Annotated in this window: 122 protein-coding genes, 1 tRNA gene and 2 pseudogenes (1 of these 125 cut by a window edge); 47 read left to right on the top strand and 78 right to left on the bottom strand. The window is 70.7% G+C overall.

Annotated elements, in window-relative coordinates; all coding sequences use genetic code 11:
- Positions 1-914 (top strand): DUF222 domain-containing protein (locus ACGFNU_RS22685; protein ID WP_392596528.1); only part of this gene is annotated, 914 nt, incomplete at its 5' end.
- 533 nt (positions 915-1,447) lie between these two features.
- A complete protein-coding gene (locus ACGFNU_RS22690; protein ID WP_392596530.1) occupies positions 1,448-1,780 on the top strand; it encodes a hypothetical protein in 333 nt (110 codons plus the stop codon).
- Positions 1,781-1,871: 91 nt separating this feature from the next.
- On the opposite strand, the gene ACGFNU_RS22695 is transcribed toward ACGFNU_RS22690, so the two are convergent.
- Together ACGFNU_RS22695 and ACGFNU_RS22700 are read right to left on the bottom strand one after the other, a co-directional pair.
- Entirely contained in the window at positions 1,872-2,180 is a 309-nt protein-coding gene (locus ACGFNU_RS22695) for a WD40 repeat domain-containing protein (protein ID WP_392597725.1), read from the bottom strand.
- A 150-nt stretch (positions 2,181-2,330) separates the two neighbouring features.
- Positions 2,331-2,879, bottom strand: a pseudogene (locus ACGFNU_RS22700) (CHAT domain-containing protein); the annotation flags it as partial.
- Between ACGFNU_RS22700 and ACGFNU_RS22705 the strand changes: the two are divergent.
- Positions 2,878-3,138: a hypothetical protein gene (locus tag ACGFNU_RS22705; RefSeq protein ID WP_392596531.1), complete on the top strand. Its 261-nt coding sequence runs from the start codon at positions 2,878-2,880 to the stop codon at positions 3,136-3,138. The pseudogene ACGFNU_RS22700 and the gene ACGFNU_RS22705 overlap by 2 nt on opposite strands.
- Here ACGFNU_RS22705 and ACGFNU_RS22710 read toward each other — a convergent pair.
- The 3 genes from ACGFNU_RS22710 to ACGFNU_RS22720 form a co-directional block, all read right to left on the bottom strand.
- Positions 3,128-3,340, bottom strand: coding sequence for a CU044_2847 family protein (locus ACGFNU_RS22710; RefSeq protein ID WP_392596533.1), 213 nt, complete (start codon positions 3,338-3,340; stop codon positions 3,128-3,130). The two genes, ACGFNU_RS22705 and ACGFNU_RS22710, sit on opposite strands and share 11 nt — an antisense overlap.
- A 96-nt stretch (positions 3,341-3,436) precedes the next feature.
- On the bottom strand, positions 3,437-3,895 hold the full coding sequence (locus tag ACGFNU_RS22715) for a carboxymuconolactone decarboxylase family protein (RefSeq protein WP_392596535.1): 459 nt from the start codon (positions 3,893-3,895) through the stop codon (positions 3,437-3,439).
- Positions 3,896-3,985: 90 nt separating this feature from the next.
- Complete coding sequence (locus tag ACGFNU_RS22720; RefSeq protein WP_392596537.1) at positions 3,986-4,570, bottom strand: TetR/AcrR family transcriptional regulator; 585 nt, start codon at positions 4,568-4,570, stop codon at positions 3,986-3,988.
- Between the two features lie 104 nt (positions 4,571-4,674).
- Here ACGFNU_RS22720 and ACGFNU_RS22725 point away from each other — a divergent pair, with 104 nt between their 5' ends.
- Positions 4,675-5,454 carry an SDR family NAD(P)-dependent oxidoreductase gene (locus tag ACGFNU_RS22725; protein WP_392596539.1) on the top strand — a complete coding sequence of 260 codons (780 nt, stop codon included), beginning with the start codon at positions 4,675-4,677 and terminating at the stop codon, positions 5,452-5,454.
- 49 nt (positions 5,455-5,503) lie between these two features.
- Here the strand turns inward: ACGFNU_RS22725 and ACGFNU_RS22730 are convergent, their stop codons facing one another.
- Positions 5,504-6,652: an epoxide hydrolase family protein gene (locus ACGFNU_RS22730; RefSeq protein WP_392596541.1), complete on the bottom strand. Its 1,149-nt coding sequence runs from the start codon at positions 6,650-6,652 to the stop codon at positions 5,504-5,506.
- Positions 6,653-6,875: 223 nt separating this feature from the next.
- Positions 6,876-7,694, bottom strand: coding sequence for a helix-turn-helix domain-containing protein (locus ACGFNU_RS22735; RefSeq protein ID WP_392596543.1), 819 nt, complete (start codon positions 7,692-7,694; stop codon positions 6,876-6,878).
- An 89-nt stretch (positions 7,695-7,783) separates the two neighbouring features.
- On the opposite strand from ACGFNU_RS22735, the gene ACGFNU_RS22740 reads away from it, so the two are divergent.
- From ACGFNU_RS22740 to ACGFNU_RS22775, 8 genes and pseudogenes are all read left to right on the top strand, one after another.
- Complete coding sequence (locus ACGFNU_RS22740) at positions 7,784-9,160, top strand: MFS transporter (RefSeq protein ID WP_392596545.1); 1,377 nt, start codon at positions 7,784-7,786, stop codon at positions 9,158-9,160.
- A gap of 369 nt (positions 9,161-9,529) precedes the next feature.
- Positions 9,530-9,715: pseudogene (locus ACGFNU_RS22745) on the top strand (hypothetical protein); the annotation flags it as partial.
- A 7-nt stretch (positions 9,716-9,722) separates the two neighbouring features.
- Complete coding sequence (locus ACGFNU_RS22750) at positions 9,723-10,157, top strand: alpha/beta hydrolase family esterase (protein WP_392597775.1); 435 nt, start codon at positions 9,723-9,725, stop codon at positions 10,155-10,157.
- A gap of 60 nt (positions 10,158-10,217) precedes the next feature.
- A complete protein-coding gene (locus ACGFNU_RS22755) occupies positions 10,218-11,402 on the top strand; it encodes an amino acid deaminase/aldolase (protein ID WP_392596547.1) in 1,185 nt (394 codons plus the stop codon).
- A 70-nt stretch (positions 11,403-11,472) separates the two neighbouring features.
- Complete coding sequence (locus ACGFNU_RS22760; RefSeq protein WP_392596549.1) at positions 11,473-12,228, top strand: SIMPL domain-containing protein; 756 nt, start codon at positions 11,473-11,475, stop codon at positions 12,226-12,228.
- Entirely contained in the window at positions 12,225-13,391 is a 1,167-nt protein-coding gene (locus ACGFNU_RS22765; protein ID WP_392596551.1) for a carbohydrate kinase family protein, read from the top strand. Before ACGFNU_RS22760 ends, ACGFNU_RS22765 begins: the two co-directional genes overlap by 4 nt.
- Positions 13,392-13,405: 14 nt before the next feature.
- On the top strand, positions 13,406-14,677 hold the full coding sequence (locus tag ACGFNU_RS22770; RefSeq protein WP_392597726.1) for a glycoside hydrolase family 4: 1,272 nt from the start codon (positions 13,406-13,408) through the stop codon (positions 14,675-14,677).
- Positions 14,678-14,746: 69 nt separating this feature from the next.
- On the top strand, positions 14,747-14,968 hold the full coding sequence (locus tag ACGFNU_RS22775) for a zf-HC2 domain-containing protein (protein WP_392597728.1): 222 nt from the start codon (positions 14,747-14,749) through the stop codon (positions 14,966-14,968).
- Here ACGFNU_RS22775 and ACGFNU_RS22780 read toward each other — a convergent pair.
- On the bottom strand, positions 14,922-15,224 hold the full coding sequence (locus tag ACGFNU_RS22780; protein ID WP_392596553.1) for a DUF3618 domain-containing protein: 303 nt from the start codon (positions 15,222-15,224) through the stop codon (positions 14,922-14,924). The two genes, ACGFNU_RS22775 and ACGFNU_RS22780, sit on opposite strands and share 47 nt — an antisense overlap.
- Positions 15,225-15,343: 119 nt before the next feature.
- On the opposite strand from ACGFNU_RS22780, the gene bcp reads away from it, so the two are divergent.
- The 6 genes from bcp (at position 15,344) to ACGFNU_RS22810 (ending at position 20,051) form a co-directional block, all read left to right on the top strand.
- Positions 15,344-15,811 carry a thioredoxin-dependent thiol peroxidase gene (bcp, locus tag ACGFNU_RS22785; RefSeq protein ID WP_392596555.1) on the top strand — a complete coding sequence of 156 codons (468 nt, stop codon included), beginning with the start codon at positions 15,344-15,346 and terminating at the stop codon, positions 15,809-15,811.
- Positions 15,812-15,895: 84 nt separating this feature from the next.
- Positions 15,896-15,980 (top strand) — tRNA-Leu (locus ACGFNU_RS22790).
- Positions 15,981-16,145: 165 nt separating this feature from the next.
- Positions 16,146-17,108, top strand: a complete 963-nt coding sequence (locus ACGFNU_RS22795) for an anti-sigma factor RsbA family regulatory protein (RefSeq protein WP_392596557.1) — start codon at positions 16,146-16,148, stop codon at positions 17,106-17,108.
- 91 nt (positions 17,109-17,199) lie between these two features.
- Entirely contained in the window at positions 17,200-18,114 is a 915-nt protein-coding gene (locus ACGFNU_RS22800; protein WP_392596559.1) for an MEDS domain-containing protein, read from the top strand.
- The gene (locus ACGFNU_RS22805; RefSeq protein ID WP_392596560.1) at positions 18,111-19,028 is read left to right on the top strand and encodes an anti-sigma factor RsbA family regulatory protein; all 918 of its coding nucleotides are present in this window, start codon (positions 18,111-18,113) and stop codon (positions 19,026-19,028) included. The genes ACGFNU_RS22800 and ACGFNU_RS22805 overlap by 4 nt, the downstream gene beginning before the upstream one ends.
- Positions 19,029-19,196: 168 nt before the next feature.
- Positions 19,197-20,051, top strand: coding sequence for an MEDS domain-containing protein (locus ACGFNU_RS22810; protein WP_392596562.1), 855 nt, complete (start codon positions 19,197-19,199; stop codon positions 20,049-20,051).
- Between the two features lie 21 nt (positions 20,052-20,072).
- Here ACGFNU_RS22810 and ACGFNU_RS22815 read toward each other — a convergent pair whose 3' ends face one another.
- The 18 genes from ACGFNU_RS22815 to clpS all read right to left on the bottom strand — a co-directional run bounded on the left by ACGFNU_RS22815 (position 20,073) and on the right by clpS (position 32,440).
- Complete coding sequence (locus ACGFNU_RS22815) at positions 20,073-20,588, bottom strand: ribosomal protein L7/L12 (protein ID WP_392596564.1); 516 nt, start codon at positions 20,586-20,588, stop codon at positions 20,073-20,075.
- Between the two features lie 20 nt (positions 20,589-20,608).
- Positions 20,609-21,106: a hypothetical protein gene (locus ACGFNU_RS22820; protein WP_392596566.1), complete on the bottom strand. Its 498-nt coding sequence runs from the start codon at positions 21,104-21,106 to the stop codon at positions 20,609-20,611.
- A complete protein-coding gene (locus ACGFNU_RS22825) occupies positions 21,096-21,593 on the bottom strand; it encodes a SigE family RNA polymerase sigma factor (protein WP_392596568.1) in 498 nt (165 codons plus the stop codon). Before ACGFNU_RS22825 ends, ACGFNU_RS22820 begins: the two co-directional genes overlap by 11 nt.
- 40 nt (positions 21,594-21,633) lie before the next feature.
- Positions 21,634-22,239, bottom strand: a complete 606-nt coding sequence (locus ACGFNU_RS22830; protein ID WP_392596569.1) for a hypothetical protein — start codon at positions 22,237-22,239, stop codon at positions 21,634-21,636.
- Positions 22,240-22,301: 62 nt separating this feature from the next.
- Positions 22,302-22,976 carry an RdgB/HAM1 family non-canonical purine NTP pyrophosphatase gene (gene rdgB / locus ACGFNU_RS22835; protein ID WP_392596571.1) on the bottom strand — a complete coding sequence of 225 codons (675 nt, stop codon included), beginning with the start codon at positions 22,974-22,976 and terminating at the stop codon, positions 22,302-22,304.
- Entirely contained in the window at positions 22,973-23,692 is a 720-nt protein-coding gene (gene rph / locus ACGFNU_RS22840; protein ID WP_392596572.1) for a ribonuclease PH, read from the bottom strand. The genes rdgB and rph overlap by 4 nt, the downstream gene beginning before the upstream one ends.
- A 72-nt stretch (positions 23,693-23,764) precedes the next feature.
- Positions 23,765-24,514 carry an MBL fold metallo-hydrolase gene (locus ACGFNU_RS22845; RefSeq protein WP_392596574.1) on the bottom strand — a complete coding sequence of 250 codons (750 nt, stop codon included), beginning with the start codon at positions 24,512-24,514 and terminating at the stop codon, positions 23,765-23,767.
- A 29-nt stretch (positions 24,515-24,543) separates the two neighbouring features.
- Positions 24,544-25,440 carry a glutamate racemase gene (gene murI, locus ACGFNU_RS22850; RefSeq protein WP_392596576.1) on the bottom strand — a complete coding sequence of 299 codons (897 nt, stop codon included), beginning with the start codon at positions 25,438-25,440 and terminating at the stop codon, positions 24,544-24,546.
- Positions 25,441-25,590: 150 nt separating this feature from the next.
- A complete protein-coding gene (locus ACGFNU_RS22855; protein ID WP_392596578.1) occupies positions 25,591-26,382 on the bottom strand; it encodes a thioesterase family protein in 792 nt (263 codons plus the stop codon).
- Between the two features lie 65 nt (positions 26,383-26,447).
- Positions 26,448-27,395, bottom strand: a complete 948-nt coding sequence (locus ACGFNU_RS22860) for a PLP-dependent cysteine synthase family protein (RefSeq protein ID WP_392596579.1) — start codon at positions 27,393-27,395, stop codon at positions 26,448-26,450.
- A gap of 18 nt (positions 27,396-27,413) precedes the next feature.
- The gene (locus tag ACGFNU_RS22865; RefSeq protein ID WP_392596581.1) at positions 27,414-27,686 is read right to left on the bottom strand and encodes a MoaD/ThiS family protein; all 273 of its coding nucleotides are present in this window, start codon (positions 27,684-27,686) and stop codon (positions 27,414-27,416) included.
- A gap of 93 nt (positions 27,687-27,779) precedes the next feature.
- The gene (locus ACGFNU_RS22870; RefSeq protein ID WP_392596582.1) at positions 27,780-27,902 is read right to left on the bottom strand and encodes a hypothetical protein; all 123 of its coding nucleotides are present in this window, start codon (positions 27,900-27,902) and stop codon (positions 27,780-27,782) included.
- Between the two features lie 43 nt (positions 27,903-27,945).
- Positions 27,946-28,362 (bottom strand): Mov34/MPN/PAD-1 family protein, encoded by a 417-nt coding sequence (locus ACGFNU_RS22875; RefSeq protein ID WP_392596584.1) that lies wholly within the window; start codon positions 28,360-28,362, stop codon positions 27,946-27,948.
- A gap of 182 nt (positions 28,363-28,544) precedes the next feature.
- Positions 28,545-29,531 carry an anti-sigma factor RsbA family regulatory protein gene (locus ACGFNU_RS22880; RefSeq protein ID WP_392596586.1) on the bottom strand — a complete coding sequence of 329 codons (987 nt, stop codon included), beginning with the start codon at positions 29,529-29,531 and terminating at the stop codon, positions 28,545-28,547.
- Positions 29,528-30,430 (bottom strand): MEDS domain-containing protein, encoded by a 903-nt coding sequence (locus ACGFNU_RS22885; protein WP_392596588.1) that lies wholly within the window; start codon positions 30,428-30,430, stop codon positions 29,528-29,530. Before ACGFNU_RS22885 ends, ACGFNU_RS22880 begins: the two co-directional genes overlap by 4 nt.
- A gap of 54 nt (positions 30,431-30,484) precedes the next feature.
- Positions 30,485-31,384: an MEDS domain-containing protein gene (locus tag ACGFNU_RS22890; RefSeq protein ID WP_392596590.1), complete on the bottom strand. Its 900-nt coding sequence runs from the start codon at positions 31,382-31,384 to the stop codon at positions 30,485-30,487.
- A gap of 196 nt (positions 31,385-31,580) precedes the next feature.
- Positions 31,581-32,123 (bottom strand): DUF2017 domain-containing protein, encoded by a 543-nt coding sequence (locus ACGFNU_RS22895; RefSeq protein WP_392596592.1) that lies wholly within the window; start codon positions 32,121-32,123, stop codon positions 31,581-31,583.
- 23 nt (positions 32,124-32,146) lie between these two features.
- Positions 32,147-32,440 carry an ATP-dependent Clp protease adapter ClpS gene (gene clpS, locus ACGFNU_RS22900; RefSeq protein WP_151564032.1) on the bottom strand — a complete coding sequence of 98 codons (294 nt, stop codon included), beginning with the start codon at positions 32,438-32,440 and terminating at the stop codon, positions 32,147-32,149.
- A 116-nt stretch (positions 32,441-32,556) separates the two neighbouring features.
- On the opposite strand from clpS, the gene ACGFNU_RS22905 reads away from it, so the two are divergent.
- The 3 genes from ACGFNU_RS22905 (at position 32,557) to ACGFNU_RS22915 (ending at position 35,139) form a co-directional block, all read left to right on the top strand.
- Complete coding sequence (locus ACGFNU_RS22905; RefSeq protein ID WP_392597729.1) at positions 32,557-33,909, top strand: nicotinate phosphoribosyltransferase; 1,353 nt, start codon at positions 32,557-32,559, stop codon at positions 33,907-33,909.
- Positions 33,910-33,994: 85 nt separating this feature from the next.
- Positions 33,995-34,573 (top strand): isochorismatase family protein, encoded by a 579-nt coding sequence (locus tag ACGFNU_RS22910; protein WP_392596594.1) that lies wholly within the window; start codon positions 33,995-33,997, stop codon positions 34,571-34,573.
- Positions 34,574-34,611: 38 nt separating this feature from the next.
- Entirely contained in the window at positions 34,612-35,139 is a 528-nt protein-coding gene (locus ACGFNU_RS22915; protein ID WP_392596596.1) for a gluconokinase, read from the top strand.
- 21 nt (positions 35,140-35,160) lie between these two features.
- On the opposite strand, the gene ACGFNU_RS22920 is transcribed toward ACGFNU_RS22915, so the two are convergent.
- Both ACGFNU_RS22920 and ACGFNU_RS22925 read right to left on the bottom strand, forming a co-directional pair.
- Positions 35,161-36,936, bottom strand: a complete 1,776-nt coding sequence (locus tag ACGFNU_RS22920; RefSeq protein WP_392597730.1) for a DEAD/DEAH box helicase — start codon at positions 36,934-36,936, stop codon at positions 35,161-35,163.
- Positions 36,937-36,972: 36 nt separating this feature from the next.
- Positions 36,973-37,785, bottom strand: a complete 813-nt coding sequence (locus ACGFNU_RS22925) for a zinc metalloprotease (RefSeq protein WP_392596597.1) — start codon at positions 37,783-37,785, stop codon at positions 36,973-36,975.
- Between the two features lie 99 nt (positions 37,786-37,884).
- On the opposite strand from ACGFNU_RS22925, the gene ACGFNU_RS22930 reads away from it, so the two are divergent.
- A complete protein-coding gene (locus ACGFNU_RS22930; protein WP_392596599.1) occupies positions 37,885-38,049 on the top strand; it encodes a hypothetical protein in 165 nt (54 codons plus the stop codon).
- Positions 38,050-38,321: 272 nt separating this feature from the next.
- Here the strand turns inward: ACGFNU_RS22930 and ACGFNU_RS22935 are convergent, their stop codons facing one another.
- The 3 genes from ACGFNU_RS22935 to ACGFNU_RS22945 all read right to left on the bottom strand — a co-directional run bounded on the left by ACGFNU_RS22935 (position 38,322) and on the right by ACGFNU_RS22945 (position 39,608).
- Complete coding sequence (locus ACGFNU_RS22935; RefSeq protein ID WP_392596601.1) at positions 38,322-38,585, bottom strand: DUF3039 domain-containing protein; 264 nt, start codon at positions 38,583-38,585, stop codon at positions 38,322-38,324.
- Between the two features lie 9 nt (positions 38,586-38,594).
- Positions 38,595-39,170: a YqgE/AlgH family protein gene (locus ACGFNU_RS22940; protein ID WP_392596603.1), complete on the bottom strand. Its 576-nt coding sequence runs from the start codon at positions 39,168-39,170 to the stop codon at positions 38,595-38,597.
- 99 nt (positions 39,171-39,269) lie between these two features.
- Positions 39,270-39,608, bottom strand: coding sequence for a hypothetical protein (locus tag ACGFNU_RS22945; protein WP_392596605.1), 339 nt, complete (start codon positions 39,606-39,608; stop codon positions 39,270-39,272).
- Here ACGFNU_RS22945 and ACGFNU_RS22950 point away from each other — a divergent pair.
- Positions 39,607-40,002, top strand: a complete 396-nt coding sequence (locus tag ACGFNU_RS22950; RefSeq protein WP_392596607.1) for a hypothetical protein — start codon at positions 39,607-39,609, stop codon at positions 40,000-40,002. The two genes, ACGFNU_RS22945 and ACGFNU_RS22950, sit on opposite strands and share 2 nt — an antisense overlap.
- Before the next feature lie 60 nt (positions 40,003-40,062).
- Here ACGFNU_RS22950 and ACGFNU_RS22955 read toward each other — a convergent pair whose 3' ends face one another.
- The 3 genes from ACGFNU_RS22955 to ACGFNU_RS22965 form a co-directional block, all read right to left on the bottom strand.
- On the bottom strand, positions 40,063-41,466 hold the full coding sequence (locus ACGFNU_RS22955; protein ID WP_392596609.1) for an NAD-dependent malic enzyme: 1,404 nt from the start codon (positions 41,464-41,466) through the stop codon (positions 40,063-40,065).
- Positions 41,467-41,526: 60 nt separating this feature from the next.
- A complete protein-coding gene (locus tag ACGFNU_RS22960) occupies positions 41,527-42,192 on the bottom strand; it encodes an AAA family ATPase (protein ID WP_392596611.1) in 666 nt (221 codons plus the stop codon).
- Between the two features lie 309 nt (positions 42,193-42,501).
- Positions 42,502-43,449, bottom strand: coding sequence for a tetratricopeptide repeat protein (locus tag ACGFNU_RS22965; protein WP_392596612.1), 948 nt, complete (start codon positions 43,447-43,449; stop codon positions 42,502-42,504).
- A gap of 421 nt (positions 43,450-43,870) precedes the next feature.
- Here ACGFNU_RS22965 and ACGFNU_RS22970 point away from each other — a divergent pair, with 421 nt between their 5' ends.
- Both ACGFNU_RS22970 and ACGFNU_RS22975 read left to right on the top strand, forming a co-directional pair.
- Positions 43,871-44,683, top strand: a complete 813-nt coding sequence (locus tag ACGFNU_RS22970) for an ATP-binding cassette domain-containing protein (protein WP_392596614.1) — start codon at positions 43,871-43,873, stop codon at positions 44,681-44,683.
- Positions 44,676-45,920, top strand: coding sequence for a hypothetical protein (locus ACGFNU_RS22975; protein ID WP_392596616.1), 1,245 nt, complete (start codon positions 44,676-44,678; stop codon positions 45,918-45,920). Before ACGFNU_RS22970 ends, ACGFNU_RS22975 begins: the two co-directional genes overlap by 8 nt.
- Before the next feature lie 85 nt (positions 45,921-46,005).
- Here the strand turns inward: ACGFNU_RS22975 and ACGFNU_RS22980 are convergent, their stop codons facing one another.
- Positions 46,006-46,323, bottom strand: coding sequence for a DUF3817 domain-containing protein (locus ACGFNU_RS22980; protein WP_392596618.1), 318 nt, complete (start codon positions 46,321-46,323; stop codon positions 46,006-46,008).
- Between the two features lie 106 nt (positions 46,324-46,429).
- Here ACGFNU_RS22980 and ACGFNU_RS22985 point away from each other — a divergent pair, with 106 nt between their 5' ends.
- A complete protein-coding gene (locus tag ACGFNU_RS22985; protein ID WP_392596620.1) occupies positions 46,430-47,167 on the top strand; it encodes a DUF4230 domain-containing protein in 738 nt (245 codons plus the stop codon).
- Positions 47,168-47,175: 8 nt separating this feature from the next.
- Here the strand turns inward: ACGFNU_RS22985 and ACGFNU_RS22990 are convergent, their stop codons facing one another.
- The gene (locus ACGFNU_RS22990; protein ID WP_392596622.1) at positions 47,176-48,363 is read right to left on the bottom strand and encodes an acetyl-CoA C-acetyltransferase; all 1,188 of its coding nucleotides are present in this window, start codon (positions 48,361-48,363) and stop codon (positions 47,176-47,178) included.
- Positions 48,364-48,457: 94 nt separating this feature from the next.
- Between ACGFNU_RS22990 and mce the strand changes: the two genes are divergently transcribed.
- The 3 genes from mce (at position 48,458) to ACGFNU_RS23005 (ending at position 52,328) form a co-directional block, all read left to right on the top strand.
- On the top strand, positions 48,458-48,880 hold the full coding sequence (gene mce / locus ACGFNU_RS22995) for a methylmalonyl-CoA epimerase (RefSeq protein WP_392596624.1): 423 nt from the start codon (positions 48,458-48,460) through the stop codon (positions 48,878-48,880).
- A 374-nt stretch (positions 48,881-49,254) separates the two neighbouring features.
- Positions 49,255-50,607: a DivIVA domain-containing protein gene (locus ACGFNU_RS23000; protein ID WP_392596626.1), complete on the top strand. Its 1,353-nt coding sequence runs from the start codon at positions 49,255-49,257 to the stop codon at positions 50,605-50,607.
- 179 nt (positions 50,608-50,786) lie between these two features.
- Positions 50,787-52,328, top strand: a complete 1,542-nt coding sequence (locus tag ACGFNU_RS23005; RefSeq protein WP_392596628.1) for an AI-2E family transporter — start codon at positions 50,787-50,789, stop codon at positions 52,326-52,328.
- Positions 52,329-52,386: 58 nt separating this feature from the next.
- Here ACGFNU_RS23005 and ACGFNU_RS23010 read toward each other — a convergent pair whose 3' ends face one another.
- The 5 genes from ACGFNU_RS23010 to ACGFNU_RS23030 form a co-directional block, all read right to left on the bottom strand.
- Entirely contained in the window at positions 52,387-53,283 is an 897-nt protein-coding gene (locus ACGFNU_RS23010; RefSeq protein WP_392596630.1) for a hypothetical protein, read from the bottom strand.
- A 79-nt stretch (positions 53,284-53,362) separates the two neighbouring features.
- Positions 53,363-54,154, bottom strand: a complete 792-nt coding sequence (locus ACGFNU_RS23015) for an alpha/beta fold hydrolase (RefSeq protein ID WP_392596632.1) — start codon at positions 54,152-54,154, stop codon at positions 53,363-53,365.
- 119 nt (positions 54,155-54,273) lie between these two features.
- Positions 54,274-54,996, bottom strand: coding sequence for an alpha/beta hydrolase (locus ACGFNU_RS23020; protein WP_392596634.1), 723 nt, complete (start codon positions 54,994-54,996; stop codon positions 54,274-54,276).
- Between the two features lie 38 nt (positions 54,997-55,034).
- Complete coding sequence (locus ACGFNU_RS23025; RefSeq protein WP_392596635.1) at positions 55,035-55,355, bottom strand: ATP/GTP-binding protein; 321 nt, start codon at positions 55,353-55,355, stop codon at positions 55,035-55,037.
- A 35-nt stretch (positions 55,356-55,390) separates the two neighbouring features.
- On the bottom strand, positions 55,391-57,064 hold the full coding sequence (locus ACGFNU_RS23030) for a 3-hydroxyacyl-CoA dehydrogenase family protein (RefSeq protein WP_392596637.1): 1,674 nt from the start codon (positions 57,062-57,064) through the stop codon (positions 55,391-55,393).
- Positions 57,065-57,141: 77 nt separating this feature from the next.
- On the opposite strand from ACGFNU_RS23030, the gene ACGFNU_RS23035 reads away from it, so the two are divergent.
- Positions 57,142-58,134, top strand: coding sequence for an LLM class flavin-dependent oxidoreductase (locus tag ACGFNU_RS23035; RefSeq protein ID WP_392596639.1), 993 nt, complete (start codon positions 57,142-57,144; stop codon positions 58,132-58,134).
- A 67-nt stretch (positions 58,135-58,201) separates the two neighbouring features.
- Here ACGFNU_RS23035 and ACGFNU_RS23040 read toward each other — a convergent pair whose 3' ends face one another.
- The 3 genes from ACGFNU_RS23040 to ACGFNU_RS23050 form a co-directional block, all read right to left on the bottom strand.
- Positions 58,202-58,588, bottom strand: coding sequence for an SCO5389 family protein (locus ACGFNU_RS23040; protein ID WP_392596641.1), 387 nt, complete (start codon positions 58,586-58,588; stop codon positions 58,202-58,204).
- 91 nt (positions 58,589-58,679) lie between these two features.
- Entirely contained in the window at positions 58,680-59,600 is a 921-nt protein-coding gene (gene mmuM, locus ACGFNU_RS23045; protein ID WP_392596643.1) for a homocysteine S-methyltransferase, read from the bottom strand.
- A 91-nt stretch (positions 59,601-59,691) separates the two neighbouring features.
- Positions 59,692-60,192, bottom strand: coding sequence for a GNAT family N-acetyltransferase (locus ACGFNU_RS23050; RefSeq protein WP_392596645.1), 501 nt, complete (start codon positions 60,190-60,192; stop codon positions 59,692-59,694).
- Positions 60,193-60,261: 69 nt separating this feature from the next.
- Between ACGFNU_RS23050 and nucS the strand changes: the two genes are divergently transcribed.
- The 5 genes from nucS to ACGFNU_RS23075 all read left to right on the top strand — a co-directional run bounded on the left by nucS (position 60,262) and on the right by ACGFNU_RS23075 (position 64,119).
- Positions 60,262-60,942: an endonuclease NucS gene (gene nucS / locus ACGFNU_RS23055; RefSeq protein WP_392596647.1), complete on the top strand. Its 681-nt coding sequence runs from the start codon at positions 60,262-60,264 to the stop codon at positions 60,940-60,942.
- Positions 60,943-60,979: 37 nt separating this feature from the next.
- Positions 60,980-61,378, top strand: a complete 399-nt coding sequence (locus ACGFNU_RS23060) for a DUF3224 domain-containing protein (RefSeq protein ID WP_392596648.1) — start codon at positions 60,980-60,982, stop codon at positions 61,376-61,378.
- Between the two features lie 47 nt (positions 61,379-61,425).
- A complete protein-coding gene (locus ACGFNU_RS23065; protein WP_392596650.1) occupies positions 61,426-62,010 on the top strand; it encodes a TetR/AcrR family transcriptional regulator in 585 nt (194 codons plus the stop codon).
- 69 nt (positions 62,011-62,079) lie between these two features.
- The gene (locus ACGFNU_RS23070; protein WP_392596652.1) at positions 62,080-62,898 is read left to right on the top strand and encodes a site-2 protease family protein; all 819 of its coding nucleotides are present in this window, start codon (positions 62,080-62,082) and stop codon (positions 62,896-62,898) included.
- Between the two features lie 9 nt (positions 62,899-62,907).
- Positions 62,908-64,119, top strand: coding sequence for a sensor histidine kinase (locus ACGFNU_RS23075; RefSeq protein WP_392596654.1), 1,212 nt, complete (start codon positions 62,908-62,910; stop codon positions 64,117-64,119).
- On the opposite strand, the gene ACGFNU_RS23080 is transcribed toward ACGFNU_RS23075, so the two are convergent.
- Positions 64,116-64,742, bottom strand: a complete 627-nt coding sequence (locus tag ACGFNU_RS23080; RefSeq protein WP_392596656.1) for a TetR family transcriptional regulator — start codon at positions 64,740-64,742, stop codon at positions 64,116-64,118. The two genes, ACGFNU_RS23075 and ACGFNU_RS23080, sit on opposite strands and share 4 nt — an antisense overlap.
- Positions 64,743-64,845: 103 nt before the next feature.
- Between ACGFNU_RS23080 and ACGFNU_RS23085 the strand changes: the two genes are divergently transcribed.
- From ACGFNU_RS23085 to ACGFNU_RS23095, 3 genes are all read left to right on the top strand, one after another.
- The gene (locus ACGFNU_RS23085) at positions 64,846-65,667 is read left to right on the top strand and encodes an NAD(P)H-binding protein (protein ID WP_392596658.1); all 822 of its coding nucleotides are present in this window, start codon (positions 64,846-64,848) and stop codon (positions 65,665-65,667) included.
- Positions 65,668-65,809: 142 nt separating this feature from the next.
- The gene (locus ACGFNU_RS23090; protein WP_392596659.1) at positions 65,810-67,201 is read left to right on the top strand and encodes a carotenoid oxygenase family protein; all 1,392 of its coding nucleotides are present in this window, start codon (positions 65,810-65,812) and stop codon (positions 67,199-67,201) included.
- A gap of 104 nt (positions 67,202-67,305) precedes the next feature.
- Positions 67,306-68,808, top strand: coding sequence for an aldehyde dehydrogenase family protein (locus ACGFNU_RS23095; RefSeq protein ID WP_392596661.1), 1,503 nt, complete (start codon positions 67,306-67,308; stop codon positions 68,806-68,808).
- Between the two features lie 355 nt (positions 68,809-69,163).
- Here ACGFNU_RS23095 and ACGFNU_RS23100 read toward each other — a convergent pair whose 3' ends face one another.
- Entirely contained in the window at positions 69,164-70,738 is a 1,575-nt protein-coding gene (locus ACGFNU_RS23100; protein ID WP_392596663.1) for a GMC family oxidoreductase, read from the bottom strand.
- 87 nt (positions 70,739-70,825) lie between these two features.
- Between ACGFNU_RS23100 and ACGFNU_RS23105 the strand changes: the two genes are divergently transcribed.
- Positions 70,826-71,446: a cob(I)yrinic acid a,c-diamide adenosyltransferase gene (locus tag ACGFNU_RS23105; RefSeq protein ID WP_392596665.1), complete on the top strand. Its 621-nt coding sequence runs from the start codon at positions 70,826-70,828 to the stop codon at positions 71,444-71,446.
- Positions 71,447-71,593: 147 nt separating this feature from the next.
- Complete coding sequence (locus tag ACGFNU_RS23110; protein WP_392596667.1) at positions 71,594-72,535, top strand: DUF4097 family beta strand repeat-containing protein; 942 nt, start codon at positions 71,594-71,596, stop codon at positions 72,533-72,535.
- An 8-nt stretch (positions 72,536-72,543) separates the two neighbouring features.
- On the opposite strand, the gene ACGFNU_RS23115 is transcribed toward ACGFNU_RS23110, so the two are convergent.
- Both ACGFNU_RS23115 and ACGFNU_RS23120 read right to left on the bottom strand, forming a co-directional pair.
- Positions 72,544-73,233, bottom strand: a complete 690-nt coding sequence (locus tag ACGFNU_RS23115; protein ID WP_392596669.1) for a response regulator — start codon at positions 73,231-73,233, stop codon at positions 72,544-72,546.
- Positions 73,218-74,552, bottom strand: a complete 1,335-nt coding sequence (locus tag ACGFNU_RS23120) for a sensor histidine kinase (protein WP_392596670.1) — start codon at positions 74,550-74,552, stop codon at positions 73,218-73,220. Before ACGFNU_RS23120 ends, ACGFNU_RS23115 begins: the two co-directional genes overlap by 16 nt.
- Positions 74,553-74,686: 134 nt before the next feature.
- Here ACGFNU_RS23120 and ACGFNU_RS23125 point away from each other — a divergent pair, with 134 nt between their 5' ends.
- Positions 74,687-75,439: an ABC transporter ATP-binding protein gene (locus tag ACGFNU_RS23125; RefSeq protein ID WP_392596672.1), complete on the top strand. Its 753-nt coding sequence runs from the start codon at positions 74,687-74,689 to the stop codon at positions 75,437-75,439.
- 4 nt (positions 75,440-75,443) lie between these two features.
- Complete coding sequence (locus ACGFNU_RS23130; protein WP_392596674.1) at positions 75,444-77,375, top strand: FtsX-like permease family protein; 1,932 nt, start codon at positions 75,444-75,446, stop codon at positions 77,373-77,375.
- Between the two features lie 165 nt (positions 77,376-77,540).
- Here ACGFNU_RS23130 and ACGFNU_RS23135 read toward each other — a convergent pair whose 3' ends face one another.
- The 14 genes from ACGFNU_RS23135 to ACGFNU_RS23200 form a co-directional block, all read right to left on the bottom strand.
- Positions 77,541-79,064, bottom strand: coding sequence for a M28 family peptidase (locus ACGFNU_RS23135; protein WP_392596676.1), 1,524 nt, complete (start codon positions 79,062-79,064; stop codon positions 77,541-77,543).
- Between the two features lie 189 nt (positions 79,065-79,253).
- Positions 79,254-79,718, bottom strand: coding sequence for a DUF2550 domain-containing protein (locus ACGFNU_RS23140; protein WP_392596677.1), 465 nt, complete (start codon positions 79,716-79,718; stop codon positions 79,254-79,256).
- An 18-nt stretch (positions 79,719-79,736) separates the two neighbouring features.
- A complete protein-coding gene (locus tag ACGFNU_RS23145; RefSeq protein ID WP_392596678.1) occupies positions 79,737-80,123 on the bottom strand; it encodes a F0F1 ATP synthase subunit epsilon in 387 nt (128 codons plus the stop codon).
- A gap of 85 nt (positions 80,124-80,208) precedes the next feature.
- Positions 80,209-81,639 (bottom strand): F0F1 ATP synthase subunit beta, encoded by a 1,431-nt coding sequence (atpD, locus tag ACGFNU_RS23150; protein ID WP_392596679.1) that lies wholly within the window; start codon positions 81,637-81,639, stop codon positions 80,209-80,211.
- A gap of 2 nt (positions 81,640-81,641) precedes the next feature.
- A complete protein-coding gene (locus tag ACGFNU_RS23155; RefSeq protein ID WP_392596680.1) occupies positions 81,642-82,535 on the bottom strand; it encodes a F0F1 ATP synthase subunit gamma in 894 nt (297 codons plus the stop codon).
- Between the two features lie 6 nt (positions 82,536-82,541).
- Complete coding sequence (atpA, locus tag ACGFNU_RS23160; protein WP_392596681.1) at positions 82,542-84,185, bottom strand: F0F1 ATP synthase subunit alpha; 1,644 nt, start codon at positions 84,183-84,185, stop codon at positions 82,542-82,544.
- Between the two features lie 126 nt (positions 84,186-84,311).
- The gene (locus tag ACGFNU_RS23165; protein WP_392596683.1) at positions 84,312-85,130 is read right to left on the bottom strand and encodes a F0F1 ATP synthase subunit delta; all 819 of its coding nucleotides are present in this window, start codon (positions 85,128-85,130) and stop codon (positions 84,312-84,314) included.
- On the bottom strand, positions 85,127-85,687 hold the full coding sequence (locus tag ACGFNU_RS23170) for a F0F1 ATP synthase subunit B (RefSeq protein ID WP_392596685.1): 561 nt from the start codon (positions 85,685-85,687) through the stop codon (positions 85,127-85,129). Before ACGFNU_RS23170 ends, ACGFNU_RS23165 begins: the two co-directional genes overlap by 4 nt.
- A gap of 38 nt (positions 85,688-85,725) precedes the next feature.
- Positions 85,726-85,974: an ATP synthase F0 subunit C gene (atpE, locus tag ACGFNU_RS23175; RefSeq protein WP_392596687.1), complete on the bottom strand. Its 249-nt coding sequence runs from the start codon at positions 85,972-85,974 to the stop codon at positions 85,726-85,728.
- Between the two features lie 74 nt (positions 85,975-86,048).
- On the bottom strand, positions 86,049-86,849 hold the full coding sequence (atpB, locus tag ACGFNU_RS23180) for a F0F1 ATP synthase subunit A (RefSeq protein ID WP_392596688.1): 801 nt from the start codon (positions 86,847-86,849) through the stop codon (positions 86,049-86,051).
- A gap of 112 nt (positions 86,850-86,961) precedes the next feature.
- Positions 86,962-87,192 (bottom strand): AtpZ/AtpI family protein, encoded by a 231-nt coding sequence (locus ACGFNU_RS23185; RefSeq protein ID WP_392596690.1) that lies wholly within the window; start codon positions 87,190-87,192, stop codon positions 86,962-86,964.
- 81 nt (positions 87,193-87,273) lie between these two features.
- Positions 87,274-87,705, bottom strand: a complete 432-nt coding sequence (locus ACGFNU_RS23190; protein ID WP_392596691.1) for a hypothetical protein — start codon at positions 87,703-87,705, stop codon at positions 87,274-87,276.
- A gap of 187 nt (positions 87,706-87,892) precedes the next feature.
- Positions 87,893-89,050 carry a glycosyltransferase family 4 protein gene (locus ACGFNU_RS23195; protein ID WP_392596693.1) on the bottom strand — a complete coding sequence of 386 codons (1,158 nt, stop codon included), beginning with the start codon at positions 89,048-89,050 and terminating at the stop codon, positions 87,893-87,895.
- 87 nt (positions 89,051-89,137) lie between these two features.
- Positions 89,138-90,169 carry a DUF2207 domain-containing protein gene (locus ACGFNU_RS23200; RefSeq protein WP_392596694.1) on the bottom strand — a complete coding sequence of 344 codons (1,032 nt, stop codon included), beginning with the start codon at positions 90,167-90,169 and terminating at the stop codon, positions 89,138-89,140.
- Between the two features lie 100 nt (positions 90,170-90,269).
- Between ACGFNU_RS23200 and ACGFNU_RS23205 the strand changes: the two genes are divergently transcribed.
- The 3 genes from ACGFNU_RS23205 to ACGFNU_RS23215 all read left to right on the top strand — a co-directional run bounded on the left by ACGFNU_RS23205 (position 90,270) and on the right by ACGFNU_RS23215 (position 93,390).
- Positions 90,270-90,737, top strand: coding sequence for a hypothetical protein (locus ACGFNU_RS23205; protein WP_392596696.1), 468 nt, complete (start codon positions 90,270-90,272; stop codon positions 90,735-90,737).
- 86 nt (positions 90,738-90,823) lie between these two features.
- Entirely contained in the window at positions 90,824-92,737 is a 1,914-nt protein-coding gene (locus tag ACGFNU_RS23210) for a histidine kinase (protein WP_392596697.1), read from the top strand.
- Positions 92,734-93,390 carry a response regulator gene (locus tag ACGFNU_RS23215; RefSeq protein ID WP_392596698.1) on the top strand — a complete coding sequence of 219 codons (657 nt, stop codon included), beginning with the start codon at positions 92,734-92,736 and terminating at the stop codon, positions 93,388-93,390. Before ACGFNU_RS23210 ends, ACGFNU_RS23215 begins: the two co-directional genes overlap by 4 nt.
- Here ACGFNU_RS23215 and ACGFNU_RS23220 read toward each other — a convergent pair.
- A complete protein-coding gene (locus ACGFNU_RS23220; RefSeq protein WP_392596700.1) occupies positions 93,387-93,509 on the bottom strand; it encodes a hypothetical protein in 123 nt (40 codons plus the stop codon). The two genes, ACGFNU_RS23215 and ACGFNU_RS23220, sit on opposite strands and share 4 nt — an antisense overlap.
- 382 nt (positions 93,510-93,891) lie before the next feature.
- Between ACGFNU_RS23220 and ACGFNU_RS23225 the strand changes: the two genes are divergently transcribed.
- Together ACGFNU_RS23225 and ACGFNU_RS23230 are read left to right on the top strand one after the other, a co-directional pair.
- Complete coding sequence (locus ACGFNU_RS23225) at positions 93,892-94,398, top strand: hypothetical protein (RefSeq protein WP_392596702.1); 507 nt, start codon at positions 93,892-93,894, stop codon at positions 94,396-94,398.
- Positions 94,399-94,531: 133 nt separating this feature from the next.
- On the top strand, positions 94,532-94,996 hold the full coding sequence (locus ACGFNU_RS23230; RefSeq protein WP_392596704.1) for a hypothetical protein: 465 nt from the start codon (positions 94,532-94,534) through the stop codon (positions 94,994-94,996).
- A gap of 9 nt (positions 94,997-95,005) precedes the next feature.
- Here ACGFNU_RS23230 and ACGFNU_RS23235 read toward each other — a convergent pair whose 3' ends face one another.
- The 15 genes from ACGFNU_RS23235 to ACGFNU_RS23305 form a co-directional block, all read right to left on the bottom strand.
- Entirely contained in the window at positions 95,006-96,214 is a 1,209-nt protein-coding gene (locus ACGFNU_RS23235) for a hypothetical protein (protein WP_392596706.1), read from the bottom strand.
- Positions 96,211-96,720, bottom strand: coding sequence for an RNA polymerase sigma factor (locus ACGFNU_RS23240; protein ID WP_392596708.1), 510 nt, complete (start codon positions 96,718-96,720; stop codon positions 96,211-96,213). Before ACGFNU_RS23240 ends, ACGFNU_RS23235 begins: the two co-directional genes overlap by 4 nt.
- Positions 96,721-96,856: 136 nt before the next feature.
- A complete protein-coding gene (locus ACGFNU_RS23245; RefSeq protein WP_392596709.1) occupies positions 96,857-97,585 on the bottom strand; it encodes a BTAD domain-containing putative transcriptional regulator in 729 nt (242 codons plus the stop codon).
- Between the two features lie 174 nt (positions 97,586-97,759).
- Positions 97,760-98,170, bottom strand: a complete 411-nt coding sequence (locus tag ACGFNU_RS23250; RefSeq protein WP_392596710.1) for a hypothetical protein — start codon at positions 98,168-98,170, stop codon at positions 97,760-97,762.
- Between the two features lie 27 nt (positions 98,171-98,197).
- On the bottom strand, positions 98,198-98,659 hold the full coding sequence (locus tag ACGFNU_RS23255; RefSeq protein WP_392596712.1) for a hypothetical protein: 462 nt from the start codon (positions 98,657-98,659) through the stop codon (positions 98,198-98,200).
- A 188-nt stretch (positions 98,660-98,847) separates the two neighbouring features.
- Positions 98,848-99,666 carry an L-threonylcarbamoyladenylate synthase gene (locus tag ACGFNU_RS23260; protein ID WP_392596714.1) on the bottom strand — a complete coding sequence of 273 codons (819 nt, stop codon included), beginning with the start codon at positions 99,664-99,666 and terminating at the stop codon, positions 98,848-98,850.
- A 20-nt stretch (positions 99,667-99,686) separates the two neighbouring features.
- Complete coding sequence (gene prmC / locus ACGFNU_RS23265; RefSeq protein WP_392596715.1) at positions 99,687-100,547, bottom strand: peptide chain release factor N(5)-glutamine methyltransferase; 861 nt, start codon at positions 100,545-100,547, stop codon at positions 99,687-99,689.
- A complete protein-coding gene (gene prfA / locus ACGFNU_RS23270; RefSeq protein WP_392596716.1) occupies positions 100,544-101,611 on the bottom strand; it encodes a peptide chain release factor 1 in 1,068 nt (355 codons plus the stop codon). Before prfA ends, prmC begins: the two co-directional genes overlap by 4 nt.
- A 127-nt stretch (positions 101,612-101,738) precedes the next feature.
- Entirely contained in the window at positions 101,739-101,963 is a 225-nt protein-coding gene (rpmE, locus tag ACGFNU_RS23275) for a 50S ribosomal protein L31 (protein WP_392596717.1), read from the bottom strand.
- Between the two features lie 201 nt (positions 101,964-102,164).
- Positions 102,165-102,812: a response regulator gene (locus tag ACGFNU_RS23280; protein WP_392596719.1), complete on the bottom strand. Its 648-nt coding sequence runs from the start codon at positions 102,810-102,812 to the stop codon at positions 102,165-102,167.
- Positions 102,813-102,994: 182 nt separating this feature from the next.
- Positions 102,995-104,329 carry a sensor histidine kinase gene (locus ACGFNU_RS23285; protein ID WP_392596720.1) on the bottom strand — a complete coding sequence of 445 codons (1,335 nt, stop codon included), beginning with the start codon at positions 104,327-104,329 and terminating at the stop codon, positions 102,995-102,997.
- Between the two features lie 252 nt (positions 104,330-104,581).
- Positions 104,582-106,654 (bottom strand): transcription termination factor Rho, encoded by a 2,073-nt coding sequence (gene rho, locus ACGFNU_RS23290; protein WP_392596722.1) that lies wholly within the window; start codon positions 106,652-106,654, stop codon positions 104,582-104,584.
- Between the two features lie 459 nt (positions 106,655-107,113).
- The gene (gene thrB / locus ACGFNU_RS23295) at positions 107,114-108,160 is read right to left on the bottom strand and encodes a homoserine kinase (protein WP_392596723.1); all 1,047 of its coding nucleotides are present in this window, start codon (positions 108,158-108,160) and stop codon (positions 107,114-107,116) included.
- A complete protein-coding gene (thrC, locus tag ACGFNU_RS23300; RefSeq protein ID WP_392596725.1) occupies positions 108,157-109,227 on the bottom strand; it encodes a threonine synthase in 1,071 nt (356 codons plus the stop codon). Before thrC ends, thrB begins: the two co-directional genes overlap by 4 nt.
- Before the next feature lie 164 nt (positions 109,228-109,391).
- Positions 109,392-109,567 carry the 3' portion of a homoserine dehydrogenase gene (locus ACGFNU_RS23305; protein WP_392597731.1) on the bottom strand. The gene runs 1,111 nt beyond the window's last position, so 176 of the gene's 1,287 nt are visible here — the last part of the coding sequence; the start codon falls outside the window, past its right edge; the stop codon is at positions 109,392-109,394.

Below are 109,567 nucleotides of genomic sequence, written 5' to 3' on the forward strand. Positions count from 1 at the left end.
CCGGATACGCCGTCACCATCGCCAACACCGTCCACCGCCTACCCAGCGACGACGACTGCACCGCAGCCGAACAAATCCTGCTGGACGCCATCGACCGCGACGTGCCACCCAGCAAACTCGCCAAACTCGGCGAAAAGATCCACGACCTGGTCAACCAGGCCAACGGCACCGACACCCCGCCCGAAGACGTGCAGCGCGGTTACGCCCGGTCCTGGCTGACGGCCAACCGGTCCCTCGACGGCGGCTGCTACCTCAAAGGCTGGCTCAACCCCGAAGACACCGCCATCCTGGACGGCACACTCGCCCCACTGGCCAAACCCGCTGGGGGCGACGATCTGCGGGACCGGGCCGAACGCACCGCTGCGGCGTTGACCACCCTGCTGTCCCAAGGCCACAAAGACAGCCGCGTCACCGTCATCGCCCACCTCGACACCTTGACCGGCAGCGACGCCCCCGGACGGTTGCGCGACGGCACACCGATCCCCGCCGCGCAGGTTAGGCGGCTGGCGCTCAACGCCGGAATCTCCACCCTGATCCTGGGCGCCAAGGAGGTGCCGCTGTATCTGGGCCGCACCGCCCGCATCGCCAGCCCCGCCCAACGCCAGGTGCTGGAAACCCTCTACGACACCTGCGCGGTCCGCGGCTGTGAAGTACCCGGCCTCCTGTGCGAGATCGACCACGTCGACGGATGGGCACTGGGACACAGCCCCACCGACATCGACAAACTCGCACTGTGCTGCGGCTGGCACAACCGATGGAAACACGCCAACCCCGAACAAATACAGATCAGCCAGGGGCAGGACGGACGCTTCGTCTACCGGACCCTGCCACCCAAGGGGAAAGCAGCACGATCCAGACGAAGACTGGTCGATCAGGCCGACAACCCCTGGCGCAACGACCACCACGCGGCCTGACCCCACCCCCATCGATCCAGCCTGAAGCCCGGCGCCACCAACACACCGGGCCTACAGGCACGCCTACAACTGCTCCACCTGACCGCAGTCCGCCAGGCAGCCCTTGGCCGCAGACCCCATTCCGGTGACCGCCGCTTCCCAGCGCCGCTACCCCCGCTCCCAGACAGGCTCTGCCCTCGCACTCTTGAACCACTCCGCAAACATGAACGCAGTCGCCACAGCCACATCGGCTCCACCTCGCGCGCAGCGCAGCGAAGCCCGTTCCCCACCGCCAACGTGCCGTCACGTTGGCGCATTGCCCTGCCCTCGCTCACCTCGCTGCCAAGCTCGAACCTCAACCCCGCCCTGACCTGCAGACGGACAACCAGCCAGGGTGCGGCTCGTTCTCCGTGAGCCACTCGCTCAGCTCAGCGAGGCCCTTACGAAGAAGGCCACACCTTCCCGGCTGTTCACTCAAATGATCATCAACTGCTAGTGTCCGACGCTGAGGGCCGGACAGCAGTGGTGAGGCCCTTCTGGAAACGGAAGGATCCATGGTGAGAAGAGTTCTCGGTACCTCCGCGGCGCTGGCCGCCTTTGCCCTCGCAGGGGTGGGGCTGACAGGCCCGGCGTCTGCCGCCCAGGTCCAGTCGGCGGAGTCCTGCCCGATCTCAAGGGTCAAGGCGGCGGAGAACCTGAAGATCCGCGTCTCGCCGACCAACAGCACCACCTTGGGGCTGATGCTCAAGGGTGCCGTCTCCTGCAGTTACGACTTCAAGGCGGGCACCACCTACACCGCCTGCGGCGCACGCGACAACCACTACTCCAAGATCACTTCCAGAGGCATCACCGGCTGGGTCGTCGACACCTGTCTGCTTCCTGCCTGAGTTCCTGCCTTGATCTGAGCTCTGGCCTCTGCTCTCGCGGCGACTCAGACTGCCGCGCACACAGCCCTCTCTTAACCGCCTGTCGAGCTGCTCACCGGCTGGTCGTTCGGCCTGAGGCGCCGAACTCCCAGATGGTGGCGTGGTTGTCGTACGCGCCAGTGGCGAGGTCGTGAAACTCGACGGCTTTGTTCATCCCCGCCACGGCGAGCCATCTGCCGTCAGGGCTGAAGTGCAACGAGCGCACCGCGCCGTTGTGAGTGATGTTGTGAACGCGGTCCCAGCTGACGGCGTCCCAGACATTCACGGAATTGAACGCGTTGCCGATGGCCAGCAGCCGGCCGTCCGGGCTGAAGCAGAGAGCGCCGACGTCGAGATGATCGTCGGCAGGCGCTGGACGCATTCGGATCACTGTGTCGCGGACGACGGCACGGAGGCGACGGGGTGGGGCTGGTCCAGGTCGAAGACTCGGCCGTCGGGGGCGCGCAGGTAGCCGACGAGGGTCGCCCACTCGACCTGGTTGGCGTGGCCCAGATGGCCCGGCAGCGTCGACCGGGCTGCCCTCGGCGAGCATTTCGTAGAGGACGTGCGAGAACCTGATCGCGGTGCTGTCGCTGATCTCGAACTGCATCGCGACGACGGCGGGGATGCGCTGCCGGACTAGGGTCTGCGCCATCCCAGCGGACGGGTCGGCTGTGCCTGAACGGGCGCCCTCGCAGGCGTTCAGCACGGCTAGGCGCGGCGAACGGTGGTCGTAGGGCAATGCGCCCGGCTCGTGTCCGCCGGCTGGACGGCCTCGGCCGTGCGCGTCCTTCAGCAGGAGCCCGCCGTGGCCGACGCTGGGCAGGAAACGGCCGTGCCCTATGAAAGGCAGCGCGTGGTGCCTCGACGCGGATTCTCTTCTAGCCGGCTTCAGCGTTGGAGGGGTGATGCGGTCGAGCACCACCCTGCCCTGTTCGATCAGGCCGCTGAGAGCCTCGTTGATCGTGCGCCACTCGCGTTCGCCGGGAGGGCCCGGACCGGGTCCGGGAATTCTAGGAAGCGGACGAAAGGCGTGCTCGTCGACAGGCACACGAAGCGCGTGGTCTCGGCGTCCTCCCATGGCAAGTCCGCCAGTTCCCCAGCCGCAGGCCCGACTCGTCGCCCTCGACCCGTTCGGCGCTGGACAGGAACCGGTATCGCACGTCGCTCTGGAAGACCGCCTCGACCAGCTTGCCGCCGAAGTCCCTGATGAGCCGCAGGTGTCGGGGCTGCGCAGCAGGAAGATCTCGAGCTGCTCCCGCGTGAACGGCTCGGCTCTGTCCGCCTGGCGAGTCGAGGACGCGGGCGCGATATCCCTGGTCGGCTCGTTCAATGAGTAAGTCGAAGCTCTCGTAGCGGGTCATTGGTGATGAACGCGCCCGCCTTCGCGCTGAGCTGGAGACCGAACTCCTCCGGGGCGTCGGGCAGGTCCTTCAGCCGCCGGACCAGGGCTTCCGCGACCGGTCGGATCCGGTCGGTCGCGGCACGTTCGACGGTCTGCTCGCCTTCCCGGCGGCGTGTGGGCTCGACCAACTGGCCCACGACGTTCCTCCCAAGGGAAGGGTGGGGGGACGATCAGGACGAGTCTCGCCGACCGGTTGGCGTGGTCCGGCCGGTGGGCGGGGCCCGTTCGGCGGGTTACCACGTGGTGCCTGCGGGCTCCTTGATGGTGGCGTTCAGGCGGTTGAACAGGTTGGTCAGCGCCACCACGAGGATGACCGCGGAGAGCTCCTGCTCGTCGAAGTGGTCGGCGGCGGCGTCCCAGATGTCGTCCGGGACCGCGTCGCCCGAACGGTCGGCGAGGCGGGTGGCCGCTTCGGCCAGGGCGAGGGCGGCGCGCTCGGCGTCGTCGAAGAAGGGCGACTCGCGCCAGGCGGAGACCGTGGCCACCTTGTCCGTGCTCGCGCCGCCCTTCTCGAGGTTGCGCACGTGGCCGAGGACGCAGGCGCTGCAACCGTTGATCTGGCTGACCCGCAGGCCGACCAGTTCCTGCATCTCCTGCGGCAGGCCGCTGGAGTTGACCGCCTTGAAGATGTTCTGGATGCCCTTGAAGGCGTCGGGGAGGACGTAGGCGGGGTTCTTCATCCGAGCTTCCATCGTTGCTCTCCTTCGTTCGTTCTGGTCCGTCACTGCACTGACGGAGCCCGGCGGAACGATGTGACAGCCGGCGGGAGGAAACTTTGAAATTCAGCGGAGGCGCTGGTCAGCGCCCGGTTCGCCGATGCCGCGCAGGAGAGTGTCCACCAGGCGGGTGGCGAGCGCGTCGGCGTCTTCGCCGCGTTCCTGCGCCGCCTCGTGGATGAGCGCGTAGTAGACGCGGCGCGCCCAGACGAGGTCGACGTCCGGGCGGAGCAACCCGGCTTCCTGGGCTCGCCGGAACATCTCGTCGCACCGTTCGAGGACCTCGGCGTGAACGTGGGCGACCTCGGGATCGGCGTCCTGGGCACGGCTCATGGCGAAGCCCCAGTCGATCTTGACGCGCAGCACGTTGGCCGTGACCTGGTAGAGCCCGACGAGGGGCGGGGTGGTCGCCGGATTCGCCGCGGCCACGGCCGCCGCGAACTGTTCGGTGGCCCACGCCGTCATCGCGTCCACCAGCGCCTCCCGCGACGCGAACCGGCGGTGGACGGTGGTCCGGGCGACGCCCGCGGCGGCGGCGATCTGCTCCATGCTGGCCGCCGGATTCCTGCTCAGCACCCGTTCTGCCGCTTCCAGAATCGTCCGAACGGTGCGTTCCGCATCGGAACGCAGTGCGCGCCCACCGAGGTTCATGGTCAAAACCTACAGCAGCGTCACATCTTCGCGGCGACTTGCGTCATTTGTGTTGCAAGTATTACGTTCGAAGCATCTACTCCGACGCATCTAAGGGATCGATCATGGACATGGGACTCACGGGCAAGACCGCCGTCGTCACCGGCGCCGGCCGCGGCATCGGGCTGGCGATCGTGACGGCGCTGATCGGCGAGGGCATGCGCGTCGTCGCCGGCGCCCGCACGATCACCGCCGAACTGACCGCCACCGGGGCGATCTGCGTGCCGGTCGACCTCTCCACAGCGCACGGGCCGGCGGAGCTCGTCGCCCGCGCGGACGGCGACGTCGACCTGCTCGTCAACAATGTCGGCGGCGGGGACGGCGGCGAGGGCCAGGTCGGCGGCTTCCTCGGCTTCGGCGACGAGCAGTGGACGCAGTCGTTCGAGCTCAACTTCCTCAGCGCGGTCCGCACCACCCGGGCGGCCCTGCCGAGCCTGCTCGAACGCGGCGGGACGATCGTGAACGTGTCGTCCAACGGCGCCCGGATGCCGCACGCGGGGCCCGTCCCGTACACGACCGCCAAGGCCGCGCTCACCGCGTTCGGCAAGGCCCTCGACGAGGAGTTCGGGCCGCGGGGCGTGCGGGTCAACACCGTCTCGCCCGGCCCGGTCCGCACCTCGATGTGGGAGGACCCGGCGGGCTACGGAGCCGAGCTCGCCAAGTCGATGGGGCTGACACAGGAGCAGTTGCTCGCGGCATTGCCCGGGTCCATGGGCATGACGACGGGCCGGTTCGTCGAGCCCGCCGAGGTGGCCTCGCTCGTCACGTACCTGGCCTCACCGCGTGCCGCGAGCGTGAGCGGCACCGACGTGCTCATCGACGGCGGTTCCATCAAGACCGCCTGAGCACCGCGAAGGCCCTCTGCCCGAGGGGCAGAGGGCCTTCATCACGTGCTCAGCCGAGCTTCCTGAAGAACTCCCGGATGTCCCCGACGAGCAGGTCGGGAGCGTCGTGCGCGGCCCAGTGGCTGCCGCGGTCGTACTCGTTCCAGTGCACGATGTTGGAGTGGTCGCGCTCAGCGAACTTGCGCGGCGCCTTGAAGTCGTAGGCGAAGGCCGCCAACCCCATCGGCACGGTCGTCTGCTCTGACGACTGCTCAGAGTGGTGGTTCTCGTAGTAGAACCGTGCCGACGACGCCGAAGTGTTGGTGAACCAGTAGATGGATGCGTTCGTCAGGACGTCGTCGGGCTCAACCGCGTCGCCGAGCAGCTGTCCCATCCAGGCGAGCTGCCCCGCTGGCGAGTCGGACAGGGCGTGCGCGAGGGTCTGCGGCTGGGCCTGCTGCGACCGGTCGTGGATCGCGTGCTCGACGAACGCCTGCCCGAACTGCAACGCCTGGTAGTCCTCGGGCGCGAGGCCCTCGAACTCGCCCTCGTCGCCCCGGGGGAACGAGAAGATCTGGTTGACGTGCACGCCGACGACATGCCCCTTGTCGGCCTCGCCCAGCAGCGGCCCGACGATGGCGCCCGCGTCGTTGCCGTGCACGCCGTACCGCTCGTAGCCCAGCCGGCTCATCAGCTCGGCCCACGCCTTCGCCGTCCGCGTCGCGTTCCAGCCGCGGGTCTTCGTCGGCCCGGAGAACCCGAAGCCCGGGATCGAAGGGATCACGACATGGAAGGCATCGCCCGGGTCGCCGCCGTGGGCGCGCGGGTCGGTCAGCTCGCCGACCAGGCCCAGGTACTCCACGAAGGTGTTGGGCCAGCCATGCGTGAGGATCAGCGGGGTCGCGTCCGGTTCGGGCGACCGCACGTGCACGAAATGGATGTTCTGCCCGTCGATCTCGGTGGTGAACTGCGGGTACTCGTTGAGCCTGGCCTCCTGCTCCCGCCAGTCGAACTCGTCCCGCCAGCGCGCGACCAGCCGCTGGACGTACGAGAGCGGCACCCCGTACTCCCAGCCCGGCGGCGCGGGCACCCCCTCGACCTTGCCCGCGACCTCGTCGGCGGGCAGTTCGTCGGCCCACCGAGTGCGCGTGAGCCGCCCCTTCAGGTCGTCCACGTCGGCCTGCGTGATCTCAATACGGAACGGCTTGATCTCGGACATCTGCGACCTCCTTGAGCGGAACGTTCTGCCTCGATTCTAGCAGAACAAACTATTCCGTTCCACTCTCTCCGTGGTCGGGCCCGAGCTGCTCGCGGACGCACATAGTTGCCGATACCCAGGAAAAACGCCAGCACAGCGCTGCATGTCCGGCTGGTGGCCCCGAACGAGACGGTCACTTCCTGTACTGCTGCCGGGACAGCCGGCACACCCGCGTCGTCCGGGCTCATCCAGCCGGCCCGTGCCTGCGGCGGTCGGCCAGGAGCGCCCGGACGCGGCCCGGTGTGTGACCGAGTTCCTCGCGCATGACCCGGCTGAAATGCGCCTGGTCGCTGAAATCCAGCGAGAACGCCAGAGCGGCGAGATCGGTCTCACCATCCTCGATGCCGGTCAGCGCACGGCTGACCCGTACCCGGTTGCGGTAACGGCTCACGGTCATGCCGACGTGGTGCCGGAACGTCCGGCTCAGATGGGACGGCGAGGTGCCCACCAGCCGGGCCAGACCGACCAGATCGCCCGCCTCCCGCTCGCCCGCCGCGATCGCCTCACGGGCCCGCTCAGCCAACTCCGCCCGTCCGGGCGCGAGCCGTCGCGGACCGCCATGCCCACGGAGCGCAAGCATGAGCAGGTCGAGCACCGCCTCCGCCGCACCGAACCCGGGATCGTCGCCATAATGCGGCAGCAACCGATGGGCGAGCTCCAGCCGGGCATCCACCGGCACAGCCGACGCGGCGCGGTGGACGGGGGGCTCTGGCCACAGGTCGTGGATGAGGGTGCTGTCTAGGAACGTGATCGACGTGCAGATGTCGCCGCCGGCGGGGTGGGAGAAGCGTTCCTCTTGCCCTGGGCCGTGCAGGTAGCCGACGGTGGGGTCGACCACTATCTCTTGGCCCTCCGAGGAGAGGCGAAACCGGCCGCGGCGGACCAGGATGATCTGCAGGGCGGCCGTTCGCTCCGGTTCGGACCATCGCGCGTCGTCTTCCGCACACGCGACCGTGTGGATCGTGAAGTGCGGGCTCTCGGCCATCACCTGCGCTGTACGCACGGCCGCGACCCTATGTGGCGCCTCCGACATTCCGGTGGGCGCATATTTCTTCAAGACCACGGGTGCCGGGTCTGGCGATGCTCTGCCCTATGACCGAACTCGCTCCTCCGGTCGCCGTGCGCCGGGGCCCGATGCTGGCCGTGCTGCTCGCCGGGCAGGTGATGGCGTCCATGGACGGCTCGATCGTCTCGGTGTCCGCGCAGACCATCCGGGCGGATCTGGACGCGGGCGGCGCGGCGATCCAGCTGATCGTGTCCGGTTACCTGCTGACCACCGGAGTGCTGCTGGTGACCTGCGCGAGGTTGGGCGACATCCTCGGCCACCGCCGCGCGTTCCTGATGGGGCTCGGATGGTTCACCGCCGCCTCGCTCGGGTGCGGCCTGGCACCCGGCGCCGAAGTTCTGGTGTTCGCCCGCATCGCGCAGGCCGCCGGTGCCGCGCTGCTGATGCCGCAGGTCTTCTCGCTCATCCAGTTGCACTGGGACGGGGCCGCGCGAAGGAGGGCCATCGGCATCTACAGCATGGTGCTCGCCCTCGGTGTCGCGCTCGGGCAGATCGTCGGCGGGCTCGTCGTGAGCCTCGACCTGTTCGGCCTCGGCTGGCGGCCCGCCTTCCTCATCAACGTTCCGATCGGCGTGGTCCTGCTGGCGGTGGGGCCGCGCGTCCTGCTCGGCGCGCGGCCCGAGCACCGGCAGCGTCTGGATCTCATTGGGGTGGGCGTTCTGACCGTCGCCATGACGGCGTTCACCGGGTCGCTGATCTTCGGGCCCGAACACGGCTGGCCCGCGTGGGCTTGGGTCTCGCTGGCCTTCGGCATCGGGCTGTTGTTCTTTTTCTTCCGGTACGAGACCACGGCGCGGCAGCCGTTGCTCGACCCGAAGGCGCTGCGGCCTGCCGGCGTGAAGCCGGGCTTGGCGGCTTGCTGGATCGTCATGGGCTGCTACACGGTCTTCCTGCTCACGCTGACTCTGCACCTGCAGTCGGCGCTGCGGTTCTCCCCTTTCGAGGCCGGGCTGGCGTTCGTCCCCTATGCCGTGGGCTTCGGCTCGCTGAGCCTGAGCTGGAATCGTTTCCGCCCAGGGGTTCAGAGGCTGCTTCCCCTGCTTGGGCCCGTCGCGTTCGCGGTGGGGGCGGCCACGATCGCGTTGCTCGCACGCGACCAGTGGCCGGGCTTGGTCTCCGTGCCGATCCTGGCGATCGCCGGGGCCGGGCACGCCGCCGGCTACAGCCCGTTGATCGCCCAAGTCTCGTCGCTGGTGGACATCCGATTCGCCTCGGCGGTCTCGGCCCTCAACTCCACCGGTCCGCTCTTGGCGAGCGTGACGGCGGTGGCGGGACTCGGCAGCGTCTACTTCGCCGCGCCCACGTCCGCCGACGGGCTCGTACGCGTCGTCGCTTCGATCATCGGGCTCCTCGTCCTCGGAGCCGTCTGCGCGCTCAGGGTGCGCTCGGCGCGCCCGTCCTGACCGAGCGCGTGAACACGACGGGCGGCTACCCGTCGGTAGTTTGCGCGGGACGGGAGCGGTTAGATTCGCCCCATGCGGCGAATCCTGCTCCTCGCACTGGCGGTCACCCTCGTCCTCGCAGGCTGTTCCGAGAACACCAAGGGAGGCGGCGGCAAGGGCAAGGGCGCCGCCGACGACAAGCGGCCCGCCACGGTAGAGGGAATCCCGACCGCCACTGGCACACACAAGCAGAAGCTGGAGGTCGGCGCGCCCGGCCATCGCGAATACCTGCTCCACGTTCCAGCCAAGCTCACCAAGGGCAAATGGCGGGACGGCAAGCCGGCCAAGCCGCTGCCCCTCGTCCTGGCGCTGCACGGCGGCCTCTCCAACATGGACGCCTTCAGAACGCTCACCGGGTTCGACAAGGTCTCGGACGACCAGGGTTTCCTGGTCGCCTATCCGAACGGCTTCATGACGACCTGGAACGCCGGAAGCTGCTGCGGCGCCGCCAAGCTCGGCGACATCAAGGACGTCGACTTCCTGAGCAAGCTGATCGACAAGCTGACCTCGGCCGGACTGGCCGATGCCAAGCGGGTGTACGTGGCGGGGTTCTCCAACGGCGCTGGCCTGCGAGCGCCCGAACAAGATCGCCGGAATCGGCGTGGTCGAGGGCGCGCTGGTGACCCCGTGCGAGCCCGGCCGCCCGGTCTCGGCGATGATCTTCCACGGCACCGCCGACCGGAGCGTGCCGTTCAACGGCGGCGGGCGCCGGGACTTCAACGACAGCCGGGGCTTCCCGCCGGTCTCGTACGCCGTGGACTTCTGGCGCAAGGCCGGGAGACTCCCCGCGATGCGCCAGGGCGTGCGCGCCCAGGGCGGGGCCGAATGCAGCTCCACCGGCAAGGGATCCCGCGGAGCCGAAGTGACGTTCTGCAAGATCGTTGGAGGCACGCATCGGTGGCCCGCCGGGGCCAGCCGGACGCTATGGAAGTTCTTCGACGCCCACCCGCAGGGCTAGCGGAACCGAGAGACATGAAGAACATTCATATCTAGTGTTTTCTGTGGCAATCTTGCAGGTATGAACCTCCGCGAGCGCTACGACGCCGCCACCGCCGACCTCGAGGCGCCCTTCGCGGTCGTCGACCTCCCGGCGCTGCGCGCCAACGCCGCCGACCTCGTCCGCCGCGCCGCCGGCAAGCCCGTCCGGGTGGCGAGCAAGTCCGTGCGGTGCCGCGCCCTCCTGGCGGAGGTCCTGGCGATGGACGGCTTCGCGGGGATCATGGCGTTCACCCTCCCCGAGGCCCTCTGGCTGGCCGGGCAGGAGATCAGCGACGACATCCTCGTCGCCTACCCCACCGCCGACCGGACCGCCCTGCGCGCCCTGGCCGCGGACGGGCACGCGGCCGCGACGATCACCATCATGGTCGACTCGGCCGACCATCTCGACCTGATCGAGGAATGCGCCGGGGGCCGTCCGATCCGGGTCTGCATCGACATCGACGCCTCCTACCGGGCGCTCGGCGGCAAGGTCAGGGTCGGCGCCCGGCGCTCGCCGCTGCACACCCCCGAGCAGGTCCGCGGGCTGGCCGAGGCGATCCTCAAGCGCCCCGGACTCGACCTCGTCGGCCTCATGGCGTACGAGTCGCAGATCGCGGGCGTCGGCGACGTCCCGCCCGGCAAGCCCGCGATGGGCCGGACGATCCGCGTCATGCAGAAGCGCTCGCGGCTGGAGCTCGCCCGCCGCCGCGCCGCCATCGTCAAGGCCGTGCGCGAGCTCACCGACCTGGAGTTCGTCAACGGCGGCGGCACCGGCAGCGTGGAGAAGACCGCCGCCGAACGCGCCGTCACCGAGGTGGCCGCGGGCTCCGGGCTCTACCAGCCGCACCTCTTCGACTACTACTCCAACTTCCGCGGCCGCCCGGCCGCGCTGTTCGCGCTGCCGGTCGTCCGGCGGCCCGGACCGGGCGTCGTCACCTGCCTGGGCGGCGGCTACCTGGCCTCGGGGCCCGGGGACGGGATCCGCCTGCCCCAGCCGTACCTGCCCACGGGACTGGCGTTCGATTCGAACGAGGGCGCCGGCGAGGTCCAGACCCCGCTCCTCGGCGACGCCGCCGACCTCCTGCGGCTCGGCGACCGCGTCTGGTTCCGCCACACCAAGGCCGGTGAGCTGTGCGAACGTTTCGACGCCCTGCACCTGATCGAGGACGGCCGCCTCGTCCGCACGGTGCCCACCTACCGCGGTGAGGGCCGGACCTTCCTCTGATCGTCTTGACCCGGCCCTGACCTCATTCGACTTTGACCGGTTCGGAGCTGGACCGGTTAAGTTGGCCACTATGACCGACGCACCGTTGATCAGCGTGCGCGGCGAGGCCGTACTGGAGGTCGAGCCGGAGATCGCACGGCTCCACGTCCACGTGCAGACGCAGGAGAGCGACCGGCGCAGGGCGCTCGACCGGCTCGTCGAGCGCAACCAGCACTGTCTCGACCTGGTCACGTCATACGGGGACGCGGTCGAGAAGCTCGAGACGGGCGGCCTCTCGATCACGCCGCTGCTGAAGTACCGGCGGCGCGAGGGCGACATCCGCGCCTACCAGGGCACCGTCTGGATCAAGATCACGGTCGCCGACTTCACCGTCCTGGGCGAGCTGGTCACGCGTCTCGGCGACTTGGAACGTACCTATGTGAACGGCCCGTCCTGGGAGCTCCGCCGCGACAGCCAGGTCTACAAGGACGCGGCGCGGCAGGCTGCGCAGGAGGCCGTGGCCCGGGCCCGCAGCTACGCCGAGGCGCTCGGCTGCCGCCTCACGGGGCTGGTCGAGCTGGCAGACGAGGGCCTCACCACCGACCCGGCCAGGGGCGGCCCCCAGGAGTACGCGGTGATGGCGGCCGCGCCGGGCTACGGAGCGGCCGACAGCAGCGGGCCGGAGGCGATCGACCTGGAGCCCGAGACCCAGACCGTCCGCGCCGCCGTCGAGGCACGCTTCCGCGCCACCCCGCCCGACCTCGAAACCCCCGCCGCCCCAGAGACGTCCGCCACCGGCCCCGCCCCGGAGGCGCCCGCCGGCACGCCAAGCCCGGAGGCGCCATGACAGCCGACATGGCCCACACCAACGGCTCGGCCCGGATGACCGCGAAGGGCGCGGCCGGGGCGCCGGGGACGCCGCCGGAGCCGTCTTTGGTGGATCCCTGTGCCGAACGCGGGCCCGGGGTGCCGAGCGAGCTGCGGGGACCGGACGCCGGAGGGCTGGACGTCTTCCTGACCGGCCAGGTGTTCATGGACATGATCTTCACCGGGCTGCCCGGGTTGCCGCCGCCCGGCACCGAGCTCGTCACCGACGGGCTCGGCTCCGCCCCCGGCGGCATCGCCAACATCGCGGTCGCGATGAGCCGGCTCGGCCTGCGCACCGGGCTCGCGGCGGCGTTCGGCGACGACATGTTCGGCGCGTACCTCTGGCGCACTCTCTCCGAGCAGGAGGACGTCGACCTGAGCTGGTCGCGCAAGGTCAACGGCTGGTCCACGCCGGTGACCGTCTCGCTGGCGTACGCGGCCGACCGCAGCATGGTCACCTACACCAAGCCGCTGCCCATGCCCGCCGACGCCCTCGTCGGCGACCTCCCCGCGGCCGCGACCTGCTTCATCGACATCGACCGGGCGGTCCCGGGCTGGGCCCTGGCCATGCGCGAGGAGGGCGCGCTCGTCTTCGCCGACCTCGGCTGGGACCCGACCGAGACCTGGTCCACCGACGTGCTCGACCGGCTGGAGCACGTGGACGTCTTCCTGCCCAACGCGGTCGAGGCGATGGCCTACACGCGCGCCCGCACCCCCGAGGCCGCCCTGGAGGCGCTGGCCGCGCGCGTCCCGGTCGTGGTGGTCAAGCAGGGCTCGCGCGGCGCCATCGCCATCGACTCGACGACGGGCGAACGCGCCGCGGCGCCGGCCCTGCCCGTCGAGGCCCTCGACCCGACCGGGGCGGGCGACGTGTTCGCCGCCGGATTCGTCTTCGGCACGCTCGCGGGCTGGCCCCTCGGCCAGCGGCTCTCGTTCGCCAACCTCTGCGCGGGGCTGTCGGTCCGCCACTACAGCGGTTCCCTCGGCGCGCCGTGCTGGGGCGAGATCGCGGCGTTCGGCGAGTCCGGCGAGGTGCCCGCGGAGGTCCTGGAACGGTACGACTTCGTCGTCCCCTACATTCCCGAGGCCGAGCTCGACCGCGGCCCCGACTCGGTGACCCGCGCCGAGCCGACCTTGAGATGAGCACCGAGGTGACCATGAAGATCGCGATCATCGGAGCGGGCAGCGGCTACATGCCCGGCGTCATCCGTGGCCTCCTGCACCGCGCGGACGACCTGGCCGGCGCCGAGCTCGCCTTCTACGACCTGGACGCGGGCAACCTCGCCCTCATGGCCCGGCTCGCCACCAACATGTTCGCCGCCCGTGACGCCTCATTCACCGTCACCACCCACACCGACCTCAAGCCCGCGCTCGACGGCGCCGCCTACATCTTCACCACGTTCCGGCCCGGCGGCATGGCGGCCCGCCATCTCGACGAGGCGATCCCGCTCAAGCACGGCGTCGTCGGCCAGGAGACCGCGGGGCCCGGCGGGTTCATGATGGCGTGCCGGTCCGTCCCCGTCCTCCTGGAGATCGCCGCGCACGCCGAGCCGGACGCGTGGATCGTCAACTACACCAACCCGACGAACATCGTCACCGACGCCGTGACCCGCAACACCGGCATCCGCATCATCGGTCTCTGCGACCAGTTCGTGGGCGACACCGAGATGTGGGCCGGTCTCCTCGGCCTCCCCTACGCACGCCTCGAAGTCGACTGGATCGGCCTCAACCACGCCACCTGGGCCGAACGCGTGCGCTTGGACGGCAAGCAACTCGACCTTCAGGCCCTCCTCGCCGACCTGGAGATCCCCGGCAGCGGAGCCACCCCGTGGCGCGACCCGTCCCGCATGGCCGAGCTCGCCAAAGCCCTCGGCTTCCTGCCCAACTCCTACTCCAAGTACTACTTCTTCCATGACCAGGTGGTCGACGAACTGCGCGCCAAGGGCACCACGCGCGCCGAAGACATCCAGGCGATGCTGCCCGGTTTCTTCGCGCAGATCACCGAGGAGTCGACCAAGCCCGACCCCGACCCCAGCCGGGAACGCGGCGGCGGCGAGCACGGCGAGTTCGCCATCGACGTGATCTGCACGCTCCATCTGAACGAGAGCCGCCGGGTCATCGTCAACACCGCCAACAACGGCGCGATCTCCTCCCTGCCGCCCGAGGCGATCGTCGAAGTGCCCTCGCTCCTCACCGCCGCGGGCCCCGTCCCGCTCGCCCAGGGCCCGCTGCCGCGCGCCGTCCGGGGCCTCACCCAGTCGATCCACGAGTACGAGCGGCTCGCGTCCGACGCGGCCGTGACCGGATCGCGCCATCTCGCGCTCCAGGCCCTGATGGCGCACCCCTTCGTCACCAGCAAGCACACGGCGGAGAAGATTCTCGACGAGGGCCTCGCGGCGCACCGCGCACACCTTCCGCAATTCGGCTGAACGCAGACACCGCCGCGCGCCGTACCCAAGGATGTGCAAGGAATCTGCGGCTACGAGCTCGATCTCGGCGTGTACGCCCTGGGCCAACTGACCGGTCCAGAGGCCGCCGACCTGCGCGCGCACCTGCCCAGGTGCGCGTCCTGCCAGGCCGAGCTGACCGAGCTCCAGAGCGTCGTCCGCGTTCTCGCCCGGACACGCAGAAGCGCCGGCCGCGGAGCGCGGTCCGGCGCCTTCGCCCGGCGTCTCAGCGGCGTTTGCGCCGCCTCAAGAGGACCAGAGCCGTCAAGGTGACCGCCACGCCCACCCCGATCGCCACCGCCTTGGGGTTGATCTGCCCCGGCTCGCCGTCCTTGGGCTCCTCGACGTAGACGAACGAGCGCGCCGTCTGGACGACGAGCTCGGCCTCCTCCCGGAGGCGCGCCTTGCCCCGCTCCGCCACGTTCCGCGGACTGACCCGATCCGCGAGCTCGTCGATCGTGCGTGCGAGCTCCAGGCGGGTGCGCTCGATCTCCCGCTCCAGCGCCTCCGGGTCGCGCCTGTCAGCCATGCCCTGTTCCCATCGTCAGCAACGCATGATCCGCATATCTTGTCAGGTCTTCCAGGGAAACGCCGCCTCACCCCAGCCGGTACGGTGGACCTGATTCATCCAAGCGAAAGGCGGAACCCGTGTCCGAGCGGCTGCAGCCAGGCGACGTCGCCCCCGAGTTCGAGCTTCCCGACGCGGACGGCAGCCCCGTCTCCCTGGCGTCCCTGCGCGGCCGCCGCGCGATCCTCTACTTCTACCCGGCCGCGATGACCCCCGGCTGCACCAAGGAGTCGGTCGACTTCCAGAGCAGCCTCGCCGCCCTCGACGCCGCCGGTGTCGCGGTCGTGGGCATCTCCCCCGACGAGCCCGCCAAGCTCGCCAAGTTCCGCGAGAAGGAGGGCCTCACGTTCCCCCTCCTGTCCGACCCCGACGCCAAGGTCCTCCAGGCCTACGGCGCGTACGGCGAGAAGAAGCTCTACGGCAAGCTCGTCGTCGGAGTCATCCGCTCCACGTTCATCCTCGACGCCGAGGGCAAGATCGAGAAGGCCTACTACAACGTGAAGGCCACCGGCCACGTCGACCGCCTCCGCCGCGACCTCGCCGTCTGAGCCGCGGCGCTCCCAGGACCGGGCTCCCGGCTCCGGCCTCTAAGATCGAGGAACAAGGCTTCGGACGCGAACCGTCCAAAGCTGGCGGACGTGGCGAAATCAGGCATACGCGGCAGGTTTAGGTCCTGTTGGTGGAGACACCGTGGGGGTTCGAGTCCCCCCGTCCGCACCCATAAGAACGCCCATAACCGGCGCATCGCCGCATAAGACGTGGTTACTCATCATCATCTGAAAAACGCTCTGGGCGACGGCGGGGCGATCGGCTTACGCTGGGTTGGCCCGTTCGGACGGTGAGCGGGCGGTGGCACTGTGATCACAACGCAGGTGGGGCACCGTGAGCGAAACCTTCTCCCATCGCGTGCTTCCCTACGACGGGGTCGACGAGTTCCTCGCCGGAGCCGTGCCGTTCCTCAGCACGGGGATCGACGCGGGTGACCGGGTCCTGGCCGTCACCGGCGTCGGCAGCGAGACGCTGCTGCGCGAGGGGCTGGGTCCCAGGGCGCGCGGCGTCGAGTTCGTCGAGGCCGACGGGTGGTACGCGCATCCCTCGCGGACGCTGGCCGACTGCCTGAGCGACGCCGACCAGCTGTGCGAGCAGGGGCGGCGGCTGCGGATCCTCGGCGAGCCGGCCTGGACGGGACGGCGCCCGCTGGAGGTGCTGGAGTGGCAGCGGGTCGAGGCGATCGTCAACGTCGCGTTCGCGCGGACCGGCGCCGCGATCCTGTGCCCGTACGCGCGCACGCTGCCGGCCGGGGTCGTCGCGGCCGCGCGGCGGACGCATCCGGAGACCCTGCGCGGGAGCCGCGCGCTCGGCAACCCGGGCTATGTCGATCCGTGGACCTACAGCGCCATGTGCGACGAGGAGGCGCTGCCGGATCCGCCCGCGCGGGCCGAGCGGCTCGACATCGAGCGGCCCGACCTCTTCTGGCTGCGCGCCTGGGTGACCGACTACGCACGGCGCACGCCGCTGGCCGAGGAGGATCTCCAGCGGCTGCTGGTCGCGGTCACCGAGGTCGTCACCAACGCGATCCGGCACGGCGCGCCGCCGATCGTGCTGCGGATCTGGCTGGAGCCCGGAGAGCTCGTCTGCGAGGTCAAGGACGCCGGCCGCTGGGCTGCGCGTTCGGGGTTCGGGCTGCTCCCGCCAGGGGCGGACGGGCCGGGACGGTTCGGCTTGTGGGCCGTCCGGCTGCTCTGCTCGATCGTGCAGATCCGCACCGGTGACGGCACCACGGTGCGGCTCCGGCTGGGCCTGCCGAGCGTGCCCGCCGTGGTGCGGGTGCAGCCATGGAGGTGAACGGAGCGTGAGGGGTTCTGTGCAAAGGGCTTCCAAATCCGCCCCCGCGGCGTACGCTGGTCAGATCCACGCCAACCTTGATGGGCAGGCCATGGAGAGCTTCTTCGCCGAACGACCCGTGAACGCGATGAGACCCGGCGATCACGCATGGCTGGCCTTCTCGGGCGAAGAAGAACGCGCGCACATCATCGGGGCTTTCGTGTACGACGGGCTCGCCACCGAGGAGAAGGTCGTCTACGTGACGGACGCTCCACCCGAACGGCTGCCCGGTGTGCGTCCCAGGCGCGGCATCGAGTTGTGCGCCTTCACCGATTCCAGGCAGCTGCGGGTCATCCCCCGCGAGCGCGCCTGCCTCAGCGGACGGGGGCGGTTCGATCCCGACCGGATGTTGCGGACGCTGGAGCGGGAGGTCGACGAGGCGTTCGATCAGGGTTTCCGCGCCGTGCGTCTCACCACCGACTTCAGCTGGGTGCTCAACGAGCCCGGCCGTTCCGACCTCTCCCAGATACTGGGCTGCGAGCACCAGTTCGGCGAGGCGGTCTCGCCCAGCACCATGGCGATGGCGATCTGCCAGGTGGACAGGCACGCGTGTCCCCAGGACGAGCTCGACGCCCTACGGAACACTCACGAGGTCCTCGTGGAAGTGAATCCCGAGTTCGACGACGGAATACTCCGGATCGTCCGCACCTTCGAGCCGCACGGGCTGCGGGTGGAAGGCGAGCTCGACGCCGCGCGGCACGCGGTGTTCGCCGAGAAGCTGTCGCTGGTCACCTGCGAACGGCGGCGGATCCATCTGGACTTCTCCCGCCTCGGATTCATCGACCTGGGCGGCCTCAACCTGCTGGCCAGTCACGCGACCGGCCTGAACTCCGACGACGCGCTGGTGCTGGACCATCTGCCGCACGACGTGGAAGGCGTGATCGAGATGGTGGGCTGGCAGCGGCTGCCCGGCCTGGCCCGCGGGCGGAAACGCGGCCTTCCCGGCGCCGGGGGGCTGGCCTCATGACACTGGAGCACAGAGCGTTCATGTACAGCGAGCTCCAGCAACTCCTGGACACCGCCGTACCGTGGCTGCGCGAGGGGGTGGAGCAGGACGAGAAGGTGGTCGTGGTCGTCCAGGAGGTCGGGAAGAACGCGGTGCAGGACCTGCTGGGCGCGGACGGCAAGGATGTGATCTTCGCCGCGTCGGAGGAGTTCTACGAGCATCCCGTCCGTACGCTGCGCGACTACCAGGGGATCGTCCAGCAGGCCCACCCTCGTCCCGTGCGGGCGCTGGCCGAGCCGGTCTGGCACCACAGTGATCCGCGCCAGACCCGGGAGTGGGCGCGGTACGAGTCGCTGATCAACGAGGCGTTCAAGGATTCGGGCGCGTCGGCGCTGTGCCCGTACGACCAGACCACGCTGCCGCACGAGATCATCGAGCATGCCCGGCGGACCCATCCCGAGATCCTGCAGGGCGGTGGCACGCGGTCCAACGACTCCTACGTCGAGCCGGTCGACTTCGGCCACGGCTGCAACAGCACGATCCGGCTGGCGCGGCCGCACGACGCGGAGTACCGGACGATCGAGAGCGACGACCTGCACGACCTCCGTGTCTTCGTCGGCGACCGCGCCGTCGGGCACGGGCTCGCCACCAACGCCGCGCGCACCCTGGTGACCGCGGTCAACGAGGTGGCGACCAACGCCGTCCGGCACGGCACCCCCCCGATGGGGCTGTGGCTGTGGAGTGAGGACGGCGACCTCGTCTGCGAGATCGGCGACAACGGATGCTGGCGCGCCGACCCGCTGACCGGGTTCCTTCCGCCGGAGTCGGCGCTGCAGCGGGGGTTCGGGCTGTGGACGGTCCGGCTGCTGGTGGACCTCGTCGAGCTGAAGGCCGGCTGGGACGGCACCTTCGTCCGCCTCCACGTGCGGCGGTGAACCGTGCGCATCCGTCAAATACCGGTAAAGGGTCGTAAGGAGACCGCTACTCGCCGTGGTGCGCCGGAAGTAGGCTGGAAGGCGACACGAAGAGCGCGGCGCACAGAAGTGCGGTGCGAGCGGCTCGTCCTTTGACCGGGTGTCCGGGCGGGGGTGAGGAAGGGCGACATGGAGACCTTGGTGTCCACCCGCCGGCCGGTTCGCGAACTGCGTCCCGGTGATCACGCGCTGCTCACGTTCGCCGATGACGACGAGCAGCGGTACGTCGCCGGCGCCTTCGTGCGCGACGGGCTGGCCGCGGGCGACAAGGTCATCTACCTGGCGGAGACGGCGCGGGCCAGGATTCCCGGCGTGGTGGTCCCACCGCCGCCGGGCCGGCTCAGCGTGGTGGCGCTGGACGCGCTCAACGGCCGGTCGTTCCAGCCGCACGCCGTGATCGAGGCGCTCAGAGACGAGGTGCGGCGCGCCGAGGACGAGGGCCACGGCACCATCCGGGTGACCGCCGACATGACCTGGGCGCTTCGCCGGCCCAACGGCCTGGAGCTGCTGCTGGGCAGCGAGCAGGACGTCGAGCGCGCCATCGGCCCGAGCACCAGCGTGATCGCGATCTGCGCGTTCGACCGCCGCCACTGCACCCCGGGCGAGCTCGCCGCGCTGCGCCAGGCCCACAGCGTGGTGGTGGAGCCCGACCCCGAGTTCGAGGACGCGGTGTTCCGGATCGTCCGCACCTTCGCGCCCACCGGCCTCGCGCTGAGCGGCGAGCTCGACGCGTCCCGGCACATCGTGCTGAACAACGTGCTCGTCAAGCTGCTCTCGTCGGTCAACGGCAGCGCGATCCACCTCGATCTGGCCGGTCTCGGCTTCATCGACCTCGGCGCGATCAACATGCTGGCCGACGTGGCGGCGCGCCGCGCCGGGCACGGGCCGCTGGTGCTCGACCGGATGTCGCCGCAGCTCCGAACCGTCATGGAGACGGTCGGCTGGCACATGCTGCCGGGCCTGCGCCTCGGCGACGACGGCTGACGCCCCGTCCGCCGCGGCGCGCTACTCCAGCGCGTCGATGAACCGCATGGCCTCGGTCTGGGTCATGCCCGTCTCGGCCCGGACGGCGGCGATCGCCGACTCGAAGTCCTCCGCCGCCTTGAAGGCCCGCACCCGATCCGCCAGCGACACCCCCGCCGCCGCGGGTGGCCCTACCGAGGCAGGAGGTCCCGCAGGCGCGTACGGACCGGCGGGCGCGGGTGGGCCCGGCGGCGCGGGCGGCCCCGGCGCGTACGGACCGGCAGACGCGGGCGGGCCCGGCGCGTACGGATCGGCAGGCGCGAACGGTCCACCGGGCGTGGGCGGTGGTGCTTGGATCCGGCCGTCCCTGACACCGTCGACGTAGTCCTTGGCCTCCTTGAGGCCGAGGCCGGTGTCCTCACGGACCCGCTTGACCGCCTGGATCATCTTGTTGTCGTGGAGCAGCCTCAGCACGGCCGCGTGCGTGGCGGCGGGAACGAGGAAGTAGGTCGGCGGCACAGGCACGCCTCGGGCTTCGGAGGGCTTCTTCTTCCACATTGTGCGTGAGCTTAACGCGATCAGCGGGACGGTGAGGGCTTCGCGGACGCCGGCGGTTCTGGCGAAGCCGTCGAACGCCTCGGCATGGGCGTGCCTTCCCCGCCGGGCTTGGAGGGCCTGGCACCGGGCTCGGCGGCGGGAGGCCTGGGCGCCATGGAGGGGCCGGTCCCCGACGGCCGGCGGCCCGGCGGGGCCACCGTGCCCGGGGTCGGCAGGTCGGTGGCGGGCGCCGGCGGCGGGACGGTCGGCGGGACGGTGGCGGGGCTGGGCGCAGGCGAGACGGGCCGCGTACGTTCCGGGGCCGGCCAGAGGAACATCGTCACCGCCACGATGACGGCCACGGTGACCGCCGCCGCGACGGCCGGAAGCGTCCAGCGGCGCAGCCACGCGCCACGTCCCGCCGGTCCGGCCGGCCGGCCCGCCGCCTGGGAACGTTCGACCAGGTCCGGGGTGGCGTGGATGTCGTTGGCCGCGCGCCGGTAGTGACCGCGCAGCAGGGTCTCGAGCTCATCGTCCATCGGCCCGGCCCTCCTCCATGTGCGCCCGCAGCGCGGCCATCGCCCGCGCGGTGTGACTCTTCACCGTTCCCCGCGACACCCCGAGGGTCTGCGCGATCTCCTGCTCGCTCAGATCGCACCAGTACCGGAGCACCACGACCGCCCGTTGCTTGGCGGGCAACGCCCGGAGCACCTCGTCCAGCTCCCCCGCGGAGATGCCGCCGGCCGCCGGGGGAGGCGTGAGCCGTTCGACGTCGGCCAGCGATCCGACCGGCAGGTCCCCGCGTCGCGCCCGGCGCTTCTTCTCGTCGATGGCGAGGTTGACGAGGACCCTGCGCGCGTACGCCTCGGGGTTGTCCTTGGCGAGCCGCTTCCACCGCTTCGCCACCCGCTCGTACGCGATCTGGAGCAGATCCTCGGCCAGGTGCCGGTCGTAGACGAGGAAGACGGCGGTACGCAGCAGCCGACCCGCGGTGGCGGCCACGAACTCCTCGAACGTGACCTCCACCCCGCGGATCTCCTGAGCGCTCAGCGTGGACAGACCGCACCTACTCCACGGACTTGGCCGGTGACGGGACGGGCTTCGGCGGCTTCGGCAGACCCGGCGGCCGCTCGGCCGGAGCGGGGGCTCCGGGCACCGACGAGCCCGGCGGGCGCTCGGCGGGCGCGGGGGCTCCGGGCGGGCACACCGGCGTGGGGCGCGGCCTCGCGGTGGGGGCCGTGCTCGGCACCGGCCTGGGCGCGGGCGGCTTGGCACCCGGCGGCATGGGACGCGCGGTGGGCCGCTTGGCCGGCGGCATCGGCTGCGGCTTCTTGGCGGGCGGCTTGGCGCTCGGCCGCACGGTGGGCCGTTCGGCACCCGGCGGCATGGGGCGCGGCTTGGCCGATGACGGCTTGGGCCAAGGCTTCGCGGTGGGCCGTCCGGGTTCCGGCCTGACGGCGGGCGGGCAGGCCGGGACAGCGGACGGGCGCGCGGACGGTGGGCGTGACGGCTTCGCCGTCGTCACCGACGCGCCCTTCGCCGCCGCGGGTGCCATCTCCGCCGATCCGGACGCGGTGGAGGCCCAGATGCCGACGGCCAGCGCTCCGCTGCCGCCCATGCCGGCCAGCACGATCGCCATGCGGCGACGGCCGGTTCGACCCTTGTCGGTCATGTCGCTCCTCGGGGGTGAAGATCCTTACACCCCTAGAACCCCCGCCGAGGGCGTCCCGGTTGTCATCCGGCCGGAATATTCGCGAGCGCGTCCGGAAGAAGGTCGGCGAGCGTGCGGAACGCGCGGCCCCGATGGCTGATCGCGTCCTTCGCCGCGGGCGTCAGCTCCGCCGAGGTCAGCGATCCCCCGTCCGGGACGAAGATCGGGTCATAGCCGAAGCCGCCGGACCCGCGCGGCTCCCTGATGATCCGGCCGTACATCCGGCCCTCCACGCAGTGCTCGACGCCGGTGGGCAGCACCAGCGCCGCCGCGGCGACGAAGTAGGCCCCGCGATGGTCGTCGCCGACGTCGGCGAGCTGGTCGAGGACGAGGTCGAGGTTCGCCCGGTCCTTGTCACCGGACGCGGTGCCGAACCGGCCCGACCAGCGGGCCGACAGCACCCCGGGCATGCCGTTCAGCGCGTCGACGCACAGGCCCGAGTCGTCGGCGATCGCCGGCAGGCCGGTGTGCGCGCAGATCGCGCGCGCCTTGAGCAGGGCGTTGCCCTCGAAGGTGAGCTCGGTCTCGGGCACGTCCGGCGCGTCCGGGTAGGCGTCGAGCCCGACGACCTCGATGCCCTGCCCTTGCAGGGCGGGCGGCTCCCCTGGCGCACCGGCCTCGCCGGCGCCGCCGGCGAGGATGCGGTGCAGCTCGGTGATCTTGCCGGCGTTGCGGGTGGCGAGGATGACCGTGGTCATGCGCCGAGCGCTTCGCTCTGCAGGCGGGTCAGCTCGGCGCAGCCGCCCGCGGCCAGGTCGACGAGCGCGTCGAGCTCGGCCCGGTCGAACGGCTGGCCCTCGGCGGTGCCCTGCACCTCGACGAACCGGCCGTCGCCGGTGCAGACGACGTTCATGTCGGTCTCGGCCGCGACGTCCTCCTCGTAGCAGAGGTCGAGTCGCGCCTCGCCGTCGACGACGCCGACGCTGATCGCGGCGACGGAGGTGACGAACGGGTCGCCCTTGACCAGGCCCTTGCCGCGCATCCACGTCACCGCGTCGGCCAGCGCCACGTACGCCCCGGTGATCGCGGCGGTACGGGTGCCGCCGTCGGCCTGGAGCACGTCGCAGTCGAGCTGCACGGTGTTCTCGCCGAGCGCCTTGAAGTCGATGGCGGCCCGCAGGGACCGGCCGATCAGGCGGGAGATCTCGTGGGTGCGGCCGCCCAGCCGGCCCCGGACCGATTCGCGGTCGCCGCGGGTGTGCGTGGCACGGGGCAGCATCGCGTATTCGGCGGTCACCCAGCCGAGCCCGCTGTCGCGCCGCCAGCGGGGCACCGAGTCCTGGACGGAGGCGGCGCAGAGCACGCGGGTGCCGCCGAACTCGATGAGCACCGATCCCTCGGCATGATCGAGCCAGCCACGCTGGATGCGGACGGGACGGAGCTGATCGGGTGCACGATCGTCAGGGCGAGCCATGCTCCTCACCCTATCGACACGGCGGCCTTGATCAGGCGTGTGCCGAGCGGGGGCAGAGGCGGGCTGCGCGGCTCAGAGGCGGTAGACGGCGCCGGCGCGGGCGAGGTCGATCTCGCCGTCGAACCCGCTGCCCTTGGCCTCGACGAGCGACTGGTCGGCGTCGTTCCACGGGACGAGATGCGTGAGCACGAGCCTGTCGACGCCGGCGCGGGCGGCGTGCTCGCCCGCCTCCCTGGCGGTCAGGTGCAGCTCGGGCGGCAGGTCGGGGGCGTCGAGGAAGGACGCCTCGCACAGGAAGAGATCGGCGTCGCGGGCCAGGTCGATGAGCGCGTCGGACTCCCCCGTGTCGCCGGAGTAGGCGAGCACCTTGCCGTCGTGCTCGATGCGGAAGCCGTACGCCTCGATCGGGTGCGACATCAGCGCGGTCGTCACCCGGAACGGTCCGATCTCGAACGGACCGTTGCGCAGGGCATGGAAATCGAACGCTTCGGACATGCCGGTCTCGCGCGGGAGGTCGTACGCCTCGGCCATCCGCCGCGGGGTGATCTCCGGGCCGTGCACCGGGATCCGCGGCGCCATCCCCTCGGGCCGGTAGCGCCGCGCCACCCAATAGCCGCACATGTCATGACAGTGGTCGGGGTGCAGGTGCGACAAGCAGATCGCGTCGATGTCGTACAGCGGCTGGAACCGCTGCAGCGATCCGAGCGCGCCGCTGCCCAGGTCGAGCAGCATGGAAAAGCCGTCGGCCTGGATCAGATAACAGGACGCGGGGCTGTCCGGTCCGGGAAAGCTGCCGGAACAGCCGATCACAGTGACCCGCACGCTCACTCCTCCTCTACTGTCCCCGAGGATCAGGTGGTCAAAGCCTTGCTCGGCGTTCCGTCCCCATGACCCGGCCGGCCTGACCGCCCGGCCGTCTCCGGTGCCGGCTGCGCTGCCGTCTCCGGCGCCGCCGCCGCGGCCGTCTCCACCAGGCCGATCTCCGGCCCGAGGAACCGGCGGCCGAGCGCGGCGAACACGGCGGGGTCACCGGTCGCGCGGAACCGGTGGGCGGGCGGGGAGGTTGCCTCCGCACGGGCGAGCCCCTGGTCGTTCAGCACTCGATAGACGTCCTTGGCGGTCTCATCGGCACTTGAGACCAGTGTGACCCCGTCGCCGACGACATACGAGATGACTCCGGTAAGCAATGGGTAGTGCGTGCAGCCCAGGATGAGGGTGTCGCATCCGCGGCCGATGATGGGCTCAAGGTAATCGCGAGCCGCGTCGAGCACCTCGTCGCCCATCGTCACGCCCTGCTCCACCAGCGGGACGAAGCGCGGGCACGCGGCGCTGGTGAGCTCGATGTGCGGGGCCGCGGCGAACGCGTCCTCGTACGCCCTGCTGGTGACGGTGGCCTGGGTGGCGATCAGGCCGACCCGGCCGTTGCGGGTGGCGCGGGCGGCCCGCCGGGTCGCCGGGTTGATGACCTCGATGACGGGGACGTCATAACGCTCGCGCGCGTCGCGCAGCATCGCCGAGCTGGCGCTGTTGCAGGCGATCACGAGCATCTTCACCCCCTCGGCGACGAGTTCGTCCAGCATCTCCAGGGCGAACGCGCGCACCTGCGCGATGGGCCGCGGGCCGTACGGCTGGCGCGCGGAGTCGCCGAGATACACGATCGGCTCGTTCGGCAGCTGGTCCAGGATGGCGCGGGCCACGGTGAGACCGCCGAACCCGCTGTCGAAAATCCCGATCGGCGCGTCTGACATGGTCCTCAAGGCTAGGCGAACTCTCGTCCTGGCAACGCGTCATGCGGTGTACATCACATGGTCACATACCCGAAACCGGGCACGTCATCGCGGCCCCTGTGACCAAGCGCACGTTCAGTAGAGCCCCCGGGCCCACCCGGGAGCGCACGTTCAGGTGAGGCCGCGGCCCACCCGGGCGAGCTGCCGGCTCTGCGCGACGAGGCGGCCGGCCGAGTCCCAGACCTCGACCTCCTCGTCGAACCAGCCGCCGGCCACGAGCCGCCCGCCGCCGTGCACGGCCAGCCGTCCCGGCGCCGGGACGGCCCGCATGTGCCAGGTCAGCTCGACCGTCGGGGCCCAGCCCTTGGCGCCCACGTTCAGGACCACCGGGGGCAGTGCGTCCACGGCGAGGGCGAGCGCGCAGCCGTCGTTGCCGTAGCCGGGCAGGCGGAACCACGCCCGCGCCTCCAGCCGCCCGCTCGGCTGCCCGTCGAGCCAGCCCATCGTCGCCGGGTCGAAGAGCATCTCGACGTTGTCGGCGAAGCCCCGGTCGTCCTTGCCGGAGGCGAACGTGGAGCACTCGTCCGGCGCGGGCATCGCGGGCGGCGCCTCACCCGTCCAGTGCGGCTCCAGGCCGGTCTCCAGCGTTCCGGTGGTGATGAGGGCGTCGACGACGGGCTCGCCGGCCTGGACGAGGGTGACGCGGGACATGGCGGCGGTGCGGCCGCTCTTGCGCGGCTCGACCAGCACCTCGGCGGGGCCCGGCTTGGCCACCCGCAGGAAGCTGGCCGCGGTGGAGATCGGATGGTCGTGCGGCGAGGCGTCGACGGCCGCCCGCGCCAGGACCGCCATCAGATAGCCGCCGTTGAGCGCCTCGGCGAAGCCGAACCCCTGGTCGAGGTCGGCCTGGTAGCGGCCGTCGCCCGCTCGCTCGACCGCGGTCGCCTCGCCGAACCTGCCCATCCACACCCTCCCGGGGCCACTTTCTAGAATCCCGTTCGAGTACGAACCTTACCCATCTGCGTGCCCTAGGCCCAGAGCTGGCCTTCCAGGCGCTCCTCGGCTTCTTCGAGCGTGCCGTCGTAGGCGCCGGTGGAGAGGTACTTCCAGCCGCCGTCGGCGACGACGAAGGCGATGTCGGCGGCCTCGCCCGCCTTGACGGCCTTGGCCGCCATGCCGATCGCGGCGTGCAGGGCTCCGCCGGTGGAGATCCCGGCGAAGATCCCCTCGTGCTCCAGCAGCTCGCGGGTGCGCCGGAGCGCGTCCGCCGAGCCGACCGAGAACCGGGTGGTCAGCACCGAGTCGTCGTAGAGCTCCGGGATGAAGCCCTCATCGATGTTGCGGAGCCCGTACACGAGCTCGCCGTACCGCGGCTCGGCGGCGACGATCTTGACGTCGGGCTTGTGCTCGCGCAGGTAGCGGCCGACGCCCATGAGCGTTCCGGTGGTGCCGAGCCCGGCCACGAAGTGCGTCACGGTCGGCAGGTCGGCGAGGATCTCCGGCCCGGTCGTCTCGTAGTGGGCGAGGGCGTTCGCCTCGTTGCCGTACTGGTAGAGCATCACCCAGTCGGGGTTCTGCCCGGCGAGCTTCTTGGCCACTCGGACGGCCTCGTTGGAGCCGCCGGCGGCCGGGGACGAGATGATCTCGGCACCCCACATCCGCAGCAGCTGGCGGCGCTCTTCGGAGGTGTTCTCCGGCATCACGCAGATCATCTTGTAGCCGCGCAGCTTGGCGACCATGGCCAGCGAGATGCCGGTGTTGCCGGACGTGGGCTCCAGGATCGTGCACCCCGGAGTGAGGAGGCCCTCCTTCTCCGCCTTGTCGATCATGAAGAAGGCGGGCCGGTCCTTCACCGAGCCGGTGGGATTGCGGTCTTCCAGCTTGGCCCAGATCCGCACCTGCGGGCTGGGCGACAGCCGGGGCAGGCCGACCAGCGGGGTGCGGCCGAGCGAGTCAAGCAGCGAGTCGAAACGCATGGGGCACGGGCCTCGGACTCAGCCGCCGGCGACGGCGGGCAGGATGGTGACGTTGTCACCGTCGGAGACCTCGGTCTCCAGGCCGCCGAGGAAGCGCACGTCCTCGTCGTTCAGGTAGACGTTGACGAACTTGCGCAGGCCCTTGTCGTCCACGAGCCGCGCCCGCAGGCCGGGGTGGCGGGCGTCGAGGTCGGCGAAGAGCTCGTCCAGGGAGCCGCCCTTGCCTTCGACGGCCTTGGCACCGTCGGTGAGGGTGCGCAGGATCGTGGGAATCCGGACTTCGATCGCCATCGCGATGGTCTCCTTCGGGTTCGTACGGGCTTCCCCGCCCACGGCGTCACAACAGGGCGGGGCGTGGGGGAATTCCAGGCAGGGTCGGGCGCCTCAGCGACAGTCGTACACGACTTCGGCGCGCGAATGCCCGAACAGGAAGCTCTGTACGGGAGACATCACGAGAACGGGATTGCGGCGCCTCCGCGCGCCCGCCCGCTGCTCGATCGTCCACATGACCGCCAGTTTACCGACCCGGACGGGATGGCCCGAGTCCACCTCAGGCGTAGGTGTCGACGATCTTGACCTCTTCCTCGGTCACCTCGCCGGCCACGATGCGGTACGAGCGGAACTCGATCTCCTCGGGGTCGCGGGTGGAGACCAGCACGTAGTGGGCGCCCGGCTCGGCCGCGTAGGAGATGTCGGTGCGCGAGGGGTAGGCCTCGGTGGCGGTGTGCGAGTGGTAGATCACCACCGGCTCCTCGTCCCGGTCGTCCATCTCCCGCCAGACCTTGAGCTGCTCCAGCGAGTCGAACCGGTAGAACGTCGGGGACCGCTCGGCGTTGATCATGGCCACGTACCGGCTGGGCCGGTCGGACCCGGCGGCACCGGCGATCACGCCGCAGGCCTCGTCGGGATGGTCCGCGCGCGCATGCGCGACGATCTTGTCAACGAGGGCACGCTCGATCGTCAGCATGCCCGAAGGCTACCCGGCCCCCGCGGGCCGACCACGCCGGCCCCGCGCCGCGAGCGCGCTAACGGGTCGTGAAGCCAGCCGAAGGCGAGGCTTCACGAGAGATCGCGAAGCGATGTCGTGCTCGCCGCTTTTGCGGTTCGGCGGCCGAGCCTCCAGGCGAGGCCGTCGAGGCCGCGAAAGCATTAAACAGAGGGCAGTTTGAGGTGCATGCGGACGAGGACGCCGTGGTCGCCGGAACGGATCTCGACGATGTGGCAGAGCAGGCGCACGGCCCACATCGCGGCGCCGCCCGGCTGGTGGGGGCGCGGCCGTAGATAGCCGAGGAACCGGTCCTCCATCGTCCGCTCCGGGTCGGCGACGTCGCAGAGCAGCTCGCCGCCCTCCGTCCACAGCCAGACCGCGCCCCGGCCTCCGCCCCGCCGGATGAAGCCGGTGGCGACCTCGTTGACGGCGAGCACGAACGGCAGGACCTGCTCCTCGGGCAGCCCGTGCCGCGTCGCCTCGGCGCTGAGGAACGCGCGCAGGCCCGGCAGCTCGCCGCTGGCGAACGCGCGGCTCGCCGCGCCGGCGGGCGGCGGGACCAGCGGCGGCGCGTTGCAGCCGGCGTAGAACTCCTCGGGGTCGGCGAAGTGCTCGCTCGCCCGCGCGCCGCCGGCGTCGACGATCTCGGGATGGGTGCGGGCCGCGTCGACGATGATGTGGGCGTCCAGCGCGGACGTGTCGTACGCGCAGACGATCGTGCTCGGGGTGCCGGCGAACGCCACGTTCAGGATCGCCTCGTGGCGCTTCCACTCCCGGACCTCCAGCGGCGTGCGGCCCGTCCAGACCGGCTCGGTCAGCAACCGCAGCCGGCCGCGCGGCCACCAGTCGTGGTGGGTGTGGTCGTAGTAGTCGGCCAGCGCCTGCATCGGGCCCCGGAACCAGCCGGCCCGGTCGATGAACTCGATCCGGGCGGCCTGCTCGGAACCCAGCTGATCGCGCAGCAGCGCCCGGTGGGCCGCGGAGGCGATGACCACCACCGCGTCGCCCGCCTTCACGCCCTCGCGCAGGTACGGCACGGCGACCTCGGCGAAGTGACGCTCCGAGTCGTACATCAGCGCCCGGTGCAGCAGGATGCCGCATTCGCTCCTGGCCTCGGTGCCGGGCGTCGTGCCCTGGAGGTCGTTCATCGCGCCACACCCTCGACGAACACCCCGGGCATCGCCTCCCAGCCGGAGATCCGCATCATCAGCCCGAGGTAGCCGGGCACCCCGCGCAGCACGACCTGCCGGTCCAGCCCGGTGCCGGTCTGGTTGGCTCCGACCAGGACCCGCAGGCCCTCCATGTCACAGAACTCCAGGGCCGACAGGTCGAGGCACAAGTGCGAACCGCGCCCGCCGACCTGCCGCAGCGCCCGCCGCAACGCGGGCAGCGTCGACTCGTCGATCGCGCCCGCGACACGCAGGCCGGGCGGCGTGTAGAGGGGCGTGATGGTCAGCACGCCGTCGGCGTACAGGTCGTTCACGCCGACGTGCCCGTCATGGCTCCCTTCCAGCCTGCGCAGTTGCGCGTCGTCGAACCAGCGCCGGTCGTACTGGCAGACGGCCATCGCGCGCACGCCCGGCTGGGCGAACGTCCGCCGGCACCTGTCCTCGAACTCGTCGAACCGCCCGCCGCCGGGCCGGCCGCGAAGGTTGAACGAGGTCTCGCCGGTGATGCGCGCGCCGGCGTACCCCTCCCCGAGCGCCAGATCGATCTCCATGCCGAGCAGGGTCACCGAGGGATCGGAGCGGCCCGCCGCCCGGACCGCCTCGACGACCGGTTTGATCGCCAGCTGTCCGGTCTCGGCGGCGCCCGCCAGCACCGACGCCTGATCCGGGTCGGGCGCGGCGGCGCGGATCAGGCGTGCGAGGGTCTCCTCCGGCCCCCGCTCCCCCGCCAGGTAGACGACCTTGTGCCGGGCGCGCAGGCCGTCACGGATGTAGGCGAGCAGGACGGCGTACCGTTCCGCGTCATTGTCGTAGGCCAGACAAAGATGATCGCCGAACTTCATTTCGCCCACGGCGGTCTCGGCGGGCCTGGAGGACATCAGGAGCCTCCCCAAGGGACGGTTGGCTCTCGCCTGCGTAAGGCTTGCGCAACCCTATTGTGCGCTTTCGTCGACCGAGACGCCCGGCATGGCGTCCAGCCCGAGCTCGTGCAGTTGCCCGGCGATGCGGGGCGGCACGCCGCGCAGCAGCAGCCGCCGTTGAACGCCGGCGGGGGTCTCGCGGGCGCTGGCCAGGAGCCGGACGCCGTCGGTGTCGCAGAACTCCACGGCCGACAGGTCGAGGCACAGGGTGCCGCCGTGCTCGGGCAGCTCGTCGAGCGCCCGGACCAGCGTCGGACGGGAGGTGCCGTCGATGGCGCCGGCCAGCGCCAGCCCCGGCGGCGCGAACAACGGCGTGACGCGCAGGACCCCGTCGTCGTGCAGGTCGTCGGCGCGCACCCGGGCGACGTGGTAGGCCTCCAGCTCCTCCAGATGGGACCGGTCGAACCAGCGCCGGTCGTACTGGCAGATGGCCATCGCGTTGACCTGCGAGGTGCGGAACACCTCGTCGATCTTGCGCTCGAACTCGGCGAGCCGTTCGGTGCCCGGCCAGCCGCGCAGCGAGAACGTCTCCTCGCCCGTCATCCGGACGCCCTTGTAGCCCTGGACGAGGGCGAGCTCGATCTCGGTGGCGAACAGGGCGATGATCTCGTCCGGGTCGAACCGGCCGGTGGCCATGTAGGCCTCCTCGGCGGTCCGCACCACGAACCGGCCCTCCGCCAGCGCGCCGGCCAGGTCGAGGGCTTCCGCGCCGGGCACCGAGCCCATCCAGCCGAGCACCTTGTCCGCCGGATCCTGATCGGACAGGTAGATGATCTTGTGGTCGGCGGCGAGCCCGTCCCGGACGTAGGAGAGCAGGATCGCCAGGCGCTCCTCGGCGTTGTCGTACGAGAGGCAGAGGTGGTCGCCGAACTCCATCGTGCCGACCGTCTTGCCCGCGGATACAGAAGGCATTCGCATCTCCCGTGCAGGTCTCCGGCCCGCTACGGGCGGGCCCGTGCACCCCCGGAGAGCACCCCCCGCAAGCTCTCCCCGCCAACGTACCAACACCGAACGCGACACACCCCGGACATTGCGTAAGCACCCGGGAGCGGCACTGGCCGAACGCGGCCACCCTCCACACCACACCCCACCACGCGCCGCGAAAGCCCTAAAGGACAGCTCTTACGAAGCTTTCCTGGAGCATCGTCAGCCAGTCGTAGGCGGCGAACATCGCCATCCGGGGGTCGCGGGGGTCCATCCCCGCGGCCTGCTCGTACCACTCCTCGGAGATGTCGAGCCGGGTGCCGAGCGCCAGCCGCACGTCGTTGAGCGCGCGCAACCATGACTGCGCCTGGTCGTCGGCCAGGACGGTGTCGATCCCGGCGGCGCCGCCCTCGGCGGTGCCCAGCGTCCGCAGCACCGTGTCGGCGGCCTCGCGCTTGCCGCCGCGCAGCCCCATCTCGGTGTAGCGGCGGAACTCCCCTGCGGCTTCACCGTCATCGCGGTACGCGTCGGGGAACAGGCGCGCCAGCACCGGATCGTCCGACTTCTTGGCGTCGCCGGAGATCCCGAGCGCGGCCAGTTCGTCGTCGGCGCCGGGCGGGTCGCCGAGGAGCTCCAGGAGCTGCTCCATCAGCGCCCGCACGAGCGCGGCCTCCTCCGGCTCCAGCCGCAGGACGACGCCCTTGCGGGTCTTCTTGACGGTGCTCACTCGGCGTTCACCAGGTCACTCACTCAGTCGTCTCGTTTCACGGTGGCCCACAGGCCGTAGGAGTGCAGGATCTCGACGTCGCGCTCCATCTCCTCGCGGGTCCCGTTGGCCACGACGGCACGTCCCTTGTGGTGCACGTCCAGCATCAGCTTCTCGGCCTTGGTCTTGGGATAGCCGAAGACGGTCTGGAACACGTACGTGACGTACGACATCAGATTGATGGGGTCGTTCCAGACGATCGCCAGCCAGGGCCGATCGGAGCTCAGGTCCTCTTCGACGTCCGGCCGTTCGAGCTCGACCGGCGCAGGCGCAGTCATCGCCGCGTATCCCCTCTTCCCCACTGCGTCTCCCGCGGAGCCTCCCGCGGGCCGGGCCGCCCACCACACCGATGGTATTCACCCCGTCCACCGGACGGGTGGCGGGCCGCACGTCCATGGTGCACGCACCGGGCCTTAGGGTTCCAGTTGTGGACCTTGGTTACGGCACCGCACTGCTCACTGACCAGTACGAACTGACCATGCTGCAGGCGGCGCTCCGCGGCGGCACGGCCGGGCGGCGCGCGGTCTTCGAGGTGTTCGCCCGGCACCTGCCGACGGGCCGCAGATACGGCGTCGTGGCAGGTACGGGACGGCTTCTGGACGCGATCGAGGCTTTCACCTTCGACGCGCCCGCCCTCGAATTCCTGGCCTCGCGCGGCGTCGTCGACGAGCCGACCGCGGAATGGCTGGCGAGCTATCGCTTCTCCGGCGACATCTGGGGATACGCCGAGGGCGACTGTTATTTCCCGAACTCGCCGATTCTGGTGGTGGAAGGCACGTTCGCGGAGGCCGTCCTCCTGGAGACGCTGGTCCTGTCGATCCTCAACCACGACTGCGCGATCGCCTCCGCCGCGTCGCGCATGGCGCAGGCGGCCGAAGACCGGCCGCTCATCGAGATGGGTTCGCGGCGCACGCACGAGCAGGCGGCCGTCGCCTCCGCGCGCGCCGCGTACATCGCGGGCTTCGCCACGACCTCCAACCTGGAGGCGGGCCGCTCGTACGGCGTGCCCACCGCCGGGACCAGCGCGCACGCGTTCACGCTTCTCCACGACAGCGAGCGGCACGCCTTCACGGCGCAGCTGGACTCGCTCGGCGAGGGCACCACCCTGCTGGTCGACACCTATGACGTCGAGCGGGCCGTCAAGACGGCGGTCGAGCTCGCCGGGCCGAACCTCGGCGCGGTACGGATCGACAGCGGCGACCTCGGCGTGGTGGCCCGGCAGGTGCGGGCGCAGCTCGACTCGCTGGGCGCCCACGACACGCGTGTGGTCGTCACCGGCGACCTGGACGAGTACGGCATCGCGGCCCTCGCCGCCGCGCCGGTGGACGGCTACGGCGTCGGCACGTCCCTCGTCACCGGATCCGGCGCGCCCACCGCCTCGCTCGTCTACAAGCTGGTGGCCCGCGCGGACGGTCCCGAGGCCACCGACCCGATGCGTCCGGTGGCCAAACGTTCCACGGGCAAGCCGAGCCGCGGCGGGCGGAAGGCGGCGGTGCGCCGTATCGACGGGCACGGCACCGCGTGCGCCGAGGTCGTCACCACGGGGGAGCCGATGCCGGGCGTGCGTGACCGCGTCCTGCAGGTGCCGCTCGTCCAGGGCGGGGTGGTCGTGGGCCGCGAACCGCTGGAGGCCGCCCGCGAACGCCACGTGCGCGCCGTCCGCGAGCTCCCGCCGACCGCCCTCCAGCTCTCGCGAGGGGAGCCAGCCCTGCCGACCGAGTTCGTCAACGGCGGGCCGAGGCGTTGAGACAATGCGGGGGCGGGACGACCGGGCGGGTTAGCGTCCCTGGTGTCCGGGGACGTACCGGGGGAAGCGGATCAAGGAGCGCGGTATGGGCAAGGCCCTGATCATCGTCGACGTGCAGAACGACTTCTGCGAAGGCGGGTCACTGGCGGTGGGCGGCGGTGCCGGAGTGGCGGCCGCGATCTCCGAGTACGTCACCGGGCACCGGCCCGGCTACGCGCACATCGTGGCCACCCGCGACCTCCACCTGGACCCCGGCGACCACTTCTCCGACGCTCCGGACTACGTGGACAGCTGGCCGCCGCACTGCGTGATCGGCACGCCCGGCGCGGACTTCCATCCCAACCTGAAGCTGGCCCCGATCGAGGTCGTGTTCAGCAAGGGCCGGGACACCGCCGCCTACAGCGGCTTCGAGGGCCAGGCAGACGACGGGACGCCGCTGGCCGGCTGGCTGCGCGGCAGGCGGGTGGACGCGGTCGACATCGTCGGCATCGCCACCGATCACTGCGTGCGCGCCACCGCCGTGGACGCGGCGCGCGCCGGGCTGCGCACCACGGTCCTGCTCGACCTCACCGCGGCGGTCTCCAAGGACACCGCCGAGCGCGCCCTGGGCCTGCTGCGCGACGAAGGCGTCGAGCTGACCGGCACACCGGTCGTCCAGAACTGACCGGCCGTCCAGAACTGACGCGAGCAGAGGAGGAGTACGTGGCGAACGCACAGCCGGACGTCATCGTGGTCATGGGCGTCTCCGGGAGCGGGAAGACGACCGTGGGCACCAAGGTGGCCGAGCTTCTCGGCTGGGAGTACGCGGACGCCGACGACTTCCACCCGCCCGCCAACATCGAGAAGATGCGCTCCGGGCACCCGCTGAACGACGACGACCGTAAGCCCTGGCTCGAGGCGATCGCCGCCTGGATCCGCGGCCACCTCGAATCGGGGACGTCGGGCGTGGTGTCGTGCTCGGGGCTCAAGCGCAGGTATCGCGACCTGCTGACCGCCGGGCACCCCCAGGTGCGCATCGCCTACCTCGACGGAGACCGCGACCTGATCGCGGGCCGGATGCGGGAACGCGGCGGCCACTTCTTCCAGGTCGAGATGCTGGACAGCCAGTTCCGCGATCTGGAGCCGCCCGCGCCGGACGAGAACGCCCTCTACGTCCCCATCACGGGCACGCCCGACGAAACCGCGGAACTCATCGTCAAGGGCCTGGGCCTGACCCCCCGTTCACCCTGAGGGTCTTGGAGCGACCGAGGGTCAGCGGCGTTTGGCGGCCCATTCGCGGATCTTGGCGATGCGCTTGCGGACGTCGTCGGCGGAGGCCTGCGCGATGGGCGGGCCGCCGCAGCTCTGCCGCAGCTCGGTGTGGATGACGCCGTGCGGCTTGCCGGTGCGGTGGTTCCAGGCGCCGACCAGGCCGTTGAGCTCCTTGCGCAGCGCGGCGATGTCCTCGGCGGTCGTGCGGTCTTCACGGGGGTCGCCGGTCTTGCGCCTGCGCTCGTTGGCGATCTGCTCGGCCTGCCGCTTGCGCAGCAGCGCGGTCACCTGCTCGGGCTCCAGCAGGCCCGGGATGCCGAGGAACTCCTCCTCCTCGGCCGAGCCCGCCTCGGCCTGCATGCCGAACTCGCCGCCGTCGTAGAGCACCCGGTCGAACGTGGCGGACGCCTCGACCGTCTCGAACGGCAGCTCCTCGCCCACGTCCGGGTTGTCCTGCTTGCGGTTGGCCTCGGCGAGCAGCTCGTCGTCGAGCCCGTCCTCGCGGACCGGGCGGTCGAGGACGTGGTCGCGCTCGGTCTCCATCTCGTTGGCGTGGCCCATCAGGGTCGGCACCGACGGCAGGAACACCGACGCGGTCTCGCCGCGCTTGCGGGCTCGCACGAAACGCCCGATCGCCTGCGCGAAGAACAGCGGCGTGCTCGTCGAGGTCGCGTAGACGCCGACCGCCAGCCGCGGGATGTCGACGCCCTCGGAGACCATGCGGACCGCGACCATCCAGCGATCCTCGGACTCGCTGAACCGCTTGATCTTCTTGGACGCGGCCGGGTCGTCGGAGAGCACGATGGTGGCGCCCTGCCCGCAGACCTCACGCAGCATCTTGGCGTAGGCGCGCGCCGACTCGTGGTCGGTCGCGATGACCAGGCCGCCCGCGTCCGGGATGGCCCGGCGCAGCTCGGTGAGGCGCTTGTCGGCGGCGGCCAGCACCTGCTTGATCCAGTTGCCCTTGGGGTCGAGCGCGGCCCGCCAGGCCTGCGCCGTCTGGTCCTGCGTGAGCGGCTCGCCGAGCGTGGCGGCCAGCTCGTCGCCCGCCCGGGTGCGCCAGCGCATCTCGCCGGAGTAGGCCAGGAAGATCACCGGCCGGACGACGCCGTCGGCCAAGGCGGGGCCGTAGCCGTAGGTGTAGTCGGCGCGGCTGCGGCGGACGCCGTCCGGCCCCTCCTCGTACTGGACGAACGGGATCGGGTTGATGTCGGTGCGGAACGGCGTGCCCGACAGCGCCAGCCGCCGGGTGGCCGGCTCGAACGCCTCGCGCACCGCGTCGCCCCAGGACAGCCCGTCGCCCGCGTGGTGCACCTCGTCGAAGATGATCAGTGTCTTGCGGGCCTCGGTGCGGTTGCGGTGCAGCGCCGGCCGCGCGGCCACGGTCGCGTAGGTGACGGCGACGCCGTGGAAGTCCTTGCCGACCCGGCCCTGCGCGTTCTGGAACTCGGGGTCGATCTTGATGCCGACGCGGGCCGCCGACTCGGCCCACTGCCGCTTGAGGTGCTCGGTGGGGCACACCACGGTGATGGCCGCGATGATCCGGCGCTCGAGAAGCTCGCGGGCCAGCCGCAGCGCGAACGTGGTCTTACCGGCGCCGGGCGTCGCGACCGTCAGGAAGTCGCGCGGGCCGGAAGCCTCACCACCCGGTCCGCTCCGCTCACCCGGGGGGCGACCCCCGGAACCCCCGAAATACGCCTCCAGGGCCTGCTGCTGCCAGGCGCGCAGGGACGACGCGGTCCCCCACGCGGCCCGTTCGGGGAAGGCGGGGGGCATGCTCGATGCGGCGAAAGTGCTCACGGTCATCGAAGGCTACCGAGCCCCAACGACAGAACGCGCCCCGACGAGCGCACTGTGCCGACGTTCACTCTGGTGTCGCGGCGCCCGGAACGCGGCCCACGCTGCACGGATACGGCGTCCCTGACCAGGGGTGAACTCGTGCATGCAGTCGTCCCATCCGTAGTTCATGAAGTTGCGCACCGGGTCGGAACCCGGCTGCCGGCAGGTGTCCCTGGACTCCGGGCACGCGTCGGACGCGACCGCCTCGAACGGCGTGTCGGCCACGCCGTCGCCGGGCTCCTCGCAGCCGTTCTCGAACGTGTGGAGGAGCCCCAGCCAGTGTCCGATCTCGTGCACGGCCGTGTATCCCAGATTGAAGTGCTCGTACTCCCCGCCCGGCAGGCTGCGGTAGTCGACCACCACTCCGTCGTTGCGCGGCTGCCTGCGGGCCCCCTGCGGGAACGTGGAGAAGCCCAGCACGTCCGCGCCGACCGAGGCGCTGTAGAGGTTGAGGGTCCACGGCCCGCCCCGCCGCAGCGCCTCCTTCATCTCACGTTCGTACCGCTCGGGTGCGCGGAACCACTTCGCCTTGTCGGTGACGCCATACTTCTTGAGCCAGAACGTGACGCCGGTGTCGGCCCCGCCCTGCCCGCCGCCGTACGCGGCGTTCAGCGTGGCGATCTGCTGCTGGACGGCCGCCTCGGTCAGCCGGCCCCGCTCCCCGTCCGCGACGACATGGAACCGGACCGGCACCATGATCCTCGCGGCCCGCCTGCGGCTGGAGTCGAAGGCGCGTTCATCGACTCCGTACCGCGCCTGCAGGGCCCGATCGAGGTCGGCCAGCATCGACACCACCCGCGCCCGCCCCAGATCCGCACGATCCCGCCCACCCCCACCCCAGCCCCGCCGCATCCCACCCCGACCGCGCGACGCGGCCCCCCAGCTGTGCCGCACGGCACCCCGGCCGCGCCGCATCCCGCCGTGGCCGCCCTGGCCGCCCTGCACGGCGCTCCAGCCGCGCCGCCCGGCGCCCTGCAAGGCACCCTGGCCGCGCTGCACGCCGCCCTGGCCGCGCCGCGACGAGGGGGCGGCGGGCGCGCAGTCTGCTGATCCGGTTGTGGCGGGTTGTTCGGGCAGGCCTCCTGCGGATCGCGTTCTGCCACTGAACGAAACCGGAACGACACACATCGTTACCGACAGCGCGCACACCAAGACCCCGATACCCCGCCCCATGGCTCCCCGTACTGAACGTCGCACCGTCCCCACGGCACGACCCCGACCGAACTCCAGGGGCGAACCGCGCTTGTGACCGCCGGGACCGGCCGATCGGCCGGGCGGCGGTCACAAGATCACGACAGAGTGGTGCCCCGTGCGACGGGCGGTTACTCGTCCTTGCCGCCCTTGCCCGACTGCATGGACTCGTAGATCTCCTTGCACTCAGGGCAGACCGGGAACTTCTTCGGGTCGCGGTTGGGCACCCAGATCTTGCCGCACAGCGCCACCACCGGAGTGCCACTGACGGCGCTCTCAGTGATCTTGGCCTTCTTCACGTAGTGCGCGAACCGCTCGTGATCGCCGTCGCCGTGCGAGAGATCCGGCTTGACATCACTCTGTGTATCGCTCTCAGGAAGAATCTTCGTACTCACAACATCACCTTAGTTGAGCGTCGGGTCCTCGGGAAAAGTCGCGACGAAGGCCAGGTCGCCGCCCTGGCGGCGGAGCACCTCCTGCCACAGGCGGTCGGGATCGCCCGCGAAGACGTCGCCCGCCTCGGCCGGCACGAGGTACCAGGCGCCGTCCTCCACCTCTGACCGGAGCTGGCCAGCCGACCAGCCCGCGTATCCGGCGAACACGCGGAGCTGGAGGAGCTCGGGCGCGAGCAGCCCGGGCGGGGCGTCCAGGTCGACCAGGCCGACCCGCGCCACCGACGCGTCGCCGTCCAGCGCGCGCCACCCGAGCGGCTCGTCCTCGCCCGGCAGCCGGGCCAGCGCGAGCGCGTTGTCGAGCGCCACCGGGCCGCCCTGGAAGACCACGGAGGGCCCGGTCACGAGCTCGGCCCAGGGCGGCAGCACGCGGTCGACGGGAACCTCGGTGGGCCGGTTGAGGACGACTCCGAGCGTGCCGCCTTCGAGGTCGTGCTCGACCACGAGCACCACGCTCCGCTTGAAGTTGGGGTCGTCCAGCTGAGGCGTCGCTACCAGCAGGAGACCCACCCTGATGCCGTCGTCCATGCGTTCCATGATGCGTTGCTCATACCTCCGGCGGCACGCGCCGCCGCTCGTTAACCTGTTACGCATTCCTATCTCTGGGGAAATCGACAGAATACGGGCCTACGTTAAAAAATGATCTAGGAAGCCCCGGGGCGCCCCGGGTGCCGACCGGCGAGCGGAAGGAACTGCGATGCAGTTGCCCAGGGTCGTCATCGCAGCCGTGTTCTTCGTCATCGGGGCGCTGATCGCGATCCCTGCCATCATCAAGACCACCGGGAACTCGAGCGCCTCCACCACCCCGACCACGTCGACGACCACCAGCACGAGCACCGCGACGGCGACCGCCACGGCGACGGCGACGGCGACCACGTCGCCGACCCCGACCCGCACGAGAACGCCGAGCCCGCCTCCGACGACGTCCGCGCCCCCGGCGCAGCCGCTCAGAGCGACCATCGGCATGCCGTCCTGCCCCAGCCGCAAGGTCACCATCACGGTGCGTAACACCGGCTCGCAGCCCGAAGACTACGCGATCGAACGCAACGACGGCGCGGCGTCGATCCCCGGCCGCATCGCGGCCGGGGCGACCCGGGAGAGCGTCATCACGCTGCGCGAGGACCGCAGCACCCGCATCGTGATCACCCGCGTCAACGACACGGTGCTGGTCCGGTCCCGCAAGGCCAACTGCAAGGCCGCCCCGCCGCCGCCCGCCAACCTGCCGGTGACCGGGGCCGACGACACCGTCCTGTGGGCCCGCGCGGTCACCGGCGGCGCCGCGATGATCACCGGGATCATCATCTTCTGGTACGGCGGCATCTGGCCCCGCCGCCGCGCGCAGCTCTTCGACAAGAACTGACCGCCGCCTCGGGGCCTGTGATCAGGCCCCGAGGCGATGATCAGGCTCGTGGCCGGTCGCTCAGGCCTCGGTGCGGGGACGGCCGCCCGCCGCCTCGCGGACGGCGCCCGCGACGCGCGTGCTCACGTCCGGGTGGAAGACGCTCGGCACGATGTAGTTGGGCCCGAGCTCGGCATCGGTCACCACTTCGGCGAGGGCCTTGGCGGCGGCCAGCAGCATCTCCTGGGTGACGCCGTCCGCCTGCGCGTCGAGCAGGCCGCGGAAGACGCCCGGGAAGGCCAGCACGTTGTTGATCTGGTTGGGGTAGTCGCTGCGGCCGGTGGCGACCACGGCGGCGTGCTCGCGCGCCTCATCCGGCGAGACCTCGGGCTCGGGGTTGGCGAGCGCGAAGACGATCGCGTCGTCCTTCATCGTGGCGATGTCGTCGCCGGTGAGGATGTTGGGCGCGGAGACCCCGACGAACACGTCGGCGTCCTTGACGGCGCCCTTGAGGTCGCCCGCGTAGCCCTCGGCGTTGGTGTTCTCGGCGATCCAGCGCAGCGAGCTGTCGAGGTCCTCGCGGCCCAGGTGGACCGCGCCGTGGAAGTCGCAGACGACCACGTTGCGGGCACCCGCGTGCAGGAGCAGCCGCAGGATGGCGCTGCCCGCCGCGCCCGCCCCGGACATGGCGATGCGGACGTCGCCGATGTCCTTGCCGACCACGCGCAGCGCGTTGGTCAGCGCGGCGAGCACGCAGATGGCGGTGCCGTGCTGGTCGTCGTGGAACACCGGGATGTCGAGCAGGTCGCGCAGCCGGGCCTCGACCTCGAAGCAGCGCGGCGCCGAGATGTCTTCAAGGTTGATGCCGCCGAACGCCGGCGCGAGGATCTGGACGGTGCGGACGATCTCGTCGGTGTCCTGGGTGTCGAGGCAGATCGGCCAGGCGTCGATGCCGGCGAAGCGCTTGAACAGCGCGGCCTTACCCTCCATGACCGGCAGCGCCGCCTCCGGGCCGATGTTGCCGAGGCCCAGCACGGCCGAGCCGTCGGTCACCACGGCGACGCTGTTGCGCTTGATGGTCAGCCGCCGGACGTCCTCGGGATTGCGGGCGATCGCCAGCGAGACCCGGGCGACGCCGGGCGTGTAGGCCATGGACAGCTCGTCGCGGTTGCGCAGCGGCACCTTCGACATCATCTCGATCTTGCCGCCGAGGTGCATGAGGAAGGTCCGGTCGCTGACCTTGTGGATGCTGATGTCGTCGATCGTCTCGAGCGCCGCGGAGATCGCCTCGGCGTGCTCGGTGTCGCGGGTCGCGATCGTGACGTCGATGCGCAGCGTCTCGTGCCCGGCCGTGTTGACGTCGAGCGCCGTGACGATGCCGCCGGCGTTCTCGACGACATGGGTGATCTGGCTGACGGCCTTGCCGCCCGCCGGAACCTCCAGCCGGACGGTGATGGAGTACGACACGCTGGGCACGCTCGCCACGTCACTAGCTCCCTTTGCTACGACCTGTATGGGGGCCGCCGCCCGGCCTCTCCGGACGGCTCAGACCGACCGGGCCGCGGCGGTGATCAGGTCCACGACGGCGGGCTCGGGAAGCCTCGTGCTGTCGATCACGAGGTGGTAGAGCCGCGGATCGGCGGGATCGGCCCCGTAGAAGTGCTTCACGTAGGCCGCCCGGGCGCGGTCATTGTCATCGAGCATACGCTCCAGATCGCGCTGGGACGTCCCGCTCCGGGCCGTTCCCCCCGCCTTTGGAGGTTCAGCCGAAGCCAGGACCTCGCTCCGGGCCCGCACGAGACGCCGCTGCTTGGGCGCGTCGAGCCGTACGTGCAGGGCGTCCGCCCGGTCCTTGAGCACCACCGCGCCGGCCCGGCCCAGGAGCACGCCGCCCCCCGCCTCCGCCGCCCTGGTCATCACCTGCTCGGTGCGCAGGACGAACTCCTCCTCCGGCAGGATCGTGCGGTCGGGCAGGTAGACGTCCATGCCGCCGAGCGTGACGTTCGGCAGCCGCGCCGCACCCGCCAGGATCCGGCCGATCCCGCTCTCGGCCCGATCGTCGTGCGCCAGCGCCTCCTCCAGCGTGCAGCCGATCTCGGCCGCCACCGTGGCCGGGATCGCCCGATCGACGAACGGCAACCCCAGCCGCTCCGCGACCGCGGGCCCGATCGACCCGCCCCCGGCGCCGAAAGTCGCCGAAATCGTCACCACCCGTGCACTCACACACCACTAATGCCCGTTTTATTGGCTTTTACGACCTCGTCGGCCTCGCCTAGCGACTCACCCGCCGAACCGCAAAAGCGGGCGAACGCGCCATCGCTTCGCGATCTCTCGTGAAGCCTCGCCTTCGGCTGGCTTCACGACCCGTTAGCGCGTTCGCGTGCGGGCTGGGCCTGATGGGTGGAATGGCCGAGCGGCGGCGGCTCGGCCTCAAGCCACCGGTGGGCGGAGCGGCGCGGCCTTGGCGGGGGTCCCGGCGGCACGCCCCGCCGGGATCCGCAGGCGTTGTGGGGTCGTCCGTCAGAAGAGGGCGGATTGGAGGGCTCGGCGGGCCTTGCTGATGCGGGGGTCGTCGGACGGGAGGATCTCGAAGAGCTTGAGCAGGTGCTTGCGGGCGGCGTCGCGGTCGTCGCCGGCGGTGCGGCGGACCGTGGCGATCAGCCGGTCGAAGGCGGCCTCGACCCGGCCCGTGACGACCTCGACGTCGGCGGCGCGGGTCTGGGCGGGCACGTCGGCCGGGTCGGCGTCCGCCTCGGCGATGGCCTTCTGCGCGTCGATGTCGCCGATGCGGCGGCCCAGCTCGATGCGGGCCAGGCCGGTCTTGGCGTACTCGTCGCGGGGGTCGGTGTCGAGGATCCGCTGGAACGCGGCGGCGGCGCCGTCGAGGTCGCCGTTGTTGAGCGCCTCCTCGGCGGCCCCGTACACCGGGTCGACGTCGGGCTGCGGCGGGGCCTCAGGGATCTCCTCGCCCTCGGGCGCGTCGGGCAGGATGCCCTCCTGCCGCAGGGCCTCGAAGAGCTGGTCGATCGCCTGCCGGACCTGCGGCTCGGGCGCGGCGCCGTTGAGGAACGGCATGAGCTGCCCGGACACCACGACCGCCACGAACGGGATCCCGCGGATGCCCATCTGCTGCATGTAGGCGCCGAGCTGCGGGTTGGCGTCGATGTCGACCTTGGCCAGCACCCACTTGCCCGCGGCCTCGGTGGCGAGCTTCTCCAGGATGGGGCCCAACTGCTTGCACGGCCCGCACCATTCGGCCCAGAAGTCGACCAGCACCGGAACGGTGCGCGACCGTTCGACAACCTCGGTGTTGAAGGTCTGGTCGGTGACGTCCACGACGGAGGTGCCGCCGACCGGCGGGGCGCCCGGAGAGGCCGCCGCGGCCTGGCGCTCCTGCTGCTTCTTCACGGCAGCCTGGCGGGCTCCCAGATCGACGGCTCCGTACAACGAAAAGTCCCGAGACGACATGGCTCCATCCTGCCTCATGCCGGGCCGCGACCGTACTCCCGTCCGCTCCCAGCGGAGCGCGAGCCGTCCGGCGGCGCTTCCGGGCAGACCCGGAACATTCCCTCGAATCGGCTCCGCACCGGGCGGGCAAAGGATCGGGGCCTTAGCAAAAAGACCGCTGACAGCGATCACCAAGCGTGGTTATAGTCGCGATGTCGATGCGTACTGCGACGGCAAAAGGGGGTGCTGTCCCGAGCCCGGACAAGGGTGATCGGACAGCCGGGGCGAACACCGCGTGACCGGGGAAAGTCACCATCGTTCGTCCATCGCCGGCCGGATGACGCTTGACGAACAATGGGGGGTAACAGTGATCGCGGAGCATCCCGCGATCGTGGCCCGTGGGATGGGTGTCCGCCGCGGGGGGCGGTGGCTCCTACGCCCGGTGGCCTTCGGTGTCTCCGAAGGCGTGGTCGGCCTGGCCGGTCCACCTGGCGTCGGTAAATCCACCCTGCTTGCCACGTTCGCGACATTGCGTCGGCCGCACGCCGGCGCGCTCGAGATTCTCGGATATGACATCGGAAATTCCGCCGACCTGCGTACGGTACGGGCCCGAATCGGGTACCTGCCGGGCAATTTCGCCCGGGCGGACAACCTGACGGTCGGGGAGTTCGTCTCCTATGCGGCCTATTACAAGCGCGTCCGTTCCGACGCGACGCGTTCGATATTGAAGCGGCTCGATCTCCTCGAATCCGAATCGACCGAGATGAGCCTGGTGCCACCGGACGTCCGGCTGCGGGCCGGGCTGGCGGCGACGTGCGTGCACGAGCCGGAACTGGTGGTGCTCGACGATCCGCTGCACGGGATGGACGCCGTCGAGGCGAGCGAACTGGTCCCCCTCATCGGCGCCCTGGCGCCGACGGTGCTGGTGTCGGCGTCGACGACGCAGGCGCTCAGCACATGGTGCGACCGCGTCTTCACACTCGCCCGCGGCAGGCTGTCCGAGCCCGCCGCCCGGCCAACGCTCGTACGGCCCGCAGAAAGGCGGGCAGAGGTTGCCGTGGGAGCGCGGATCCCCGAATTCGCGACGCCCGGCCCGCACCGCGAGCGCGCGGCGCTGAGTGGGGGGCCAGCCGAAGGCGATGCCCCCCGGGAAGATCGCGAAGCGATGTCGCGGTCGCCGCTTTCGTGGTTCGGGGTTGAGCCGCCAGGCGAGACCTCGAGGCCACTAAAGCTATTAAACACAGCCGGTGTCTGATCTCGGGCGGGTGCTCCGCGTGGAGGCCCGCCGGACGGCGCTGCTCGTCGCGGTGCCGTCGCTCACGGCCGTCGGGGTGGTGACGGCGTGGTTGTCGCTGGTGCCCGACATCGCCTACTGGGACAACTCGGTGGTCGCGCTGGTCAACACGGTGCTGATCCTCGGTCCGCTGGCGGCCGGGCTGGCGGCCTGGGCCTCGGTGCGCGAGCGCCGCCTCGACTACCTGCGCGATCTCACTCCCCGATCCCCCGCGACCGGGCCGCTGGTGGACATGGTGCTGCTGTCCGCGGCCGCGCTGGCCGCCTACGGCGCGGTCGCCGCCGTGGTCGCCGTCCACACGGCGCTCCGCGAGCAGGCGGGCGAGGCGCATGCGGTGGGGATCCTGGCGGGCGCGACGACGCTGGTCATGCACGTGGTCATCGGCTATCTGGCCGGCCGGCTCGTGCCGCGCCTCGCGACCGCCGTCGTGGTGGTCGTGGCGACGTTCCTCTGGGCGGCCGTGCGGCTGCCGAGCACCTCCTGGTGGAGCCTGCTGCCGCCGGCTGCGCTCAACCAGGTGGAGCTGTTCATGGGGCTGCGCCCCCGGGTGCTGGCCGATGAGGCGCTCTGGTCGGCGGGGCTGACCGCCGCGATGGTCCTCGCGTACGTGTGGTGGCTCAACCGGCGGTTCTGGACGATCGTGCCGCTGCTGGCGGCGCTCTCCCTGATGGCCCTGGCGACCGTGCGGCTGGAGTCGTCGGACGGGCGCGCCGTGGCCCCGGTGGCGGTCGAGGCGTCCTGCCGCGAGTGGCCGATCACGATCTGCGTGCATCCGGCGCTGCGCGACGCGCTGCCCGCGCTGATGACCGCCGCGACGCCGCTGGCCGCCCGGGTGAACGGGACGCCCGGCGCGTTCACGAGGATCGAGCAGCGGCCCGGAACGGCGCCGGCCGGGGTGGCGCGGGGCGTCGCCGCCGTCCATCTCGACGATCTGTCGCCCGGCTACGAGGCGCGGGTCGCCGAGGAGATCCGGGACGGGCTGGTGGACGCGCGGTCCTGCGCGGCCCAGCGGCGCCCGGCGGCGGAGTACCGGGCCATGGTCGACGCCTGGCTGCTGGGCACCGAGCCGCCGGCCATCGCCGACGTGCGGGCCGCCCGCGCGTTCGGCGGCTGGACCGAGCAGCGCCGCCGCGCCTGGCTGCGGGCCAACTTCGCCGCGTACCACCGCTGCGCGCTCACCGCGCGCGCCTTCCGCTGAGCACGGCCGGACGTGGCGGGCCCGGGAGTATCCCCTGCATGACCACGACGGAACCCCCCAGATCCGCCGTGGTCATGCAGAAGCCTTATTGCGCGGCAGCCACCGGCTGCCTGGTCCAGTTGCGCTCCACGAAGTAGGGAGCGACCGGGAGGACGGACGCGATCAGCGCGAGCACCGTGCGCTTGACGTCCCAGCCGAGCGGCCCGCGGACCATGAAGACCAGGGCCACGAACGCGATGAACAGGACCCCGTGGATCGGCCCCATGATCTGCACGCCCGCCTCGAACTCCGACGTGCGCTTGAGCACGGAGCAGAGCAGGAGGACCAGGAAGGAGGTCGCCTCGGCGATCGAGACGTACCGGAAGATGCGCACGGTGTCCACGATCGACCAACGTACCGTCACCTCGGCGAGGTTTCCGACAGGGGCATGACCCTGATCACATGTCCGCGGACACGACCGGCACCGCGAGGGAAGGTGAGGAGGGGTCGATGCCGGGAATGCCCCGTACATGGCCCGATCTGAACGCGAAACAGCAAAGGCCCCCGATAAAGAGACCAAGCCCGAGCCGACCCCGGCCGCCCCGGCCCCCGCGCCCGCGACCCGTCGCGGTGGCGGCGGGCTGCGTGTCTCGCTCCTCCTGATCGTCGCGACCATCGCGCTGGTGCTGCTCGCGCAGCAGACGCTGCGGTTGCTGCCCGACTGGATCAACCCGTTCGACGAGAAGCCCAAGGACCGCAGCGGACCGGTGCTGCTGCAGTCGATCCGCGACCTGTCCCGGTACGAGGCGGCCAGCGGCAACTTCCAGGTCATCGTGGACCTGGAGAAGGACGCCAAGTTCCTGCCGAGCGCGGTGCGCGGCTCGCGGACGCTCTTCGTCGGGCACGGCACGGTCGACGCCTACGTCGACTTCGGCAAGATCGCCGACGGCGCGATCACCGTGAACGCCGATCGCACCGCCGTGACCGTGCGGCTGCCGAAGGCGCAGCTCGAACCGACCAACCTCGACACCCAGAAGAGCTATGTCTTCTCCGCACAGCGGGGCCTGATCAACCGCTTCGGGGACTTCTTCGGCAACAACCCCAACAACCAGCAGCAGCTCTACGTGCTGGCGGCCCAGAAGATCCAGACCGCCGCCAACGAGAGCGGCCTGCCCGCCCGCGCCGATCAGAACACCAAGCAGATGATGGAGCAGCTCCTCAAATCCCTGGGATTCAAGACCGTCAAGGTGGAACCCGCCACCCAGTGACACCCCTTCTACGGCACGCGGAGGATCAGGGCATCTCCCTGGCCTCCGCCGCCGCAGAGGCCGGCGGCACCGACGCCGCCGCCGCGGCGCTTCAGCTCGTATGCCAGGTGCAGGACGATCCGGGCGCCGGACATGCCGACCGGGTGGCCGAGCGCGATCGCGCCGCCGTTGACGTTGATCTTGTCCGGGCCGACGCCGAGGTCCTTCATCGACTGGAGCCCGACCGACGCGAACGCCTCGTTGATCTCGATGAGGTCCAGATCGTCCACGCCGAGGCCCGCCTTGCCGAGGGCGTGCTTGATCGCGTTGGACGGCTGTGACTGGAGGGAGTTGTCAGGGCCCGCGACGTTGCCGTGCGCGCCGATCTCGGCCAGCCAGGTGAGGCCGAGCTCCTCGGCCTTGCGCTTGGACATCACGACGACCGCGGCGGCGCCGTCGGAGATCTGCGAGGACGAGCCGGCGGTGATCGTGCCGTCCTTGGCGAACGCGGGCCGCAGCCTGGCGAGCGACTCGGCGGTGGTGTCGCCGCGGACGCCCTCGTCGGTGTCGAAGACGATCGGGTCGCCCTTGCGCTGCGGGATCTCGACGGGGGCGATCTCGTCCGCGAGGACGCCGTTCTTGATCGCCTCGGCGGCGCGCTGGTGGGAGCGGGCCGAGAACTCGTCCTGGTCCTCGCGGGAGATGCCGAGCCTGGCGTTGTGACGCTCGGTGGACCCGCCCATCGAGTCGCCCTCGAAGGCGTCGGTCAGCGCGTCGAGGGCCATGTGGTCGAGGACCTCGACCGAGCCGTACTTGTAGCCGCCGCGCGACTTGGGCAGCAGGTGCGGCGCCTGGGTCATCGACTCCATGCCGCCCGCCACGACGATGTCGAACTCGCCCGCGCGGATCAGCTGGTCGGCGAGCGCGATCGCGTCCAGGCCCGACAGGCAGACCTTGTTGATGGTGATCGACGGGACGCTCATCGGGATGCCGGCCTTGACCGCGGCCTGGCGGGACGGGATCTGCCCGGCGCCGGCCTGGAGCACCTGCCCCATGATCACGTACTCGACCTGGTCGCCGGCGATCCCCGCGCGCCCCAGCGCGTGCCGGATGGCGTGGGCACCGAGGTCGGCGGCCGGGAAGTCCTTGAGCGAGCCGAGCAGGCGGCCGATCGGCGTACGGGCTCCGGCGACGATCACGGACGGGTTCGTGCTCATAAGAGGGGGCCTCCACATGGGTCCGGCGGCGACGTTTGTCACGATACCCAGGACGAGCCGAACCCCATTCCACCGCCTCGACGGGAAGACCACCATGCTGACGCGCATCGACCACATCGGCATCGCCTGCCACGACCTGGAGGCGACCGTGGAGTTCTACCGGGAGACCTACGGCTTCACCGACGTGCACTACGAGGTGAACGAGGAGCAGGGCGTGCGCGAGGCCATGCTCAAGATCAACGAGACGGGGGACGGCGCGGCCAGCTACATCCAGCTGCTCACCCCGATCCGGGACGACTCGACGGTCGCCAAGTGGCTGGCCAAGAACGGCGAGGGCGTGCACCACGTCGCGTTCGGCACCGACGGCGACGTCCAGGACGAGGCGGACGGCATCGCCGGCAAGGGCGTGCGGGTGCTGTACGAGGAGCCGCGGCGGGGTTCGATGGGCTCCCGGATCACCTTCCTGCACCCGAAGGACTGCCATGGCGTGTTGACGGAGCTCGTCGAGAAGCCGTAAGGGGGCTGTGACGGCCTGCGAGATCCCCCAGGTCGCCTGGTGATCTTGTAAACGGGGGATCTTCGTGGAATCTCGCAGATTGTGACGTGTTTGAAATCACACCCCCGTTTCGCGCGTCCCGCACCCGCCGCTCTGTAGCCGTTCCTGCGCGAATGGTGGTTTTGCGGGCGACACACCCGCGTACCTGGGATGTCGCGGAGCTGATCCGCAAAAGCGACAAAACACGCAGTGCGTCAAGATGAGCCCCCAACACGGCAGCGGCCGGAGTACGCTTCATTCGCCGGAAGAGGTCTGGGGCCGCGCGCCCGTACAAGCCAGGCGATCAACCGGTCCCCGGAACCAACCGCAGCCCCGTCACATCAGGATTGAGCCACATGCAGTCCGACATCGACGCCCAGCTCAGCAACTTCTTTGAAGACACGCCCCCGCGCGAGTTCGACGTGGTGCTACGCGGCTACGACCGGCACCAGGTCGACGAGCACATCAAGCAGCTCGACAACGAGGTCCGGCAGACCCGCGAGTCGACCCAGGCGCTGCAGCGCGAGCTGTCGGACGCCCATCGGCAGCTCCAAGAACAGGAACGCCCCACCTATTCCGGGTTGGGCGCCCGTATCGAGCAGCTGCTGCGGCTCGCCGAGGAGCAGGCCACCGAGCTCGTCCAGGCGGCGCGCTCGGAGGCCAACGAGATCAAGGCGGCCGCCAAGGTCGACGCCGCCGAGCTCCGCGCCACCGCCGAGAACGACTCGTCCGAGCTGCGCGCCAACGCCCAGCGCGAGGGCGACGACATGCGCAACGCCGCCGAACGCGAGGCCGAGGAGGTGCGCACCTCGGCCCGGCGTGAGTCGGACGAGCTGACCTCCACGACCGAGCGCGAGGTCGCCAAGCTGCGCGCCACCGCCGACCACGAGGTCGCCGAGAAGCGCGCCGCCGCCGAGCGCGAGATCGCCAAGCTGCGCACCACGACCGAGCGCGAGGTCGCCCAGCTCCGGGCGTCCACCAAGCGCGAGCGCGACGAGATCCTCACCACCGCCAAGCGGCAGGCCGACGAGATGCGCGCGCAGGCCCAGCGCATCCTGGAGGAGAGCGAGGCCCAGCGCGCCCAGGCCGAGGCCGAGTTCGAGATCCAGCTGGCCGCCCGCCGCGAGGAGGCCGACCGGCAGGACGCCGAACGGCACGCCGCGGCGCAGGCCGCCACGCAGAAGCTCGTGGCCGAGGCCGAGCAGCGCGCCGCGTCCGCCGAGCAGCGGGCCGCCAAGGCGACCCAGCAGGCCGAGCAGACCCGGCGCGAGGCCGACTCGCACGCCAAGCAGCTCATGGCCAACGCGCGCAAGAACAGCGACCAGGTCATCGCCGAGGCCAAGGCCCAGGCCGAGCAGCTGCTCGCCGAGACCAAGGCCGAGGCCGACCGCGTCCGCACCTCCGCGCAGCGCCAGGTGGACGAGCTCACCCGCCAGCGCGACAGCATCACCAGCCACCTCAACCAGCTGCGCCAGCTGATCGGTGGCATGCAGCCGACGATGCCCGCCGTCGAGGAGCTGCCCACCGCGGAGAAGCCCGCGCTGGAGGCCAAGCCCGCCGCGCCGGCGCAGCCGCAGGGCGGCGGCCAGGCACAGCAGGCCAAGCCGGCACCGGCGGCCGCAGCGGCCGCCAAGCCCGGGCCCGCCAAGGGCGGCCAGAACGCGCAGGCCAAGAAGAACGAGGACGACGAAGACTGGTGGCAGGAGTAGCGGCACCGGCCACCGGCCGTGTGGGCCGGACCACCACGATCTGACTCAATCCGTACGAATCGGAAAGCCTAGAGGTAGGCAACTACCTCTAGGCTTTTCGTCATCTGAACCGGATGCGGGCGGGCCGACCCCACGACACGGCCGGCCGCGACGGGCAGGGAACGGAAAAGGAGTACGGCGTGGCCGAGGAGACCCCCCGCAAGGACAGGTCGTCGACACCTGACGACGACAGCACGTCCACGTCTGCGGGCGGCGCGGCGGATTCCGCGGGTTCTGCGGGTTCTGCGGGTTCCGCGAGCGGCTCTGCGGATTCCACGAATTCCGCGGGTTCCGCGGGCGAGGACGCGGGCGGGAAGGTGCCCCGGCCCTCCCCTGCCGCCGACGACGGCCCGCGCGACGGCGTTCCGGGCGGCGGCGTCCGCGCCGGCGACGAGCAGCGAGAGCCGGACGCGGGAACGGACGCGGGAACGGACGCGGGAACGGACGCGGGAACGGACGCGGGAACGGACGCGGGAACGGAGACGGGCGGCGGGCAGGAGCGCGTCCCCGCCACGATCGAGCGGACCGTGGTCGAGAAGACCACGATCGACACGACCGCCGAGCCGATCCCCGACCCCGCGCACGACGTCGAGCAGCGCAAGATCGAGGCGGGCGTCGATCACCGGTTCCCGTTCGGCCGGCCCGGCGAGCCGCTGGGCCGGGCCCATCCGTTCATCTTCGGGTTCGTCGCCGCGCTCGGCGTCATCACGGCCTGGCAGCTGTTCAACGCCGCGCTGAACGCCAAGTCGGTGCTGGTGATGATCATCGTGGCGATGTTCCTCGCGGTCGGCCTCAATCCCGCCGTCGAACGCCTCCGGAAGGTCGGCATGCCCCGCGGGGTCGCGGTCGCCATGGTCTTCCTCGGGGTCATCCTGTTCTTCGCGGGCTTCGTCGCCTCGCTGGTCCAGCCGGTGTCCGAGCAGACCACCGAGCTGCGGGAGAACATCCCCCAGTACGTGAAGCAACTCCAGGAGAACGACCGTCTCGCTGAGTGGGACAAGCGCTACGGACTGTTGGAGCGCGCCGAGAAGACCGTCAACAGCAACGGCTTCCAGGACAAGCTCACCTCGTGGGCCACCGGCATCGGCAAGGTCGCGGTCAACGGGATCTTCCAGACGCTGACGATCCTGATCCTGACGCTCTACTTCCTGAGCTCGCTGCCGCAGATCAAGACGTTCTTCTACCGGCTCGCGCCCCGCTCACGAAGAGCCCGGGTGGCGCTGCTGGGCGACGAGATCCTCGACCGGATCGGCGGCTACGTCGCGGGGCAGTTCACGATCGCGTTCATCGCGGGCCTGACCAGCTACATCTTCCTGTCGATCCTCGGCATCAAGTACGCGCTCGCGCTGGCGCTGATCGTCGCGGTGACCGACCTCATCCCGCTGATCGGCGCCACCATCGGCGCGGCGATCGTGGTCCTGGTCGCGTTCCTCACCGGGACGATGACCGACGGGATCGTCTGCATCATCTTCTATGTGATCTACCAGCAGGTGGAGAACTACCTCGTCTACCCGCGCGTCATGAAGCGCACGGTGGACGTCCAGCCCGCGGTGACCGTCGTGGCGGCGCTCATCGGCGGCGCGCTGCTGGGCGTCGTCGGGGCGCTCCTGGCGATCCCGACCGCCGCGTCGATCGCACTGATCATCCGGGAAGTGGTGGTGCCCCGCCAGGAGACCATGTGACCGGAGGTCGCGGGTCTCCCGGCGGGGCACCGGGGCACGTTCCTGCTAGTGGCGGTTCTTACTTGCGCCAGATGGCGGCGTAGCGCGAGGACGCGCCCGTGCCGCCGCCGGCGATCTGGATCGGGTAGTAGCCCTTGGCCTTGGCCTGCTTCAGCCGCGTGGTGAGGAGCGCCGAGGTCATGCCGGTCTGCTCGACCCAGGGGCCGATCTTGTCGTTGCGCCAGATGGCGGTGTAGCCGCTGCCGACCGCCACGAACGACGGGCGCCAGCCCTTCTTGACCTGCGCCTTGAAGAGCTTGTCGTGCGCCGCGAAGCTCTTGTTGAGCGAGACGCTCCACTTCACCTTGCGCGGGTTGGCCACCCACACGGCGAGGAAACGGGGGGCCTTCGCGGTGCCGTACGCGTCGATCGAGATCGGGATGAAGCCCTTGCTCTGCGCGTACTTGTTGTGCTGCGCCAGCTTGGCGGCCGTCAGGTCACCCCAGGAGAAGAAAGTGCCCTTCTTCTTCTCGAAGATCCCCGAGTAGACGCCCGCGGCGCCCGAGCCGGTCGCCGTGATGGTGATCGGCTGGTAGCCCTTCTTGCGCAGCCCGTCGAAGGACTTCTGGAACGCGGCGCGCTTCTGGCCGACGAGCTGGGTGAACGCCGGACCCGACCGCTTCACCCACACCGCCGCGTACTTGGGGCTGGCGGCGTTCGAGACGTTCAGCGAGATCGGCCGGTAGCCCTTGCCAGCCAGCTTCTTGCCGGTCGCCAGGTGGTAGGCCTTCGACTTGGCGTGGTACTCGACGTACGCGGGCGCCTTGGCGACGGCCGCCACCGGGGCGGCGGTGCGCTGCTCGGCGGTGGCGGGGCCGCCGCCGGCCTGGGTGACGACGACCGGGACGGCGATGCCCGCAGCGGCCAGCGTGGCGACCGCGACGACGCCGCGGCGGCCCTTTATGTGTGTGTTCATTGAGCCTCCTGGTTCAGAACGTGCCTTAAGAGTCCTACCAGACATGTCCTGAACCAGGAGTCACACGAGATCTCGCCGCTCAGCTCGTCATGCGGGCGATCGCGGCGGTGAACTCGGCGACGGCCTGGTTGAAGAGATCGGGCTGCTCGACCGGGCAGAGATGCCCGGCACGCGGGATGACCAGCAGTTCCGCGTTCGGGATCGTGTCCACCATGGCGCGCGCGTCCTCCTCGGTGGCCAGCGTGTCCTCGGCGCCGACGACGACGAGCGCGGGCACCTTGAGTGTGCGCAACGTCTCGAAGCTCTCGCCGCGCGCGGCCATCGCGCGCTGCGCCCACGCGGCCGCGCGGGCCGGGGTGGCCTGGACGAGACCGCGGACGCGCCCGTACACCAGCGCGCGTTGCCGGAACGTCGTCGGCCCGACCAGATGCGGGAGCACGTCGTCGAGCAGCACCCGCACGGTGCCCTCGGCCTCCAGGCGCTCCGCCTGCGCGAGGCGGGTGGCCCGGATCTCCGCGGTGTCCTCGCCGGCCCGGGTGTCGGCCAGCACCAGCCCCATGACCAGGTCGGGATGGCGGCGGCACAGCGCCATCGCCACGTACCCGCCCATCGACAGACCGCCGACCACCGCCCGCGCGATGCCCAGGCGCCGGAACAACCGGCCCACGTCATCGGCCATCTCGTCGATCGACGGCTCCTCGGCGCCCAGCACCGACCCGCCGAACCCGCGCATGTCCGGGGTGACCACGCGGAACCGGGCGGCCAGCCCCTCGCGCTGGTTGAGCCACATCGCCGAGGACAGCGGGAAGGCGTGCAGCAGTACGAGCGGCGTGCCGGAACCCACATCCCTGGCGTAGAGCTGCACGGTCATGGTGGCGTAGTCCTCTCCGGGGCCGAGGCCCGAAAGCCGCCGTGGACACGGCGGCTACGCAATCGTCACCCCGTTGGGGCGATTACCGGAGAGGAGTGGCCGTGATCGGCCGTCCCGGTTTAGTTGTCCGATTCATCCCATTCGGTGGGAAGCGGGAAGGCCCGCGGGGCGACCCGCTTCACGATCTCGTTGAGCACAGTGCGCACATAGGGCTCCCCGACCCACAGGTGTTTCGCGCCTTCCACCCCGACGACCTCCGCCTGCGGGATCCGCTTGAAACGTTCCCGCGCCTCGGCCGGCCGGAGGTAGTCGTCGAACTCCGGCACCAGCGCCACCACGGGCCGCCCGTCGGCGCCCCACGCGTCCAGCTCCGCGTCCTTCGCCCGGTGGAGCGGCGGCGAGAGCAGGATCGCGCCCTCGACGAGCGGATCGCGGCCCCACTTGAGCGCCAGCTCCGTCCCGAACGACCAGCCGAGCAGCCACGGGTGCGGCAGGTCGTGGAACTCCGCGTACTCGATCGCCGCCGCGACGTCGTGCCGCTCGGCCTCGCCCTCGCCGAACTCGCCCTGGCTCGTCCCCCGCGCGGAGGCGGTGCCCCGGGTGTTGAACCGCAGCACCGCCACGTCCGCCAGAGCGGGCAGCCGGTACGAGGCCTTGCGCAGGACGTGGCTGTCCATCATGCCCTCGGCCGTGGGCAGGGGGTGCAGGCAGAGCAGGGTCGCCACCGGCGGCCGCTCGGGAGGCAGCGCCAGCTCTCCCACCAGCTCCAGCCCGTCGGACGTGTGGAGGATGATCTCCTCCCGCCGGGCGGGCAGCACCGTCGCAGCCCTGATCTCCGCCATGCGCCTGGTCTCCTCGGTGTCGGTAAGCGTGCCGGGTGTCAGTAGCGGGGCGCGTTGCGCGACCGCTGGATCCTGGGGGCCCGGCGGTCGCGGGCGTTCCAGCAGGGGCGGTGCCAGTGCCGCCGGTCGTCCGCGCCGCCGCGCTCGTCGGCGGGCCACACCACCAGGTGCCCCACCCCGGCCGGGATCTCCTGATCGCAGCCCGGGCAGCGGTACGCCTTGGCCGCGTTGGCCCCGGCGATCGTGCGGACGATCCAGTCGCCGTCCGCCCCCTCCTCGGTGCTCTGGTCCCAGTAGGAACCGCCGCCCGCCGCCGGCTTGGGGCCGGGGGCGGGGCGGCGGTTCTTACGCGGGCTCATGACGACCAGGATATTGGCGATCCGGACGTCCTGGCTCAGCGCAGGGCGCGGCCGGCGGTGACGTACTCCTCCAGCAGCGGCGCGGGCGCCAGGGCGGGCTCGCGGCTCTCGGCGTAGAGGGAGCGCAGCACGGCGACGGCCCGGTCGAGGCCGAGCCGGTCCAGGTCGGCGATCGGGCCGGTCGGGTAGCCGCAGCCCAGCGTCATCGCGGCGTCGATGGAGTCGGCGTCGGCATACCCCGCCTCCAGCATCGTCGCGGCGTCGTTGAGGTAGGGGAAGCGCAGCGCGTCCACGATGAACCCGGCTCGGTCACGGCAGCGCACCGCCGTCAGGCCGAGCCTTCCGGCCAGTGCCGCCGCCTTGTCCGTGACGCCCGGCGCGGTCACGGCCGTCGCGACGATCTCCACGAGCGCGCTTCCGGCCTCGGGAAGGTGCAGCGCGACCACGTCACCGGGCCGGCCGGTCGCCATGGCCAGCTCGATCACCGGCACCGCCGGGGCCGTGGTCGCCAGCACCGCGCCCGGGGCGGCGATGCCGTCGATCGCCGCGAGGAGCGTCCGCTTGGCCGAGGTGTCCCCGGCGGCGGCCTCGATGATCAGTTCGCAGTCGGCGAGCTCCGACGGCTCGGACCCACCGCGCACCCGCGCCAGCGCGTCCGCGTCCAGGGCCTTCGCCAGCTCGGCACGCGCCGCCTGCTCCTGGTCCGTGTCGCCCGCCACGTACCGGACCTCGCTGCCCGCCCGCGCGACGGCGGCGACGATCGCGACGGCGAGCGCGCCGGAGCCCGCGACGCCCACGACCGGCTGCGGCGCCTCGGCCGCGGGAGCCGTCTCGGCGGCCGGGGCGGTCTTGTCGTGGGAGTAGAAGCCGCGGCCCGTCTTGCGGCCGAGCAATCCGGCCGTGACCAGCTCGCGCAGCACCGGGGCGGGCGCGTGCCGCCGGTCGCGCGACTCCCGGTAGATCGCCTCCAGGACCTCCAGGCAGGTGTCCAGCCCGATGAGGTCCATCAGCGTGAACGGGCCCATCGGCAGGCCGCCGCCGGTCTTCATGGCGGCGTCGATGTCGTCGCGCGTCGCGTGCCCCGACTCCAGCATGGTCGCGGCCTGGTTGAGGTAGCCGAAGAGCAGCCGGTTGGCGACGAAGCCGGCCCGGTCGCCGATGGTGACCGGCGTCTTGCCGAGTCCCCGCACCAGCTCGGCCACCCGGGTGACGGCGCCGTCCTCGGTGAGGACGGTGCCGATGACCTCGACCAGCCTCATGACGGGCGCCGGGTTGAAGAAGTGCACTCCGACGATCTTGGCGGGCCGGTTGGTGGTGACCGCGATGCCGGTGACCGACAGCGACGAGGTGTTGGTCGCCAGCACCGCGTCGGCCCGGCAGACGCGGTCGAGCTGCTCGAACACGCGCCGCTTGAGCTCCAGCCGCTCCGGCACCGCCTCGATGACCAGATCGCACTCGCCGAGGTCGGCGAAGTCCGTCGACAGCGTGATCCGGCCGAGGATCTCGCGCCGCGCCTCCTCGGTGAGCTTGCCGCGCTTCACCGCGCGTCCCGTCGAGGTCTCCAGATTGCCGCGGCCCCGGTCGAGGGCCTCCTGGTTGATCTCGATGCCGACGACGGCCAGGCCACCACGCGAGAGGACTTCGGCGATGCCCGCCCCCATCGTGCCCAGTCCGACGACTCCGACCCTGCTGAACGAACCACCACTCATGCCAGGCAGTGTTCCAGAGCCGTCAGGGGCGCCCATGCGCGGGTACCGCGAGCAGCCGGCGCGGGTACCTCGATCATGTGCGCTTCGGAATCTTCCTTCTCGCGACCCGCTACCCCGGCCAGGCCGACGCCGACGCCCTGTCCCGCACGGTCGAGGCCGCCCTCGCCGCCGAACGGGCCGGTTTCGACGACGTGTGGATCGCCGAACACCACTTCATGCCGTACGGCGTCTGCCCCTCGGCACCGACCCTCGCCGGCCTCCTCCTCGGCCGGACGAGCCGCGTCCACATCGGAACGGCCGTCAGCGTCCTCTCCAGCCGGCACCCGGTCGCGCTCGCCGAGCAGGCGGCCCTCCTGAGCCTGGTCTCCGGCGGCCGGTTCCATCTCGGCGTGGGCCGGGGCGGCCCCTGGCTGGAACTGGAGGTCTTCGGCACCGGCCTGTCCCGCTACGAGAAGGGGTTCGCGGAATCCCTGGATCTCTTGCTCGCCTGGCTGCGTTCCGACCGTCTCGGCTGGTCGGGTGAGCACTTCGAATTCCGTGAGGTCCCGGTCGTCCCGCGCACGTCCACCCCTCCCCCGGTCACGGTGGCCTGCACCTCGCCCGCGACCGAGGCGCTGGCCGCCGCACGCGATCTCCCCATGCTCCTGGGCATGCACGTCGGCAACACCGACAAGGCGGCGGCCGTGGCCCGCCACGGCAAACCCGCCCCGCACATCTCCACTCACCTCGCCCAGGTCTGCGACTCGCGGGCCGAGGCCGTCGAGACGCTCCTGCGCGAGATGCCCCGCTGGCTCGGCCCGGGCCTGGACGGATACGTCGCGGTGGACGACCGCCCCCGCGCCCGGCGTGACCCCGTCGCCTACGCCCGCCACCTCTGTGATCTCCAGCACCCGATCGGTTCCCCCGACGACTGCGTGGAGGCGCTCCTGGCCACGGCGGAGCGCACGAGCATCCGGCACATGATCCTGCACGTCGAGGCGGCCGGCTCGCGCACGGCCACCCTCGACAACATCGCCCGCCTGGGAAGCGAGGTCATTCCCCGAGTCCGGGCCGCCGCCTCCGGGCGGTAAGCCGCCTCCCGGCGGTGACGAGATCGAGCGGCCGGAGGGCGGCGTCCCGCCCTCCGGCCCGGCACGGTCAGCAGTCGCGAAGCTCCGGCGACTGGTTGAGGATCTGCTCCCGCGGGGTGACGAACCGCCGGTAGGCGTCGGAGTCGCCCGTGGGGAAGACCGCGACCCGGTGGCAGTTCTGGAAGGCCAGCTTCACCCCGTAGTAGCGCTCCAGGGTGCCGCGCATGGAGTCGCTCGCCAGCACCCTCAGCAACTGGCCGCGCGCCCGCTCGTCCGGCGGCGGCGTCTGGTTGTCGGCGAAGTCGCCGCCGTCCACCTGCAACCGGGCGACCAGGCCGCTGATCATCTCCCAGGCGTACGGGAGGGAGGTACGGATGCAGTCGACGAAGGCCGCATCGTCGATCTCGCCCCGCTGGGCCGTCTCGAGGAGTTCCGGAGTCACGTCAAGGGACATGCGTGTTCCTTTCACGAGCTGTGACGAACACCTACCACTCGTGACGTTAGTCCGGTTTGCGACAATTTCCAGGCTTGACAACTCGCGGGTCTCAGCGAGGGAGCAGGCCGGTGAGGGCGGCGATGTCGGCGGGCCCCACGCGGCAGCAGCCACCCACCAGCCGGGCTCCGGCCGACAGCCAGGCATGGAGCCGGTCGGGCGCGAAGGTGGACTCGGACGTGCCGGTCCAGGATCGGGCCGCCGGGTCCCAGCCCTCGCCGCTGTTGGGGTAGACGATCACTGGCTTGCGGGTGATGTCGTGGGCGAGCCGTATCGCGCCGGTGAGATCGGCAGGGGCGCTGCAGTTGACGCCCACCGCGATGATCTCGTCGACGCCCCTGGCCACGGAGAACGCCTCGTCGAGGGGCTGGCCCGCCCGGGTGCGGTCGCCCTCGATCGTGTAGGACAACCAGGCGGGCTTGCCCAGTCCGTCGATCGCCGCCATGAGGGCCGTGGCCTCGTCGAGGTCGGGCACGGTCTCCAGCGCGAAGACGTCCGCGCCCGCCTCGGCCAGCACCTCCAGGCGTGGCCGGTGGAAGCGGGTCAGCTCGGCCACCGACCGCCCGTAACGGCCGCGGTACTCCGACCCGTCGGCCAGCATCGCACCGTACGGGCCGACCGAGGCGGCGATCCACAGCGGGCGCCCGTCCCCCTCGGCGTGCCGGCGCTCGCGTGCGGTCGCGGCCAGCGTGACGCTGCGGCGCAGAAGCCCGGCGGTCTGCTCGGCGGTATATCCGTGAGCGGCGAACCCCTCGAAGGTGGCCTGGTAGCTGGCCGTGGTCGCCACCTGGGCTCCCGCCCGGAAAAAGGCGAGATGAGCATCGACGATCGCCTCGGGCGCGTCGTCGAGGAGGCGAGCGGACCACAGCTGGTCGGACAGGTCGTGCCCCTGGGCCTCCAGCTGGGTCGCGAGCCCTCCGTCGAGCACGACGGCCCCTCGGCCGACGGCCGCCTCCAGCGATGTCCCGCTCATCCTGGAGATCCTACGAGGACTTTCGCGTGGAACGAGACCGCGTCGGCGAGAGCTTCGGCGACGATGCCGCAGTTCAGGCGGGTCGCGCCCGCTATGCGGGAGCCGCGGGGCGGCTGAGCGAGCGGGCCATGAGGACGTCGTCCACGTACTGGCCGTCGAGGTAGAACTCCTCGCGCAGCACACCTTCGATCTTGAAGCCGGCCCGCTCGTAGAGCCGCTGGGCCTCGGAGTTCCAGCCGAGGACACGGAGCGTGATGCGCCGGGCACCCTGGCGCGCGGCCTCCGCGCACGCCGCCTCGATCAGCGCCCGGCCGACGCCCGCGCCGCGTGCGGCCGTGTCGACGGCGAGACCCTGGATCTGCCGCACATGGGCGCCGCACGGCTCGGGAACCGGCTGGACGAGCCGGATATAGCCGACCACCCGGACGCCGAGTTCGGCGACCAGATGCTGCTCCGGCGGATGCGCGACGTCGAAGAACGGCTTGCCCTCGGGAGGTTCGGGCAGCACGGCGTGGAGCGGCGACCAGGTACGGCGGTCGAGGTCGGCCAGCACCCGGTCGTCCGAGCGGCGCGCGGTACGGATCTCGGTCACGCCGATCATTGTGGCGGAGTCCGGCGGGTGGGCGGCACGACGCCCGCGGGCTCACTATGGTGGTGCACCGTGCGTCTCGTAATCGCCCGCTGCAGTGTGGACTATGCCGGAAAGCTGACCGCCCATCTGCCGATGGCGCTCAGACTGATCCTGATCAAGGCGGACGGAAGCGTGAGCATCCACGCCGACGACCGTGCCTTCAAGCCCCTCAACTGGATGAACCCGCCGTGCTCGCTCCGCGAGGAGCCGTACGAGGAGAACGGCGCGATCGCGCGCTGGACCGTCACCCACACCAAGTCGGGCGAACGGCTCATCCTCACCATCGAGGAGATCCAGCACGACTCCAGCCACGAGCTGGGGCTCGACCCGGGCCTGCAGAAGGACGGCGTCGAAGCGCATCTCCAGGAGCTGCTCGCCGAGCACATCACCACGCTGGGCGACGGCTGGACGCTGATCCGGCGGGAGTACCCGACGGCGATCGGCCCGGTCGACATCCTGTGCCGGGACGCGGGCAGCGCCACCGTCGCGGTCGAGATCAAGCGGCGGGGCGAGATCGACGGCGTCGAGCAGCTGACGCGCTATCTGGAGCTGCTCAACCGCGACCCGCATCTGGCGCCGGTCCGGGGCATCTTCGCCGCGCAGGAGATCAAGCCGCAGGCGCGGGTGCTGGCGACCGACCGCGGGATCGACTGCGTGACCCTCGACTACGACGCGCTGCGCGGAATCGAGCACGAGGGCACCCTTTTCTGATCCCATCGCCCGCCGCCCGTCCGGCAAAATGACGTTCATGAGTTTTCACGCCGGTGGCACGTTCGATATCGACGCCTGGGACGCGGAGAAGCCGTACGAAGAGGAGAACGGCACCAAGCTGTCCCGCGTACAGGTCGGCAAGACCTTCCACGGCGACATGGTGGGCACCAGCACGGCCGAGCTCCTGACCGTGGAGACGCAGGCCGGCCCCGCCGCGTACGTCGGGCTGGAGACCGTGCGTGCGATCCTGCACGGCCGCGAGGGCACGTTCGTCCTCCAGCACAGCGCGGGCGGCGGCGCGGACGGCCAGTGGCTGCGCTGGGAGATCGTGGCGACGTCGGGCACCGGCGAGCTCGCCGGCATCCAGGGCCGGGGCACCATCGAGGTCGCCCCGGACGGCGCCCACTCCTGGACCCTCGACTACACGCTGGACTGAACGGGCTCCGCGCTGGACTGAGCCGGGCCGCCGGATAGCCTTCAGGCATGCCCCCGGCGACCACGGACACCACGCGCGAGCGGATCATCGACGCGGCCGAGGAGTGCTTCGGCCGCTTCGGCGTGGCCAAGACCACGGTCGAGGACATCGCCGCCGCGGCCGGGCTGTCGCGGGCGACCGTCTACCGGAGTGTCACCGGCGGCCGCGACGAGCTCATCCTCGCCGTGGTGCTGCGGGATCTCGGCCGGTTCCTGGACGGGCTGGGCGACCGGCTGCGGCACGAGACATCGGTGCCGGACGCGATCGTCGACGGCACCATGGACGCGGTCGCGTTCGTCCGCGGCCAGCCGACCGTCGCGCAGTTCCTCGTCCCGGAGGCCGCGGGGCACATGCAGGCCGTGGTGGCCGGCGCGGCCGAGCACGTGCTGAGCCTCTGCTGCGACTATGTACGTCCCTACTTCGACCTGGCCCAGCGCGAGCAGCGGCTGCGGCCGGACATCGAGGTGGAGGGCACGGTCGAGTTCCTCTTCCGGATCATCACCTCGCTGATCGTCATGGATCGCGACCGGCCGGCCGAGGACACCCGCCGCTTCCTCCGGACGTACGTGGTCCCCGTCATCGTGGGACCTTGATACGGGCCATACCGCGCAGCCGGTAGCGTCATGATCCAGCAAGTACGCGGCTGAACGAGAGGGACCAGCATGGGATCGGTACACCAGATGCGGGGGCGCTCCGCGGTCTCCCCGAGCCCGGTGTTCCTCGCGATCGTGGCGGCCACGGTCCTGTTCGGGCTGATGGCGTGGCGGTACGGCAACATCATGGACCGCCCGGCGCGGTTGTCGGTGTTCGGCTTCGTCATCGCCGCCTGGGTGCTGACCTTGTGCGTGCACGAGTTCGGCCACGCCTACCTGGCGTACCGGTCGGGCGACCACAGCGTGGCCACGAAGGGCTACCTGACGCTCAACCCGACCAAGTACGCCGACGTCACGCTGAGCTTCCTGATCCCGGTGCTGTTCATTCTGCTCGGCGGCATCGGCCTGCCGGGCGGCGCGGTCTGGATCGACCGGCACGTGATCCCGGGCAGGATCAGGCACAGCCTGATCTCGGCCGCGGGGCCGCTGTCGAACGTGCTGTTCGCGATCATGCTGGCGGTCGTCTTCAAGAACTTCGCCGACAAGGGCCACGGGGTGTTCTGGTCGGCGCTGGCCTTCCTGGCGTTCCTCCAGGTGACCGCGGCGATCCTCAACCTGCTGCCGATCCCCGGCCTGGACGGGTTCGGGATCATCGAGCCGTACCTGCCGCGGCGCTGGGTCGACCAGGCCAACGCCTACGGCGGCTACGTCTTCCTGGGCCTGATCGCGCTGCTCTGGATCGGGCCGATCAACGAGGCGTTCTTCGACGTGATCTATCACGTCACCGACGCGCTCGGGCTGGGCGAGTTCCCGTTCCGGGTGTCGCTGGAGTTCGACCAGATCCCCATCCAGCTGGGCCACTACCTGTTCCAGTTCTGGCGCGGCTGAGGTGACGAGGTGACCCGCTCTCAGCCGGACACCCGGCATGTGTGGGAGCGGCTCCAGCTCGTCTGGGACGGTTACACCGTCGTCGTGCTGGCCGCGACGATCGTGCTGGTGGTGTTCGGGACGCCCGGCGGCGCCGAACGATGGTGGTCGGCCGGGCTGCTGGCGGCGATCCTCCCGCTCTACCTGCTGGTCGCCCGGAAGCCGATCCAGGCCGGGATCGAGGGAACGACCACCGGATACGTCTACATCGCCCTGATGCTGGGTCTCTATGGCACGGCCGCGGTCCTGGTGAACGGGGTCTGGTTCGCGGCGTTCGCGTTCGTCCCGCACTGCTTCCAGTTGCTGCCGCTCCGGCAGGCCGTCGTCGCCGTGATCGTCGTCAACCTGCTCCCGCTGGCCGCGGTCCTGGCCGACCGGCACGACTCGGCCGAGATGGTGCCGGGCCTCGTCGCGACGGGCGCCCTCACCACCGCGTTCGCGCTGTTCGTCGGATACTGGATCGAACGGATCATCGCGCAGAGCCGGGACCGGGCCGATCTGATCGAACGGCTGGAGGCCAGCCAGGCCGAGGTGGCGCGGCTGTCGCACGCCGCCGGGGTCGCCGCCGAACGGGACCGGCTCGCCGCGGAGATCCATGACACGCTCGCGCAGGGCTTCCTCACGATCCTGATGCTGCTGCAAGCCGCCGAGCGGCGGCTCGACGTGGACGACCCGCACCGGGAGACGATCTTCGAGCCCGCGATCCGGACGGCGCGCGACAACCTCGCCGAGGCGCGGGCGCTGATCGCGGCGCGGCCTCCGGTGGCGCTCGACGCCGCCCCGGTCGCCGAGGCCCTGCGCAGCCTGACCTCGACGTTCGGCGACCAGACGGGCGTCGCCGCGGCGTACGAGCTCGCCGGGGAACCGCGCACCCTCCCGCCGGACGTCGACGTCGTGCTGCTGCGCGCCGCGCAGGAGGCCCTGACGAACGTGCGCAAGCACGCGGCCGCGACCTCGGTGACCGTGCGGCTGGCCTACGAGGACGCGTCGGTGCGGCTGACGGTCACCGACGACGGCGGCGGGCTCTCCGCCGGGACGGCCGCCGAGCCCGACGCGGCGACGGGTGAGCACTTCGGCCTGGTCGGGTTGCGCCGCAGGGCCGCGCGCCACGACGGCACGGTGACGATCACCGGTGGCGGCGAGGACGGCGGTACGACGGTCACCGTCGAACTCCCCGCCTAGGGTCCGGGTGCGGGGTCGGCCGCCAGGCGGCGGATGATCCGCCGGAGCTGCTCGGCGTAACGTTCTTTGAACTCGGGCGACTCGGGGTCGACCCCGAAGATCCGGCGGACGGTGAGCCCCATCACGGCCGGCGCGGAGACCGCCGCATGGAGGACCAGCATGACGGTGGCCGGATCGAGCTCCTCGGCCAGCTCGCCCGCCTGCTGCCGGCGTTCCAGGTCGGAGAGGTCCTCGCGGTCCAGGTCGGGGATGTCGGCGGGGTCCTCGGTCAGACTCCGCCAGGCCTGGAGCCGGGAGCTGCGCGGATCGTCCATCGTCGGACGGAGATAGCGCATCACCAGCTCCTCCAGCGGCAGCCCGGCCGCGTTGAACTCGGCCTCCTCCTCCAGCCACCGCCGGCCCAGCTCGTTGTAGAGGCCCTCCTTGCCGCCGAAGTAGTAGTTGATCAGCTGCTTGTTGACCCCGGCCCGGTCGGCGATGTCCTGGACCCGGGCCCCCGCGTACCCCTTGGCGGAGAACTCGTCCAGCGCCGCGTCGAGCAGCAGCCTGCGGGAGCGCTCGGCGTCCAGCTTGCGTTCCCCCGGCTCGGGCGCGCGTCGCGGGCGCCTCGTCGTCTCCTTCATGGCGCCATCGTAGCCGGGTGGGTGAATTGTTCATCCATCCGGTTGTTTGACATTTTCATCCAACTGGTTGAAGCTGATTCTCGCCAACCTTGAGGAGAGAAAAATGATCTTGATTACCGGTGCCACCGGGAACGTCGGCCGCCATCTCGTCGCCGAACTGCTCACCGCGGGCAGCAAGGTCCGGGCGCTCAGCCGCGATCCCGCCGGCGCCCGCCTGCCGAGCGGCGCCGAGGTCGCCCATGCCGGCGACCTCCCCATGGACGGGGTCGAGGCGGTCTTCTTCAACCCGGCGACGTCCTGGAGCGGGCCCGGCGAGCTGCTCGCCAAGGCCAAGGCGCATGGCGTCCGCCGGGTCGTGATGTTGTCGTCGATGTCCTGCCTGGGCGCGGACGACCCGGCCAACCTGATCGGGCAGCATCATCTGGAGGGCGAACGCGAGATCGAGGCGTCCGGCCTCGAGTGGACGTTCCTCCGTCCGGGCGCGTTCGCCGCGAACACGCTCGACTGGGCCGGGCAGATCCGCGAGAACGGCGTGGTGCGCGGTCCGTACGCCCGCGCGCACACCACGCCGATGCACGAACGGGACATCGCCGCCGCGGCCGCCCAGGCCTTCCTCACCGACGACCTCGTCGGCACCAGGCCGGTGCTCAGCGGCCCCGAGTCGCTCACCCAGGCCGACCAGGCCCGGATCATCGGCGAGGCCATCGGCAGGCCCGTGCGCTACGAGGAGGTCTCCCCCGAGACCGCCCGCGAGGCGATGATCGGCGGGGGCGTCCCCGCGCCCTTCGTTGACGCGATGTTGCGGATGTTCGCGGGCGCCGTCGACACTCCGGACCAGGTGTATCCGGACTTCGAGCGGATCACCGGCCGCCCGGCGCGCACGTTCGCCGAGTGGGCGGCCGACCACGCCCCCGCCTTCGGCTGACCCGCCGTCCCTTCGAGGCAAGACCCGTCAGGTGGCCGGTCCTGGCGGGCCTTGATCCTCACCGTTGCCGGCGGCCGGGTTGCCGAGCTCTTCCCGCGTATCTACGTTCGAGATGTCGAGGCCGGAGATCGGGAGCGTCCGCATGAGCGAGCAGACCCAGCAGCAGACCGAACGGCAGGCCGAGCGCCACGCCACCGCCAGGCCACCCTGGCTGGCCGGGCACATGGCACCCGTGCCCGACGAGATCGACGCCGTCGGCCTGGAGGTCACCGGCACGCTGCCGGCCGAGCTCACCGGCCGCTACTTCCGCAACGGGCCCAACCCGATGCCCGGCAAGGACTCCGGCCACTGGTTCACCGGACACGGCATGGTCCACGGCGTCCGGCTCCGCGACGGCCGCGCCGAGTGGTACCGCAACAGGTGGGTGCGCACCCGGGCGTTCACCGAGGGCGCCCCCTTCCTCGCCGACGACCTGACCATCGACCGGTCGGCCGTGCACGCCAACACGCACGTGATCCCGCACGCCGGCAAGATCCTCGCGCTGATCGAGGTGGGGTTCCCGTACGAGCTCACGCCGGAGCTGGAGACGGTGGGCCCGTGCGACTTCGGCGGGCGGCTGACGAGCGCGATGACCGCGCATCCCAAGGAGGACCCGGTCACCGGCGAGCTGCTGTTCTTCGGGTACGGCTTCATGCCGCCGTACCTGACCTACCACCGGCTGTCGGCGGACGGGCGGCTGGTCGAGAGCCGGGAGATCGAGGTCCCCGGCCCGACGATGGCGCACGACTTCGCCATCACCGAGCACCACGTGGTCTGGCTCGACCTGCCGGTGGTGTTCGACCTGGAGCTGGTGGCCGGTGGCATGCCGTACCGCTGGGACGACGCGTACGGCGCCCGGATCGGCGTGATGCCGCGCGACGACACGAGCAGGGTCCGGTGGTTCGACGTCGATCCCTGCTACGTCTTCCACGTCGGGAACGCGCACGAGGACGCCCGGGGGCGGGTGGTGATCGACGCCGCCCGGTACCGGCCGGCGGAGTTCACCGCGTTCTGGCCGATCATCGGCGGTCCCGGCGAGGCCGGCGCGGCGGGCCCGGCGCAGGCCGCCGCGTCCACCGGCAACGCCAGGCTGCACCGGTGGACGCTCGACCCGGCCTCCGGCAAGGTCACCGAGAAGACGCTGGACGACCGGGGCGTGGAGTTCCCGACGCATGACGACGCGCGCACGGGGCATCCGCACCGTTTCCTCTACACGGCGGCCGACGACGCGATCGTGAAGTACGACGTCCGCACCGGTTCGTCCAGCGCGTTCGAGCTCGGACCGGAGCTGACGCCCGGTGAGGCGGTCTTCGTCCCCGCCCAGGGGGCCCGGGGCGAGGACGAGGGCTGGCTGCTGTCGATCGTCTCCGACCTCGCCGGCACCGGCTCCGAGCTGCTCGTCCTCGACGCGTCCGATCTCTCGCGGACCGCCTCGGTACGGCTGCCGCGCCGCGTTCCGGCGGGCTTCCACGGCAGCTGGATCCCGGACGCCTGAGCCGTCCTCCCCGGGGCCGAGCGTAAAGTGCTTTACTAGCCGGTATCCATGCAAGTGGATACTTACCGAGCTTGCCGCATCGGCCCCGTTCCGGGAGGTCCCTCATGTCCGTCGCCACGGAGAGCAGCACGAGCTTCGAGTCGCTGAACCCGGCGACCGGCGAGGTCGTCGCCGAACATCCGATCCATGACGAGAAGGCGGTCGCCGAGGCCGTCGAGCAGGCCCGCGACGCCGCCGAGTGGTGGCGGGCCCTCGGGTGGAAGGAGCGGCGGGTCCGGCTGCTCAACGTCAAGGGCTCCCTCACCCGCAACCTGAACCGGATGGCCGAGCTCATCCACCAGGAGACCGGCAAGCCGGTGCAGGACGCCCAGCTCGAAGTGATCATGGCGATCACGCATCTGGACTGGGCGGCCCGCAACGCGCGCAAGGTGCTGGGCCCGCGCACCGTCTTCCCAGGCATGACCGCGATCAACCAGAAGTGCGTGCTGGAGTACCAGGCGCTCGGCGTGGTCGGCGTCATCGGCCCGTGGAACTATCCGATCTTCACCCCGATGGGCTCGATCGCCTACGCGCTCGCGGCCGGCAACGCGGTCGTCTTCAAGCCGTCGGAGTTCACCCCCGGCGTCGGCGTCCTGCTGGCCGAGCTCTTCGCGGCCGTGGTGCCCGAGCGTCCGGTGCTGCAGACCGTCACCGGGCTCGGCCCGACCGGCGGCGCGCTCGCCGCCCACCCCGGCGTCAGCAAGATCGCGTTCACCGGTTCGACCCGGACCGCCAAGAAGGTGATGGCGGCCTGCGCGCAGAACCTCACCCCCCTCGTCGCCGAGTGCGGCGGCAAGGACGCCTGCATCGTGGACGCCGACGCCGATCTGGAGGCCGCCGCGGACGCCGCGCTGTGGGGCGCCATGGCCAACGCCGGGCAGACCTGCATCGGCGTCGAGCGCATCTACGTCGTCGACTCGGCCTACGACGAGTTCCTCGGCAAGCTCACCGGCAAGGCCAAGGATCTGCGTCCCGGCTTCGACCGCGAGGCCGCGTACGGCCCGATCACGATGCCCGGCCAGCTCGACATCATCGAACGCCACATCAAGGACGCCCTCGACAAGGGCGGCACGGCCGTCGTCGGCGGCGCCGAGTCGGTCCGCAAGCCCTACGTCGAGCCGGTGGTGCTCACCGACGTCCCCGACGACTCCGCGGCCGTCCGCGAGGAGACCTTCGGCCCCACGATCACCGTGCACCGGGTCAAGGACCTCGAAGAGGCCCTGGAGAAGGCCAACCGGACCAACTACGGCCTGGCCGGCACGATCTTCTCCGGCGACAAGGCGCGCGCGATGGACCTCGCCCGCCGGATGCGTTCCGGCATGACCTCCATCAACGCGTTCGCCTCGTTCGCCCAGGTCGCCGCCCTGCCCTTCGGCGGCGTCGGCGAGTCCGGCTTCGGCCGCATCCACGGCGCCGATGGCCTCCGCGAGTTCACGCGGCCCAAGGCCATCACCCGCCAGCGCTTCGCGATCCCCGGCAACCTCACGTCCTTCTCGCGCACCGAGAAGGAGATGGCCCGGATCCTCCAGATGGTCACGATGATGCACGGGAAGCACTACAAGCGGTAGGTCGGCTTAGGGCGTTCCTAGGTGCCTTAGGCGAGCTAAGACCTTCTAGGCGGGAGAGATAAGGCGTCGTCCCAATGTGGGGTGTGGGGCCTTAGCGCGAATCTTTAGATGTCGGGCCGAACAGGTCGGCCGGGCAGAACGAGGAGAGCGCGAGATGCTGCACCCCGAGGTTTCCAAGGCCATCGCCGCCGACCGCATCCGCCGCCTGCAGGCCGAGGCCAAGGCCGACCGCCGGGCCGCGAAGGCCCGCAAGCGGTGACGCCCGCCGAACGGCGGCGGCCGCCAGGCTGCCGAGCAGGAGCGAGACCCCCGTCCGGAAGGACGGGGGTCTTCCGTTTTCCGCGAACGGAGCCTCTCAGGCGAGCGGTGCGCGGCCCCGGATCAGGTCGGCGGCGCGTTCGGCGATGGCGATGGTGGGGGCGTTGGTGTTGCCGCGCGGCACGGCCGGCATGACCGAGGCGTCGACGACGCGCAGGCCCGCCACGCCGCGGACGCGGAGCTCGGGGTCGCACACGGCGCCGTCGCCGCCCATCGCGCAGGTGCTCGTCGGGTGGAAGAGGGTGGCGCACTCCCTGCGCACGAACTCCTGGAGCGAGGCGTCGTCGTCGGCCTGCTCGCCCGGCGTCCATTCGCCCCCGACCAGCCCGGCCAGGGGGCCGGTCGCGGCGATCTCGCGGGCCTGGCGGACGCCCGCGACCAGGACGTCCAGGTCCGCCTTGTCGGCGAGGTAGGCGGGGTCGATCAGCGGTTTGGCGTACGGGCTGGCCGAACGGAGCGTCAGCGCGCCGCGGCTGGCGACGGCGATGGTGGTGGCGAAGACGGAGACGGCCCGCTGCGAGGCCTCGACCAGGCCCTGGTTGATGAACGGGGTCGGCAGCACGTGGTACTGCAGGTCGGGGGCGGGCAGGCCCTCGACGGTACGGACGAAGCCGCCCGCCTCGGCGATGTTCGAGGTGTACGGGCCGCGGCCCAGCGCCTGGTAGAGCGCGAAGCTGCGGGCGTTGGCGAGCTCCCACAGCGCCTTGTGGCGCGGCGTCGCGAACATGACGTTCACGAACGGATGGTCCTGGAGGCCCTGGCCCACCGGCGCGTCGACCAGCACGTCGATGCCGTGCTCGCGCAGGTGGCCGGCCGGGCCCACGCCGGACAGCATGAGCAGCTGCGGGCTGTTGATCGCACCGCCGGACAGCACGACCTCGCCCTCGGCGCGCGCCTCGACCGTCTCGCCGCGGACCTCGTACGCGACGCCGGTGGCACGGCCGTTCTCGATCAGGACGCGGGTCACGAGGGCGTCGGTCACCACGGTCAGGTTGGGCCGGGACAGTGCCGGGCGCAGGTAGCCGACGGCCGTCGACCAGCGCTTCCCGCGCTTGTGGGTGACCTGGTAGAAGCCCACGCCGTCCTGCTCGGGGCCGTTGAAGTCGTTGTTGGCGGCCAGGCCGTACGCCTTGGCCGACCGCACCCACGCCTGGCTGAGCGGGTGCTTGTAACGCAGATCCTCGACCCGGAGCGGACCGCCGACGCCGTGCAGGTCGGACTCGCCGCGCTGCTGATCCTCGGCACGCCGGAAGTACGGCAGCAGCTGGTCGAACCCCCAGCCCTCGCAGCCGTAGGAGTCGCGCCAGGTGTCGTAGTCGTACCGGTGCCCGCGGATGTAGATCATCGCGTTGGTGGACGAGCTGCCGCCGAGCGTGCGGCCCCTCGGCCAGTAGACGCTGCGGCCCGCGGCGTGCTCCTGCGGGACGGTGTCGTAGTTCCAGTCGTACGGGCCCTTGATCAACGAGGCGACCGCGGCCGGGATGTGGATCTCGGGGGCGTCGTCGGGCGGGCCGGCCTCCAGCAGCAGCACCTTGGTGCCGGAGTCCTCGCTCAGCCGGGCGGCCAGCACACAGCCCGCGCTGCCCGCACCCACGATGATGTAGTCGTACACGGCCGCCTCCGGAGTGTCTTACCAGGCGAGAAGTACCCAAACCTTACCGAACATCGTTCTGGGCATCTCCGTCGTAGGGTGGCGTCCATGGCGAAGAACAGGGAGACCCCGGTCGTGCTGTCCCGCATCTATACCCGCACCGGCGACGACGGCACGACCGCTCTCGGCGACATGTCCCGCACCGGCAAGACCGATCCCCGGCTGGCGGCCTACGCCGACGTGGAGGAGGCCAACGCCGCCATCGGCGCCGCCCTGGCCCTCGGCTCCCTGCCCGAGCCCCTCGTCACGCTGCTCACCCGCGTCCAGAACGACCTCTTCGACGTCGGCGCCGACCTGTGCGCCCCGAGCGTCGCCGAGCCCGCGGGCACGTCGCTGCGCATCGACGCCTCGTACATCGACGTCCTCGAAGCCGCCTGCGACCAGCACAACGCCGGCCTCGAGCCGCTGCGCAGCTTCATCCTCCCCGGCGGCACGCCCGGCGCGGCCCTGCTGCACGTCGCCCGCACCGTGTCGCGGCGGGCCGAGCGGTCTGCCTGGGCGGCGATCGAGGCCCATGGCGCCGCGACCGGCGGCGAGCCCGTCGAGGGCGGCGTCAACCCGCTCACCGCCCGCTACCTCAACCGGCTGTCGGACCTGCTGTTCATCCTCTGCCGGGTCGCCAACGCCGAGCACGGCGACGTCCTGTGGAAGCCGGGCGGCGAACGCTGAGCCCCAGGGCGGGCCGAAGCGCGGGCTGAGCGCCATGGTGGGGCTAACCCCACCATGAACACTCCCGGCTGCCTCCTGGCCGGGTCGGGTCTCCCCGAGCGAAGCTTTGGAAGAGTACGGGGAGTCCGGAGAGCGGCGGGAGACGACGTGAAGACCCTGACGGGTACGGCGGCACTGGCCGGGGCGATGGTGTCGGCCGCCGCGCTGACCGGCTGCGGCCTCGACGTGGACGGTGCCAAGCACCATGAGGACCGGTCGTACACGGTCAACGGCGCGGTCACCGCGATCGACCTGGACTCCGGCGACGGCAAGGTGGAGGTCGTCGGATCCGACTCGCCGGGCATCACGGTGACCGAACGGCTGAGCTGGTCGAGCGAGCACCGCAAGCCCAAGCCCGAGCACGTCACCCAGGGCGACACGCTGAAGTTGCGGACGCGCTGCGAGGGCAACGTGATCGGCTTCAGCAGCTGCGGCCTCTCCTACCGCATCCAGGTCCCGCGCGCCATGGCGCTCAACCTTCACAACGACGACGGCCCCATCGAGGTCTCCGGGCTCCGGGGCACTCTCCGGCTGACCACCGACACCGGGTCGATCACCGCCGCCGACGTCCAGACCGCGTCGCTGGTCGCCAAGACGGGCGATGGGCCGATCAAGGTGTCGGGCAAGGCCGCCAAGGCCGAGTTCAGTGCCGACACCGGGTCGATCTCGATCGACGACATCGAGTCCACGTCCCTGGTCGCCAAGACGGGCGATGGACCGATCAAGGTGTCCGGCCAGGCCGTCAGTGCCAAGTTCAACACCGACACCGGATCGATCTCGGCCGACGAGCTGCGCGCCGAGAAGGTCGACGCGCGCACGGGTGACGGGCCCGTCCGGCTCCGCCTCGCCACCGCGCCGACGACCGTCGAGGCCCGCACCGACACGGGCTCCGTGGAACTGGCGGTCCCGGCCGGCGAGACGTACAACATCAGCGCCACCACCGACACCGGCGGCAAGGACATCGACCCGTCCCTGCGTACCGCCAGTACGGCGAAGCACAGGATCACGGTCTCGACCGGCGACGGCCCGGTCCGCATCCGCCCCGCCTGACCGCGCGCCTAGCGGCCGGGTTCGGCGCGCAGGAACGCCAGGACGGCGAGCACGCGGCGGTGCGTGTCATCGGTCTGCGGCAGGTCGAGCTTGGCCAGGATGCTGCCGACGTGCTTGCCCACGGTCGCGTCCGACACGACGAGCTCCTGGGCGATGGCGGTGTTGGAACGGCCCTCGGCCATGAGGGCGAGCACCTCGTGTTCGCGCGGTGAGAGGGCCGCCAGGGGGTCGGCGCGGCGGCGCAGCAGCTGGCGCACGACCTGCGGGTCCACGACCGTGCCGCCGTCCAGTACCGCCCGCAGCGCGCCGATGAAGTCCTCGATGTCGACCACCCGGTCCTTGAGCAGGTAGCCGACCCGACGGCCGTCGCCGGAGTCGAGGAGGTCGGCGGCGTAGCTGAGCTCCACGTACTGGCTGAGGGCCACCACCGCGAGCTTCGGATCGGCCACGCGCAGCTCCACGGCGGCGCGCAGCCCCTCGTCGGTGAAGCCGGGCGGCATCCGGATGTCGGTGACCACCAGGTCCGGGGAGTGCTCGGCGACGGCGGCCGTGAGCGCCGCCGCGTCGCCCACGGCGGCGACGACCTCGAAGCCGAACCGCGCGAGCAGCCCGGCCAGGCCCTCGCGCAGCAGCACGCCGTCCTCGGCCAGCACGACTCGCACGGTCGCGTCATGGCGCACGTTCAGGGCAGGCTGCACGGAAGCTCCACACGTAGCAACGTCGGTCCCCCCGGCGGGCTCGACACCAGCATTCTGCCGTCGATCACGGCCACCCGGTCCGCGAGGCCGGTCAGCCCGGTGCCTCCGGCCGGATCGGCGCCGCCCTTCCCGTCGTCCTGGATCTCGATGACGAGCAGGCCGTCCGCCTGGCGCGCGCTCACGCCGGCCCGCGTCGCCTCGCTGTGCTTGGCGGCGTTGGTGAGGGCTTCGGCGACCACGAAGTACGCCGTGGCCTCCACGTGCGCGGGAAACCGTCCGGGCAGATCGGCTTCGACGGTCACGGGAAGGGGCGACTGGTCGGCGAGCTCGCCCAGGGCCGCGGGCAGCCCGCGGTCGGTCAGCACGCGCGGATGGATGCCGTGGATGAGTTCCCGCAGCTCGACCATGAGCTGCTTCGCCTGCCGGTGCGCCGCGTCCAGGTTCTCGGCGGCCGCCGAGCCCTGGGGCAGGTCCAGCCGGGCCAGCCCGATCTGGAGGGTGAGCCCGAGCAGGCTCTGCTGCGCGCCGTCGTGGAGGTCCCGCTCGATCCTGCGGCGCTCGGCCTCGAAGGCGTCCACGAGCCGGGCCCGGGACCGAGACACCTCGACGAGCTCGGCACGCAGCCGTTCGCTGGAATCACCCTGAAGGAGCGCGCGGGCGACCGCCGCGTAGGCGCCTGCCAGCAACGCGAGGCCGTACGGCAGAACGGCGATCACCACGACCGCGGCGGCGGCGTACGGCAGGGCCTCCCCGAACGTGGCGGCTTTGCCCATTCCCAGCGCCAGCGGACGATCGCTTCCGAGGACGAGCAGCGGGCTCAGCAGGAACATGGTGAGAACCAGCAGCGTGAGCGCCAGGACGCAGGCCAGCACGGGCGCCACAGTGGCCAGCAGAAGGGCGTAGCCGAGCTCGCGCCACGTGGCGGGCTCGGTGTAGCGGGTCCAGAGCCAAGCCCGCGTCCCGGGGGTGGCGGGTCTCCGATGCCCCGAACGGATCGGCCGCGCGTCCACCAGCCGCAGGCGCCGCCGTTCCCAGGAGGCCACGGGCATCGCGACAAGCGGTCCCACTCCCGCGAGCAGCACCGTGCCCGCGCCCACCAGGATCGTCGTGCGGACCAGCCCGCCGCCGGAGAGCGCGATGAGCCAAGGCAGGGCGAGCAGGACGAGCGGCAGGGTCACGAGGGCCATCGGCCCGCCGCTGAGAAGGAAGGCCGCCGACCGCCAGGGCCAGGATCCGATCAGGAAGCGCCGTCGCCTGACCGCCTCCAGCCCGGTGCGCACCGGCGCGGACCGGGAGTCGGTTCGAGGGATGATCGGCACAGGCGTACGTTACCCACCTGCGCGAACGCCCGGAATGGGCACCAGCCATGATCCTCGGGTAGGGCCAGGCATACCTTCGAGTCGGGTGTCCGCCGTGATGCCGGGACCGCCCGCGGACGGGTGGGATGCGAGGCATGACGATCGCGACTCCCCCTCATGCCCTGAGGCATTCGGCAGAGCTGCACGGCGTGACCAAGGAGTTCGGCACGGGCTCCGCCCGGGTCCGGGCACTGGACGACGTCAGCGTGACCTTCCCCAACGGCTCGTGGACCGCCGTGATGGGGCCGTCCGGCTCGGGCAAGTCCACCCTGCTGCACTGCGCGGCCGGTCTCGACCAGGCGACCTCCGGCCGGATCCTGCTCGCCGGGCAGGACATCACCACCGCGCCGGACGGCGTCCTGACCGCGCTCCGCCGCCGCACGATGGGGTTCGTCTTCCAGAACTTCAACCTCATCGGTTCCCTGACCGCCGAACAGAACGTCGCTCTCCCCCTGCGGCTGGCCGGGACCAAGGTCTCGCGGCGGGACGTTCACGCCGCGCTCGCCGAGGTCGGGCTGGCAGACCGGACGCGGCATCGGCCGCGCGAGCTGTCCGGCGGCCAGCAGCAGCGCGTGGCGCTCGCGCGGGCCATGGCGACCCGGCCCGCCGTGCTCTTCGCCGACGAGCCGACCGGTGCGCTGGACTCCGCCTCGGCCCGGACGGTGCTCGGGATGCTCCGCCGGATGGTGGACGAATCAGGGCAATGCGTCGTCATGGTCACCCACGACCCGGCCGCCGCGGCGCGGGCGGACGCGGTCGTCTTCCTCTCCGACGGCCGGATCGTGGACCGGCTCGTCCAGCCGTCCGCACTGGACGTCGCCGACCGTCTCGCCCGGCTGGAGGGCTGAGGCGATGCTGCGGATGTCCCTGAGCACGTTCCGCGAGCGCTGGCCGCTGTTCGCCGGAGCGATCCTGACCGTGACGCTGGGCGTGGCCCTCGTCCAGTCGTCCGTGCTGGTGCTGATGGCCACGGGTGAGCCGAAAGTCCCGCCCGGAGTCTCAGGCGAGGAGGCCGAGCAGATCCGGGAGGGCTACGTCGGCGCCGCGACCCTGCTGGGGATGGCGGTGCCGCTGGCCATGTTCCTCGCCGTCTTCATCGTCGGCTCCACGTTCGCGTTCACGGTGGCGCAGCGGCGCCGGGAGCTCGCGCTGCTGCGGGTGGTCGGCGGGAGCAGGCCGCAACTGGTCCGCCTGCTGCTGTCGGAGGCATTGCTGCTGGGGCTGACCGGCAGTGTGCTCGGCATCGTCGTGGGCGTGCCCGCGACGTCGGTCCAGTCGTGGCTGCTGGTGCGGATCGGCCTGCTGCCCGGCGGCTTCTCCGCGCCGTGGTCGTTCGCGATCGTGCCGGTGTCGCTGGGCGTCGGGATCGGGGTCGCCGTCTGCGGCGTGCTGACCGCCTCCTGGAACGCGGCGCGGCTCCGTCCGCTCGACGCCGTCCGGCACGGGCCGGGCGCGGGCCGGGTGATGACCGCGGGCCGCTGGTTGTTCGGGCTGAGCGCGCTGGCCCTCACGATCCTGCTGGTGGCGGCGGGCCAGTCGGCGGATCTGCTCGGTGCCCTGCTGATCGCGATGGCGGTCTCCGTACTCGGTTCGGTGGCGCTGAGCCGGCTGAGCCCGCTGGCCGTGCCGCTCACCGCCCGGCTGTTCGGTGCCGCCCTGCGCGGCACGGCGCTGGGCGAGCTCGCCCAGGCCAACCTGCGGGACGGGGTACGGCGCAACGCGTCGACCGCCGCGCCCCTCATCGTGCTCGTCGGGCTGCTCATCGGGCTCAGCGGCGCGCTCGGCTCGCTGGCCCGCGCCACCGGCGCGGACCTCAGGAGGATCACCGCCGCGGATCTCGTCGTCGGGTCGACCGGTGCCGGGGCCGCCCGTCTCGCGGGGATCCCGGGGGTGGCCGTCACCTCGCCGCAGGTGCCGGTGGAAGTCTCCGTGACGGCCCGCCACCGGGTGGGGCAGCGGTCCTACCGGCGGACGCACCATTCGGGGGTCACGGCGGTCGATCCCGTGGCGTACCAGCGCACGCACCGCCTCGTACCGCGGTCCGGCTCACTCGCGGAGCTACGGGGCCGCACGGTCGCGATCGGGCCCCGCCTGGCGGCCGGCGGCGTACGGGGAGACAGCGTGACCGCCCGGATCGGCGGCCGGACGCTGCGGCTGCGGATCGTCGCGAGGCTGCCGGAGACCTTGGAGAACGGAGGCGACAGCTTCCTGGTGCCGCATGACCTGATCCCCGCCGGGCTCACCGCGAACGCACCGGCCGAGACCCTCGTCCAGGTCGCGCCGGGCGCCTCGCCAGACGACGTCGGCCGGCGCATTCAGGCCGCGGGAATCGGCACGGTCCGGACGGTCGCGGCGTGGGCCGACGGCAGGGTCGCCGAGCAACAGCGCGGAATGAACGGGATCATGACGGTCCTGATGGGACTGTCGGGCCTCTACGCGGCGGTGGCCGTCGTCAACGCGGTGGTCATCGCCGGTGCCGAGCGGCGGACGGAGTTCGCGGTCGCCCGGGTCACCGGGCTGAGCCGGGCGCAGGTGGTCGGGACGGCGCTGATCGAGTCGGCGGCCGTCACGTCCATCGGGCTGTTCCTGGGCGCGCTGGTGGCCGCGGGCGCGCTGGCGGGATTCCGGCCGGGGCCGGGTGGCGTGCAGGTCCTGGCGGTTCCGTGGGGCCTGCTCGGGCTGCTGACCGCCGGGGCGTTCCTCGTGACCGGGATCGCGAGCGTCCTGACCTCATGGGCGGCCACCAGGCCGTCGCCGGTCGCGCTGGTCGCCGCCCGCGAGTGACTCGTCCGGCGAGTCGGGCCGCTGCGAGCAGCCCGTGTGGATGAGGCCGCCGCGAGCGGTCCGTGTGGACGGGGGCGCCGGAAACGGGACGCGGCGTGCCGTCCCCCGGAGGTCCGGGAGGCGGCACGCCGCGTTCGTGTTCCTGCGTTCAGGTGGCCGATCCGGTCAGCGGACCAGGCGGCCGCCCTTCCAGTCGAAGCCGGCCGTGATGTTGCCGCGCTTGGCGGCGGCACGGGCCTGGCCGTTCACCGGCAGGGTGCTGAGCGCCAGCCGCTGCGTGACGGCGGCGATGCCGTCGGCGTTGGTGTCCAGCAGGTGCCAGTTGATGTTGGTCAGCCGGTCGCACTTGGCGTGGTAGCACGGGTCGTACGGCTGGCCGGCCTTACCACCGAAGATCTTGGCCTCGTCGGCCGTCTTGATGCCCTCGGCGCCGGTGTCGATGCCGCCGGCCGGGATGCCCGCCTCGAGGAACGGCCCGTAGTCGGAGCGGCCGTTGAACTCGCTCGGCACGGTCGGCAGCTTGCGCTTGGCGTAGTACTGGTTGAACATCTTCTGGATCGCCGCCGAGCCGGCCGGGGCCGTCGGGTCCGAGCCGTTGTAGACGCCGCGGACGCCGTTCGGGGAGGCGGTCATGTCGAAGTTCAGGTTGAGGGCGATCTTCGCCTTCTGCGCGGCCGTCAGGTGCGTGACGTAGTAGTCGGCGCCGACGAGGCCCGACTCCTCGGCACCCCACCAGGCGAAGCGGACCTTGTTCTTCAGGCCCTTCTTGCCCAGCTTGTTGATCTTCTGGGCGACCGCCAGGATGCTGGCCGAGCCGGAGCCGTTGTCGTTGATGCCGGGGCCCTCGGCGACGCTGTCGAGGTGGGCGCCGACGACGATCACGTTGTTGGGGTTGCCCCACTTGCTCTCGGCGATGACGTTGGCGACCTGCTTCGGCGTGTTGGTCACCTCGGTCTTGACGCGCACCTTGAGCGTCTTGGCGTCGGCCGCCGGGCGGAGCTCGGTGCCGATCTTGTACGTGGTGCCGATGACCGGGATCGGGGCCGGCTTGTCCAGGCCGAAGACGGCGGGAGTGTCGACCGGCACGTCCGGGCCCTGCCGCTGGTAGATGATCACAGCGCTGGCGCCGGCGGCGACCGCGTTGTCGACCTTGTCGACGAACGCGCAGGTGCCGCGGCGGATCAGGGCGATGTCGCCCTTCTGGATGCCGTTGAAGTCGGCGGCCTCGCAGCCGCTGTGACCCTCGGGCCCCTGGTCGCCGGCCAGGTCGACCGGGAAGACGTTCGCGGTCACGTCGCCGGAGCCGGAGTACTCCCAGGTGCCGTACTCGGTGTCGGGCTTGTAGGACGTCGGGGTCGGCGCGGTCTGCTCGAAGGCGCCCGGGCCGTCCTGCTTGAAGATCCAGAACGGGAAGTTCTGCACCTTCGGCGTGAGCCCGGCCTTCTTGAGCTCGTTGACGACGTACTTGACCGAGATGTCGTAGCCCGCCAGGCCCGACTTGCGGTTGCCGCCGTTGTAGTCGGCGATCGTCTGGAGGTTGACCAGGTGCCGCTTGATGTCCTTGACCGTCACCAGCTTCGCCAGGTCGGGCTTCGGCTTGGGCTTCGGCTTGGCGGCCGCCTCGGCGGCCGGCGCGGTGACGAGTGACACGGCCAGAAGGGCCGCGGCGCCCGCAGCGAACCTACGCAATATTCGCTCCTGTGGGGGAAATGGCGGGGGATTTGTGGTGATCTCGCCATTTCGCCACAAGAGTCACTTGCGCCACAAGAGCGATCGCTATGACAGTTTTATCTCAATTGGGACAAACAGTGAAATACGGACTGATTGTCAGAAGCCGGTCACAGCCCGTGCTCCCCGGTCGTCGTCACGGGATGCCGATCACGGTTCGTGTTGCGGAAGATCGACCGGGAATCCGGGGGGCGCGGCCTCGAGCCACGCGAGAAAGCCGGTCAGCGCGGAACCGCTCATCGCCAGTTCCGCGGTCAGGTCGCCGTCCCGTACCTCGATGACGGTGACGTCCGGGAGCAGGCCGGCGGCCTCCTCCCCCTCGGGGACGCGCCGGCCGGCTATGACGAGGCCCCGGCGGTGGATCACCTGCCGGGGCCTGCGCCGGAAACCGAAGACGCGGTGCCAGTTGAGCACATCGCCCTTGTAGCGGCCGATGCCGAGCCGCCAGGCGCCGGGGGCGCCGTCCTGCGCGAGCACGCGCAGGCTGCACTCCACCGCGCCGCCGCCGCGGACGAACAGCCATCGCCGTACCGTCATCGCGACGAACAGGAGTGCCACCAGGAGAACGACGGCGGCGAGCACCCCGCCCACGTCCAGTGCCAGGTGCCCGCCCAAGTCCCCCGCCGTTCCCGGCTAAGCCTCTTGGCCCGCCGCGCGCAGCCGCGCCCGGGCCCGCCGTTCGGCGGTCGAGTCCTCTTCGCCGCCCGCGCGGGCGGCTTCCAGGTCCTGCCGCGCGGACGCGACATCGACCTCGGTGCCCAGCTCGGCGAGCTCGGCCAGGACCGACACCTCGTCGCCGGCGATGGAGAAGAAGCCGCTGCCGACCATGGCGGAGATCCACTCACCGCCGTCGGCGGGCTCGACCTTCACCACGCTGCCGTCGAGCAGGACGCCCAGCACCGGGGCGTGACCCGGCATGATGCCGAGCTGGCCCTCGACGGTCTGGGCGACCACCATCTTGGCCTCGCCGGACCAGATCTCACGCTCCGGTGAGACCAGGCCGACCTTCAGGGTTGCCACGTGTCACTCCTCCGAATACTGGATCGGAACCCGCCGCGGTCCGGCGGGCGGGCCCGGCCCTGCCGGGCCCGCCCGCCGGAGCGGGTTACTTCTCCAGCTCCTTGGCCTTCTTCTCGACATCCTCGATGCCGCCGCACATGAAGAACGCCTGCTCCGGGATGTGGTCGTACTTGCCCTCGGCGATCGCCTTGAAGGACGCGACGGTCTCGTCCTTGGGCACGGTCACGCCGGGCTGGCCGGTGAACTGCTCGGCCACGTACATCGGGTGCGACAGGAACCGCTCGATGCGCCGCGCCCGGTTGACGGTGACCTTGTCCTCTTCGGAGAGCTCGTCGATACCGAGGATCGCGATGATGTCCTGCAGCTCCTTGTACTTCTGCAGGATCCGCCGCACCTCCTGGGCGACCGAGTAGTGCTCGACGCCGAGGATCTGCGGGTCCATGATCCGCGAGGTGGAGTCGAGCGGGTCGACCGCCGGGAAGATGCCCTTCTCGGAGATGGCACGCGAGAGCACCGTGGTCGCGTCGAGGTGCGCGAACGTGGTGTGCGGCGCCGGGTCGGTGATGTCGTCCGCGGGCACGTAGATCGCCTGCATCGAGGTGATCGAGTGACCCTTGGTCGAGGTGATCCGCTCCTGCAGCACGCCCATCTCGTCGGCCAGCGTGGGCTGGTAGCCCACCGCCGACGGCATGCGGCCCAGCAGGGTGGAGACCTCGGAACCGGCCTGGGTGAAGCGGAAGATGTTGTCGATGAACAACATCACGTCCTGGCCCTGGACGTCCCGGAAGTACTCCGCCATGGTCAGCGCGGACAACGCCACCCGCAGCCGGGTGCCCGGGGGCTCGTCCATCTGGCCGAAGACGAGGGCGGTGTCCTTGAGGACGTCCGCCTCTTCCATCTCCACCCAGAGGTCGTTGCCCTCACGGGTGCGCTCGCCGACACCCGCGAAGCAGGAGGTGCCACCGAAGTTGCGGGCGACGCGCCGGATCATCTCCTGGATGAGGACGGTCTTGCCCACACCCGCGCCGCCGAACAGGCCGATCTTGCCGCCCTTGACGTACGGGGACAGCAGGTCGATGACCTTGATGCCGGTCTCCAGCATCTCGGTCCGCGACTCCAGCTGGTCGAACGCCGGAGCCTTGCGGTGGATGCCCCAGCGCTCGGTGACCTCCAGGGAGGCGGTCGGCACGTCGAGCGTCTCGCCGAGGGCGTTCCACACGTGGCCCTTGGTCACGTCGCCGACCGGCACCGAGATCGGGCCGCCGGTGTCGGTGACGGCCGCGCCGCGCACCAGACCGTCGGTCGGCTGCATCGAGATGGCGCGGACCATGTTGTCACCGAGGTCCTGGGCGACCTCGAAGGTCAGGGTCTTGGTCTCGTCGCCGAGCGTGACCTCGGTCTTGAGCGCGTTGTAGATGGGCGGAATGGCGTCGGCGGGGAACTCCACGTCGACGACCGGGCCGATGATCCGGACGACGCGCCCGGTGGCGGTCGCCGTTTCTACCTGTGCAGTCATTCTTACTCCCCGCCAGAATCGGCGAGCGCGTCAGCGCCACCGACGATCTCGCTGATTTCCTGGGTGATCGCCGCCTGCCGCGCCTGGTTCATCTGGCGCGTGTAGACACCGATCAGTTCGTTGGCATTGTCGGTCGCCGACTTCATCGCCCGGCGGCGCGAGGCGTGCTCGGACGCGGCCGACTGGAGCAGCATGTGGTAGATGCGGCTCTCGATGTAGGACGGCAGCAGCCGGTCGAGCACGGTCTCGGCGGTCGGCTCGAACTCGTACGCCGGGGGGACCTGCTCGGCGTCGGTCTCCTCGATGTCGAGCGGCAGCAGCCGCCGGACCTGCACCGACTGGGTCAGCATCGAGACGAACTCGGTGTAGACCACATGGATCTCACCGACGCCGCCCTCGGCGTCGGTCTTGAGGAAGTCGGCCGCCAGCCGCTGCCCGATCCGCTCCGCGTCGGCGAACGCGGGACGGTCGCTGAAGCCCGTCCAGTCGGCCTCGATGTCACGGTCGCGGAACCGGTACCAGGTCAGGGCCTTGTTGCCGACCAGATACGGCAGCGGCTCCTTGCCCTGCTCGCGCAGGGCCTTGATCAGCGACTCGGCCTCACGGATGACGTTGGCGTTGTAGCCGCCGGCGAACCCGCGGTCGCTCGTCACGATGAGCACGGCGGACCGCTTGTCCTCCGGCTGCTCCTTGAGCAGCGGGTGGTCGATGCCGACCTGGTGGCTGACCAGGGCGGTGATCGCCTGCGTGATCTGGTCGGCGTACGGCTTGGAGGCCGCCACCGCGTTCTGGGCCTTGACGATGCGCGAGGTCGCGATCATCTCCTGGGCCCGGGTGATCTTCGCAGTCGACTTCACCGACCTGATCTGCTGCCGGAGTTGGCGAAGTTGTGCCATCGCCGATCAGGCCTTCTTGGTGACGCGGGTGATCTTCTCCTGCTCGACGTCCTCGGCGTCGAGCGGCTCGATCGACTCGTCGTCCTGGACGAGAAGGTCGCCCCCGCTGGTCTCGAAGCCCTTCTTGAACTCCGTGACGGCGTCCTTGAGGGTGGTCAGGCCGTCGTCGTCGAGCTGGCCCGTCTCGCGGATCGAGGTGAGCAGGCCGCCCTGGTTGCGCTCGATGTGCTCGAGGAACTCGGACTCGAAGCGGCGCACGTCCTCGACCGGCACGTCGTCGAGCTGACCGGTCGTGCCGGCCCACACCGAGACGACCTGCTTCTCCACCGGGTAGGGGGAGAACTGCGGCTGCTTGAGCAGCTCGACCAGGCGGGCGCCGCGGTCGAGCTGGGCGCGGGACGCCGCGTCCAGGTCGGACGCGAAGGCGGCGAACGCCTCCAGGTCACGGAACTGGGACAGCGCCAGCCGCAGCGTGCCGGCGACCTTGCGCATCGCCTTGACCTGAGCGGAGCCACCGACCCGGGAGACGGAGATACCGACGTTGATCGCAGGGCGGACGCCCTGGTTGAACAGGTCGGTCTCCAGGAAGCACTGGCCGTCGGTGATGGAGATGACGTTGGTCGGGATGAACGCCGACACGTCGTTGCCCTTGGTCTCGATGATCGGCAGACCCGTCATCGAACCGGCGCCCAAGTCGTCCGACAGCTTCGCGCAACGCTCCAGGAGCCGCGAGTGCAGGTAGAAGACGTCACCCGGGTAGGCCTCACGGCCCGGCGGGCGGCGCAGCAGCAGCGACACGGCGCGGTAGGCCTCGGCCTGCTTCGACAGGTCGTCGAAGACGATCAGGACGTGCTTGCCCTGGTACATCCAGTGCTGGCCGATCGCCGACCCCGTGTAGGGGGCGATGTACTTGTAGCCCGCGGGCTCGGAGGCGGGCGCGGCCACGATCGTGGTGTACTCCAGCGCACCGGCCTCTTCGAGGGTGCGGCGCACGTTGGCGATCGTGGAGCCCTTCTGGCCGATCGCGACGTAGATGCAGCGGACCTGCTTGCTCTCGTCGCCGGAGAGCCAGGCTTCCTTCTGGTTGATGATGGTGTCGATGCAGACCGTGGTCTTGCCGGTCTGCCGGTCACCGATGATCAGCTGCCGCTGGCCCCGGCCGATCGGCGTCATCGAGTCGATGGCCTTGATGCCGGTCTGCAGCGGCTCCTTGACCGACTGCCGCTGAACGACGGACGGAGCCTGCAGCTCCAGCGCCCGCCGCTCGGTCGTCTCGATCGCGCCCTTGCCGTCGATCGGGTTGCCCAGCGCGTCCACGACGCGACCGAGGAAGGCGTCGCCGACCGGGGTCGACAGCACCTCACCGGTGCGGCGGACCTTCTGGCCCTCCTCGATCTTGCTGAAGTCACCCAGGACAACGGCACCGATCTCACGGGCGTCCAGGTTCAGAGCCAGGCCACGGGTGCCGTCCTCGAATTCGAGGATCTCGTTGGCCATCGCCGAGGGCAGGCCCTCGACGTGGGCGATACCGTCGCCGGAATCGACAACGGTGCCGACCTCTTCGCGCGCGGCGGCCTCAGGCTCGTACGACTGGACGAAGCGCTCCAGCGCGGTCCGGATCTCATCCGGACGGATCGTCAGCTCCGCCATGATTCCTCTCTTGCTCCCTTAGGGGTCAGCTCGGTATTCATCTGGGGAGCGACCCCCAGACCCCCGCGCGCGGCGGACGAAGCTGTTCGCTCCGCTGGCGCTCCGCTGCGGGCATCATCCGTCGTCTCAGCTCGCGAGCCGCCGGCGGACGTCGTCCAGCCGTCCGGCGATCGTGCCGTCGATGATCTCGTCCCCGATCTGGATCGACAGTCCGCCGATCGCCGTGGGGTCGAGTTCGATGTTCAGGTGTACTTCGTGCCCGTACGCGGTGGCCAGGACCGCCGCGAGCCGCGTCCGCTGCGCCTCGGACAGCTCCACCGAGGTGCGCACCAGCGCCACCAGACGCTCCCGGCGCTGCGCGACGAGCTTGCCGAATTCGGCGAGCCCGCCCTCCAGGCTACGTCCTCGCGGGCGCAGCACCAGCTCGGTGATCAGCGTCAGCGTGGCGGGGGTGACCTTGCCCTCCAGGAGCGTGGTCACCAGCCCCTCCTTGCGGTCCGCCGGCAGCCCGGGCCCGGCGAGCGCGCCGCGCAACTGCGGCTCGGCCTCGATGACCCGGGAGAACCGGAACAGCTCGTCCTCCAGGTCGTCCAGCCGCCCGTCGGCCTCGGCGCGGGCGGACTCGGCGTTGACCGCGAGGGTCTCGACCGCGTCCGACAGCTCCGCCGGCTTGGACCAGCGCAGCCGGACGACATCGGCGACCAGCCCGAGAGCGGCCGGCGAGACCTTGCCCTCGAGCAGCCCCTGGATGAGCCGCGCCTTGTCGGCGCCGTCCCGCGCCGGGTCGGAGACCGCCCGCCGCAGGCCGTGCTCGCGGTCGATCAGGTGCAGCACCGCGAACAGGTCGCCGCCAAGGGCGGACAGGTCGGCGGACGGGATGACCGCCTCCAGCCGTTCCCTGGCCTCCGCCAGCGACGCCCTGCTCACCGCTCCCGTGATGGTCATGAGGTGATCTGCTCCTGCGTACGAGCCCGGCCCTCGAGCTCCTCGAGGAACCGGTCGACCACGCGGCTCTGCCGGGCGGAGTCCTCGAGGGACTCGCCGACGACACGGCCGGCCAGCTCGACCGACAGCGTGCCGACCTCGGCCCGGAGCTGCTGCAACGCCTGCTGCCGCTCGGCCTCGATCTGCGACTGCGCCGCCTCGACGATGCGCCGCGACTCGGCCTGCGCCTGCTCGCGCATCTCGGCGACGATCTGCGCGCCCTGCTCGCGAGCCTCCTCGCGCAGCCGGGACGCCTCGTGCCGGGCCTCGGCCAGCTTGGCCTTGTAGTCGTCAAGCGTGGCCTGGGCCTCCGCCTGCGCCGCCTCGGCCCGCTTCAGCCCGCCCTCGATCGCGTCCGTCCGCTCCTCGAGCGTCTGGCGGATCTGCGGGACGAGCTTCCAGCCGACCAGGAGCAGCACGATCGCGAAGGCGATGGTGCCGACGACCAGCTCGGAGGTGTGCGGCAGGATCGGGTTACTGTCCTCGGCCGCCAGCGAGGCGGCGAGAAGCTTCGTCATGAGACTTCCGCCTTCCTGTCAGAAGTAGCAGGGGCGGTTTACTTGTGCACGAAGGGCACAACGAAACCGATGAGGGCGAGCGCCTCGGTCAGCGCGAAGCCCAGCAGCATGTTCTGGCGGATGACGTTGGTCAGCTCCGGCTGGCGGGCAATGGCCTGCACACCCTGACCGAAGATGATGCCCACGCCGATACCGGGGCCGATGGCAGCCAGACCGTAGGCAACGGCGCCAAGGCTGCCGCTGACGGAGTCGGACGCGGCAAGGACGTTGACGGCTTCAGCGAGCATGAGCTCTTTTCCTTTTCACTCGGACCGATGGGTGCTGCCCCATCGGAGCTTTGCGGTTGCGGGTGGTGGTGCGGTCAGTGGTCCGGGTGCAGAGCGCCGCCGATGTAGGAGGCGGCCAGCAGGGTGAAGATGAACGCCTGCAGGCTCTGCACGAAGATCTCGAAGGCGGTCATGACGACCGTCATGAGGAAGCCGACGACGCCGATACCCGCCCCCAGGACGGTGAGCTTCTCGGCCAGGAACCACCAGGCGACGGTGGCGAAGAACGCGATGAGGAGGTGGCCGGCGAACATGTTCGCGAAGAGCCGGACGGCGTGGGTGAACGGCCGCAGGATGATGTTCGACAGCAGCTCGATCGGGGCCAGGATCACGTAGAGCGGCTTGGGAAGACCCGGCGGGAACATCATGTTCTTGAAGTAACCGACCAGTCCCTGGTGCTTGATGCTGAGGAACAGCATCATCACGTACACCACGAGCGCGAGGACGATCGGGAAGGCGATGTGCGACGTGGCCGGCAACTGGAGCACCGGTACCACGCCCGCCAGGTTCATGAACAGGACGAAGAAGAACGTGGTGAAGAGGAACGGCATCCACTTGTCGCCGTCCTTGCCGATCATCGGGCGGGCCACCTGGTCGCGGACGAACAGGTAGGCGACCTCACCGACGTTCTGGACCCCCCGCGGCACGAGCTTGGGGCTGCGGAAGGCGGACCAGGAGAACCAGGTGAGCGCGACGACGGCCAGCGCGACGATCAGAACCGGCTTCGTCAGCCACGAGGGTGCACCATCCCAGAGGGGGCCCCAGTCAAAGATCTCAAGTCCGGGAGCTTCGAACTCATCTCCGCTCCCGGAGGCGAGGAGGTGCGGCGCGCTCACGCGGCAGTCCCTTCGTCGGTGACCAACGGTTTAGTCGGTGCTTGCTTGTGCGTGCCCCAAGGGCGCGACTTAAGTCCAAAGACGGTGTTGGTCTTCTCCGCCGGCGGCGCCGTCAGCGTCCGTAGCGGTGGTAGACCAGGTAGAGCGCGAGACCGAGGCCCACCAGGATTCCGATGGGGAACAGCGCCGAGGTGCCCAGCCAGCGATCCAGGAGCCAGCCGAGACCACCGTAGACGGCCATCCCGCTCAGCACGTAGCTGGGGATGGACCAGGCGGCGTTGGCAAAGCTGCGGTGGTCCGAATCGTCGGACCCCGGATCGGGCCGATGCCCCTCCTCGCTCATCGCAGGACGGACCATAGCAGGCCACCCCCCTGGTGGTCATATTGGAGTAGTCCACTTGTGCCAACGGCGCCCACGGGGTCATCACGGGCTCCGGTCGGCGGCGGGCCCGGGGGTCTGCGCGGGCTCGTCGATGTACAACATCTTCGTCTTGAGGGTGTGGCGGATCTCGGCGCCGATCCACACCAGGGTGAGGGCGATGACGGACCAGGCGAAGGCCTGGGAGTTCCACGCGGTCACGTCGCTGAAGACCGCGACGAGCGCGAACATCGCGAAGATCTTGGTGATGTAGCTGAAGACGGCGGCCGCGAACATCATCTGCGCGGAGATCTTGGACGCGTAGCTGACGGCCACCACACTGATGCTGAAGAATGCGATCACCACGACCGTGGCGATTGCGGCACCCAGCGCCCCCTTGGCTCCGCCGAGCAGGAGGCCGGCCAGAACGGCGGCGGCTCCCGCGAGGGCGGACGGGATCGCGGCGCCGCGGAGGATCCGGGCGTCGGAAGGCTGCATGTGGGCTCCGGCTGGTCACTTTCAGTGTTCGTCTCTTGTTCGTGAAAGGTATCACAAGCGTCCAGAACGCCCACAATTACCCTAGAGGTAACGCACCGAGCGTTCGCCATTGTGACTTCTCACACACGGACTGTAGCCCAGGTCGTCCTTCGACTCTCCGGAAAGCCCCTGGCCGGGCCCGCCCGGGTCAGACGGGCTGGCGAGGGCGGGGAGCCGGGGCCGGGGCGCCCGCGTGGCGCGGGGCGCGCCGCCGCATGCGCGGAAGCGCGACCATCACGACCACTCCGCCGATCGCGACGACGATGGTGACCGAGGCCACGAGCACCACCGAGTTGGTGGTGGACAGGCCCACCAGGCTCGACGCGATCAGCGCGACCCAGAAGTACATGATCAGGACGGCGCGCCGGTGTGAGTGGCCGAGCTCCAGCAACCTGTGATGGAGATGTTGCTTGTCCGGGGCGAACGGAGAGCGACCCTGATTGGTACGGCGCCAAACGGCGAGCAACATGTCGATGAACGGCACGATCGCGACCGACGGCACCAGCAGGATCGGCACCCACAGCGGCATCTGCGCGTACGCGCCGATGTTGGCGGGGTCGAACGTTCCGGTCAGCATGATCGTCGCGGCGCTCAGCAGCAGGCCGATGAGCATCGACCCGGTGTCGCCCATGAAGATCCGCGCCGGGTTGAAGTTGTGCGGCAGGAAGCCCGCGCAGATGCCGACCAGCACCGCCGCGGTCAGCGTCGAGCCGGTCAGCGTGGTCAGCCCGTTGGTGTACGAGAGCAGGTAGCCGTAGGAGAACAGGGCCAGCGCGGCGATGCCCACCACGCCCGCGGCCAGCCCGTCCAGGCCGTCGATGAAGTTCACCGCGTTGATCGTGGCGACCACGATGAAGACGGTCAGCGGCACGCCGTACGCCGGGGGCAGCGACATCGCCTCGCCGGTGGGCAGGGGCAGCTGGTAGAGCTGGATGCCCTGCATGACGAAGATGCCGGCCGCCGCGACCTGGCCCGCGAACTTGGTGAGCGCGTCCACGCCCCAGCGGTCGTCGGCGATGCCGATCAGCACGATCAGCCCGCCCGACAGCAGCAGGGCCTTGCCGGTGCCGATGTCCGTCCTCTCCAGGACCTTGCCCATCACCGGCAGGCCGTGCGCCAGCACGAGCGCCGCCGCCAGCCCGCCGAACATCGCCAGCCCGCCCAGCCGCGGCGTCGGGATGACGTGGACGTCGCGGTCGCGGGGCGCGGCCTGCGCGCCGAACCACACGGCGAAGCTGCGCACGGCGGGGGTCAGCAGGTAGGTGACGAGGGCGGCGACCAGGATGGTGAGCAGGTACTCGCGCACGCCCCGTGCCTCCCCTCACCCTCGCCGCCGCTGAATCAGAAGTCCGCCGGGGACGATCCGTTCATCCCGGCGGCGTTCCGACCAACTCTAATCTCCCAATCCGGTGACCGCTGCGTGTTCTCTTGCCCGAAATCGCTGTGTCCAGGCCGCCGCGGCTCCCGTGATCACCAGCGCGAGGCCCGCCAGACACCCGTCACCCAGCGAGAACGCCCAGAAGCCGCGGACCACGATGTCATCGGCGAGATCTCCTGCGATCAGCACGGCGCCCAGCGCCATCAGCGCCGTCCCGGCGTACCGGCGCGGCGCCGGACGGCGCGCCAGCAGCACGATCGCGCCGAGCGCCAGGGCCAGCGCGGCGGTGCCCGCCCACGAGCCCTGCCAGTGCGGACGGGCGTAGTGCGGCGGCGGCACCTCGATCGCGCCCTTGGGCAGGCTGACCCGGATGCTCATGGTCTCGCGCGGCCGCAGCCCGCGTTGCGTGAAGTCGACCGCGTACGGGCCGTCGCGGTCGCGCAGGCAGCGCGTGGAGGACTGGGCCGTCCCCGCGTGGCACGTGACGCGCTTGAGCGGGACGGGCCCCTCCACCCGGACGGCCGCCTCGCCGATCGGCACGTCCCAGTCGCCGCCGAGCGCGTCCCACAGCAGCTCGTCGTGATGGGGGTACGGGGTGAAGGCCCAGGCCACGTCGTACTCGATGACGTACGCCTGCCGCCCGCGCACCCGGCGCCGCGAGTCACCGACGCTGATCTGCACGTCGTGCAGCATCTTGGCGGTCTCGGCCCTGGCGGGCGCGCCGGTGGAGGAGCTGGTGCGCACGTCGCGGATGTCGAACAGCCGGTTCTTCTTGCGGTACGAGACGCGGCGGACGATCCCGTGCTCGCCGCCCCGGTCGAAGTCGTAGGTGATCGTTTCCCGGACGTGCAGGAGCCCGCCGGAACCGATGGTCAGCACCACGTCGTACGTCGGGATGCTCTCGGCCACCGGCGGCGGCTCCGGCGCGGCGTGCGTGGGTGTGGCGTGCGTGGACGTAGCGTGCGCGGGCAGCGCGAACGCGATGGTCACCAGCAGCATCCCCGCAGTGACCACCGGGCCTCGGAACCAGCCACGCACCTCAGGCATGTCCCCACCGTCGCCGCGTGCTCGACGTAACCGCGTGCTCGACGTAACGAAGTGCACACCCTACGGAGTAGAACGGCACTCCGCGTCTAAGCTACGTGCCGTGTCCACTGTCGGGCGCGGCCTCCTCGGGGGAATCGTCGGGGCCGCGCTGATCACGGGTTGCGCCTGGGAGCCTTCCCTCTCGGAATCGTCCGACCGCCTCGAAGCCGACGCGTTCCACGTTCTGCGGGACGGCGCCGAGCGTCTCGGCGGGCCGGGCGCCCGTCCCCGCACGCTCAGCGACAGGACGGCCCCATGCTCGGGCGGGGCTCGGCACACGCTGCGCGCCGAGCTCCCGCTGCGTCCCGGCCCGTCCCCCGTCGTCCTCGTCGACCAGGCCACCGGCGTCACCCTCGGCCTGATCGGCGACCGCGGCTACCGCCTGGCCGAACCACCTCGCGGCAAGGGCGGCCACCGCTCGTTCACCATGACGCGCGACGGTCCCGCCGTCACGTTCACAGTGCGCCTGCAAGCCGGCGCACACCCGACGCTGACCCTCGACGGCGTCACTCCCTGCCTGCCTGGATGAGACCTGGAAGTGGGCTGAAAGACGGGCAATGGACCCATAAGGTCATTCCCGTGGGGACTGACGGGGGCGTCCAACGGTGGCCGAGCGTGGCGGATTTCGCCGTGCCCGCGATCGCGGCGGTCTTCCAGCTGAGCTTCACCTACCTGCTCACGTTCGAGAACCCGCTGGACGAGCGGGAGTGGATGGTGTTCTCCACGGCCGCCGCCTGCTCGTGCGTCGCGCTGATCTGGCGGCGCGCGGCGCCCGTGGCGGTGCTGACGATCGTGGTGCTGGTCAACGGGATCGGCCAGCTGGCGGTCGGCTCCCCGGACACGCTGATCGACGGGGTGACCGACGCGATCGCCCTCTACTCGCTGGCGGTGCACCGGGGGCGGCGGCACGCGGTGCTCGGCGGCTTCGGCGCGTGCGCCGTGGTCAGCGTGACGTCCGTGCCGCATCTGGAGGGCGGGCCCGACCTGTGGTCGGACGTCCTCTCGAACGTGCTCTTCTACGTGACGATCGTCGCCCTGGGGCAGATCCGGCGGGAGCGCAAGGCGCGGCGGCTGGAGCTCACGGCCCGGCTGGCCGAGGCCGAGCAGGAACGCCGGGCCGCGGCGGAGGCCGAACGCGAGCGGCTCGCCCGCGACCTGCACGACGTCGCCGGCCACCATCTCAGCGCCGTGGTCGTGCACAGCGGCGCGGCCGCACGCCTCGACGACCGGGAACTGACCACCGGGGCTCTGACGGTCGCCGCGGAGACCGGCCGCGACGTCCTCAAGGCCTTGAGCAAGCTGGTGGACGTGGTGGGGCCCGAGGCGGGGGACGGCGAGCTGAAGTCGCTGCTTCCCCCTCTCTGCCACGGCCTGACCCGGCTGGGCATCCCAGTGTCGCTGACGGTCGAGGGCCGGCCGCGGAAGCTTCCTCCCGAGGTCACCACCGCCGCGTACCGCATCGTGCAGGAGTCCCTGACGAACGCGATGCGGTACGCGTCGGGCGCGCCAGTGCGGGTCGAGGCGCGTTACACGTCCTCTGCTTTGGAAGTGACGGTCACCAACGACGCTCCTGGCGAGGATGTCGCCGTGCCTGCTCTCGGCACCAATCGCGGTATCGCCGGTATGCAAGAGCGGGCGACGGCACTCGGCGGCACGCTCGACGCAGGCCCTTCCCCGGCGGGCGGCTGGTCCGTCGCGGCAGTCCTGCCCACCACGCTGGGCGGGCCAAGGCGGGGCCCAGGCTGGCCAGAGGTCCTGGATGCCACTGCCATCGGGTTCTGCGTGGCGACGCCGACCATCCTGGCCTTCGCACTGCAGGAAGAGTCGATCCTGCAGGGCTGGTCGCTGGGCCAGATGGTGCTTGTCACGGTGGCGTTGTTCAGCCGCGCACTCCCGCTGTGGTGGCGACGGCGCAACCCCTACGGCACGCTCATCGCCCTGGTCATCGTCGACTCGATCTGGGCGGCCGTCGCCGCGCAGGTGTCCGAGGCGCTCCTGGGCGTGCTCGCGGTCGGGTTCGCGGCCGAGCTGATCGCGGTCTACTCCGTGGCCTGCTACTCCCGCAAGGGCAGACCGACCTGGCCGGCCGTGCTCATCGCCCCCATCCCGTGGGGGGTGGCGATCGGATCCGCGCTGGCCATCGACCCCGAGCCGAACGAGCCCGGCGCGGCCGCGTTCGCGCTCGTCTTCGGCCTGATCGCGGGCAGCATGTTCTCGGCGCTGACGTTCCTGCCGTTCTGGGCCTGGGGGAAGGCCGTCGCCGCCCGCAGCCGGAGCTGGGAGATCAACGCGCTGGAGACGATGGCCGCCCGTACCGGCGAGGCCGTCCTCGCCGAGCGGCACCGCATCGCGATGGGACTGCGCGGGACGGTCTTCGACCACACCTCCCGGCTCGTCCGCGCCGCCGAGGCCGGCCTCGCCGGCACCGTCGTGGACGCCCGGGCGGCCCTCGACGTCGTCACCGAACAGGCACGGGCCGCTCTCGTCGACATGCGCGAGCTGCTGGACGCGATGGAGGAGCAGACGTGAGCATCCGGGTGCTGGTGGTGGACGACCAGCATGTCGTCCGGGCGGGCTTCACCGCGATCATCGAGGGCGAACCCGACCTCGAGGTGGTCGGCCAGGCCGGGGACGGCGCGGAGGCCCTGCGCGCCGTCCGGGAACTGCGGCCGGACGTCGTGCTCATGGACATCCGCATGCCCGGCATGGACGGCCTGACGGCGACCCGGGAGCTCATGGGCACGACGACCCGGATCCTGGTGCTCACGACGTTCCACCGGGACGAGTACGTCTTCGGGGCCCTCCGCGCGGGCGCGTCCGGCTTCCTGCTCAAGGACTGCGACCCGCAGGAACTGGTCGACGCCATCCGCACGGTCGCCGAGGGCGCGGCGATGCTGGCGCCCGCCGTCACCCGCCGCCTGATCGACGCGTTCGTGAGCGGCACCGTCTCGCCGCCCTCACCGGCCGACGACCGCCTGGAGCTGCTCACCCAGCGCGAACGCGACGTCCTCGTCCAGGTGGCCCAAGGTCTGAGCAACACCGAGGTCGGCGCCGAGCTGGGCATCGGCACCGCGACCGTGAAGACCCACGTGAACGCGATCCTCACCAAGCTGGACCTCCGCGACCGCGTCCAGGCCACGATCTTCGCCTACGACACCGGCCTGGTACGCCCCGGCCGTTAGAGCATCCCCTTGGCGTAAGCGAGCACCGCGAAGAAGGCCAAGCCCACGACGACCGTGATGAAGGTTTCTAAAACCCCAGGCAACCATGCCAGCCGGCCCTGCTGCTCATCCTCGTCCATGTACCAAGCGAACCCCGAACCGTGTCCCCCGCGCGTCATACGCCGGAATGGTCCTTTGTCAGCCCTTCGATAGCCCCCAGGGTCAACCGCAAGGTGGAGATGTGATCAAGCTCACGCCCTTAGTTCCCAGGCACTAGAGGCGCAGACATTTGTATAGATCTGTCCGCTTTACCGAGCCAGGCCGTGACCTGGGGTGACATTGCCCGCCTCTGGCACCCGCGTCCCAGGCGCCACCCGAGACAGTTGGACGCCCGTCCGAGCCGATTTGTTCGCACACCCGACCACCCCTGGTCAACACCTAAGTCGATCATAAAAATGATCTTGTCCAGACTGCTACGTTGACCTGGCTTATCTCCCGAGATTTCAGTGCATGGAGGGATTCATGCGGCGTTTCGCAGCCGTTGCTCTGTCCGCCGGAACCCTGATGGCCGGCATGGCCGCCATCAGCTCCCCCGCCCAGGCGACCGACGTCGTCCTGGCGGACTCCGCCGCCTCGACGGCCGCCGCCAGCGCCCCCTCGGCCTCGGCCGCGGCGCGCGCGTGGAAGCCGATCAACTCGTACCCCAAGATCAACGCCTGGGGCACCTACTCCCGCAACAGCAGCCGGGTCACCGTGACGGGCAAGCTGCAGGACACCGACCAGAACGGCTGGACTGCCTGCGTCCGCTTCCTCTTCACCGAGACGGTGGGCAGGAAGACGTACAAGTACTACTCCCGCCACCACATCGTCGCGGTCCGGTCGAACGGCACCCGTTACGCCTACGACGGCCCGGGCACGATCACCATCCGGACCAGCTCCTCCTACACGGGCCACGCCTGGGTCCAGGAGTGCGGCCGTAGCAAGAAGACCGGCAAGTTCCTCTACGGCAAGGGCAAGAAGCTCTACTAAAGCCCGAGCTGTAACACCTGTCCCGTAATGAGCGCGGACCACACAAGGGCCTGACCCCTCAGGGGGTCGGGCCCTTGTCATGCGAGTGCTAGGTTCAGGTCGTTCCGCCAGGCCCCGCCCCGAAGGAAACGCCATGCGCCGCCGTCTCGCCGCTGCGACCGTCGCATCCCTGACCGTAGCCTCCGTCAGCACCATCAGCGCCGTAAGCGCCGTCACAAGCGAGGCGAACGCCGCCGGGCGCACGTGGACGACAAGGGCCGGTTACCCCGATATCGCCGCCGGCGGCACCTACTCCTTCTACAAGGACAAGCACAACAAGAAGCGCATCCGAATGGACGGATGGCTGCGCGACAAGAAGGAGAACGGCTGGGCCGCGGGCGTCCAGTTCCAGACCACCAAACCCGGAAAAATCCACCGCAGCAAGGTCTATTTCTTCCGGTCAGGAAAGCTTCCCGCCGACTACGACTACACGAAGAACGAGAAGTACGGCCTCTTCTTCACTTCGGATTATCTCAGCCACTTCTACGTACGCGAGTGCGGCGTCCGGTCCAACAAGTACAGGACCAAGAAGTGCGGCAAATGGCAGAAGGTCTACTGAGCCAGACCACTACCAGTCAAGGTCGACCTCGTCGTCGAGACCTCGCACCGGGAGCGCACGCCCGCCCTTGTGCAGGTCGACAATTCCTCCACTTGTCAGCAAATACAGGCCTGATGCGTCACTCTTGAACGCGACGACGCCCAGGCTTGCCGTGGACGCCACTCGGAACTTACGAATCGTACGGCCGTCCCGGGCCGAGAGTTCGGAGAACTCGATCGGCCCCGAAGGCGCCTCCGTGGATTTCAGCACCCCGATCGAGTGTTCCGAATTCTCTGAAGAATCGGATCCCACGATCAACTCCTGTGTCGAAGTGAGCACAGAACGACCGTCCGGACTCGCCAAAGCCGCTACGTAGCTCAACGGCGCCTTGATTTTCTGGATGACCTTGCTGTTGGCCGCCAACTGCGCCCCACTCGGCACGGAGGCACTGATCACCCGCAATTCTTCGGCGACCCCAGGGCCACCGGGGGGATCATCCGACTCTTTTGAGTGAACGAAAAAGAGCTGATTTCCACCGGCATCCCACGAAAGGTCGTCCGCCCCGCCCTCAGCTCCAAGCCATTCCCGTCGCGTATTGTTCACCAGATCGATGACCGCGACGCTCGCCTCCTGTGCCGAACTCTCGTTACCGCAGGCGGCAGCAGAGAACGCCAATTTGGTGCCGTTCGGCGTAACGGCGAGCCCGCCGTTGCCCCCCTTGGTGCCCGCGATGGGCCCGCCGGCGATTGGTTCAAGTGCGATGATCTTGCCCGCGTCGCTGACCCTCACCCGCTGAATCGTGGTCCGGCATGGTTTCTGCGAACTGGGTTCCGATGCGACGTAGAACGTGCGGTTGTCACCGAGCGCCGCCACGTCATCGAACGAGATGCCCCTGGGCGCCTTGTACCGGTCGACGAGCCGCCCCGTCGCGGCCTCCCGGACTTCGAGGCCGTACGACGAATGATTGGGATCGTCACTGTCGTCCACGGTGCTCATGAAAATGAACTTGGGCATGGTCGGTATCCGCTGGAGGCGCGGCGCCTTGTCGTCCCACAGGCGCTGTGCGGTCACGAAACCAGCGAGGACGAGCAGGACGGCCGCGACCGCCCCCAGGGGCACCAGGCGGCGTTTCAGGAGCGAAGGGGCCGGAGTGCGTTCGGGCAGGGGGCGGTGGATCTGGTCGTCCACCGTGCCGGCGGTGGCCTGCAGGGCGTCGCGGAGCCTGTCCTCGATGCTCATTTCCGGACCTCCTCTCCCATCTCGCGAGCCAGTGCGGCGAGCGCCCGGGTCATGGTCGAACGCACGGTACCCGGCCGGATGCCCATGGCCTGGGACACCTCGTCGTCGGAGAGCTCGAGGTAGAAACGAAGAACGAGCGCCTCGCGTTGCCGGCGGGGCAGGCGGGCCAGCGCCTGCATCACCTCACGGCGGTCCTCGCTGAGGATCGCCGCCGACTCCGCGGACCATACCGGCGGCTGGTGCGGCTCGGTCCGCTGCCACATCCTCTTGCGGCGCCGGAGGGTCATCCGGCAGCCGTTCAGCACGGCCGCACGCACATACGCCAGAAGTTTCTTCTCGTCGTCCAGCTTGGGCGCCTTGTCCTGCATGCGCAGGAAGACGTCCTGAACGACATCCTCGGCGGTCGCCTCGTCACCGACGAGGAGCACGGCCATGCGGATGAGCCCGACCTGGTGCTCCCGGTAAAGGGACGTCAGGACGGACGTCGCGACGACACCGGACGTCACCGCACCCCCGAGGCGGGGACGAGGCGCCCGCGCTCTGGGCGGGCAGGCTTACGGACCACGTGGGGATCATAGGGGTCGCCGCACCCCAAGTCGCGTTATGTCAACACATGGCTAATGACATCGGGTCAGAAATCGGTCAAGCGCTGCGCGTCGCCGCCTTCCTTCCGATCAGAGCACGGAACGCCGCGCTCGGCTCCAGCCCCATCTCCCGCCGGAGCAACTGCTGGAACCTGGTGAAGACCCGCCAGGCGCCGGCCAGGTCACCTCGCGCGAGATAGGCGGCGGCCATCACCCTGTGAGGCACCTCGTTGAACTCGTCCACGCTCACCGCAAGGCTCGCAAGCTCGATGGCGGTCGGGCAGTCCCCTGCCTTCAACGCCTGTTCCGCAAGCCGTTCCAAGGCAAGCAACCGGAGACGGTTCCAGCGGTCCCGGGCCTCCCACACGCTCTCGTCCGGCCACCCGGACAGGAGCTCCTCCCCAAGAAAGAACCATTCCGCCGGATCAGTCGCCGTGGGCGTCCCGTTGACGACCTCCCGCGCGCGACGTTCCGCCGCGTGCAGGTCCACCGAGACGTTCTCGGCCAGCCGGACGCAATCGGACGTGGCGATCAGCAGCCGGTCGCCGGTCTCACGCTTCACTCGCCAGAGCATCTGGCGCAGGCGCTTGGCCGCGCCACAGGTCTCCAGGTCGGGCCACATCCGAACCTGGAGTGCCCGCCGGGACAGCCCGTCCCCCTCCAGCGCCACCGCGATGACCAGAGAGCGCATCCCGTCCGTCAGCGGCACCTCGAACCCGTCGAGGTGACACCGCACGGACGGCATGAGCTCCAGCGAACCCCCGTCACTCTGACATCCCGTCGCCATCGCATCCTCCGCAGCACTCCGGCCTCTGGAACCCCGTACGCGAAGTAGATGCTCAAGCCCCCGAGTCTGCTGCTTCCAAAATCAAGAATCTCGAAGAAATCTCCGCCGACCGGACGCGGAGCGCCCCCGGAGCCTGGGGGCTGGCTCCGGGGGCGGTTGGGGCGGGCTGGCTTGTCAGGCCGGGCGGCCGCACTGCCAGTTCCAGGTGGTCTCCGTGCAGACCGTGACCATCGCCTTCTTCGGCTTGCCCTTGAAGGTGTAGGCCTTGGACGTGAAGTTGCGTTCCTGGCCGTTGTTGACCTTTATGACCTGGTGGTTGTGCTTCTTCTTGCCGACGTACCAGCTGAGATAGACGTAGGTCCACGTCTTGTTCGGCTTGAAGTCACGGACGTTGCCCGCGACCCGCACGTAGTAGTGGCCGCGCTTTTTGGCGGTGCCCCACTTGACGGTGCCCGCGGAGTCTCCGTACTTGTTCCCGGCGTTGTACGGCCGGCTCCGGCTCGCGGCGTGCGCCGGAGCGGTCAGGCCCAGGATCATCGAACCGGAGGCCGCGGCGACGACCGCGGCAGAAGCCCACTTACGCATGACGTCTCCCTGTGGTTTCATGCTCGATCAGCCCGGCCGGCCGCAGGCCCACTTCTTTCCGGCCTTGGTGCACACGGTGACCTTCGCGTTCTTCGCCCACTTCTTGTTCTTGAAGAAGTACGAGACCTTGAACGACTTCGTCCTGCCGTTGTAGACGGTGGCGACCTTCTTGTTCTCGTGCTTCCACTTCTTGCCCTTGCCTACGTCGAAGCTCAGGTACACGTAGGTGGCGGAGGACGTGCCGGGGAAGTCGCGCACCTTGCCTTCGATGGCGAGGTAGTTGGGGAGGAACGACTTGTTGTCGTTCCAGATCACAGATCCGCGCGAGTCGCCGTACTTGTTGCCGGCGTTGTAAGGCCTCCTCTTCTCGGCCTTGATCTGCGCTTGGGCGATGTCGCCGGACGTGGAGGCGACGGCGGGGGCCGCCAGGCCGGCGGTGAGAGCGGTGGCCGCGCTGAGGATGACCAGCGACCGACCTGCTCGGGACATGCTGACATTCACGGCTGCGCTTCCTTTCGTCTGGTTTCTCCGAACGAGCGGTCGGAGGAAATCAGACGCGCGTCTCCGTGGCGTCTCCGGGTCGTCTCCGGGGTCTCTCCGTCCTCTCTCCGGGTCATCTCCGGCGCAGATGACGAGGGCCGCCCACGAATTTCCGTGGGCGGCTCAGGTGATGCCTGTCAGGCGTTGTCGTCCTTGCGGAGGGAGAGGCCCTCTTCGGCGGGAGCGGGCTCGTCCTTGACGAGAGAGGGCGCCGCCGGCTCGTCCTTGGTGAGGGACGGCTTTTCCGACTCCTCGTGGGGGGCGTCAGCCGACGCGTCAGTCGGCTCGGTGGTCAGGTCCTCGTCTTCGTCCTCGTCGGTGAGGAGGACGCCCACCACGGAGCGGATCTTGTCTTCGGGGATGGCGCCGGCGCGCAGGAGGCGGGGGATGGAGCCGGTCAGGTCGACGATCGTGGACGCCTCGGCGTGGCCGGAGGGGCCCGCGTCGAGGTAGACCGAGACCGCGTCGCCGAGCATCTCCTCGGCCTCGTCGACGGTGCGGGCGGCGGGCTTGCCTGTGGCGTTGGCGCTGCTGACCGCGAGCGGGCCGGTCTCCTTGAGGAGCTCGACGGCCAGCTCGTGCATGGGCATGCGGACGGCGACGGTGCCCTTGGTCTCGCCGAGGTCCCAGAGGAGGTTCTGGTTGGCGCGGCAGACGAGGGTGAGCGCGCCGGGCCAGAACTCGTCGATCAGGTCTTGGCCGTAGGTGCCGAGGTCCTCGATGAGCGCGGTCGCGGCGCGTACGGAGCCCACGAGGACGGGCGGGGGCATCTCGCGGCCACGGCCCTTGGCGTCGAGCAGGGCGGTGACGGCGGCGGGGGTGAAGGCGTCGGCGCCGACGCCGTAGACGGTGTCCGTGGGGAGCACGATCAGCTCGCCGCGCCGTACGGCCGAGACGGACTCGGCGATCCCCCGGGTGCGCTCCATCGGCTCGGAGCAGTCATAGCGTCGGCTCACGATGGCCATCCTTCCACGGATCAGTCCGTTCCCAGGCGGGCCGTGACGAAGCGGTCCCGGTTGGTCAGGTCACGGCGGTTGCGGACGTCGCGCCAGCCGTTCTCCTCGGCGAACACCCAGTAGACGGCGTTGCCCTGCAGATCGCTGTGCTCGACGGCGACGTAGCCGCCGGGGCGCAGGAGGCGGCGGGCGGTCTGCTCGACGACGCGGATGGCGTCCAGGCCGTCGTCACCGCCGCCCCACAGCGCGTCGGCGGGATCGTGGTCGCGGACGTCGCGCGGCACGTACTCCCACTCGCTCATGGGGATGTACGGGGGATTGCTGACGACGAAGTCGACGGTGCCGTTCAGCTCGTGCAGCGCGGCGGCGAAGTCGTCGAGGTGGAGCCGGACCTGGCCGCGTTCGTCCAGGTCGTCGATGTTGCGGGTGGCGTGCGCGAACGCGGCCGGGTCCTTCTCGACGGCGTGCACGCGCGCGCGGGGCGACTCCTGGGCGATCGACAGCGCGATGGCCGCCGAGCCGGTGCCGAGGTCGACGACCAGGGGGTCCCGGACGTCCATGTCGCGCAGGGTGTCGAGGGCCCAGCCGACCATGACCTCGGTCTCGGGGCGGGGCACGAAGACGCCCGGCCCGACCTTGAGCTCCAGGTAGCGGAAGAACGCGCGGCCGGTGATGTGCTGGAGGGGCTCGCCGGCCTCGCGGCGCGCCACGTACTCCCAGAAGCGGGCGTCGAACGCGCCGTCGGAGACGGTGTGCAGCTCGGCCCGGTTGACGCGGTGCACGGCGGCCGCCAGTTCCTCGGCGTCGGCCCGGGGGGACGCCGCGCCCGCGTCGGCCAGCCGCGCGGTGGCCCGGGCGATCTCGTCGAGCAGCAGGTTCATGACGACTGCTGCGCCTCCGCGAGGCGTCGTTCCATGTCGGCGTCGACCAGGGCCTGCGTCACGTTGTGCAGGTCGCCGTCGAGGACCTGGTCGAGGTTGTAGGCCTTGTAGCCCACCCGGTGGTCGGAGATCCGGTTCTCCGGGTAGTTGTAGGTGCGGACGCGCTCGGAGCGGTCGACCGTGCGGACCTGGCTCTTGCGCTCGGCGGACGCGGCGGCCTCGGCCTCCTCCTGCGCCATCGCCAGCAGCCGGGACCGCAGGATGCGCAGCGCCTGCTCCTTGTTCTGGAGCTGGCTCTTCTCGTTCTGGCACGAGACGACCACGCCGGTCGGCACGTGCGTGATCCGGACGGCCGAGTCGGTGGTGTTGACGCTCTGGCCGCCGGGGCCGGACGACCGGTAGACGTCGATGCGCAGGTCGTTGGGGTCGATCTGGACGTCGACCTCCTCGGCCTCGGGGGTGACGAGGACGCCGACGGCGCTGGTGTGGATGCGGCCCTGCGACTCGGTGGCGGGGACGCGCTGCACGCGGTGAACGCCGCCCTCGTACTTGAGGCGCGTCCAGACGCCCTCCTCCTGGGAGGCCTTGGCCTTCACGGCGACGGTGACGTCCTTGTAGCCGCCGAGGTCGGAGTGGTGCGCGTCGATGACCTCGGTCTTCCAGCCGACGCGTTCGGCGAAGCGCAGGTACATGCGGAGGAGGTCGCCGGCGAAGAGCGCCGACTCTTCGCCGCCCTCGCCCGCCTTGATCTCCAGGAGCACGTCCTTGTCGTCGGACGGGTCGCGCGGGATCAGCAGGCGGCGCAGCCGTTCTTCGAGGTCTTCCCTGTGCTTCTCCAGCTCGGTGGCCTCGGCGGCGAACGCCTCGTCCTCACCGGCGAGCTCGCGCGCGGCCGCCAGGTCGTCCTCGGTGGTGCCCAGCTCCCGGTACGTCTCGACGATCGGCCGCAACTCGGCATAACGCTTGCCCAGCCGACGCGCCAAGGCCTGGTCGGCATGGACGGCGGGGTCGGCCAGCCGGCCCTCGATATCGGCGTATTCGCTGATCAGCTCGTCGAGATTCACGTCTTTTCCCTGCTCCGGTGTCCGCGGTGCGGCTCCGGCCGCCGCTGCGGCGGCCGCCTCGTCAACTTCGAGCGGCCCGGGGACTCAAGGTCCCCGGGCCGGCCTCGAACGCTGCAAAGCGGAGGTCTTACTTGCTGTCGGCCTTCTTGCCCTTGCCGAAGCGCTGCTCGAAGCGGGCCACGCGGCCACCGGTGTCGAGGATCTTCTGCTTGCCCGTGTAGAACGGGTGGCAGTTCGAGCACACGTCGGCGTGGATCACGCCGTTCTCGGCGGTGCTGCGGGTCTCGAAGGTGTTGCCGCACGTACACGTCACGGTCGTGACGACGTAGTTCGGGTGAATGTCGGGCTTCATGGGTTTCTCCTCGCCGTTCGGCGGTCGCCGGGCGCCCCGGACTCGCGCGCTCGATGCGCGGGAGATGTGGGAAGCGTGAACCGGTACCGCAGCGGTTGCACTCCAAGTGTGCCAGATACCCGAACGTGCCGAGGTCACCGGGCATTCCCGATCTTGCCCGGATGACCCCGCGAGCCCGCCCCGGCCCCGCGCCCGGCCCGGTCAACCTGCCCGGAGGTAGGTCAGGACGGCCATCACGCGGCGATGATCATCGCCGGTGGGCGGGAGCGTGAGCTTGGCGAAGATGTTGGAGATGTGCTTCTCCACGGCGCCGTCCGAGACGACCAGTTGCCGCGCTATGGCCGCGTTCGAGCGTCCCTCGGCCATGAGGCCCAGGACCTCGCGTTCGCGCGGCGTGAGGGCCGCCAGGGGGTCTCCGGCCCGGCGCCGTCCCAGCAGCTGGCCGATCACCTCGGGGTCGATCACCGTGCCGCCGGCGGCGATCCGCCGCACGGCGGCGATGAACTCCTCGATATCGGAGACACGTTCCTTGAGCAGGTAGCCGACACCCTCGGTGCCGCCGCCGATGAGATCGGTCGCGTACCGCTCCTCCACGTACTGCGAGAGGACGAGGATCGGCGTGCCCGGGCGGCTCTCCCGGACCGCCAGCGCCGCCCGGAGACCCTCGTCGGTGAACGACGGCGGCATCCGCACGTCGACGATCGCCAGGTCCGGAGCGTGCTCCTGGACGACCCCGAGCAGGCTCGGCCCGTCCCCCACCGTGGCCACCGTCTCGATCCCGGCGTCCCCGAGCAGCCGGACGAGCCCTTCGCGCAACAGCACCGAGTCTTCGGCGATCACCACCCGCATGCCCCCCATTATCGGGGCTCGTCCGGCCCACGGGCCTCCGTCTGCCGGACGAGCCTTGATCATTCTGCGGGCCTTCCGAGAACCGGTCCACCGGAACCGGGTCCGCCGGAGGGGAGCGGGCCTGCCAGGAGCGGGCCTGCCAGGAGCGGGCCTGCCAGGAGCGGGCCTGCCAGGAGCGGGGCCTACCAGGAGCAGGGCAGGTCGGCGCGGATGATCGTGGGACCGCCGGGCGGGCTGTCCACGATGAGCATGCCGTCGATGGTGGCGGCGCGGTCGGCCAGGCCGGCCAGCCCCCCGTCGGGCTGCGCGACCGCGCCGCCCACACCGTTGTCGATCACCTCGACGACCACCCAGTTCTCCTCCTGGACGACCCGTACCGAGGCGCGCGTGGCGCGCGCGTACTTGGCGATGTTGGCCAGCGACTCGGCCACGATGAAGTACGCGATGCTCTCGACCGCGGCCGGCGGACGTTCGGGCAGGTCGACGTCCACCTCGACCGGCACCGGCGCGCGGCCCGCCAGCCCCGAGAGGGCCGGGTCCAGCCCCCGGTCGGTGAGGATCGCCGGGTAGATTCCCCGAGCCAGATCGCGCAGCTCCGAGATGGCCTCTTTCGTGCCCGCGTGCGCCTGCTCGATCAGCGACCGCGCACCGTCGGGGTCGTCCTCCAGCTTGGCCCGCGCCCGTCCGATGTCCATCGCCACGGCCAGCAGCCGCTGCTGGGCGCCGTCGTGCAGATCACGCTCGATCCGGCGCCGTTCGGCCTCCACCGCGTCCACGCCCCGGGCCCGGCTGGCCTGAAGGTGCTCGGTGCGGGCCCGCAGCTCCCGGTTCTCGATCTGGGAACGGCTCGGGCCGAGCAGCATCCGCGCGTAGAAGGCGTGCCCGATGGCCATCACCCGCGTCACGTACAACGCCAGCAGGAGGAATCCGGCCCCCACCACCGACCAGGGCAGCGCGGTCAGCGGATTGCCCGCCCAGTAGGCCCAGAACCCGAAGTTGATCTCCACTCCGCCGTCGGCCAGGGTCCAGACCGGCAGGAAGAGGAACGTCACGGTCGCCGTCCACACCATCGCCGACACCACGAACTCGGCCAGCGAGATCGGGAACAGCAGCGCCAGATAGGCGAAGTCCTTCCAGGTCGCCGGGTCGGCGGCCATCACCCGCACCTTCCGCAGCGGATTGCCGCCCTTCGGCATCCGCCGATACGGAGTCGGGATGCTGACGCCGAACGCGGCCTTCGCCAGCAGCCGCTCCAGCATCGCCCCACCGCGCCACGCGATCATCAGCAGCAGCCCCAGCGGGACGCCCACCCAGATGATCAGCAGGCCGAACGAGAGCGCCAGCCCCACCGTGAGCACGACGAACCAGCCCAGCCCGAACGCCAGGCTCACGGCCAGATAGATCGCCGAACGCCACGACAGCGACGACCGGACCATCGCCAGCGGCCGCCACGATCCGTCCGCCACGTTCACCTCACGCGTCGTCCCGCCCGAGGCGGCACCCCTCAGCTCGCCCACATCGTCCCTCCATGCCGAGTCCACCGTACGACTCCAGCCTGGTCCAGCCCCCTCCCCCGGACCATCCGGTCCACCGCCGACCGAAGGTAGGGCTAGCACCAGTTTTATGGCTTTCACGGCTGCTCATCCTCGAACCACACGCTGACACCGTTCAGGTTCAAACGTGAAACGACGCCCCTGCCGCCGGAGGTATCCGGGGGCAGGGGCGTCGGTGATTCAGCGGCCTCGGGCTTCGAGGCTCGGAGTGTCAGCTCATCGGTCGTCGGAGACGGTGGTCTTCTGGACCTGGAGCAGGAACTCGGCGTTGGACTTGGTCTCCCTCATCTTCTCCAGGAGGAGCTCCAGCGCCTGCTGGGTGTCGAGGGCGTGCAGGACACGGCGCAGCTGCCAGACGACGCGCAGCTCTTCCGGTGCCATGAGGATCTCTTCCTTGCGGGTGCCGGACGCGTCGACGTCCACCGCGGGGAAGATCCGCTTGTCGGCGAGCTGGCGGTTGAGCTTGAGCTCCATGTTGCCGGTGCCCTTGAACTCCTCGAAGATGACCTCGTCCATGCGGGATCCGGTCTCCACCAGGGCGGTGGCGAGGATGGTCAGCGAGCCGCCGTTCTCGATGTTGCGCGCCGCGCCGAAGAACCGCTTGGGCGGGTAGAGCGCGGTCGAGTCGACACCACCGGACAGGATGCGGCCCGACGCGGGCGCCGCCAGGTTGTACGCGCGGCCCAGGCGGGTGATCGAGTCGAGGAGGACGACCACGTCGTGGCCGAGCTCCACCAGGCGCTTGGCACGTTCGATCGCCAGCTCGGCGACGGTGGTGTGGTCCTCGGCGGGACGGTCGAAGGTCGAGTGGATGACCTCGCCCTTCACCGACCGCTGCATGTCGGTGACCTCTTCCGGACGCTCGTCCACCAGGACGACCATCAGGTGGCACTCCGGGTTGTTCTTGGTGATCGCGTTGGCGATCGACTGGAGCACCATGGTCTTGCCGGCCTTGGGCGGCGAGACGATCAGACCGCGCTGGCCCTTGCCGATCGGCGACACGAGGTCGATGATCCGCGTGGTCAGGACGCCCGGGTCGGACTCCAGGCGCAGCCGCTCCTGCGGGTACAGCGGGGTCAGCTTGGAGAACTCGACGCGGCCCTTGGCCTGGTCGGGCTCCATGCCGTTCACGGTGTCGAGGCGGACGAGCGCGTTGAACTTCTCGCGCCGCTCGCCCTCGCGGGCCTGGCGGACCGCACCGGTGATCACGTCGCCCTTGCGCAGGCCGTTCTTGCGGACCTGGGCCAGCGAGACGTACACGTCGTTGGGGCCGGGCAGGTAGCCCGTGGTGCGGACGAACGCGTAGTTGTCGAGGATGTCGAGGATGCCCGCGACCGGGATGAGGACGTCGTCCTCGCTGATCACCGGCTCTTCGTAACGGTCGCGGCCCTGGCCGCGACCGCGGTTGCGCTCGCGGAACCGGCGGCCGCGCCGGCCCCTGCCGCCGCTCTCGTCGTCATCGGCCTGGCCGCCGCCGCCCTGGCCGCCTTGACCGCCCTGGCCGCGCTGGCGCCCGCCCTGCTGGTCACCGCGGTCGCCGCGCTCGCCCCGGTCCCCGCGCTCGCCGCGACCCTGGCCCTCGCCGCGTTCGCGGCCCTCGCCACGCTCACCGCGTTCACGGCCCTCGCCACGCTCACGACCTTCGCCGCGCTCACCACGCTCGCGACCTTCACCGCGCTCGCGGCCGTTGCGGCTGCGCTGACGACCGCCGTCGCGGCCGCCGCTCTCGCGGCCGCCCTGGCTCTGGCCTTGGCTCTCGCCGTCGTCGTTGCCCGACGCCTCGGCCTTGCCACCGCCGCTGCCGCCACGCTCGCCGCGGTCGGCCTGGCGCTCGCCGCGCTCGGGCCGGTCGGCCGCCTTGTCGTTGGCGCCCTTGCCGCTCTTGTCCGTCTTCTCGCTCTTGCCGGCCTTGTCGATGACCGGGGCGGTGTCCGGGATGGTCACCTGGTCGTCGGCGGCCTCTCGCTTGGCCGCGGCCGCGCGGGTGCGGCGCGGGCGCTCGGCCTTGACCGTGGCAGCGGCTCCTTGCTCGCCCCCGGCCGAGCCCTGCCCCGCGCCACCCTGCTTCTCCTGGATGGCTGCGATGAGCTGGCTCTTGCGCATCCCGGTCGTGCCGGTGATGCCGAGGCTGGACGCGAGCGCCTTGAGCTCGGGCAGCACCATGGCCGACAGGCCGGTGCCAGTCCGGCGACGCCGGGGGGTGGCAGCCTGCGCGCCACCGGCCTCCGCGGCCTCGGCGGCTGGTGCCGTGCTCGATGCGTCCGTAAGGAGTTCGCTGGATTCGCTCACTAAGGGTCCTTCCCAGGGAGCGGGCGTAGGCCGGCGGTCGGCCAAGCAACCCGGTGATGCGGCCCGGCGGGGGCGCCGGGTCGGGCTCCGCTGATCACGATGGGGTCGCGATCGGCGATTTCTGGGCACAGCCAGATGGTGGTCGGGACGGTTCGCTCGCGCGTGTCCCCCGTACCGCTACGTCCGTAGTTTCGCTGGAATGCCTGACAACGGGATGTCACGGTGTCGGGGAGCCTAGTACGCGGGACCGACACGACCGAAAGGTCGAACAGGCGACGCGTGGCTGACGAGCACACAGCCCCGAGTGGGGCATCTGGTGCGGCATTCAGCCTAACATCACCAGGGCGCACTGCTATTCCCCAGAGGTCGATGTCTTCGCATTTTACCTAGCTGGATCATTGCACCTGGCCGGAGCACTCCACCAACTCCCGCTCACGCGGGACATCCCAAGGACCGGACCTACGCACCGTCGAGCCGAACGCAGGCGCCGTGGGGGGCAACGTTCAGCGGGTGTATGTGCCAGCCATTACCCACTTCCGGGCCTATCGAATCAACTTGTGATGCGGTTGTGAAGGCCAGGACAGTAGGACCTGCCCCGGAAATCACCGCCGGCACTCCGTTCGCGCGCAGGCGGGCGACCAGCGCAGCGGATTCGGGCATGGCGGGCGCCCGGTAGTCCTGGTGCAGCCGGTCTTCGGTCGCGTCCAGCAGTACGTCCTGCGGGAGTCCCTCGTTCAGTGCCGCGATCAACAGCGCGGCGCGGCCCGCGTTGGCGGCGGCGTCCCGGTGCGGCACGGCGTCCGGCAGCAGCCCGCGCGCCCGTTCGGTGGCGAGGCGCTGGTCCGGGACGAAGGCCACGACCTGGCGTTTCAGGTCGAGCCGGACGAGTTTGGGCCCGTCGCCGGTCGTCCAGGCGATGGTCAGCCCGCCGGCGAGACAGGGCGCGACGTTGTCGGGGTGGCCCTCGATCTCGGTGGCGAGCCGCAGCGCGCCGTCGTCGTCGAGGAGCTTCCCGTACGGGTGCAGGGCGCGGGCGGCGGTGATGCCGGCGACGATCGCCGCCGAGGACGAGCCGAGGCCGCGGCTGTGCGGGATCCGGTTCGTACATCGCAGGCCGAGCCCCGGCGGCTGCCCGAGCGGCCGGCCGGGAACGGGCCGGCCGAGGCCGGACCCGGCCAACTCGTCGATGAGATCGAAGCAGCGCCGCAGCACCTTGACGATCAGATGGCGCTCGCCGCGGTCGGCGACCTCGGTGCCCTCGCCCTCGACCTCGATGGACAGGCCGCCACTGGTCACCGCGACCTCGACGTCGTCGTACAGGCTCAGCGCGAGCCCCAGCGAGTCGAACCCCGGCCCCAGGTTGGCGCTGGTCGCCGGCGCGCGGACGAGCACCGGCTCGGCCGCCCAGGAGGGCGTCTGGCCAGTTGAGGGGTCGTGTGGGGTCCGTCCTGGTGAGGGGCCGTGTGAGGGGTCGCGCTCGTCGTCCTCGTCGTGCTCTGGGGTCATGTGAGGCCCAGCGCGGAGGCGGCGGCGTGCGCGTCGACCTTGACCGTGGTCGGGGCGGGCGCGCCGGAGATCGCCCAGTCCGGGTCCTTGAGGCCGTTTCCGGTCACCGTGCAGACGACCTTGGAGCCGGGCCGGACGACTCCCTGCTCGTGGGCCTGGAGCAGCCCGGCCACGCTCGCGGCGGACGCGGGCTCGACGAACACGCCCTCCTCGGACGCCAGCATCCGGTAGGCCCGCAGGATCTGCCGGTCGGTGACGGATTCGATGGCGCCACCGGACTCGTCGCGCGCGGCGATCGCCAGGTCCCAGGAGGCGGGGTTGCCGATGCGGATGGCGGTGGCGATGGTCTGCGGCTTGAGCACCGGCTCGCCCTTGACGAACGGAGCGGCGCCGCTGGCCTGGAAGCCGAGCATGCGCGGCGTACGTGAGGACGCGTTGTCGGCGGCGTACTCCTTGTATCCCATCCAGTACGCCGAGATGTTGCCCGCGTTGCCGACCGGCAGGCAGTGGACGTCCGGCGCGTCGCCGAGCGCGTCGACGATCTCGAACGCGGCGGTCTTCTGGCCCTGCAAGCGATACGGGTTGACCGAGTTGACCAGGGCCACCGGGTAGTCGGTGGACAGCCTGCGGGCCAGCTCGAGGCAGTCGTCGAAGTTGCCGTCGACCTGGAGCAGCCGCGCGCCGTGCACCAGGGCCTGCGCGAGCTTGCCCATCGCGATCTTGCCCTGCGGCACGAGCACCGCGCAGGTCATCCCGGCCCGTACCGCGTAGGCGGCGGCCGAGGCGGAGGTGTTGCCGGTGGACGCGCAGATCACGGCCTTGGCGCCGTCCTCGGCGGCCTTGCTGATCGCCATCGTCATCCCGCGGTCCTTGAACGAACCGGTGGGGTTGGCGCCCTCGACCTTGAGGTAGACCTCGCAGCCGGTGAGCTGGGACACCCGGTTGGCGGGCACCAGCGGCGTGCCGCCCTCCAGCAGCGTGACCACGGGGGTCTGATCCGTCACCGGGAGCCGGTCGCGGTACTCCTCGATCAATCCACGCCAGCCACGGCGAGCGGTCGCGTTCACAGTCGTCTCCTCGATGACCTGCGATGTTGTGCGGATTCTACCGGTGCGTCCGGGACGATTCCGTCCCGCGCGGCAGTGGTCTCAACCCGTGGGACGGGCGAGTGACGGCCACGTCATTCGTGTGATGGCGGCTGTGCGCCAGTCGTTCGTCGCCTTGCGGCCGATCATTCGTCGCCTTCGACGCGCATGACGCTCGCCACCTCGCGGACCATCTCCAGGTTGCGGAGCCCTTCGACCGTCGCAGTCAGCGCCGCGTCCGAGGCACGGTGCGTCACCACCACGAGTTGGGCGTCCTCGCCCATGCCCTCCTGGCGCACGGAACGTATGGACACGTCGTGGC

It is taken from the genome of Spirillospora sp. NPDC048911, assembly GCF_043198015.1.
Taxonomy (GTDB): Bacteria; Actinomycetota; Actinomycetes; order Streptosporangiales; family Streptosporangiaceae; genus Spirillospora.

Bases quoted from the DNA above. Each gene is read 5' to 3' on its own strand.
- ACGFNU_RS22690 (WP_392596530.1), top strand. From the start codon at position 1,448: ATGGTGAGAAGAGTTCTCGGTACCTCCGCGGCGCTGGCCGCCTTTGCC.
- ACGFNU_RS22695 (WP_392597725.1), bottom strand. From the start codon at position 2,180: ATGCGTCCAGCGCCTGCCGACGATCATCTCGACGTCGGCGCTCTCTGC.
- ACGFNU_RS22705 (WP_392596531.1), top strand. From the start codon at position 2,878: ATGGCAAGTCCGCCAGTTCCCCAGCCGCAGGCCCGACTCGTCGCCCTC.
- ACGFNU_RS22715 (WP_392596535.1), bottom strand. From the start codon at position 3,895: ATGGAAGCTCGGATGAAGAACCCCGCCTACGTCCTCCCCGACGCCTTC.
- ACGFNU_RS22720 (WP_392596537.1), bottom strand. From the start codon at position 4,570: ATGAACCTCGGTGGGCGCGCACTGCGTTCCGATGCGGAACGCACCGTT.
- ACGFNU_RS22725 (WP_392596539.1), top strand. From the start codon at position 4,675: ATGGACATGGGACTCACGGGCAAGACCGCCGTCGTCACCGGCGCCGGC.
- ACGFNU_RS22730 (WP_392596541.1), bottom strand. From the start codon at position 6,652: ATGTCCGAGATCAAGCCGTTCCGTATTGAGATCACGCAGGCCGACGTG.
- ACGFNU_RS22740 (WP_392596545.1), top strand. From the start codon at position 7,784: ATGACCGAACTCGCTCCTCCGGTCGCCGTGCGCCGGGGCCCGATGCTG.
- ACGFNU_RS22750 (WP_392597775.1), top strand. From the start codon at position 9,723: ATGCCAAGCGGGTGTACGTGGCGGGGTTCTCCAACGGCGCTGGCCTGC.
- ACGFNU_RS22755 (WP_392596547.1), top strand. From the start codon at position 10,218: ATGAACCTCCGCGAGCGCTACGACGCCGCCACCGCCGACCTCGAGGCG.
- ACGFNU_RS22760 (WP_392596549.1), top strand. From the start codon at position 11,473: ATGACCGACGCACCGTTGATCAGCGTGCGCGGCGAGGCCGTACTGGAG.
- ACGFNU_RS22765 (WP_392596551.1), top strand. From the start codon at position 12,225: ATGACAGCCGACATGGCCCACACCAACGGCTCGGCCCGGATGACCGCG.
- ACGFNU_RS22770 (WP_392597726.1), top strand. From the start codon at position 13,406: ATGAAGATCGCGATCATCGGAGCGGGCAGCGGCTACATGCCCGGCGTC.
- ACGFNU_RS22780 (WP_392596553.1), bottom strand. From the start codon at position 15,224: ATGGCTGACAGGCGCGACCCGGAGGCGCTGGAGCGGGAGATCGAGCGC.
- ACGFNU_RS22800 (WP_392596559.1), top strand. From the start codon at position 17,200: ATGGAGAGCTTCTTCGCCGAACGACCCGTGAACGCGATGAGACCCGGC.
- ACGFNU_RS22805 (WP_392596560.1), top strand. From the start codon at position 18,111: ATGACACTGGAGCACAGAGCGTTCATGTACAGCGAGCTCCAGCAACTC.
- ACGFNU_RS22810 (WP_392596562.1), top strand. From the start codon at position 19,197: ATGGAGACCTTGGTGTCCACCCGCCGGCCGGTTCGCGAACTGCGTCCC.
- ACGFNU_RS22815 (WP_392596564.1), bottom strand. From the start codon at position 20,588: ATGTGGAAGAAGAAGCCCTCCGAAGCCCGAGGCGTGCCTGTGCCGCCG.
- ACGFNU_RS22820 (WP_392596566.1), bottom strand. From the start codon at position 21,106: ATGGACGATGAGCTCGAGACCCTGCTGCGCGGTCACTACCGGCGCGCG.
- ACGFNU_RS22830 (WP_392596569.1), bottom strand. From the start codon at position 22,239: ATGACCGACAAGGGTCGAACCGGCCGTCGCCGCATGGCGATCGTGCTG.
- rdgB (WP_392596571.1), bottom strand. From the start codon at position 22,976: ATGACCACGGTCATCCTCGCCACCCGCAACGCCGGCAAGATCACCGAG.
- rph (WP_392596572.1), bottom strand. From the start codon at position 23,692: ATGGCTCGCCCTGACGATCGTGCACCCGATCAGCTCCGTCCCGTCCGC.
- murI (WP_392596576.1), bottom strand. From the start codon at position 25,440: ATGTCAGACGCGCCGATCGGGATTTTCGACAGCGGGTTCGGCGGTCTC.
- ACGFNU_RS22855 (WP_392596578.1), bottom strand. From the start codon at position 26,382: ATGGGCAGGTTCGGCGAGGCGACCGCGGTCGAGCGAGCGGGCGACGGC.
- ACGFNU_RS22860 (WP_392596579.1), bottom strand. From the start codon at position 27,395: ATGCGTTTCGACTCGCTGCTTGACTCGCTCGGCCGCACCCCGCTGGTC.
- ACGFNU_RS22865 (WP_392596581.1), bottom strand. From the start codon at position 27,686: ATGGCGATCGAAGTCCGGATTCCCACGATCCTGCGCACCCTCACCGAC.
- ACGFNU_RS22870 (WP_392596582.1), bottom strand. From the start codon at position 27,902: ATGTGGACGATCGAGCAGCGGGCGGGCGCGCGGAGGCGCCGCAATCCC.
- ACGFNU_RS22875 (WP_392596584.1), bottom strand. From the start codon at position 28,362: ATGCTGACGATCGAGCGTGCCCTCGTTGACAAGATCGTCGCGCATGCG.
- ACGFNU_RS22880 (WP_392596586.1), bottom strand. From the start codon at position 29,531: ATGAACGACCTCCAGGGCACGACGCCCGGCACCGAGGCCAGGAGCGAA.
- ACGFNU_RS22885 (WP_392596588.1), bottom strand. From the start codon at position 30,430: ATGTCCTCCAGGCCCGCCGAGACCGCCGTGGGCGAAATGAAGTTCGGC.
- ACGFNU_RS22890 (WP_392596590.1), bottom strand. From the start codon at position 31,384: ATGCCTTCTGTATCCGCGGGCAAGACGGTCGGCACGATGGAGTTCGGC.
- clpS (WP_151564032.1), bottom strand. From the start codon at position 32,440: ATGACTGCGCCTGCGCCGGTCGAGCTCGAACGGCCGGACGTCGAAGAG.
- ACGFNU_RS22905 (WP_392597729.1), top strand. From the start codon at position 32,557: ATGGTGCACGCACCGGGCCTTAGGGTTCCAGTTGTGGACCTTGGTTAC.
- ACGFNU_RS22910 (WP_392596594.1), top strand. From the start codon at position 33,995: ATGGGCAAGGCCCTGATCATCGTCGACGTGCAGAACGACTTCTGCGAA.
- ACGFNU_RS22920 (WP_392597730.1), bottom strand. From the start codon at position 36,936: ATGCCCCCCGCCTTCCCCGAACGGGCCGCGTGGGGGACCGCGTCGTCC.
- ACGFNU_RS22925 (WP_392596597.1), bottom strand. From the start codon at position 37,785: ATGCTGGCCGACCTCGATCGGGCCCTGCAGGCGCGGTACGGAGTCGAT.
- ACGFNU_RS22940 (WP_392596603.1), bottom strand. From the start codon at position 39,170: ATGGACGACGGCATCAGGGTGGGTCTCCTGCTGGTAGCGACGCCTCAG.
- ACGFNU_RS22950 (WP_392596607.1), top strand. From the start codon at position 39,607: ATGCCGTCCTGCCCCAGCCGCAAGGTCACCATCACGGTGCGTAACACC.
- ACGFNU_RS22945 (WP_392596605.1), bottom strand. From the start codon at position 39,608: ATGCCGATGGTCGCTCTGAGCGGCTGCGCCGGGGGCGCGGACGTCGTC.
- ACGFNU_RS22965 (WP_392596612.1), bottom strand. From the start codon at position 43,449: ATGTCGTCTCGGGACTTTTCGTTGTACGGAGCCGTCGATCTGGGAGCC.
- ACGFNU_RS22985 (WP_392596620.1), top strand. From the start codon at position 46,430: ATGGCCCGATCTGAACGCGAAACAGCAAAGGCCCCCGATAAAGAGACC.
- ACGFNU_RS22990 (WP_392596622.1), bottom strand. From the start codon at position 48,363: ATGAGCACGAACCCGTCCGTGATCGTCGCCGGAGCCCGTACGCCGATC.
- mce (WP_392596624.1), top strand. From the start codon at position 48,458: ATGCTGACGCGCATCGACCACATCGGCATCGCCTGCCACGACCTGGAG.
- ACGFNU_RS23000 (WP_392596626.1), top strand. From the start codon at position 49,255: ATGCAGTCCGACATCGACGCCCAGCTCAGCAACTTCTTTGAAGACACG.
- ACGFNU_RS23010 (WP_392596630.1), bottom strand. From the start codon at position 53,283: ATGAACACACACATAAAGGGCCGCCGCGGCGTCGTCGCGGTCGCCACG.
- ACGFNU_RS23015 (WP_392596632.1), bottom strand. From the start codon at position 54,154: ATGACCGTGCAGCTCTACGCCAGGGATGTGGGTTCCGGCACGCCGCTC.
- ACGFNU_RS23020 (WP_392596634.1), bottom strand. From the start codon at position 54,996: ATGGCGGAGATCAGGGCTGCGACGGTGCTGCCCGCCCGGCGGGAGGAG.
- ACGFNU_RS23025 (WP_392596635.1), bottom strand. From the start codon at position 55,355: ATGAGCCCGCGTAAGAACCGCCGCCCCGCCCCCGGCCCCAAGCCGGCG.
- ACGFNU_RS23030 (WP_392596637.1), bottom strand. From the start codon at position 57,064: ATGAGTGGTGGTTCGTTCAGCAGGGTCGGAGTCGTCGGACTGGGCACG.
- ACGFNU_RS23040 (WP_392596641.1), bottom strand. From the start codon at position 58,588: ATGTCCCTTGACGTGACTCCGGAACTCCTCGAGACGGCCCAGCGGGGC.
- mmuM (WP_392596643.1), bottom strand. From the start codon at position 59,600: ATGAGCGGGACATCGCTGGAGGCGGCCGTCGGCCGAGGGGCCGTCGTG.
- ACGFNU_RS23060 (WP_392596648.1), top strand. From the start codon at position 60,980: ATGAGTTTTCACGCCGGTGGCACGTTCGATATCGACGCCTGGGACGCG.
- ACGFNU_RS23065 (WP_392596650.1), top strand. From the start codon at position 61,426: ATGCCCCCGGCGACCACGGACACCACGCGCGAGCGGATCATCGACGCG.
- ACGFNU_RS23070 (WP_392596652.1), top strand. From the start codon at position 62,080: ATGGGATCGGTACACCAGATGCGGGGGCGCTCCGCGGTCTCCCCGAGC.
- ACGFNU_RS23080 (WP_392596656.1), bottom strand. From the start codon at position 64,742: ATGAAGGAGACGACGAGGCGCCCGCGACGCGCGCCCGAGCCGGGGGAA.
- ACGFNU_RS23085 (WP_392596658.1), top strand. From the start codon at position 64,846: ATGATCTTGATTACCGGTGCCACCGGGAACGTCGGCCGCCATCTCGTC.
- ACGFNU_RS23090 (WP_392596659.1), top strand. From the start codon at position 65,810: ATGAGCGAGCAGACCCAGCAGCAGACCGAACGGCAGGCCGAGCGCCAC.
- ACGFNU_RS23095 (WP_392596661.1), top strand. From the start codon at position 67,306: ATGTCCGTCGCCACGGAGAGCAGCACGAGCTTCGAGTCGCTGAACCCG.
- ACGFNU_RS23105 (WP_392596665.1), top strand. From the start codon at position 70,826: ATGGCGAAGAACAGGGAGACCCCGGTCGTGCTGTCCCGCATCTATACC.
- ACGFNU_RS23125 (WP_392596672.1), top strand. From the start codon at position 74,687: ATGACGATCGCGACTCCCCCTCATGCCCTGAGGCATTCGGCAGAGCTG.
- ACGFNU_RS23130 (WP_392596674.1), top strand. From the start codon at position 75,444: ATGCTGCGGATGTCCCTGAGCACGTTCCGCGAGCGCTGGCCGCTGTTC.
- atpD (WP_392596679.1), bottom strand. From the start codon at position 81,639: ATGACTGCACAGGTAGAAACGGCGACCGCCACCGGGCGCGTCGTCCGG.
- ACGFNU_RS23155 (WP_392596680.1), bottom strand. From the start codon at position 82,535: ATGGCACAACTTCGCCAACTCCGGCAGCAGATCAGGTCGGTGAAGTCG.
- atpA (WP_392596681.1), bottom strand. From the start codon at position 84,185: ATGGCGGAGCTGACGATCCGTCCGGATGAGATCCGGACCGCGCTGGAG.
- ACGFNU_RS23165 (WP_392596683.1), bottom strand. From the start codon at position 85,130: ATGACCATCACGGGAGCGGTGAGCAGGGCGTCGCTGGCGGAGGCCAGG.
- ACGFNU_RS23170 (WP_392596685.1), bottom strand. From the start codon at position 85,687: ATGACGAAGCTTCTCGCCGCCTCGCTGGCGGCCGAGGACAGTAACCCG.
- atpE (WP_392596687.1), bottom strand. From the start codon at position 85,974: ATGCTCGCTGAAGCCGTCAACGTCCTTGCCGCGTCCGACTCCGTCAGC.
- ACGFNU_RS23185 (WP_392596690.1), bottom strand. From the start codon at position 87,192: ATGAGCGAGGAGGGGCATCGGCCCGATCCGGGGTCCGACGATTCGGAC.
- ACGFNU_RS23190 (WP_392596691.1), bottom strand. From the start codon at position 87,705: ATGCAGCCTTCCGACGCCCGGATCCTCCGCGGCGCCGCGATCCCGTCC.
- ACGFNU_RS23200 (WP_392596694.1), bottom strand. From the start codon at position 90,169: ATGCCTGAGGTGCGTGGCTGGTTCCGAGGCCCGGTGGTCACTGCGGGG.
- ACGFNU_RS23220 (WP_392596700.1), bottom strand. From the start codon at position 93,509: ATGGACGAGGATGAGCAGCAGGGCCGGCTGGCATGGTTGCCTGGGGTT.
- ACGFNU_RS23225 (WP_392596702.1), top strand. From the start codon at position 93,892: ATGCGGCGTTTCGCAGCCGTTGCTCTGTCCGCCGGAACCCTGATGGCC.
- ACGFNU_RS23230 (WP_392596704.1), top strand. From the start codon at position 94,532: ATGCGCCGCCGTCTCGCCGCTGCGACCGTCGCATCCCTGACCGTAGCC.
- ACGFNU_RS23235 (WP_392596706.1), bottom strand. From the start codon at position 96,214: ATGAGCATCGAGGACAGGCTCCGCGACGCCCTGCAGGCCACCGCCGGC.
- ACGFNU_RS23245 (WP_392596709.1), bottom strand. From the start codon at position 97,585: ATGGCGACGGGATGTCAGAGTGACGGGGGTTCGCTGGAGCTCATGCCG.
- ACGFNU_RS23250 (WP_392596710.1), bottom strand. From the start codon at position 98,170: ATGCGTAAGTGGGCTTCTGCCGCGGTCGTCGCCGCGGCCTCCGGTTCG.
- ACGFNU_RS23255 (WP_392596712.1), bottom strand. From the start codon at position 98,659: ATGTCCCGAGCAGGTCGGTCGCTGGTCATCCTCAGCGCGGCCACCGCT.
- prmC (WP_392596715.1), bottom strand. From the start codon at position 100,547: ATGAACCTGCTGCTCGACGAGATCGCCCGGGCCACCGCGCGGCTGGCC.
- rpmE (WP_392596717.1), bottom strand. From the start codon at position 101,963: ATGAAGCCCGACATTCACCCGAACTACGTCGTCACGACCGTGACGTGT.
- ACGFNU_RS23280 (WP_392596719.1), bottom strand. From the start codon at position 102,812: ATGCGGGTGGTGATCGCCGAAGACTCGGTGCTGTTGCGCGAAGGGCTC.
- thrB (WP_392596723.1), bottom strand. From the start codon at position 108,160: ATGACCCCAGAGCACGACGAGGACGACGAGCGCGACCCCTCACACGGC.